This is a genomic window from Flavobacterium sp. N2038 (assembly GCF_025947185.1).
Lineage (GTDB): Bacteria > Bacteroidota > Bacteroidia > Flavobacteriales > Flavobacteriaceae > Flavobacterium.
Genome location: NZ_CP110001.1, coordinates 3,287,266 through 3,402,608 on the forward strand (window position 1 = coordinate 3,287,266; position 115,343 = coordinate 3,402,608).

General features: G+C 33.6%; 95 protein-coding genes and 1 pseudogene (2 of these 96 only partly in view). 68 read left to right on the plus strand and 28 right to left on the minus strand.

What is annotated here, in order from left to right; genetic code table 11:
* The 6 genes from OLM51_RS14550 to corA all read right to left on the minus strand — a co-directional run.
* Positions 1 to 180 carry the beginning of a SusC/RagA family TonB-linked outer membrane protein gene (locus OLM51_RS14550; RefSeq protein WP_264551323.1) on the minus strand. 2,850 nt of this gene lie to the left of the window's left edge, so 180 of the gene's 3,030 nt are visible here — the first part of the coding sequence; the start codon lies at positions 178 to 180; its stop codon lies off the left edge, out of view.
* Between the two features lie 244 nt (positions 181 to 424).
* On the minus strand, positions 425 to 3,169 hold the full coding sequence (locus OLM51_RS14555; RefSeq protein WP_264551324.1) for a LuxR C-terminal-related transcriptional regulator: 2,745 nt from the start codon (positions 3,167 to 3,169) through the stop codon (positions 425 to 427).
* A 104-nt stretch (positions 3,170 to 3,273) separates the two neighbouring features.
* Positions 3,274 to 3,696 (minus strand): DUF3995 domain-containing protein, encoded by a 423-nt coding sequence (locus OLM51_RS14560; protein WP_264551325.1) that lies wholly within the window; start codon positions 3,694 to 3,696, stop codon positions 3,274 to 3,276.
* A gap of 18 nt (positions 3,697 to 3,714) precedes the next feature.
* Entirely contained in the window at positions 3,715 to 4,899 is a 1,185-nt protein-coding gene (locus OLM51_RS14565) for an acetate/propionate family kinase (protein WP_264551326.1), read from the minus strand.
* Between the two features lie 167 nt (positions 4,900 to 5,066).
* Positions 5,067 to 7,160, minus strand: coding sequence for a phosphate acetyltransferase (pta, locus tag OLM51_RS14570; protein WP_264551327.1), 2,094 nt, complete (start codon positions 7,158 to 7,160; stop codon positions 5,067 to 5,069).
* 36 nt (positions 7,161 to 7,196) lie between these two features.
* Positions 7,197 to 8,267: a magnesium/cobalt transporter CorA gene (corA, locus tag OLM51_RS14575; protein ID WP_264551328.1), complete on the minus strand. Its 1,071-nt coding sequence runs from the start codon at positions 8,265 to 8,267 to the stop codon at positions 7,197 to 7,199.
* Positions 8,268 to 8,401: 134 nt separating this feature from the next.
* Here corA and OLM51_RS14580 point away from each other — a divergent pair, with 134 nt between their 5' ends.
* Positions 8,402 to 9,004, plus strand: a complete 603-nt coding sequence (locus OLM51_RS14580; protein WP_264551329.1) for a hypothetical protein — start codon at positions 8,402 to 8,404, stop codon at positions 9,002 to 9,004.
* Between the two features lie 427 nt (positions 9,005 to 9,431).
* Here the strand turns inward: OLM51_RS14580 and dnaK are convergent, their stop codons facing one another.
* Positions 9,432 to 11,315 carry a molecular chaperone DnaK gene (dnaK, locus tag OLM51_RS14585; RefSeq protein ID WP_264551330.1) on the minus strand — a complete coding sequence of 628 codons (1,884 nt, stop codon included), beginning with the start codon at positions 11,313 to 11,315 and terminating at the stop codon, positions 9,432 to 9,434.
* 279 nt (positions 11,316 to 11,594) lie between these two features.
* Here dnaK and OLM51_RS14590 point away from each other — a divergent pair, with 279 nt between their 5' ends.
* The 7 genes from OLM51_RS14590 (at position 11,595) to OLM51_RS14620 (ending at position 17,502) form a co-directional block, all read left to right on the plus strand.
* Entirely contained in the window at positions 11,595 to 12,920 is a 1,326-nt protein-coding gene (locus OLM51_RS14590) for a Na+/H+ antiporter (protein WP_264551331.1), read from the plus strand.
* Between the two features lie 52 nt (positions 12,921 to 12,972).
* Positions 12,973 to 13,434 carry an SRPBCC family protein gene (locus OLM51_RS14595; protein WP_264551332.1) on the plus strand — a complete coding sequence of 154 codons (462 nt, stop codon included), beginning with the start codon at positions 12,973 to 12,975 and terminating at the stop codon, positions 13,432 to 13,434.
* 110 nt (positions 13,435 to 13,544) lie between these two features.
* Positions 13,545 to 14,582 (plus strand): nuclease-related domain-containing protein, encoded by a 1,038-nt coding sequence (locus OLM51_RS14600; RefSeq protein ID WP_264551333.1) that lies wholly within the window; start codon positions 13,545 to 13,547, stop codon positions 14,580 to 14,582.
* A 90-nt stretch (positions 14,583 to 14,672) separates the two neighbouring features.
* The gene (locus tag OLM51_RS14605) at positions 14,673 to 15,458 is read left to right on the plus strand and encodes a TlpA family protein disulfide reductase (protein ID WP_264551334.1); all 786 of its coding nucleotides are present in this window, start codon (positions 14,673 to 14,675) and stop codon (positions 15,456 to 15,458) included.
* A gap of 93 nt (positions 15,459 to 15,551) precedes the next feature.
* Positions 15,552 to 16,025 (plus strand): DUF1203 domain-containing protein, encoded by a 474-nt coding sequence (locus OLM51_RS14610; protein ID WP_264551335.1) that lies wholly within the window; start codon positions 15,552 to 15,554, stop codon positions 16,023 to 16,025.
* 114 nt (positions 16,026 to 16,139) lie between these two features.
* Positions 16,140 to 16,577, plus strand: coding sequence for an acyl-CoA thioesterase (locus OLM51_RS14615; RefSeq protein ID WP_264551336.1), 438 nt, complete (start codon positions 16,140 to 16,142; stop codon positions 16,575 to 16,577).
* Between the two features lie 88 nt (positions 16,578 to 16,665).
* Entirely contained in the window at positions 16,666 to 17,502 is an 837-nt protein-coding gene (locus OLM51_RS14620) for a mechanosensitive ion channel family protein (protein WP_264551337.1), read from the plus strand.
* Position 17,503: 1 nt separating this feature from the next.
* Here OLM51_RS14620 and OLM51_RS14625 read toward each other — a convergent pair whose 3' ends face one another.
* Positions 17,504 to 18,196: a hypothetical protein gene (locus OLM51_RS14625; RefSeq protein ID WP_264551338.1), complete on the minus strand. Its 693-nt coding sequence runs from the start codon at positions 18,194 to 18,196 to the stop codon at positions 17,504 to 17,506.
* 465 nt (positions 18,197 to 18,661) lie between these two features.
* Here OLM51_RS14625 and OLM51_RS14630 point away from each other — a divergent pair, with 465 nt between their 5' ends.
* The 5 genes from OLM51_RS14630 to OLM51_RS14650 all read left to right on the plus strand — a co-directional run bounded on the left by OLM51_RS14630 (position 18,662) and on the right by OLM51_RS14650 (position 22,803).
* On the plus strand, positions 18,662 to 19,051 hold the full coding sequence (locus OLM51_RS14630) for a DUF1398 domain-containing protein (RefSeq protein WP_264551339.1): 390 nt from the start codon (positions 18,662 to 18,664) through the stop codon (positions 19,049 to 19,051).
* Positions 19,052 to 19,063: 12 nt separating this feature from the next.
* Positions 19,064 to 19,942, plus strand: coding sequence for a ThuA domain-containing protein (locus OLM51_RS14635; RefSeq protein ID WP_264551340.1), 879 nt, complete (start codon positions 19,064 to 19,066; stop codon positions 19,940 to 19,942).
* Positions 19,932 to 20,780: a sulfurtransferase gene (locus OLM51_RS14640; RefSeq protein WP_264551341.1), complete on the plus strand. Its 849-nt coding sequence runs from the start codon at positions 19,932 to 19,934 to the stop codon at positions 20,778 to 20,780. Before OLM51_RS14635 ends, OLM51_RS14640 begins: the two co-directional genes overlap by 11 nt.
* Positions 20,781 to 20,950: 170 nt before the next feature.
* Entirely contained in the window at positions 20,951 to 22,192 is a 1,242-nt protein-coding gene (locus OLM51_RS14645) for an ATP-binding cassette domain-containing protein (protein ID WP_264551342.1), read from the plus strand.
* Positions 22,192 to 22,803 carry a hypothetical protein gene (locus OLM51_RS14650; RefSeq protein ID WP_264551343.1) on the plus strand — a complete coding sequence of 204 codons (612 nt, stop codon included), beginning with the start codon at positions 22,192 to 22,194 and terminating at the stop codon, positions 22,801 to 22,803. The genes OLM51_RS14645 and OLM51_RS14650 overlap by 1 nt, the downstream gene beginning before the upstream one ends.
* A 139-nt stretch (positions 22,804 to 22,942) precedes the next feature.
* On the opposite strand, the gene OLM51_RS14655 is transcribed toward OLM51_RS14650, so the two are convergent.
* Both OLM51_RS14655 and OLM51_RS14660 read right to left on the minus strand, forming a co-directional pair.
* Positions 22,943 to 23,989 carry an RluA family pseudouridine synthase gene (locus tag OLM51_RS14655; RefSeq protein ID WP_264551344.1) on the minus strand — a complete coding sequence of 349 codons (1,047 nt, stop codon included), beginning with the start codon at positions 23,987 to 23,989 and terminating at the stop codon, positions 22,943 to 22,945.
* Entirely contained in the window at positions 23,979 to 24,599 is a 621-nt protein-coding gene (locus OLM51_RS14660) for a PASTA domain-containing protein (RefSeq protein WP_264551345.1), read from the minus strand. Before OLM51_RS14660 ends, OLM51_RS14655 begins: the two co-directional genes overlap by 11 nt.
* 422 nt (positions 24,600 to 25,021) lie before the next feature.
* Here OLM51_RS14660 and OLM51_RS14665 point away from each other — a divergent pair, with 422 nt between their 5' ends.
* The 4 genes from OLM51_RS14665 to OLM51_RS14680 all read left to right on the plus strand — a co-directional run bounded on the left by OLM51_RS14665 (position 25,022) and on the right by OLM51_RS14680 (position 28,160).
* On the plus strand, positions 25,022 to 25,993 hold the full coding sequence (locus OLM51_RS14665; RefSeq protein ID WP_264551346.1) for a D-alanine--D-alanine ligase: 972 nt from the start codon (positions 25,022 to 25,024) through the stop codon (positions 25,991 to 25,993).
* Between the two features lie 182 nt (positions 25,994 to 26,175).
* Positions 26,176 to 26,634 carry a pantetheine-phosphate adenylyltransferase gene (gene coaD, locus OLM51_RS14670; RefSeq protein ID WP_264551347.1) on the plus strand — a complete coding sequence of 153 codons (459 nt, stop codon included), beginning with the start codon at positions 26,176 to 26,178 and terminating at the stop codon, positions 26,632 to 26,634.
* Between the two features lie 5 nt (positions 26,635 to 26,639).
* Positions 26,640 to 27,509: an alpha/beta hydrolase gene (locus tag OLM51_RS14675; RefSeq protein ID WP_264551348.1), complete on the plus strand. Its 870-nt coding sequence runs from the start codon at positions 26,640 to 26,642 to the stop codon at positions 27,507 to 27,509.
* A gap of 72 nt (positions 27,510 to 27,581) precedes the next feature.
* Positions 27,582 to 28,160, plus strand: coding sequence for a PhnA domain-containing protein (locus OLM51_RS14680; protein ID WP_264551349.1), 579 nt, complete (start codon positions 27,582 to 27,584; stop codon positions 28,158 to 28,160).
* 277 nt (positions 28,161 to 28,437) lie between these two features.
* Here OLM51_RS14680 and OLM51_RS14685 read toward each other — a convergent pair whose 3' ends face one another.
* Together OLM51_RS14685 and OLM51_RS14690 are read right to left on the minus strand one after the other, a co-directional pair.
* Positions 28,438 to 28,884, minus strand: coding sequence for a hypothetical protein (locus tag OLM51_RS14685; protein WP_264551350.1), 447 nt, complete (start codon positions 28,882 to 28,884; stop codon positions 28,438 to 28,440).
* 177 nt (positions 28,885 to 29,061) lie between these two features.
* Entirely contained in the window at positions 29,062 to 30,423 is a 1,362-nt protein-coding gene (locus OLM51_RS14690) for a DEAD/DEAH box helicase (protein WP_264551351.1), read from the minus strand.
* Positions 30,424 to 30,695: 272 nt separating this feature from the next.
* On the opposite strand from OLM51_RS14690, the gene OLM51_RS14695 reads away from it, so the two are divergent.
* Complete coding sequence (locus OLM51_RS14695; RefSeq protein ID WP_264551352.1) at positions 30,696 to 32,423, plus strand: M14 family metallopeptidase; 1,728 nt, start codon at positions 30,696 to 30,698, stop codon at positions 32,421 to 32,423.
* A 70-nt stretch (positions 32,424 to 32,493) separates the two neighbouring features.
* On the plus strand, positions 32,494 to 34,698 hold the full coding sequence (locus tag OLM51_RS14700; protein WP_264551353.1) for a TPR end-of-group domain-containing protein: 2,205 nt from the start codon (positions 32,494 to 32,496) through the stop codon (positions 34,696 to 34,698).
* Between the two features lie 74 nt (positions 34,699 to 34,772).
* Here the strand turns inward: OLM51_RS14700 and OLM51_RS14705 are convergent, their stop codons facing one another.
* Positions 34,773 to 35,192 carry a helix-turn-helix domain-containing protein gene (locus OLM51_RS14705; RefSeq protein WP_264551354.1) on the minus strand — a complete coding sequence of 140 codons (420 nt, stop codon included), beginning with the start codon at positions 35,190 to 35,192 and terminating at the stop codon, positions 34,773 to 34,775.
* Positions 35,193 to 35,685: 493 nt separating this feature from the next.
* On the opposite strand from OLM51_RS14705, the gene OLM51_RS14710 reads away from it, so the two are divergent.
* The gene (locus OLM51_RS14710) at positions 35,686 to 36,426 is read left to right on the plus strand and encodes a DUF6882 domain-containing protein (protein ID WP_264551355.1); all 741 of its coding nucleotides are present in this window, start codon (positions 35,686 to 35,688) and stop codon (positions 36,424 to 36,426) included.
* A 251-nt stretch (positions 36,427 to 36,677) separates the two neighbouring features.
* Here OLM51_RS14710 and OLM51_RS14715 read toward each other — a convergent pair whose 3' ends face one another.
* Entirely contained in the window at positions 36,678 to 36,908 is a 231-nt protein-coding gene (locus tag OLM51_RS14715) for a DUF4287 domain-containing protein (RefSeq protein WP_264551356.1), read from the minus strand.
* A 266-nt stretch (positions 36,909 to 37,174) separates the two neighbouring features.
* Entirely contained in the window at positions 37,175 to 37,798 is a 624-nt protein-coding gene (locus tag OLM51_RS14720) for an NUDIX hydrolase (RefSeq protein WP_264551357.1), read from the minus strand.
* Between the two features lie 7 nt (positions 37,799 to 37,805).
* On the opposite strand from OLM51_RS14720, the gene pyrE reads away from it, so the two are divergent.
* Both pyrE and OLM51_RS14730 read left to right on the plus strand, forming a co-directional pair.
* Positions 37,806 to 38,450 carry an orotate phosphoribosyltransferase gene (pyrE, locus tag OLM51_RS14725; RefSeq protein ID WP_264551358.1) on the plus strand — a complete coding sequence of 215 codons (645 nt, stop codon included), beginning with the start codon at positions 37,806 to 37,808 and terminating at the stop codon, positions 38,448 to 38,450.
* Positions 38,451 to 38,614: 164 nt separating this feature from the next.
* Positions 38,615 to 39,007, plus strand: a complete 393-nt coding sequence (locus OLM51_RS14730; protein ID WP_264551359.1) for an SRPBCC family protein — start codon at positions 38,615 to 38,617, stop codon at positions 39,005 to 39,007.
* A 205-nt stretch (positions 39,008 to 39,212) separates the two neighbouring features.
* Here OLM51_RS14730 and OLM51_RS14735 read toward each other — a convergent pair whose 3' ends face one another.
* A complete protein-coding gene (locus OLM51_RS14735; RefSeq protein WP_264551360.1) occupies positions 39,213 to 39,527 on the minus strand; it encodes a GIY-YIG nuclease family protein in 315 nt (104 codons plus the stop codon).
* Positions 39,528 to 39,940: 413 nt separating this feature from the next.
* On the opposite strand from OLM51_RS14735, the gene OLM51_RS14740 reads away from it, so the two are divergent.
* Positions 39,941 to 40,591, plus strand: a complete 651-nt coding sequence (locus OLM51_RS14740) for a hypothetical protein (RefSeq protein ID WP_264551361.1) — start codon at positions 39,941 to 39,943, stop codon at positions 40,589 to 40,591.
* 88 nt (positions 40,592 to 40,679) lie between these two features.
* Here OLM51_RS14740 and OLM51_RS14745 read toward each other — a convergent pair whose 3' ends face one another.
* Positions 40,680 to 41,408, minus strand: a complete 729-nt coding sequence (locus OLM51_RS14745; RefSeq protein ID WP_264551362.1) for a biotin--[acetyl-CoA-carboxylase] ligase — start codon at positions 41,406 to 41,408, stop codon at positions 40,680 to 40,682.
* A gap of 93 nt (positions 41,409 to 41,501) precedes the next feature.
* Here OLM51_RS14745 and rsfS point away from each other — a divergent pair, with 93 nt between their 5' ends.
* The 8 genes from rsfS to OLM51_RS14785 all read left to right on the plus strand — a co-directional run bounded on the left by rsfS (position 41,502) and on the right by OLM51_RS14785 (position 48,260).
* On the plus strand, positions 41,502 to 41,873 hold the full coding sequence (gene rsfS / locus OLM51_RS14750) for a ribosome silencing factor (protein ID WP_007809313.1): 372 nt from the start codon (positions 41,502 to 41,504) through the stop codon (positions 41,871 to 41,873).
* 15 nt (positions 41,874 to 41,888) lie between these two features.
* Positions 41,889 to 43,814, plus strand: a complete 1,926-nt coding sequence (gene ftsH / locus OLM51_RS14755; RefSeq protein ID WP_264551363.1) for an ATP-dependent zinc metalloprotease FtsH — start codon at positions 41,889 to 41,891, stop codon at positions 43,812 to 43,814.
* A gap of 117 nt (positions 43,815 to 43,931) precedes the next feature.
* Entirely contained in the window at positions 43,932 to 44,537 is a 606-nt protein-coding gene (locus OLM51_RS14760) for a lactate utilization protein B/C (protein ID WP_213255760.1), read from the plus strand.
* A gap of 1 nt (position 44,538) precedes the next feature.
* Positions 44,539 to 45,429, plus strand: a complete 891-nt coding sequence (locus tag OLM51_RS14765; RefSeq protein WP_264551364.1) for a phosphatidate cytidylyltransferase — start codon at positions 44,539 to 44,541, stop codon at positions 45,427 to 45,429.
* Positions 45,419 to 46,072, plus strand: coding sequence for a phosphatidylserine decarboxylase family protein (locus tag OLM51_RS14770; RefSeq protein WP_264551365.1), 654 nt, complete (start codon positions 45,419 to 45,421; stop codon positions 46,070 to 46,072). The genes OLM51_RS14765 and OLM51_RS14770 overlap by 11 nt, the downstream gene beginning before the upstream one ends.
* Positions 46,073 to 46,342, plus strand: coding sequence for an acyl-CoA-binding protein (locus tag OLM51_RS14775; RefSeq protein ID WP_264551366.1), 270 nt, complete (start codon positions 46,073 to 46,075; stop codon positions 46,340 to 46,342). It begins immediately after the preceding gene.
* A 7-nt stretch (positions 46,343 to 46,349) separates the two neighbouring features.
* On the plus strand, positions 46,350 to 47,132 hold the full coding sequence (locus OLM51_RS14780) for a superoxide dismutase (RefSeq protein ID WP_264551367.1): 783 nt from the start codon (positions 46,350 to 46,352) through the stop codon (positions 47,130 to 47,132).
* Positions 47,133 to 47,201: 69 nt separating this feature from the next.
* Positions 47,202 to 48,260 carry a glycoside hydrolase family 130 protein gene (locus OLM51_RS14785; protein ID WP_264551368.1) on the plus strand — a complete coding sequence of 353 codons (1,059 nt, stop codon included), beginning with the start codon at positions 47,202 to 47,204 and terminating at the stop codon, positions 48,258 to 48,260.
* Positions 48,261 to 48,324: 64 nt separating this feature from the next.
* Here OLM51_RS14785 and OLM51_RS14790 read toward each other — a convergent pair whose 3' ends face one another.
* Complete coding sequence (locus OLM51_RS14790; RefSeq protein ID WP_264551369.1) at positions 48,325 to 50,196, minus strand: alpha-amylase family protein; 1,872 nt, start codon at positions 50,194 to 50,196, stop codon at positions 48,325 to 48,327.
* Positions 50,197 to 50,482: 286 nt separating this feature from the next.
* Between OLM51_RS14790 and OLM51_RS14795 the strand changes: the two genes are divergently transcribed.
* The 7 genes from OLM51_RS14795 (at position 50,483) to OLM51_RS14825 (ending at position 59,665) form a co-directional block, all read left to right on the plus strand.
* Complete coding sequence (locus OLM51_RS14795) at positions 50,483 to 52,153, plus strand: OstA-like protein (protein WP_264551370.1); 1,671 nt, start codon at positions 50,483 to 50,485, stop codon at positions 52,151 to 52,153.
* 170 nt (positions 52,154 to 52,323) lie between these two features.
* On the plus strand, positions 52,324 to 53,520 hold the full coding sequence (locus OLM51_RS14800) for an aspartate aminotransferase family protein (RefSeq protein ID WP_264551371.1): 1,197 nt from the start codon (positions 52,324 to 52,326) through the stop codon (positions 53,518 to 53,520).
* 271 nt (positions 53,521 to 53,791) lie between these two features.
* Complete coding sequence (locus OLM51_RS14805; RefSeq protein WP_264551372.1) at positions 53,792 to 55,186, plus strand: tetratricopeptide repeat protein; 1,395 nt, start codon at positions 53,792 to 53,794, stop codon at positions 55,184 to 55,186.
* Complete coding sequence (locus OLM51_RS14810) at positions 55,187 to 55,936, plus strand: shikimate dehydrogenase family protein (RefSeq protein ID WP_264551373.1); 750 nt, start codon at positions 55,187 to 55,189, stop codon at positions 55,934 to 55,936.
* A 59-nt stretch (positions 55,937 to 55,995) separates the two neighbouring features.
* Positions 55,996 to 56,748, plus strand: a complete 753-nt coding sequence (locus OLM51_RS14815; RefSeq protein WP_264551374.1) for a lipid A phosphoethanolamine transferase — start codon at positions 55,996 to 55,998, stop codon at positions 56,746 to 56,748.
* A 236-nt stretch (positions 56,749 to 56,984) separates the two neighbouring features.
* On the plus strand, positions 56,985 to 58,976 hold the full coding sequence (locus tag OLM51_RS14820) for a DUF349 domain-containing protein (RefSeq protein WP_264551375.1): 1,992 nt from the start codon (positions 56,985 to 56,987) through the stop codon (positions 58,974 to 58,976).
* Positions 58,977 to 59,245: 269 nt separating this feature from the next.
* The gene (locus tag OLM51_RS14825; RefSeq protein ID WP_264551376.1) at positions 59,246 to 59,665 is read left to right on the plus strand and encodes an OsmC family protein; all 420 of its coding nucleotides are present in this window, start codon (positions 59,246 to 59,248) and stop codon (positions 59,663 to 59,665) included.
* A 67-nt stretch (positions 59,666 to 59,732) separates the two neighbouring features.
* Here OLM51_RS14825 and OLM51_RS14830 read toward each other — a convergent pair whose 3' ends face one another.
* Positions 59,733 to 61,001, minus strand: coding sequence for a tetratricopeptide repeat protein (locus tag OLM51_RS14830; protein ID WP_264551377.1), 1,269 nt, complete (start codon positions 60,999 to 61,001; stop codon positions 59,733 to 59,735).
* A gap of 45 nt (positions 61,002 to 61,046) precedes the next feature.
* Positions 61,047 to 63,686, minus strand: a complete 2,640-nt coding sequence (gene gyrA / locus OLM51_RS14835; RefSeq protein ID WP_264551378.1) for a DNA gyrase subunit A — start codon at positions 63,684 to 63,686, stop codon at positions 61,047 to 61,049.
* Positions 63,687 to 63,943: 257 nt separating this feature from the next.
* Between gyrA and OLM51_RS14840 the strand changes: the two genes are divergently transcribed.
* The 3 genes from OLM51_RS14840 to OLM51_RS14850 all read left to right on the plus strand — a co-directional run bounded on the left by OLM51_RS14840 (position 63,944) and on the right by OLM51_RS14850 (position 68,628).
* Positions 63,944 to 66,490: an ATP-dependent Clp protease ATP-binding subunit gene (locus OLM51_RS14840; protein ID WP_264551379.1), complete on the plus strand. Its 2,547-nt coding sequence runs from the start codon at positions 63,944 to 63,946 to the stop codon at positions 66,488 to 66,490.
* Positions 66,491 to 66,630: 140 nt separating this feature from the next.
* The gene (rimK, locus tag OLM51_RS14845; protein ID WP_264551380.1) at positions 66,631 to 67,998 is read left to right on the plus strand and encodes a 30S ribosomal protein S6--L-glutamate ligase; all 1,368 of its coding nucleotides are present in this window, start codon (positions 66,631 to 66,633) and stop codon (positions 67,996 to 67,998) included.
* Positions 67,999 to 68,106: 108 nt separating this feature from the next.
* Positions 68,107 to 68,628: a DUF421 domain-containing protein gene (locus OLM51_RS14850; protein WP_264551381.1), complete on the plus strand. Its 522-nt coding sequence runs from the start codon at positions 68,107 to 68,109 to the stop codon at positions 68,626 to 68,628.
* On the opposite strand, the gene OLM51_RS14855 is transcribed toward OLM51_RS14850, so the two are convergent.
* The 4 genes from OLM51_RS14855 to hutH form a co-directional block, all read right to left on the minus strand.
* Positions 68,623 to 70,002, minus strand: coding sequence for an SMI1/KNR4 family protein (locus tag OLM51_RS14855; RefSeq protein WP_264551382.1), 1,380 nt, complete (start codon positions 70,000 to 70,002; stop codon positions 68,623 to 68,625). The two genes, OLM51_RS14850 and OLM51_RS14855, sit on opposite strands and share 6 nt — an antisense overlap.
* 152 nt (positions 70,003 to 70,154) lie before the next feature.
* Entirely contained in the window at positions 70,155 to 71,495 is a 1,341-nt protein-coding gene (locus OLM51_RS14860) for an inorganic phosphate transporter (protein ID WP_264551383.1), read from the minus strand.
* Positions 71,496 to 71,525: 30 nt separating this feature from the next.
* Complete coding sequence (locus OLM51_RS14865; protein WP_207296872.1) at positions 71,526 to 72,170, minus strand: DUF47 domain-containing protein; 645 nt, start codon at positions 72,168 to 72,170, stop codon at positions 71,526 to 71,528.
* A gap of 48 nt (positions 72,171 to 72,218) precedes the next feature.
* Positions 72,219 to 73,733, minus strand: coding sequence for a histidine ammonia-lyase (gene hutH / locus OLM51_RS14870; RefSeq protein WP_264551384.1), 1,515 nt, complete (start codon positions 73,731 to 73,733; stop codon positions 72,219 to 72,221).
* Positions 73,734 to 74,447: 714 nt separating this feature from the next.
* Here hutH and thrA point away from each other — a divergent pair.
* From thrA to OLM51_RS14920, 10 genes are all read left to right on the plus strand, one after another.
* Positions 74,448 to 76,895 (plus strand): bifunctional aspartate kinase/homoserine dehydrogenase I, encoded by a 2,448-nt coding sequence (thrA, locus tag OLM51_RS14875; RefSeq protein WP_264551385.1) that lies wholly within the window; start codon positions 74,448 to 74,450, stop codon positions 76,893 to 76,895.
* 128 nt (positions 76,896 to 77,023) lie between these two features.
* Complete coding sequence (locus OLM51_RS14880; protein WP_264551386.1) at positions 77,024 to 77,947, plus strand: homoserine kinase; 924 nt, start codon at positions 77,024 to 77,026, stop codon at positions 77,945 to 77,947.
* A gap of 149 nt (positions 77,948 to 78,096) precedes the next feature.
* Positions 78,097 to 79,386 (plus strand): threonine synthase, encoded by a 1,290-nt coding sequence (gene thrC, locus OLM51_RS14885; RefSeq protein WP_264551387.1) that lies wholly within the window; start codon positions 78,097 to 78,099, stop codon positions 79,384 to 79,386.
* A gap of 259 nt (positions 79,387 to 79,645) precedes the next feature.
* A complete protein-coding gene (locus tag OLM51_RS14890) occupies positions 79,646 to 79,888 on the plus strand; it encodes a hypothetical protein (protein ID WP_264551388.1) in 243 nt (80 codons plus the stop codon).
* A 28-nt stretch (positions 79,889 to 79,916) separates the two neighbouring features.
* The gene (locus tag OLM51_RS14895; protein WP_264551389.1) at positions 79,917 to 80,336 is read left to right on the plus strand and encodes a TIGR02391 family protein; all 420 of its coding nucleotides are present in this window, start codon (positions 79,917 to 79,919) and stop codon (positions 80,334 to 80,336) included.
* A 35-nt stretch (positions 80,337 to 80,371) separates the two neighbouring features.
* Positions 80,372 to 80,815 (plus strand): hypothetical protein, encoded by a 444-nt coding sequence (locus OLM51_RS14900; protein WP_264551390.1) that lies wholly within the window; start codon positions 80,372 to 80,374, stop codon positions 80,813 to 80,815.
* Positions 80,816 to 81,196: 381 nt separating this feature from the next.
* Positions 81,197 to 81,625 (plus strand): hypothetical protein, encoded by a 429-nt coding sequence (locus tag OLM51_RS14905; protein WP_264551391.1) that lies wholly within the window; start codon positions 81,197 to 81,199, stop codon positions 81,623 to 81,625.
* A 14-nt stretch (positions 81,626 to 81,639) separates the two neighbouring features.
* Complete coding sequence (locus tag OLM51_RS14910; protein ID WP_264551392.1) at positions 81,640 to 82,047, plus strand: hypothetical protein; 408 nt, start codon at positions 81,640 to 81,642, stop codon at positions 82,045 to 82,047.
* 169 nt (positions 82,048 to 82,216) lie between these two features.
* Positions 82,217 to 83,017: a hypothetical protein gene (locus OLM51_RS14915; protein WP_264551393.1), complete on the plus strand. Its 801-nt coding sequence runs from the start codon at positions 82,217 to 82,219 to the stop codon at positions 83,015 to 83,017.
* Between the two features lie 157 nt (positions 83,018 to 83,174).
* Positions 83,175 to 83,969, plus strand: coding sequence for a restriction endonuclease (locus OLM51_RS14920; RefSeq protein WP_264551394.1), 795 nt, complete (start codon positions 83,175 to 83,177; stop codon positions 83,967 to 83,969).
* Positions 83,970 to 84,128: 159 nt separating this feature from the next.
* Here the strand turns inward: OLM51_RS14920 and OLM51_RS14925 are convergent.
* Positions 84,129 to 84,525 (minus strand): annotated as a pseudogene (locus tag OLM51_RS14925) (helix-turn-helix domain-containing protein).
* Positions 84,526 to 84,661: 136 nt separating this feature from the next.
* On the opposite strand from OLM51_RS14925, the gene OLM51_RS14930 reads away from it, so the two are divergent.
* From OLM51_RS14930 to OLM51_RS14955, 6 genes are all read left to right on the plus strand, one after another.
* The gene (locus OLM51_RS14930; protein WP_264551395.1) at positions 84,662 to 85,039 is read left to right on the plus strand and encodes a hypothetical protein; all 378 of its coding nucleotides are present in this window, start codon (positions 84,662 to 84,664) and stop codon (positions 85,037 to 85,039) included.
* Entirely contained in the window at positions 85,015 to 85,185 is a 171-nt protein-coding gene (locus tag OLM51_RS14935; protein ID WP_264551396.1) for a hypothetical protein, read from the plus strand. Before OLM51_RS14930 ends, OLM51_RS14935 begins: the two co-directional genes overlap by 25 nt.
* Before the next feature lie 134 nt (positions 85,186 to 85,319).
* A complete protein-coding gene (locus OLM51_RS14940) occupies positions 85,320 to 85,823 on the plus strand; it encodes a hypothetical protein (protein WP_264551397.1) in 504 nt (167 codons plus the stop codon).
* Positions 85,824 to 85,939: 116 nt separating this feature from the next.
* Entirely contained in the window at positions 85,940 to 86,767 is an 828-nt protein-coding gene (locus OLM51_RS14945; RefSeq protein ID WP_264551398.1) for a hypothetical protein, read from the plus strand.
* A gap of 307 nt (positions 86,768 to 87,074) precedes the next feature.
* The gene (locus tag OLM51_RS14950) at positions 87,075 to 87,581 is read left to right on the plus strand and encodes a GNAT family N-acetyltransferase (protein ID WP_264551399.1); all 507 of its coding nucleotides are present in this window, start codon (positions 87,075 to 87,077) and stop codon (positions 87,579 to 87,581) included.
* A gap of 128 nt (positions 87,582 to 87,709) precedes the next feature.
* The gene (locus tag OLM51_RS14955; protein ID WP_264551400.1) at positions 87,710 to 88,258 is read left to right on the plus strand and encodes a HutD family protein; all 549 of its coding nucleotides are present in this window, start codon (positions 87,710 to 87,712) and stop codon (positions 88,256 to 88,258) included.
* A 258-nt stretch (positions 88,259 to 88,516) separates the two neighbouring features.
* Here the strand turns inward: OLM51_RS14955 and OLM51_RS14960 are convergent, their stop codons facing one another.
* The 3 genes from OLM51_RS14960 to OLM51_RS14970 all read right to left on the minus strand — a co-directional run bounded on the left by OLM51_RS14960 (position 88,517) and on the right by OLM51_RS14970 (position 90,719).
* Positions 88,517 to 88,900 (minus strand): DUF3037 domain-containing protein, encoded by a 384-nt coding sequence (locus OLM51_RS14960; protein ID WP_264551401.1) that lies wholly within the window; start codon positions 88,898 to 88,900, stop codon positions 88,517 to 88,519.
* Positions 88,890 to 89,669: a HipA family kinase gene (locus OLM51_RS14965; RefSeq protein WP_264551402.1), complete on the minus strand. Its 780-nt coding sequence runs from the start codon at positions 89,667 to 89,669 to the stop codon at positions 88,890 to 88,892. The genes OLM51_RS14960 and OLM51_RS14965 overlap by 11 nt, the downstream gene beginning before the upstream one ends.
* Before the next feature lie 204 nt (positions 89,670 to 89,873).
* On the minus strand, positions 89,874 to 90,719 hold the full coding sequence (locus OLM51_RS14970) for an NAD(P)H-hydrate dehydratase (RefSeq protein ID WP_264551403.1): 846 nt from the start codon (positions 90,717 to 90,719) through the stop codon (positions 89,874 to 89,876).
* A 364-nt stretch (positions 90,720 to 91,083) separates the two neighbouring features.
* Here OLM51_RS14970 and gcvT point away from each other — a divergent pair, with 364 nt between their 5' ends.
* The 11 genes from gcvT to OLM51_RS15025 all read left to right on the plus strand — a co-directional run.
* Positions 91,084 to 92,166 (plus strand): glycine cleavage system aminomethyltransferase GcvT, encoded by a 1,083-nt coding sequence (gene gcvT, locus OLM51_RS14975; protein ID WP_264551404.1) that lies wholly within the window; start codon positions 91,084 to 91,086, stop codon positions 92,164 to 92,166.
* A gap of 212 nt (positions 92,167 to 92,378) precedes the next feature.
* The gene (locus tag OLM51_RS14980) at positions 92,379 to 94,406 is read left to right on the plus strand and encodes a carboxy terminal-processing peptidase (RefSeq protein ID WP_264551405.1); all 2,028 of its coding nucleotides are present in this window, start codon (positions 92,379 to 92,381) and stop codon (positions 94,404 to 94,406) included.
* 223 nt (positions 94,407 to 94,629) lie between these two features.
* Positions 94,630 to 95,343, plus strand: coding sequence for a YebC/PmpR family DNA-binding transcriptional regulator (locus tag OLM51_RS14985; protein ID WP_007811539.1), 714 nt, complete (start codon positions 94,630 to 94,632; stop codon positions 95,341 to 95,343).
* A gap of 557 nt (positions 95,344 to 95,900) precedes the next feature.
* Positions 95,901 to 100,799, plus strand: coding sequence for a hypothetical protein (locus tag OLM51_RS14990; protein WP_264551406.1), 4,899 nt, complete (start codon positions 95,901 to 95,903; stop codon positions 100,797 to 100,799).
* 1 nt (position 100,800) lies between these two features.
* Positions 100,801 to 102,879, plus strand: a complete 2,079-nt coding sequence (locus tag OLM51_RS14995) for a fibronectin type III domain-containing protein (protein WP_264551407.1) — start codon at positions 100,801 to 100,803, stop codon at positions 102,877 to 102,879.
* A gap of 102 nt (positions 102,880 to 102,981) precedes the next feature.
* A complete protein-coding gene (locus tag OLM51_RS15000; RefSeq protein WP_264551408.1) occupies positions 102,982 to 104,328 on the plus strand; it encodes a hypothetical protein in 1,347 nt (448 codons plus the stop codon).
* A gap of 51 nt (positions 104,329 to 104,379) precedes the next feature.
* On the plus strand, positions 104,380 to 105,672 hold the full coding sequence (locus OLM51_RS15005; RefSeq protein ID WP_264551409.1) for a SprB repeat-containing protein: 1,293 nt from the start codon (positions 104,380 to 104,382) through the stop codon (positions 105,670 to 105,672).
* 72 nt (positions 105,673 to 105,744) lie between these two features.
* Positions 105,745 to 106,953, plus strand: a complete 1,209-nt coding sequence (locus OLM51_RS15010) for a hypothetical protein (RefSeq protein ID WP_264551410.1) — start codon at positions 105,745 to 105,747, stop codon at positions 106,951 to 106,953.
* A gap of 4 nt (positions 106,954 to 106,957) precedes the next feature.
* Positions 106,958 to 111,820 carry a T9SS type A sorting domain-containing protein gene (locus OLM51_RS15015; protein WP_264551411.1) on the plus strand — a complete coding sequence of 1,621 codons (4,863 nt, stop codon included), beginning with the start codon at positions 106,958 to 106,960 and terminating at the stop codon, positions 111,818 to 111,820.
* Positions 111,821 to 111,906: 86 nt separating this feature from the next.
* On the plus strand, positions 111,907 to 114,366 hold the full coding sequence (locus tag OLM51_RS15020; protein WP_264551412.1) for a hypothetical protein: 2,460 nt from the start codon (positions 111,907 to 111,909) through the stop codon (positions 114,364 to 114,366).
* Between the two features lie 52 nt (positions 114,367 to 114,418).
* A protein-coding gene (locus tag OLM51_RS15025) for a fibronectin type III domain-containing protein (protein ID WP_264551413.1) crosses the window boundary here: on the plus strand, positions 114,419 to 115,343 show its beginning. Its footprint extends 4,385 nt past the window's final position; the window shows 925 of its 5,310 coding nt (coding positions 1-925); the start codon lies at positions 114,419 to 114,421; its stop codon lies beyond the right edge, outside the window.

Genomic DNA, 115,343 nt, shown 5'->3' on the forward strand with positions numbered 1-115,343 from the left:
GGTAAAATTACCATCGAAGTCAGCATCAGCAGATGTTCTGGATTCCGAAGCACTAATTATAGCTCCCGGAACTCCCATTCCACTACTGTCTACTACTTTTCCTTTAATTGCCTGTGCCTGCCCCATCATAAATGCTGGCAGCAACAAGAGTGCTAAAAAGCTAAAAATAAAATTTTTCATACAGTATGTAATCGTTTAAGTTAGTAGAGCCAAATTAAACAATTACAACGTTGTAGTACATCAAATACCACTACTACATAACTACATCATTATGTTAATATAAATATGTAAAATATTGATAATCAATGTTATAATTATCTAAAATTTTACATTAACAAAACCTTATGATGTAGTAATGATGTATTGTAATTCTATAAAGAAAGAATTGAAAAAATATAAATTATTTAAAAAATAAAACCAAATCTTACAGACTTAATAAAAACTTTGACAGGTTTTCCTCCTGGTTAAGATTTAATTTCTTCCTCAAACGATATCTGTGTAGTTCTACACCTCTAAAAGAGATATTCATCATAGGTGCAATTTCTTTTGAAGAGAGATTCATTTTAAGATAAACACACAGTTTTATATCTTTTGGAGTCAGTTGTGGATATTTTTTAGAAAGTGTAATGATAAACTCATTATGAATTTGATTCAGATTGGTTTCAAAAATTTCCCATTCATGTTTATTCACTTCATTTATCTTAATTGCTTTTTTGATTTCGCTTTTAAGTTTATTGAAGTCTTTCTCAGAATCCAGAATATTTTGAATTTTGTCGATCATTTCGCTTTGCTTAGCAATAGATAAAGATTTTCCTGCTACTTCTGAAGCTTTGGTCTGCAACTCAAGTTCTAAAATATGTTTTTCGTATTCCTGAATGTTTAATTCATTTTCTGTTTTAAGCTCCATCTCCAGAATTTCACGCTGATGTTTTAATTCTTCTGCCTGTAGCTTTAATTTTTGCGTATAACGCAGTTTATTCCATTTATAGTAAAAGAACAAAACTGCTCCAATCACTAATAAATAAAGAAGAATCATCCAAAATGAGAAATACCAAGGTTGCGACACTTTAAAATCAAAACTGGAAACTTTATCGTAATTTACTCCATCATGTTTAAAAATCAGAATCGAATGCGAGCCGCTGCTTAAGTTATTCAAGACTATTGTCCCATTTGAGATCGGAACATAATTTTTACCCTTATTTATCTGATAGAATAAATTAGGCTTACTGGCTCCATAAATTCCGGATATAACATTAATTTTTAATTCAGTATTATGTTTAATCTTTCCATCGTTCGGCAAAAGAGTATTTTCGCTATAAGCTTCGACTTTTACACCTTTATTTTGTTTATTCTCATAGCCCAATTGAAGAGAAATGAATCCATCATCTAAATTCATTAAATAATGGTTGTTGCTTTTGAAAATTCTTAAGTTTTCATTGATGAGTTTCCCTTTATAATATTTCTCCTGAAGTATGTTCCATAAAAATTTATTTCCCTGCACATAAATATGGTATAAAATCCCGTTCTGAAGAACAATAAAATGGTCTTCATCTATGGCAATAACATCAGAAACATTTTTAAAATTAGTATTGAATAAAACATTCTCTTCTAATTTATTTGAAATAGAATTGAATGTGTACCACACATTATTAATTAGAAAGAGTAATTCTTTTCTAAACTCAAAAATCTTAACACCAAAGTCATTTTTTATTTTACTTTGTTGTGTAATATTTTCAACTTTTAAGGTTTTATAGTTGTCATCAAAAAGTACTCTGTATAATCCTCGATAATTATCTGCTGCCCAAATCTCATTTCTTTTATTTTGTGCAACATATTTAATTGGTTTAGAAAGACCATCAATTTTTTTCGTTTTTCTTAAATCTGAGACATCATCGTAAACCAGAATTCCACTGTAAGTAGATTGAAAATAGGTGTCATTTATAATACTCTTAGATAAATTCCATCCGCCGCTTACGTTATTGATTTTTGTTAAGGTGCTATTTTCATAACAAAAAGTTCCGTCATTATGACCAATCAGATATTTATCCCCAATTTTCGTAATATTCCACCCTTGCCCCTGCGTATTAGAAAGCATTTTAAAATTCCCGGAATCAAACTCAAAAATACCATGATTTGAGGCAATCAAATACCCTTTACTCGTAGTCGCAACAGAATAAACCGATCCTAAAATCCCCGAATTATCATAAAAAAATGAAATTGGCGAATTTACCTCAACATGAGCAATTCCGTTATCCAGACCAAGCCATAAATCCTCCTCTTTATCAAGGCCAATGCTTAAGACCGAATTATTCATCAAAACATTGTTCCTATCGATATTTTTAAATGTATTTTTACTTAAGTCATAAATAAAAACTCCTTTATTACCAGTTCCTATAACTAGTTTATCCTTTTTAATGAATTTAGCGACATTAATACCATTCGATTTTAAAGTCTCATTCAATGGATTATCCCATGATTTCAAACCTTCTTTTTCGACAATAAAAATTCCTTTTTTCTGTGTAAAAATATAAGTCTTGCCCTGGTATTTTTCGACTGCGTGAACAACAGTGTTCTTTAAAACATTCCATCCCTTCGGATTAGTAATTCTGGAACCGTTCATTTTAAACATTCCTTTGCTAACAGAAGCGACGTAAAGATTTTGATCGACTGTGAAGCAATAGGAGATTAAAAACGGAAATTTAATTTTTTGAATATGCTTTCCGTCATAAATAAAAATATCGTTAAAAGACTGAAAATATAAAGCTCCGTTAAATCTGAAAATTTTCCAGATTTCTTCATTGTCTTTTTCATCAAATAAACGGAGATTTTTAGTGATAGAAACATAGCGCATTTCTCCATTTTCTCTATGCCAATAACCAAACTCCTTATAAGAGCCCGAATAAATTCGATCACCTTCAATTAATATAGAGCGAATAATAGTTTTATTTGGCAGCGAATATTTTTCCCAAATCACACCATCATAACGTAACAGATAATGATTATTAGCAAAATACATCGCCTTATCTTTTCCCTGAGCAACGTTCCAGATTTGATTATCACCCTGATAATCTGATTTATTATAGTTTTCAACGAAAGGAAGTAATTCTTGTGCCTGAATTTGTGAAGCGATGAAAAAGAAGAAGAATAGTTTAAAAAGTTTCGATTTCAAAATATAAGGATTTATATATCAAAGATACTGACAAATATTTAATTATAAAGCCATAAAAAAGCTCCCTATTAGGGAGCTCTTTTATAAATTTCAATTCAAAACTTTTACTTATTTAGTTCTAGAACCAAAGTCAATATGCCAATCACTAAACATAATGGCGAATAATATTTTGTATCATTAACGGCAAACTGCGAATTTTTATGTTTTTTAAAGAAACCAACGTAATTAAATTCTCCAATGGCTCTTACAGTAAATATCGCAATTATGCTCCAAAACCCATATTTATCAAGCCATATTGGTAAACTTAATGGTATAAATTCAAATTTTATCAAATATAAAACTCCAAAAAACAACGTCCCAACAGCCACAACAAAGGTCGAAATTGTGTCAGGCACAAAAAGTGGTGTTTCATCTTTTTTTGTGGGAACAACCGCCTTACTCCCCCATTTTCCGCCAAAACCCCAATAAAAATGAATTCCTGAAATAATAGCAAAAATTAAAAATAGCAATAGCGCAATAATATTCATTTCGAACAATCTAAAAAATTAGTTATTTAGTAACTGATAAACCTGATTTGCAATTTCATATTCTTCGTCTGTTGGTACTACCAGAACTTTTGCCTTAGAATTTGGTTTACTTATTTCTCTAATTTCTTTTGAGCGAATTTGATTCTTTTCATTATCAATTTCAATTCCAAAATATTCCATGTCAGTACAAACCAATTTGCGCATATACGAAGAGTTTTCACCAATTCCAGCTGTAAAAATTATAGCATCCAATCCGTTTAATGAAGCTGTATACGCCCCAATTGTCTTTTTAATTCGGTAGGCATTCATTAATAAAGCCAGTTGGCATTCTCTATTTCCTTTTTCGGCTTCCCCTTCAATATCGCGTAAATCGCTGTAACCTGTTAAACCAAGCATTCCACTTTGTTTAAGTAATACTGCATTGACTTCGTCTGGCGTGTATCCCAGATTCTTAATCATATAAAATATAACCGACTGATCAATATCTCCTGCGCGGGTTCCCATTATTAAACCATTTGATGGTGAAAACCCCATTGTAGTATCTATACATTTTCCGTTTTTTACAGCCGCCATACTACAACCATTACCTAAATGAATGGTAATAATATTGGCGTTTTTCTCTAAAAAGTTAATTGCTTTTTCAGAAACGTATTTGTGGCTTGTACCATGAAAACCATAAACACGTACTTTGTTTTCTGTCAGAAGATAATTAGGAATTGCATATTTGTAAGCTACCTCAGGCATTGTCTGATGAAAAGCAGTATCGAAAACTGCAATTTGCTCTGCTGAGCCAAAAATCTCTTCTGCAACATTAATTCCCTCTAAATTTGCAGGATTATGTAAAGGCGCCAACTCAAAAAGCTGCTTGATTTTTGCTTTTACTTTTTCATCAATTTTTACTGTATCACTAAAATCACTTCCGCCATGCACTACACGATGGCCAACAGCTGCAATTTCTGATGTTGATTTAATTACTCCTTTCTCGGCATCTAAAAGCATATTGGCTACTTTTTGTAAACCTACTTTATGAGACGAAACCGGCAGTGTTTCTTCATACGAATTAGCCGAAGTTTTAAACGTGATATTTGAAGTTTCTAAGCCAATTCTGTCAATCATACCCGAACAAATCACTTCGTTCTCTGGCATAACCATTAATTGATATTTTATTGAGGAACTTCCTGAGTTTATAATTAATATTTTCATTTTTTTATTTTTAGCCGCTAAGGCACTAAGTCGCTAAGTATTTTTAAAGTTTCTTTCAATGTAACTGTAAACTGCATTTCTAAATTTTAGACACTGCTAAAACGGATTTTTTAAAGTATAAATCATAACGTAAAATTTATAATTTATAATTAACCATTAATAATTATCTAAAGTCCCTGAGCCTGAATTGCTGTAATTACAACTGTATTGATAATATCGTCTACTGTGCAGCCACGGCTTAAATCATTTACAGGCTTATTTAAGCCTTGCAACATTGGTCCTATTGCCAAAGCTCCGGTTTCTCGTTGTACTGCTTTATAGGTATTATTTCCAGTGTTTAAATCAGGGAAAATAAGCACACTTGCCTGCCCTGCAACTTCAGAATCCGGCATTTTGCTTTTTCCAACTTCACGGTCAACAGCAGCATCGTACTGAATTGGGCCTTCTATTTTTAAATCAGGACGTTTTTGTTTTACGATTTCGGTCGCAGTTCTTACTTTATCAACCTCATCACCTTTTCCTGATGCTCCGGATGAATAGGAAAGCATCGCTATTTTGGGTTCAATTCCAAAAGCAGCACTTGATTCTGCAGATGAAATTGCAATTTCTGCCAATTGCTCTGCTGTTGGGTTTGGATTAATGGCACAATCTCCAAAAACCGACACTCTATCTTCTAAACACATAAAGAACACAGAAGAAACCACAGAAGAGTTCGGTTTGGTTTTGATAAACTGAAGTGCAGGTAAAATAGTATGCTGGGTAGTATGCGCTGCTCCGGAAACCATTCCGTCTGCATGGCCTTTATACACCATCATTGTACCAAAATACGAAACATCTTCCATTAAATCTCTCGCCATAGTTATACTTACATTTTTAGCTTTTCTAAGCTCATAATACGTATTGGCGTAATCCTCGTAAAGAGGTGATTCTTTTGGATTTATAATATTTACTTTTGTAAAATCAAAAGTAAGTCCAAGTTCTGCAACTTTGCTTTCAATTTGCTTTTTATCGCCAATAATAGAAATATCTACTACATCCATATCTAGTAATCTCGATGCTGCCATAATAATTCGATCATCATTTCCTTCTGGTAATACGATATGTTTACGATGTTGTTTGGCTCTTTTCACCATATTGTACTGAAACATTTTTGGTGTCATTCCTTCTACCACAAAAGTGATTACTCTTTGTGACAAAGCCTCAATTTCTACATATTTCCCAAAAGTGTTTATTGAGGTTTCAATTTTATGGGTATTATTCGCGTAGATCTCAGATTTAATAGCACCAATTCTATTGGTAATGCTATAAGTTCCGCCATCGACAGCAATAATAGGAACAATAGCAGAAAGTCCTTCTATAAGCTTTAAAATACTCTCTTCAGGAACAATATTTCCTGTTAGTATAATTCCTGATATCGTTGGATAATTTGCCGATTCATTGGCTTGTAATGCCCCTAATATTATGTCCGAGCGATCTCCAGGAGTTATTACAAGCGCATTGTCATGTAAATGAACTAAATAATTGTGCAATTGCATCGCTCCAACGCTGTAATGTCCAATTTCATTGTTTAGATAATTCTCTCCAAACAATACTTTGGCACCAAGTTCATTCACAATCTCCTGCATGGTAGGATTGTTTAAACTTGAGATTAGCGGAATTGTGTTTACCAACACATTTGAAGGCAAACTTTTCTGTAAACTTTTGGTTACCAACTCAATATTTTCCGGCTGTACTTTATTTGCAAAAACAGATAAAACCTCTACTTCTTTTACTTTAAAAGAATCATATACTAAATACAAGCTATCAACAAGTTCTTCTAAAGTTTTACCAACTCCAGAACCAACAATTATGGTTGGAATTCCAAGATTTTTGGCAATTAAAACATTCAAATCCAGTTCGATTGAAGTTCCTTCTCCGGTAAAGCTTGTTCCTTCGACTAAAACAAAATCAAAATTTTCCTCGAGCTTCTTATATTTCTCAATAATCAGATCCAGAACTTCTCCTATTTTTCCTTTATTTTTTTTCTTGATTAATTTGCTTTTAGTGATTGCATAAGCATCCTCAAACTTAATATCAAGGTTAAAATAAGATAAAACAGTTTCGATATGATTGTCTTGTTCTCCATCGACAAAATCTTCAATTATAGGCCTGAAATATCCAACTTTAGCCGTTTTACCCGTCAAAATACTCATCAAGCCAAGTGTGATTATCGATTTACCACTATTATGATCACTGGTAGCTATATATATTGCTTTACTCATGATTTAGATTTTTAATATTTTATAAATTTTCAAACGCTAAAACCAGCGTCTTCTTTTGAAATATATTATTAAGGCTATCACCAATAAAAACATGGATCCCATAACGATAAAATAGCCATTTCTTTCTTTTAGTTCCGGCATATAATCAAAGTTCATCCCGTAAACTCCAACAATAAAAGTTAATGGAATAAATATGGCAGAAATGATGGTAAGCGTTTTCATAATCTCATTCATTTTTCGGCTTTGTTCCGAGAAATAAAAATTGGACGCACTTTCCAGCGAACTCATATCAGACTCTATTTGCTCCAAAAGTTCTAAACTTTTTTGATGTAATCTGATAAAGAAATTAAATGTATCATTTTGAATTAGCCCATTTGTTTCATCATCTTTAATCGTTTTTAAATAAAATAATGAATCTCTCAAAGGAACAATAGATCGCTTTAGAAAATTAAAGTTATCGCGATGATTTTCAATTTTTTCTAATATAATCGGATCAGCTCCTTTTTTGGTCAGATTGATTAATTCTTCAATGTTATTTTCTTCATCTTCGATCGTAATGTAAAAATTCTCCATTACAGCATCTAATAATAAATAAAGCAGATAATCTACTTTTTTTGTTCTTACAATTCCTGCATGCGTTCGCAGACGTTCACGTATATGAGTAAAGAAATCACTTCGTTTTTCCTGAAATGAAATTAAAATCCCCTCTTTTAAAATAAAACTAATCTGCTCTACTTTAAGATCATCTGAGGATTCTGACGGCAAAAGTGATTTTATATTAAAAAACAAAATACCTTGCTGCTCTTCCAGCTTAGTTCTCTTTGTTGTATTTAAAATATCTGCCAGTAAAAAATCGTCTAACTTAAAATGGTCGCCGATTGTTTTTATGAGATTAATATCGTTTAGCCCGTGAATATTGAGCCAGTTGTTTTTTGTATAGTTAAAACAAGAATTTAGAGCCAAAGCATTAAACTTTTCATATTCCGTTACATCTTCGTCATTATATACAAAAAGCTGCATTTCGGTTTTATTATCTTTATGAGATCCTGTATACTCTAAACTAGTATGTTGCAGTTTACGACCTTTCTTGTATTTTATCTTTCTCATTCATGAAAATTTACAATAGTAATATTACGAAAAAGAATCGAATTTAGAAATGACAATTGTCAGTTTATCAAAATGCTGCGCAATCAAAAAACATAGTATTTTTACTACTTTTTAATTAAACCGAAGATCCTTATATGCACAAAATTGAGAACCTGGAATCTGGAAAATATTATCATATCTATAATCGCGGAATTAACAGCGAAAATTTATTTAAAGAAAACAGAAATCATGAGTATTTTTTAATGCTTTATAACAAACATATTGATCCAATTGCGGAAACCTTAGCTTGGTGTTTATTAAAAAATCATTTCCATTTATTAGTAAGAATTAAAACTTTTGAAGAAATTTTAAAGAGTCAAAATGAATTTGAAATCAAAAAAATAATTCCTCCACATCAATCTTTTGGAAATTTATTTAATGCTTACACAAAAGCAATCAACAAAGGATACAATAGGCACGGTGCTTTATTTGAAAGGCCTTTTAAACGAAAGTTAATTGATAATGATGCCTATTTACGTTCTGTTATAAAGTATATTCATTTCAATCCTGTGAATCATGGATTTTGTGAGCATCCCATAGAATATCCCTGGAGTTCTTATCTTACTTGTATTTCCGATAAACCAACTAAATTAAAACGCGAAAAAGTAATCTCCTTATTTAAGAATATTGACAATTTAAAAACTTCGCATAACGAAAGAGAAAATTTCACTTCACTGGAAGAATTTCTCAACTTATAATACAAAAAACTATTCCAATTCGCTGCAGCAACCCCGACAGGTTTTTAAAACCTGTCGGGGTTTAACTTAAAGTAAAACATAACCAATTCTATTTCATAACTTATAAAAATCGAAAAGAAAAAATATCAATCTTATCCTCCATAACAAACCCGACAGGTTTTTAAAACCTGTCGGGTTTAACTTAAAGTAAAACATAACCAATTCTATTTCATAACTTATAAAATCAAAAAGAAAAAAATCAATCTTATCCTCCATAACAAACCCGACAGGTTTTTAAAACCTGTCGGGTTTAATTAATTGCAAAACAACTCCCATAAAAAAAACCGAGTCATTTCTGACTCGGTTTTTCATTATTTATGGTCTTCAAAAGATCCCGATAAAAATCGTGATAAGCGATTCACATTCCGATAAATCGGAAGTTCTCTGCTTATTTTACTTCTTCGAATTCAACGTCTTCAACATTGTCTCCAGATTGCTCTTGTTGTGGAGCAGCTTGTTGACCTTGGTCACCACCTTGAGCGTACATTGCTTCTGTAGCTGTTTTCCAAGCTGCATTTACATTGTCTAATCCTTTTTGGATTGCATCAAGATCTTGAGATTGGTGAGCCATTCTCAATTCAGTTAAAGCATATTCGATAGCTGTTTTGTGATCATCTGTAAGTTTATCTCCCAATTCTTTCAATTGACTTTCAGTTTGGAAAATAGTACTATCAGCTTCGTTCAATTTCTCAGCTCTTTCTTTAGCTATTTTGTCAGCATCAGCATTAGCTTCAGCATCTTTTTTCATTTTTTCGATTTCTTCAGCTGTTAATCCAGAAGAAGCTTCGATACGGATATCGTGAGATTTTCCAGTTCCTTTATCAGTTGCAGAAACTTTGATGATACCATTAGCATCGATATCGAAAGTAACTTCGATTTGAGGAACTCCTCTTGGTGCTGGTGGAATACCATCTAAGTGGAAACGACCGATAGTTTTGTTATCAGCAGCCATTGCTCTTTCTCCTTGTAATACGTGAATTTCAACAGATGGTTGAGAATCAGCAGCAGTAGAGAATACTTGAGATTTTTTAGTTGGAATAGTTGTGTTAGACTCGATTAATTTAGTCAATACACCACCCATAGTTTCGATACCTAAAGATAAAGGAGTAACGTCTAATAACAATACATCTTTTACATCTCCAGATAAAACTCCACCTTGAATAGCAGCTCCAATAGCAACAACCTCATCAGGGTTAACACCTTTAGAAGCTTTTTTACCGAAGAATTTTTCAACTTCGTCAGCGATTCTTGGCATACGAGTAGAACCTCCAACAAGGATTACTTCGTCGATATCAGATGTAGATAAACCTGCATCTTTTAATGCTTTAGCAACTGGCTCCATAGAACGTTTAACTAATGAATCAGTTAATTGCTCAAATTTAGCTCTAGATAATTTTTTAACTAAGTGTTTTGGTCCTGAAGCAGTAGCTGTTACGTATGGCAAGTTGATTTCAGTTTCTGAAGAAGAAGACAATTCAATTTTTGCTTTCTCTGCAGCTTCTTTCAAACGTTGCAATGACATTGGATCAAGACGTAAATCAATACCTTCTTCAGCTAAGAATTCATTTGCTAACCAGTCAATAATTTCGTGGTCAAAATCATCTCCACCTAAGTGAGTATCACCATTTGTAGATAATACTTCAAAAACTCCGTCTCCTAATTCAAGAACAGAAATATCAAAAGTACCTCCACCTAAATCGTAAACAGCAATTTTTTGATCAGTTCCTTTTTTATCTAATCCGTAAGCAAGTGCAGCAGCAGTTGGCTCGTTGATGATACGCATAACTTTAAGACCAGCAATTTCTCCAGCTTCTTTAGTAGCTTGACGTTGTGCATCGTTAAAGTAAGCAGGAACAGTAATAACCGCTTCAGTTACAGTTTGACCTAAATAGTCTTCAGCAGTTTTTTTCATTTTTTGAAGAGTCATTGCTGACAATTCCTGAGCAGTGTATAAACGACCGTCAATATCCACACGTGGAGTATTGTTGTCACCTTTTACAACACTGTAAGAAACTCTTTTTGCTTCGTTTGTAGTCTCAGCAAAAGTGTGTCCCATAAAACGTTTAATAGAAGCAATCGTTTTTGTAGGATTCGTTACTGCTTGTCTTTTTGCAGGATCACCTACTTTAATTTCGCCACCTTCAACAAAAGCGATGATAGATGGAGTTGTTCTTTTTCCTTCTGCGTTAGGAATAACAACTGCTTCGTTACCTTCCATTACAGAAACACAAGAGTTCGTCGTACCTAAGTCAATTCCGATTATTTTACCCATTTTTTATATATTTAATTTTTGATTTAATTTTATAACTCAGGTGGCATAAGTCAATCTTTGTGCCAATATAAAAAACCAAAGTAAATTGTCAGTTTTCATATTGGCACACTAACAATCATCTGACAACATGACATTTTTAAGAACTGACATGTATGGCATAGTAATATTTTAGCTGTCATTATCAGGTTATAATACACTCCTTTTCGGCTTTTTTCTTAAATCAAAAAATTATTGAAGATGTAAATTAACTAAATTAGCTATTCGTCTAAATTGCAAAAAATGGAAAACTACACCATCATCATTTTTATACTGGCAATTATTATTGGCCTTTCTGCCTTTGCAGACAAAGCCAAAATACCCTTTCCTATACTTTTGGTTATTGTTGGTGTAGCAATTGGCTTTATTCCGACCATGAATGAAATAGAAATCAATCCTGAGATTATTTTCCTGATATTCCTTCCTCCATTATTGTATGACGCCTCATTTAATATTTCTCCAATCGATTTTAAAACAAATATTCATACCATTGGAACATTATCCATCTCGTTAGTTTTTCTTACCGCAATGGGAATTGCCGTAGTAGCACGTTTTATAATTCCGGGAATGACCTGGCCATTATCGTTTGTGCTGGGCTCTATTCTTTCTGCTACAGATGCCGTCGCTGCCATAAGTATTACCAAAGGCTTAAAACTCTCACATAAAACAGTAACCATATTAGAAGGCGAAAGCCTTATTAATGATGCATCAGCATTAGTCGCTTACCGATTTGCTGTTGCAGCTGTAATGGGTTCTTCTTTCTATCTATGGAAAGCTACTCTTCAATTTGTATTACTACTCGGAGGAGGATTTTTTGTTGGTTTTGTCATGGCAAAAATTCTGGCTTTTATATTAAACCGTGTTCATAAAAACGTAAATGTAACCATCAGTTTTATGCTGTTAATGCCTTTTGTTACCTACATGATTGCCGAAAAACTTCATGTTTCGGGCGTTATCGCTGTTGTTTTTCTTGGTCTGGCAATTGCTCGTTTTAGTAATAAAATACTACCTGAACCTTTAAAAAACAGTTCAAAAGGCCTGTGGGATCTTATCATTTTTCTATTAAACGGATTGATTTTCATCTTAATCGGACTTAATTTTCGATATGTCTTAAAAGATATCCATAACGATATGATATTACCCTATATTGGTTACGCCTTTATTATCACATTTGTCGCATTACTAATAAGAATGGGAAGGATATTTCTTCAGAAAATAAACCTCCAAAAAGCATTTCAAAATAGTAAAGGCAAAAGAAAAGTCAGCGAAAATGCTTTACTGGATTTTGGCAACAGCATAATTTTAAGCTGGTCTGGCATGCGAGGTATTGTATCACTTGCTATTGCGCTGGGATTACCAAAAGTTCTAAAAGATGGCAGTCCCTTCCCTGAGCGAAATGCTATCATTTTTATTTCTGTTGCTGCCGTACTTATTACAATTATTGGTCAGGGACTTAGTTTGCCATGGTTGGTAAGAAAAATAAATTCACTAAAAAAAAAAAAAAGCATTTGGAGAAATAAAACATCAACAAACCCATCTCAAGATCATCTCATTAAATCATTAGTTTAAAAAAATAAACTTAACTTTATACTGCTGTATTTTAATTTAAAACTTTACAGAAATGACTTCAGATATTCTTTCTACAACTCCGGACTCAGAAATTGTTACCACACGAATTCTGAATTTTCCCCAAGAACTTGTTTTTAAAGCGTGGAGCGATCCTGAGCATTTAAAAAACTGGTGGGGACCAAAAGGCTTTACCAATACTTTTAATGAGTTTAACTTCTATGAAGGCGGAAAATGGAGCTTTATTATGCACGGCCCGGAAGCAGGAAATTATGCCAACGAATGCGAATTCATCAAAATAGACAAACCTAATCTTATCGCATGGAAACGTCATTCTAAACCATTATTTCAAATCTTGACTACGTTTGAAACTGTTGCTGAAAACCAGACAAAAGTAATTTTTAAAATGCTTTTTGAAACGGTTGAAGAATGCAATAAGCTCAAACCTTTTGTTGTCGATAAAAATGAAGAGAATTTTGACAAACTTGAAAATGAATTATCAAAAATGACATTGTAAACACATCGATTAAAGACATATATGATAACCAATCCAGAAAGAATATGTGTAGAGTTTATAATACCATCGGATGTCTTAACACTTTACAAATTGATTTGGTCAGATATAAAGTGGACCACTTTCATACTTTAAATGAACTGATTAATTTTCGGAAAAATTACCATACCAACGAACAGCAAATCATTGACGATCACACACTATTTGTAGAAGAAGAAAAAATAACGCTCGAAAAAGATATTGCTGAATTAAATACAGCAATTCCCCAAAAGAAAATCGATCTTACAGCAAAACTAAAACAGCAACTTGACGATTTTAATCAGGAAATTGAAAACCTCCCAGATCCAAATTTTAAAATTATTCCAACAATAAAGGATTATTGGTTTAACTTGTTGATTTGTACTAAATTTTGGTTTGCACAAATTAAATATCATTTCAAAATTATTCAATTTAATTATGAGGCAAAAAAAATACTTTCCCAGAAAAACAAACGCCTCGAATACATCTCTGCTAATTTTCAAAATGCTGTAAACGAAAGCAGCTATACATACTTACTGGCTTTTGAGAAGAAAAAAGAAATTATCGAAAGTCTAAACAATACGATTTACGGAGCAATTGGCGAGCAAAAAGTAGAAAATATGCTCAAAAAACTCTCAGACGATTACATACTGATAAATGATTTTTGCTGTACTTTTAAACCTCCAATTTACAACAAAAGCAACCACGACCATATTCATTCTATTCAAATTGACCATCTTCTTCTTTCTCCTGCTGGCATTTTCTTAATCGAGACAAAAAATTGGAGCGCCAACTCCATAAACAACTCAAATTTTCGATCTCCTGTTCAACAAATCCTTAGAACCAATTTTGCATTATACAACCTATTGGATAATGAGATTAACAAGATCAATAAGAATTTTGCACAACATTATTGGGGAAGAAAAAAAGTTCCGATCAAAAATATCGTTGTTTTTACTAATACAAAACCAATCGAGGAATTTCAATTTGTAAAAATTCTGACTTTAGACGAATTACTTCCTTATATAAAATACTTCAACGCAAGCTTTCTGGTTGAGGAAACAGAAATGATTGCTGATTTTCTGCTTAAATTTTCTGAACAGAAACAAATCCATTCTAAATTAAGCAATTAATAGCGATTAGCCATTTTGTATTGTCAGCAAATAATTAAAAATTCTCTTATAAAAGCACTATATTTATCAACAAACTATAAAATCAAACCTATGAAAAAAATTATTTGCCTTACACTACTCTTCACAATACAACTTTTTCATGCACAGAATAAAATAGCAAAAAAACCTGAAAACGTTATTATAATCAATAATGAAATTTCGTCGATGGAACAAGTTCAAAAATATGGTAATGAAGGCTATGTTAAATCAATGGCTAAAGGCGTTACTGAAGAAGAAAGAAACGAATTAGCTAAAAAATTTGGCGATAAAATTGGCGATAAAGAATTCATAATAGTCGTTGGAATTTATACTGAACAGGAAAAAATCGAAAATGACAAAAAAAATCAATCTGTTGTAACTGAACAAAAAGTTCCGGTTAAGAAAGAGCAATATATATTGAACGTAAATGACACAGCAAAAGACTTTACTTTAAAACTAATAGACGGAAAAGAAGTAAAACTTTCTGATTTAAAAGGCAAAGTTGTTTTGGTTAATTTTTGGGCAACCTGGTGCGGACCATGCTTACAGGAGTTTTATGATATCCCGTCAAAAATTCTGGAGCCCTTTAAAAATGATAATTTTGTACTTTTGGCAATCTCAATTGGAGAAACTGAAAATGTAGTGGCAAAAAAAGTAGCAAAATTAAATAATGATGGTCTTCATTTTAATTTCGGTATTGATCCAAACCAAAAAATATGGAATGACTATGCTACAAACTCAATTCCTAAAAACTTCCTGATCGATCAGAACGGAGTTATAAAATATACCGCAATGGGAAATGCCGAAGGCAATTTAGATAACATCGCAAACGAAATCAAAAAACTACTTTCAAAATAGATTATTCTATAACACGTTTATACTGATATCAAACATAGCAAGATTTGGATTTTTTAGTAATTCAGAAAAAATGACTTTTGCTTAAAAAAAATCATGAAAGCAAATTTTAAAATAAAGCCTCTAAATCATATGGAATTTTCAGGCTTTTTCGAATTAACCAATTTAGAATTGGAGAAAATTGGAGCAGTAAAAATGACCGTTGATAAATTTCCGGGTTTTCCTTGCAGAATAAGCCTGGAAGATGCTGAAATTGGCGAAGAAGTCATTCTATTACCGTACAAGCATCACAAAACAAACTCGCCTTATCAGTCAAGCGGGCCAATTTTTATACGTAAAAGAGCCTTTACACCCATATTTGAAACCAACCAAATTCCACTTATGCTTAATCATAGATTACTTTCGTTACGTGGTTATGACGAAAATGGCATGATGAAAGAAGCGTCTGTAATAGAAGGAATTACTCTCAAAGAAAGCATTAGTAAAATTTTTGAAAACGAAAAAATAAATTACATTCATATCCATAATGCAAGACCAGGCTGTTACAATTGCTTAGTTGAAAGAGCATAATTGAAAAAGTTTTTTTTCATTCAGTAAAAAAAAATATGCATGCATAATAATTTTATGACATTCGTTTATTTTTTATTCGTAATTTCGATTTCTCATTAAAATTACAATTACAAAATGGCTTCATTTATTAAAGAGATTTCTTTTCGCTGGTCAGATCTTGACCCAAATTTTCACGTTCGTCACAGTGCTTATTACGATTTTGGTGCACAGCACCGTATCGAAATTTTAGAAGAATTAGGACTGACTTTACGAGTGATGCAAACGCAGGGTTTTGGACCGGTTTTATTTAGAGAAGAATGTGTTTTTAGAAAAGAACTAAAACTTTCAGACAAAATATTTATTCATACCAAGACATCAAAAATGAAAGCCGATGCTTCGCGCTGGTCAATCATCCACGAGTTTAGAAGAGAAGATGATACACTTTGCGCAACAATTACCGTTGATGGTGCATGGATGGACACAAAATTGAGAAAACTGGCCAATCCAACGCCGGAAATTGCAATCGAAGCTTTGAGCATTTTTCCTAAAAGCGATGATTTTGTCGGGTTATAAAATCTAGCATATTTATCGTAACTTTATAAAATCCAAAAAGCAAAATTAAATCTTTGTTTTTTGGATTTTTTTATCAAAATCAAAACTTATGATTGATTACGAAAAAGACTTTAGAATAGCTATTATCATAGCCATTATTGCCATTACTACAATTCTTTTAGGAGCCATTACAGACAAAGTGCTTCGCTATTTTTTATACCGAAAACTAAACGATAAAGAATATGACGCAACCGGATTTAGGTTTTTAAAACATTTAATTATAACTGTAATTTACATTTTGGGGTTTGCTTTTGCTTTAATCCAGATTCCCGAATTTAAAATTATCGGACATTCCTTTTTAGCTGGTGCCGGAGTAATTTCTTTAGTAGCCGGTTTAGCTTCGCAACAAGCTTTAAGCAATATTGTAAGCGGTGTGTTTTTAGTTATTTTTAAACCGTTTAAAATCAATGACAAAATCACAATCAATAATTTTGTCGGTACTGTAGAAGACATTAATTTAAGACAAGTTGTTCTGAAGGATGCTGAAAACAACCGAATCATAATTCCAAATTCAGTTATTAGCAATCAAATTATTGTCAACACTAATATGCATGATACCAAATGTTGTAAAATAATCGAAATTAGAGTAGGTTATGAATCCAATATCGAAAAAGCGCTTGAAATCATGCAAGACGAAATTGCTAAACATCCCCTTTTTATAGATACCAGAACAGCCGAAACAAAAAAACAAAAAGCTCCGCTGGTTGTAGCAAGAGTTGTGGCTCTTGCGGATTCAAGTGTAAATTTGAAAGCGTGGGCCTGGGCAAAAAATTCTACAGAAGGTTTTGTTATGTATTGCGATTTACTGCAAAGCATTAAAAAACGTTTTGACGAGGCCGATATCGATATTCCGTATCCACAAAGAGTGGTGACCATTAAAAAATAAATTACTGAAACTTAAGTCCAAAGTTTACTTTATCAAAAGTCGTACTGCAGGAAAAAGCAAACCTGCCAACATTTAAAGTTCCAAAAATACCTCCAACACTGTGTCCGGAGTAAAATCCGCCGGCAGAAAACCGGTTTACCTGATATTTTAATGCAATATCATTAACTCTGCTGCTTAATTGCCCAAAAGCAATAACATTTGGAATAATTTCATAGCTTCCAAAAACTTTCGGCACCAGTTTTTTGTAATAATCAAAACTTTCATCCGTTTCATAATCAACACTTGTAGAATGCAGGTTTTCAAGATTCCCTCCAATATAGGTGTTTTCTGAAAAATGCCATGAAATACTGAATCCGGTGAAAGTTCCGTCATAACCACTTCGGGATTCCAAATATCCAATACCAATTGTGGCTCTGAATTTTCCGCATATTTTTCCAATATAACCTATATAAGTCCTGTCAATCTCTGATTTATCAATTCCGGCACCAAAAATAATATCGTCATCACACATCGCAAAAGCGTACTGAAAATAAGCCGAGTATTGATCCTGATTGGCCGCAACAACACTCCGCCCCTTGTCAAGATCGATATTGGCAGAAATTAAAGTTGAATTGATAACGGCGAAGTCAAATGTATTGATTTCCTGTGCAAATGTAGGGACTGCGAGCAGAAGTAAAAGTACTGTTTTTTTCATAATACCAATTTTAGCTTACAACATTCTAGTACTAATTTACAGACATTTTTCCTGTTAATAAAAGAAGTCCCCTGAAGTACCGCATTACTCGTTTAAATGCATTATTTTCATAATCGGCACCATTTAATCGATAAAATTTCAATAAAACATCGATAATTAGCAACAAAAGCTATTAAACAACCTGAAGCCCATTTTTTCTGATAACTTTAAGAATGAATCTTTGCATTTCAAAACCGTTAACGGTATTTTTATACTTCGTAATTTCAAAACGACAAGTTTTTATAAAATCATGAATTATATTTTTGAAAAAGCTGAAGCTGCGTTTTGCGAATTTGTCAAATTTTAGTCATAAAACTCAAAAAATCAACCTAATTACTATTTGAGAGAAATAGCTTATTAGCGTTGATTCGTGAAATTTTTGGCAACCATTTTTTTACTATTACTAATCTAAAAAACGAAAATAATATGTTTACAATCGAGCAAATAAAAGAAGCACACGCTAAAGTAAAAACCGGTGCCGATTTTCCAAATTATATACAAGACTTAATCATTTTGGGTGTAAAAGGTTATGACACTTTTGTAAGCGATGGACACGTCGAATATTATGGTGTAAATAACTACTCTGCAACATCAGATGAAAAATACAGTCCAATTAGTATTGCTCCAAACGTTAATAAAGAGCTTTTCATTGAGTTTTTAGTAAAACACCAACATGGTGAAACAGATTATCTTACATTTTGCAATCATGCTGGTCAATGTGGTATTGCAAAATGGAGAGTTGATATTATCGAAATGACCTGCACTTACTTTGATAGTGCCGAAAATGAAATACTTATCGAAAAAATTCCAAGCTAAGTATTATAATTCATGAAGCTTTTCGATCATCAAAATGATAAAACAATTAGAAAAGGTATTCTGGTGATACTTTTTCTAATTTCTTTTACCGCTATTTCTCAGCATAAAAAAGAAAAACCAAAATTTAAAGTCATCGCTTTTTATACTGCCCAAAATGATCCGGCACATATTAGTTTTGTTCACGAAGCCAATAAATGGTTTCCTCAAATAGCAGAGAAAAATCATTTTGAATATGACTCGACAAGTAATTGGGAGAATCTGAATGCAGCTTTTTTATCAAAGTATCAAATCGTTTTATTTCTGGATACAAGACCTGAAAAAACAGAACAACGTGCAGCATTTCAAAAATATATGGAAAATGGCGGTGGTTTTATCGGATTTCACTTTTCGGCTTTTGCATTAAACGATTCCTCTTATCCTCAAAACTGGAATTGGTACCACAATACCCTTTTAGGCTCGGGCGAATATGCTAGTAATACCTGGAAACCAACACCGGCAGTTTTAAGAGTAGAAAATCAGGACGCAATAACCATAAACATTCCTAAAACATTTGTATCGCAGCCAAACGAATGGTACAGATGGAACAATGATTTAAGAAAAAATCCGGATATAAAAATTTTATTAGCAATCGATGAAAGCAGCTTTCCATTAGGAACCGGACCAAAACCAAACGAAATATGGCATAACGGTTATTATCCTGTGGCATGGACCAATAAAAACTATAAAATGCTTTATGTAAACATGGGGCATAATGATATTGATTATGAACATGGTACCAAAAAAACCCTTTCGCATACTTTTGAAAACGAAATACAAAACAAACTAATTTTGAATGCCCTGCTTTTATTTGGAAACTCAAAAAAAATAAACACAACTCAAAATGTCAAATAAACTTTCTCCACTTATACATCCTGAAGAATTAGTCCAGTTACAAAATTCAGCCGACATCATTTTAATTGATGCCCGCACAGGAATAAATGCTCAGGAAAATTACCAAAATGAACATCTAAAAGGTGCACGTTTTGTTGATTTAAATCAAGATCTGGCAACAGTCGAAAAAGATCCTGCAAATGGCGGAAGACACCCTCTTCCTTCTCTGGAAAAATTCGCTACAGTACTTTCTAAAATTGGAATCTCGCCCACAAACCACGTCATAATATATGATGCCAAAAACGGATCAAACGCCGCTGCAAGATTTTGGTGGATGCTGAGAGCGATTGGACATGAAAAAGTTCAGGTTTTAAACGGAGGTTTACAGTCAGCTCTTCAATCTGGTTTCCCAACAAGTTCTGAAATCGAAATTTTTCAAAACACAACTTATCCCGTTCAGGAATGGAAATTGCCATTGGCAGCTATTGAAGAAGTTGAAAAAGCGCGAAAAAATGATCAAAATATTGTAATTGATGTTCGTGACAAAAACAGGTTTGACGGACTCATAGAACCTTTAGATTTAATTGCAGGTCACATTCCCGGAGCTGTTAATGTACCGTTAACAGAGAATCTAGATGAAAATGGATTCTTCAAATCTTCAGATGAATTAGCTCTAAAATACAAAGCAATAATAGGAAATAAAAAACCGGAAAATACAATTGTGCATTGTGGTTCGGGCGTAACAGCCTGTCATACTTTACTGGCTATGGATTATGCCGGAATTCCTATTCCAAAATTATATGTGGGTTCCTGGAGCGAATGGTCCAGAAATGACCGCGAAATGGCAGTAAAAAAATAGAATAAACAAAAAACATTTAACGCATAGATATATAGCTCTAAAAAACTCCTTATTTGTCACAGATTACAAGATTAAAAAGATTAATCATTCTAATCTGTGAATCCCGATAGCCATCGGGAGAGGCAAAAAAAAAACCATCAATCTAGGTTCACACAAATAATTATTTTAAAATGCAGCATTGGGATATACTTTTATCAAATCAGGTAAATAAAAAAGCTTTTATAGATACACTGCTTTCTGGCGAAGCCAAAGATGAATTAGCCGTTTTTAACAATCAAAAAGGCATTCTGTTTTCAGATATTGCCATTGAAAAATTTATCGAAAAAGAGTACCAATACGACAGTGTCGAAGCCGCTCCGGATTCACATCGTCAATTAAGAACATTTTCATCCGGAGAGCGCAAAAAAGAATTTCTAAAATACTGCATCAGCCAGAAACCCGATTTTATCATTTTTGATAATCCTTTTGACCACTTAGATCAACCTTCTCGTGTTACTCTTGCTGAATCTTTAAAAGAACTGACGAATGCTATTGGCATTATTCAAATAATTAACCGCATGGTTGATGTTTTAAATTTTGTTCCAAATAAAGCCGAAATCAAAGACAATACTTTTAAACTTTACCCGGTTTCAAAAACCGAAAATCATTTTAAAACCTTAAATACTGCTGCAATTCCCAAAGCTATTGATCCGCATTCCTTTCACGAAAGTGTATTAATTAAAATGGAAAACGTTTCTGTAAGCTATGACGAGCGCAAGATTGTAGACAAAATTTCGTGGACCATAAAGCAAGGTGAATTTTGGCAATTAATTGGCCCGAATGGTGCTGGAAAAAGTACTATTTTATCGCTTATAACGGGTGATAACCCAAAAGGGTTTGGTCAGGATTTATTTTTATTCGGAAGAAAAAAAGGCAGCGGAGAAAGCGTTTGGGATATTAAAAAACAAATCGGAATCTATGCCACTTCAATGACAGATTTGTTTCAGAAAGGACACACACTCGAGCAAATGATCTTATCCGGTTTCTTCGATTCTATCGGACTTTATACAGAACCAACCACACATCAACAGCAAATTGTATCGCAATGGCTCGAAGTTATAGAAATGACCGCTTTACGCAAAAAACGCTTTATAGATCTTTCTATTGGCCAGCAAAGAGTCGCACTTATTGTACGTGCCGTTTTAAAACATCCGCCATTATTAATTCTTGACGAACCAGTAGAAGGTTTGGACGATGAAAATGTAGATTTGGTAATTCAGCTTATCAATACCATAAAACAAGAAACAAACGTTTCTATATTATATGTATCACATCGTATTGAAGCCGGCCTCGCTCCTACTTCGGTTTTTGAACTTGTTCCAACACCAACAGGCTCAATCGGAAAAATAAAATATCACTCAGAATTAAATTAATGAAAACAAAATTTACTGCAATCTTACTGTTACAATTGTTGCTTATTTCCTGTTCCGGCACTATTTCGACATTAAAAAAAGAATATAGCTTTAATACCTCTTCTTCCTTAAAATCCAATTGGAATTTTAATCCAAAAGAATGGGCTTTAGAAAAAGACACCCTCACAGGAACCGGAGGTCCAATGCATTGGGGCGTTATAGAATCGAGAAAACAACTTCCTGAAAACTACGAAATCAACTTCAGAGTAAACATGACCAAAGAGTCCTTATTTGAAGTAATGCTTAACTTAGACAAGGAAAAATACATTAGAACATACTTGTATCAAATTAATCAAAACATTGTAATTGGTGACGGAGTCTATGATAAAAAGGACGATTCATATGGTAAACGAGGCGGAAAAAGTTTATTTACAAAACCAATGGAACTTCAAAACAACAAATGGTATTCAGTAAAAATTAGAGTGCAAAACAATCAATTATACTTTTCTGTAGATAACAAAATAACCTTAGAATGCTCTCTCGAGAAAAGCAATCTGAGCCAAAAAGGAAAACTAGGTTTTATCACCAACGGCGAAACCAAAATAACCGATCTAACAATTAAAACATTGTAAAAAATATTTAACCATTTAAGATATTAATCGTTAAAACAAAAAAGCTCCTGATGGAGCTTTTTTGTTTGTTATGCAGTAAAAATTATCTAATTCCCAAATTGACACATTATCTAATTATCTAATTGCCAAATTATCTAATTTAATTCTCATCCTCTTCAACATTATGCGACTTCACATAATTGCGCCACTTTTCGATACAATCCTGAAAATCCTGAGGCAATTCCGTATCAAAACGCATCATCTCTCCTGTATTTGGATGTACAAAACCAAGTGTTTTAGCATGCAACGCCTGACGTGGTAATGCTTTAAAACAATTATCTATAAACTGTTTGTATTTAGTAAAAGTCGTTCCTTTCAGAATCAAATGTCCGCCGTAACGTTCATCATTAAACAACGGGTGTCCAATGTGTTTCATATGCGCACGAATCTGGTGTGTTCTTCCCGTTTCCAGTTTACAGGAAATCAAAGTTACATAACCAAAACGCTCCAAAACTTTATAATGTGTAATAGCAGGTTTACCAATCTCAGGATCAGCAAAAACAGCCATTTGCATGCGGTCTTTTAAATGTCTTGCCAGGTTTCCTTCAATCGTTCCGCTATCTTCTGCAAAATTTCCCCATGCAAGCGCAATATATTCGCGTTCTGTAGTTTTAGCTTCAAATTGTTTAGCCAAATGCGTCATGGCCGCTTCTGTCTTTGCCACAACCAAAAGTCCGGATGTATCCTTATCAATTCTATGCACAAGCCCTGGACGCTCACTGCTATTCATTGGCAAATTATCAAAATGATGCGCCAAAGCATTCACCAAAGTCCCGGTATAATTTCCGTGACCCGGATGTACTACCATTCCCGGCTCTTTATTAATTAATAAAAAAGCGTCATCCTCGTAAACAATATTAATCGGAAGATCTTCCGGCAGAATATGGTTTTCAAACGGCGGATGTGATAACATAACCGTTATGACATCAAATGGTTTTACCTTATAATTTGATTTTACAGGAATATCATTTACAAATATATTCCCTTCAGTTGCAGCGTTCTGAATCTTGTTACGCGTTGCATTCTGAATCAAATTCATTAAGTATTTGTCAATACGTAAAAACGCCTGACCTTTAGGGACATCAAATCTGTAATGTTCGAATAATTCGTCTTCCAGATCTAAATTTTCTTCAATATTATTGTTCATCTTGTGGGGTTTCTGCAGGCACTGCCGTACTATCTGTTGCCTGACTATCATCTACATAACTCGCTTTTCCGTCACCTAAAACCAAATCGATTTTAGACGCTTTCAGCACTCGGTCTCCTACTTTTAAGTTTCTTCCTTTGTAACGCATTTCTAATACCATATCTTTTCCAAGATTCGGAATATAAGTAATCGTTCCCGCTTCAAGACCTAAAGCTTTCAAAGTAGGAACTGCCTCGCGATATGTTTTTTCAATTAAATCAGGAATTCTAACAGATGAAAAACCTGATGCATTAATTTTAATATATATTTTTCGTCCTACTTTTACTTTCGTTCCCGGCAACGGATCCTGCTCAACAACACTGTATTTCGGAAATTCACTTCGGTAATCAACACTATCCAAAAGTACATAATCTAAATCCAGCTCATCCAGTTTTTCCTCTACTTGCTCCTCTGTCAGTTTAGACAAATTCGGAACCGCAATTTCATGTCCGTGATCAGTTGTAAAAGTCAACCAATGCATAAACAAATAACCCAAAACCGCAATAATAGCAACCGCACTTAATACTTGTAAAAAAAACACCCGGCTAGTTAAATACTTACGTAAACTCATAAATTTATTTTTAGTTGACGCAAAGATAAAGCTATTTCGTTTCAAAAAAAATGATAATTTTGTTTAAAACAAGAAAGCCAATAATCAGGAGCTTTTTCCTGCTGTCTGCTGTATCTTTTATGTCCCGATAGCTATCGGGACCACCATAAAAGAATGCCGCTCCCATCAGGGTTAGGCCACTAGGTTTTAAAAGAAAATTTTGTCTTTATTTTTATTAAAGCAACCACAATATTGTCAGACTGAGCGAAGTCGAAGCCTCGCAAAGTGATTCAGCATACGGGACTTCGACTTCGCTCAGCCTGACAGCAAAACGAATAGAGCAACATTCGTGGAAATTAGTGCAATTAGTGGCGAAAACCGAAAACGATTAAACGAATTAACGATCAAACAAATTAACGATTAAACAAATAAACAAACAGTCAATGAAAAACATTGCCATCATCATGGGCGGATATTCAAGTGAATATAAAATTTCGCTTATTAGCGGAAACGTCGTTCATCAATATCTTGACAAAACAAAATACAATGGATTCCGTATTCATATCTTCAAAGAAAAATGGGTATATGTAGACGAAAACGATGCCGAATACACGATCGATAAAAATGATTTCTCGGTAACTGTAAACAACCAAAAAATAACTTTCGACTGTGTTTTCAACGCCATACACGGAACTCCGGGAGAAGATGGATTAATGCAGGCATATTTTGAATTATTAGGTATTCCGCAATCATCATGCGATTATTACCAATCGGCTTTAACTTTTAATAAGAGAGATTTATTATCGGTTTTAAAACCATACGGAATCAAAACTGCAATCTCTTATTACCTAAACAAAGGTGATGCTATCAATACCGAAGAAATTGTAAAAAAAGTTGGTTTACCATGCTTCGTAAAACCAAATAAAGCAGGATCAAGCTTCGGAATCTCAAAAGTAAAAACAGAAGCCGAACTTCCTATTGCTATTGAAGTTGCGTACAAGGAAGATAACGAAATCATCATCGAGAGTTTCCTTGACGGAACCGAAGTTTCTGTTGGTGTAATCAACTGGAAAGGCGAAATTAAAGTACTGCCAATTACAGAAATTGTATCTGATAATGATTTCTTTGATTACGAAGCAAAATACGAAGGAAAATCACAAGAAATTACTCCGGCGAGAATCTCAGACGAATTAACACAAAAAGTAAGCGAAGTAGCCAAACGTGCCTACGAAGTTTTAAAAATGAGAGGTTTCTCCAGAAGCGAATTCATTATTGTAGACAACGAGCCATACATGCTCGAAATGAATACTATTCCGGGTTTAACCACAGAAAGTTTGATTCCGCAACAAGCAAGAGCTGCAGGAATTTCTCTGGAAGAATTATTTACAAATGCAATTGAGCTTGCTTTGGCATAGTTACTAAGATACTAAGGTGCTAAGGTTCTGAGATCCTAGCACCTTAATTTTTAAACAGAATATTGCCAAACTGAACAATCACAATCCCGAAACTTCGGGATAAGTCCTCCAAAGAACCTTTCAGTCTTTGAACTTAAAAACTCAGAACCTTAGAATCTCAGAACCTTAGAACCTTAAAAAAAATGCGAAAAGCCATATTCCCCGGATCATTTGATCCTATTACATTAGGACACGAAGATATTATCAAAAGAGGAATTCCTTTGTTTGATGAAATCGTAATTGCCATTGGTGTTAATGCCGAAAAAAAATACATGTTTTCACTTGAAGAAAGAAAACGCTTTATCGAAGAAACTTTCAAAGACGAACCAAAAGTTACGGTTATTACCTATGAAGGATTAACAATAGATCTGGCAAAGAAATTAAACGCTAATTTTATCCTAAGAGGTTTACGTAATCCTGCCGATTTCGAATTCGAAAAAGCTATTGCGCATACCAACAGAAAACTTTCTAAAATAGAGACCGTTTTCTTACTTACAGCTGCAAGTACTTCATTTATTAGTTCGAGCATTGTGCGCGATGTATTGCGTCATGGCGGAGAATATGAAATGTTGGTTCCGGATGCCGTTAGGGTTCAGAAATAATAATGATGGACAATATAAATTTTCTTATTACAAAAATAGCCATTTTAATTATTCTCCTGACATCGTTAAATAAAGCGTTCGCACAAAAAAATGATGTTACCAGAAAGGAAATAAAAAATATTGAACACTATAATTTCAAAGAAATTGATTTTATTGATTCTGAAGATAACACCAAATTAAGCGGTGCTTTAATATTTCCAAAAACAGAATATTCAAAAATTGTTGTTATTGTTCCCGGTAGTGGAAAAGATACCAAAAATTCACATTATATTCTAGCTGAAGAATTATTAAAAAACGGAATTGGTGTTTATCGTTTTGATGACCGGGGTGTAGGTAAATCTGGTGGAGTCGTTAATTTTAGTGTAGATCAAATTGTTCAGGACTTATATTATGCTTTTACCAATATTCGTCAAATCGATACTTTATCTAAAAAGAGTATTGGAATTTTAGGACATAGTTTAGGAGGAATTGCTACAATTGAAAACTATCAAAAAGGACTTAATCCGGATTTTATGATTCTTATGGCTACTCCAATAGAAAAATATGGAAAATTTAATACTCCACAATTTCCGTCTAAAACTAATCCAAAAATAAAAATTAGTGCTCAGACTGTTTTAGAAAACGTAAACATTCCACTGCTTTTTATTGCCGGATCAAATGATAGTTTTTTCAATAGTGAAAAAACTGTCGGTCTTATAAATGAATTACACAACAAAAACATTAACGCAGAAATCATACCCGGATTGAATCACTTTTTAACAAAAGGCACCGATGACTGGAAAAAGAACAAAGACTACAGTATGCTGTATGAAATAAATGATACTGCACTTCACCAAATTGTCAATTGGATAAAAAATCTTAATCCTGGCTTTTAAAACAATAAATCGTAAATTTGCCAGCGAAGCAAATTATAAGTAATTTCGCATTTTTAAAACAAACAAGAAATAATGAGCATCGAGAGAGAATTAAACAAACGTAGCGGATCAAAATGTGAACTTTGTGGCGCAGAAGAAAACTTAAAAGTATATCAGGTATTGCCAACTCAAAAAGGCGGACTTGACGAAAGTATATTAGCTTGTAATACCTGTATTGACCAAATTGAAAACCCTGATAATGTCGATTTAAATCACTGGAGATGCCTAAACGACAGCATGTGGAATGAAAATGTTGCCGTACAGGTTGTAGCATGGAGAATGTTAAGCCGCATGCGCGCTGCCGGATGGCCTCAGGAATTACTGGATATGATGTATCTTGACGAAGACACTCTGGCATGGGCCAGCGCCACCGGCGAAGGTGAAGATGACGAAAACAAACTCGTTCACCGTGACAGCAACGGCGTAGTTTTACAACACGGAGATTCTGTAGTTTTGATTAAAGATCTTAAAGTAAAAGGATCAAGCATGGTAGCAAAACAAGGAACTGCCGTAAGAAACATTCGTTTAGACCACGAAAACGCTGAATATATCGAAGGAAAAGTAGACGGACAACAAATTGTGATTATTACGCAATATGTGAAGAAAATATAGTTTTCTTAAGATTCTGAGTTGCTGAGGTTCTGAGATGCTAAGATTTTTTAACCGCAAAGCACGCAAAGTTTTTTATTCACAAAGCTTTGCGAACTTTGCATTTTTTTTACAAAATACTTAGCTCCCGATTGCTATCGGGATTGCGTTAAAATCAGCACAACGCTAAGAAACTCGAAACATAAAAAAAGGCTATTCAAAATCTGAATAGCCTTTTTTATTATTTTAAAATTCTGGAAATAACTTGGAACAAATTAAACCTGAAACCTGAAACTAAAAATTATTTTTGAAATAATTTGTTGATTTGATCTTTTACAAATGGCTCAGAAACACTGCTTGTTGCAGAAGTAGCTTCTTTGCTTGAAACCATGAATTGTACTGTTGCTTTGTCCGGAACAACACTTCCTGTGTAATGCAACCAAATATAGTTATTAGGTAATTCTAATTTGATGTCATACAAAGGGCTTGCAGCGAAACCATTCATGATAATGCTGTAAAGACTTGCATAATCATTGTTAATATTCTTAAATGTAAATTTTCTTAAACTTGAAGAATCGTCATCGTTTTGGATACTTGTGTAGTACACAGTATATTCGTCTCCAATTTTTTGAATGTAATTGTTGTTTACTTTTCCTAATTTTTCAACAGGAACTGTTTCTAAAACTTTAATCTGAGCAAAAGAAACAAAACTAAAGAACAAAATGGCAATGGTAATAAACTTTTTCATAATGGATTTGGGGTTTACATTTTTACTGCCACAAAAAAACACAGAATTTATGAAAAAACACCTATCAAATCGTTATTTTTTTAACACAAAATTGTAAAACTAAATTCTGCTTTTACAAAAACCTGATAAACAAATAAATAGATCAAAAACTACCCAGCTATTCTAATTTTCCTCAAACTAGTACTTTTTATTTTTCTCCTCTTCTTTCTTAACCACATTACGGGCAACTTCGATTTTAAACTTTTTACCCTTCATTTTTTCATCCTTTATATGCTTGAGTAAATCTTTAACCTTGTTGAATTTTACAGCTGCAAACGAAACAAAATCTTTTACTTCAATCAATCCCAAATCGTCTTTTTCCAGTTTCCCTTTTTGAGAAAAGAAACCAACGATATCAAATTTATTCAGTTTTGTTTTCTTTCCGCCACTAATGTAAATTGTTTGAAATTGAGGTGGTTTTGGCAAAGACACATTTCCGTCAACATTCAGAACTGCCATTTCATAATCAATATACTCTAACTTTTTCTCACTTTCATGAACAATAATATATGCCGTTCCCGTTGCCTGCATACGCGCTGTACGTCCATTTCTATGGGTGAATTCGTCTTCTTTTAATGGTAAATGATAATGAATAACGTGTTTCATTTCGGGAATATCCAAACCTCTTGCGGCCAAATCTGTAGTAACCAGATAACTGATACTTCCGTTTCTAAACTGAATCAGGGCACGCTCACGCTCATCCTGATCCATTCCGCCGTGATAATACACCGAATAAATTCCTTTTTCGTTTAAAGTATCACTAATACGTTCTGCCGCATCACGATGGTTACAAAAAATAATAGCCGATTCTGATTTTAAAGAACAAATCAAATTAAACAGACTTTCTAGTTTATCTTTTGCAGGCGAAACCACCATTTTCATCGAAAGATTGGCCTTCTCCTCCTCTTCCGGAATAAAATCTAAAACGGTCGGATTTACAACGCGTGTATATTTTGGAATCTCAATATCTGAAGTAGCCGAAACCAAAACCCTTTTATTCACTTTTGGCAATCTGGCAATGATAAAAGACATTTGCTCGTGAAACCCAAGCTGAAGCGATTTATCAAACTCGTCTAAAATCAGTGTCTGGATTTTATCTGTTCTAAAAGTATCTCGGTCAATATGATCCGCAATTCTTCCTGGAGTTCCAATTAAAACTGCCGGAGGATTGCTTAAATTCTTGATTTCAGTATCAATAGAGTGTCCACCGTAACAAATATTTACTTTGTATTGCGTTCCCATTTTTTTCCAAACCTGTTCGATTTGCAATCCAAGTTCACGTGATGGAACCAAAATCAAACATTGAACCGATAAAATCTCAGGCTGCAATAATTCTAAAATTGGAAGCAAAAAAGCCAGTGTTTTTCCTGATCCTGTTGGAGAAAGTAGTAAAACATTGTTTTCGTTTAAAATAGCATCTTGTGCCATTTCCTGCATTTCGTTCAGGCTCTCAATTCCTAAATTCGAAAGTATATTGTTGGAATGGTGTTTTTTATTCATTTTGCAAAAGTAGGGAAAAAAAATTGTTTCAAGTTTTTGTTTGTTTCAGGTTTCAAATTGATATGCTTTGTGTTTTTTTTACCGCAAAGCACGCTAAGTTTTTTTTTCACGCAGATTTTACAGATTTAAGCAGATTTTATTTTAAAAAAATCTTTTTTGATCTGCCTAAATCTGCAAAATCTGCGTGAAACCAATAAACGCAAAGCATATCAACTTGAAACCTGAAACTTGAAGCAAAAAACTTATATTTGATTCCTATTAAAACCAAAACCATGAAACTTTTCACCCTTATCTTTTCCCTTTTCACCATCACTCTTTTTGCGCAGAACACTAAAAAATACGATACGTTTTTTGAGAAAGGAAACGGAAATCAATCTGCATCATATGCAGAAACTATTGCTTATTTTAAAATGCTCGCTGCCGACTTTCCAACTATTCAAATGAAAGAAATGGGACTGACAGATTCCGGTGAGCCTTTGCACATGGTGACTTTCAATCCCGATAAGGAATTTGATTTTGATAAAATCCAGAAAACCAAAGCGGTTCTTTTTGTTAATAACGGAATCCACGCCGGAGAACCGGACGGAATCGACGCAACCATGCAATTCTACAGAGATTTAGCTATTGGTAAACTAAAAGCACCCAAAAACACTGTTTTGGTTTGCATTCCGGTTTATAATATTGGCGGTGCTTTAAACCGAAATTCGACAACACGGGCCAATCAGGACGGGCCGGAAGTTTACGGTTTTAGAGGAAATGCCCGAAACTACGATTTGAATCGTGATTTAATGAAATCGGATACGAGAAATACCAAAAGCTTTGTCGAGATTTTTCAGAAAATAAATGCTGATGTTTTTATCGATAATCACGTAAGCAACGGATCTGATTATCAATACAAACTCACTTATATTATGACACAGCATAATAAACTGGGAACAGTTTTGGGCGATTTTATGAATAACGAAATGATGCCGGCTTTGGTAAAAGATTTACAGAAAAAGAAAATCGAAACCACGCCTTATGTCGATTCTTTTAAAGATACACCAGATAAAGGTTTCGGACAGTTTGTCGATAGTCCGCGATATACTACGGGTTATACTTCCCTATTTAATACGATTGGTTTTGTAGTCGAAACGCATATGCTGAAAAAATATGCCGAACGTGTAAAAATGACCTACGAATACATGAAATCGACGATGGATTTTACCGATGCCAATTATCAAAAGATAAAAGATTTAAGAGTAAAAAACCTAGAACAATACCAGCCAAAGAAATCCTATACTTTAAAATGGGAATTAGACAGTACAAAAGCGACTACATTTTCATTTTTAGGATATGAAGCGGGTTACAAAAAAAGCGAAGCCACAACAGGAAATCGTTTGTTTTACGACCGAAGCAAACCTTATAAAAAAGACGTTCCATACATCAAAGAATTTAAATCGGTTAAGGAAGTCGTGATTCCTACGGCTTATATTGTTCCGAGAGGATATTGGAATATTATTGATCTTTTGAAAAACAACAATATCTCGTTTACACCACTTAAAAACGATACGATTATAGAAGTTGAGAGTTATAGAATTGCCGATTTTAAAACTGTTCCGTCTGCTTACGAAGGACATTATCTGCATAGAAACACAACGGTAACTTCTAAAATCGTTAAAATAGCTTTCGCCAAAGGAGATTACCTGGTTCCAACCAACCAAAAAGGCGTAAAATATATTCTAGAAGCTTTTGAACCGGAAGGTGTTGATTCGTTTTTTAACTGGAATTTCTTCGATGCTATTTTACAACAAAAAGAACATTACTCAGAATATATTTTTGAAGATACCGCTGCCAATCTTTTAAAAGAAAACCCAACTCTAAAAGCAGAATTAGAAACCAAAAAACAAAACGACCGCGAATTTGCTAAAAACAGCGAAGCGCAATTGGATTGGATTTACAAACATTCTGTTTATTATGAAAAGGCTCATATGCAGTATCCTGTTTATCGTTTATTGTGACTTATATAGTTCATAAAATTTCTACACTTTACGATTTTCCGTAATTTTTTATTGTTTTAACATTTTATATTTGAAAACAATAATACAACTAAAAAATATAAAGCATAAATTAACCTTGAAAATGACAACAGCTACGATTGAAGAATTAGCATATCTAATGAGGCAAGCTAAAGAAGAAGGACTGCCTCAACCTATAGTATTTTTGGGTGCTGGGGCATCTAAATCTGGTGGAGTTCCATTAGCATCAGAAATAATCGAAGATATTTTAGAAAAATATAAAGACAGTCCAAAGATAAAAGCATTAGTTGATGAGCCCAAAAATTATGCTAGGCTAATGGAATGTTTAACGCCATTTGAAAGAAATAAACTTCTTAAAGGATATATAGATAATGCAAAAATTAATGTTACACATTTATATTTAGCTCAACTTTTAATCGAAGGATATATTGATTATGTTCTAACGGTAAATTTTGATAATCTCATGCTTCGAGCTTTAGCATTGTTCAATAATTTTCCGGCTACTTATGACATGGCAATTCTGAAAGATCTAACTACTACAAGTTTTAAAGAAAAATCAGTTGTCTACTTACATGGACAACATCATGGCCTTTGGTTATTAAATACAACAGAAGAAATGACTAAGGTCAATGAGGTGATTCCTCCAATACTTAATGGAATTAAGAATCAGAGACCTTGGATTTTTATCGGTTATAGTGGAGAAGATCCTATTTTTAAACATATAATAAAATTAGGCAGATTTGACAATGGATTGTATTGGATAACTTATAATGATTCTCCCCCCAGTAAATTAGTATGTGAAACATTACTTGAACAGCCAAATACAAATACGCATATAATAAAAGGTTTTGATTCAGATTCTTTTGTATTAAAACTCAATGCTGAATTAAGTTTATCTCAACCAACAATTATCGACAAACCTTTTTCATCACTAAACAAAACTTTACAAAACATTGTAGACATAGACGATAAAGAACATTTTAAAGGAGTGAAAGAGAGATTAGAAATAGCTAAAAACAATGTCGGAAATGCAATTACTCAATTTGAAAAAGGAAAAATAAAACTAGATAAAAAATTTCAAGACGAAATAAACATAAGTCTACTAAAGAAACAAATAATAGACATAATTATCAGCAACACCTTTAACGAAATAGAAATCGACACCTTAGAAGAGACTGCAAGAAAAATAAAAAAAGAAGAAATTAATAAATTACTAGCTACTTTATATCTTAATTGGGGAAATTCAATCAGTGAAGCTACTGTAAAAAAGAATCAAGATATACATAGAAAATCTATTGAAAAATACAAAAAAGCTTCTGTTCTTAATCCATTAGATTCTGGAATATTTAATAATTGGGGAATATCTATAAAAGAAATTGCTAAGGAAGAAAAAAATGAAAAATTATTTTATGAAAGTATAGAAAAATATAAAACCGCAATATCGTTAAATCCAAATTCTGTGGAAGCATATAACAATTGGGGGGGAGCGATGTGTGAACTTTACAATTTAAACAAAAATCCAAATTTAATAGAAGAAACAATAGAAAAATTTAAACGAGCCCATGAAATTAACCCTAAATTTGTTAATACATATATTAATTGGGGAAGTTTTTTAATAAATGTTTCTCAACAAAATTTTAATGAAGAACTTCTCAACGAAAGCATAATATTACAAAAAAAAGCAATCGAATTAGCACCTACAGATTCAGTGGCTTATTGTAACTTAGGATCTGCTCTTAAAATTTTAGGGGATATTAAAAAAGATAAAAGCTATTATATTAAAAGCATCGAAAAATATAAAGAAGCAATTGAACTTGAAAAACATGAAGCTTTATATTATAAAAATTTAAGTGTTTCATATAGAGCTTTAGCTCTATATGAAAAAGACGAAAAATTATTTAAAGAAGGAATAGATATTATAAAAATTGCAAATGAATTAGATCCAAACAACAGTGAAATATATTATGACTGGGGATCTATCGTTTTTGATTTATATAAATTAACAAAGAGTAAAGATTTATGCCACGAAGCTTTAAAATTACTTGAAAAAGGGATTGAATTAGGAGGTAAATCTTATAATTTATCATGCGTATATTCTTATGAAAACGATAAAATTAATGCTTTAAAATACTTAAAAATCAGTTTAGAAAGAGGCGAAATAACTATTGAATTTGTTAAAAATGATTCCGACTGGTCTAATTTTTTTAATGATACAGATTTTAACAATCTATTACAGGAATATTTGAACAAAAATTAACTTGAAATATTAAAAAGCCTAATAAAATCATCAAATTTTATTAGGCTTTTCTTTTATCGTAGAAAGAATAAAACTTATTTACCCTTCAATATTTTTTCTAAATACTCCACTTTATCTTTTTCGGCCTGAACCAAACGTTCGTAAAGCTTTTTATTTTCTTCGTAAGCTTCAACTAACTTATCTAGTGGATTAAAATTACAGGTATTATTGGTTCCGAAATTAGTGCCATGACTACCACTATTATCATAGAAATTATTAAAAAAATTAATTGCTGCTTCATCCGAAAAGTTTTTAAGCGCTTCTACACTTACGCCCAAAGCTTTTGCTACAGCAGTAAGTTTTTCCTCATCAACCTCTTCACTATTTTCTATAACTGAAATGGCCTGCTGGCTCATTCCTAAAGCCTGTGCCAAAGCTTCCTGCTTCATATCACGAAGTTCACGAATTCGGCTTATTTTTCGCCCTATATGGTTTGGTTTTGTTAGTGTGCTCATAAGTCAAAGATAATATTAAGGTTTACAACAATCAATAGGTAAAAAACATATTTTGTTATGTACCATACCATTTAAATGATTTGCTATCTAAACAAAAGTACGATTTTTGAGACATGAAATTAAATTAAGTTTCTAAGTTTTTAAGATTCTAAGGTGCTAAGTTTTCCTTTTTTATGTTTAATTCTTCTTTAACGCGAGCGCTCCGCTCGTAAACGTCATGAGCGAGAAGCCTGAGCAAGCAAAGACTCAAAGTACATTCCATTGCCCCTGGCTTCAGCCAGGGGGACAAAATAAAATTTGAAAAAGGCTTTAGCCAAACTTTCGCAGGTTTGGCTAAAGCCTTTTTCTTCTTTTAAATTTATCATCCTGCTAAAGCTGGACGCAATTTATTTTATCAACATTAAACCTCTATATTTAATTAATGTTTTTCTGACTTATTTTAAAAGTTATATATTTGAAAACATCATTTTATAACTCTAAAAGCCACAACAAAATGGGACTATTCAATAATCTTTTTAAAAAGAAAGAAGAAACAACAGCATCCACTATCAATCAACAAAACAATACTAAACACTTTACTTCTGAAAATGATTTTTTAGAAAAATTTGGAGCTTTGGCTTTAGAAAAACAAAGAAATCTTTATACTGTAACCGGCGGACTTTCCTGGAATGTTGATATGAATAAAGAAGAAATAACATTTGGAGACGATCTTACTTTTCCGATGCAGGTTTTGGGTTCGTTTTCACATTCTTCAGAAACATGGCTTTGGATTTGGGATAATAAAGCGGGAGGTTACGCTGAATCTGTGATGAAACAAGCGCTTTTATTAAAACAATACGGAGAAGAAAATAACATTGATATACTAAGCGTTGGACAGTTTGACGCTGTAGAAAATGATTTACATATAATAGGAATGATGGCTGTTGAAATGTTTAATGCAAGCGGCTATTATCTTGGCAATTATGGTCAGGGAACAATGGTTGTTACTCTTAAATCTGATATCGTAGATCAATCTGAAAGTGAGGAATTGTCCAGAATCTTAACTGTTTTTCCTGAACTGATTTCAACATTTGAAATTCGAAACCACAAAAATGCTTTTACCAATTATCTTTCTCAAAAAGGTTACGAGTGGACATCAAATGGAAATGAAGTTAAAGCAGTAAAGAACACAGCTATAATTAATGCTGTTTTTAATGAAAACAACCTTTTGACAAAATTAAATGGTAATTCTTAAGCTTTTGTGAGTACAAATTAGAATTTTGTATTGCAAAACTTGAAACTTGAAACTTGAAACTTGACCCGAGACTGAAAGTCGAACAGGCGAAGCAAACAAAAATTAACGCCAAAGTGCAGCTCTGCGTGAGGGATAGAAGCAATCCGCCGCAGCGGAGCGGATAGCCCGACAGCAAATAAAAAAAGACCCAATGAACACAAAGTTGATTGGGTCTTTTTTTATTTGGTGGCACGCCCTGATCTTTACAATCATTATTGACTATTCTCGTCTTTTAATCCTTTTAGGAGCGCGTAAATTGCCATTGAATGTCCCTGACCTAAGCCAAAATCTTCTTTTAGCCAGTTTACAATATCTCCTGCTTTTACTTCGGGTTTTAGTTTTCCGTCCAGAGAAAAGTTTTTTTGATCTGCCAAAGTTCTAAATTCGGCCGGACCATTGCCGGTTTTTTCTTTTATTGTCTTTAAATATCCTTGAAATGACATAAAACTATGTATTTAGTGGTTAATAACATAGTAACGAAAATACGAATTAACTTATAAAATACAATATTAAAATATTTAAATTTCAAATTCCAAATCTGAAATTCCAAATTCCAAATCTGAAAGCTGTTGAGGTAAATCTAAAATTCCAAATTCCAAATCTGAAATTCCAAATCTAAAATTCCAATTTTAAAAACTGTTGAGGTAAATTCCAAATTCCAACAACTTTGTCTGATTGCTATTGCTCAGACAAAAATTATAAATTCTAATTACTTTGTTTTTGGGCTTTTTAAAATTGGATTTTCTTCTGCCTCAAACAATAATTTTATATTCTCATAGGAGTTTTTAAGGGCTTCTTTGATTTGTTCCGGGTTTAGCCAGGCTACTTTTTCGATTCCTTCTTCGATTTGACCTTGCGGAGTTCCTTCAAAATCAGAATGCATTTCGAACCAATGCGTGATTTTAAGTTTGTATTTTCCGTTTCTTTTAAAGATATGATACGTTTTCTGCAGTTTATTGGTAATACGAAGCTGGTTTACACCGGTTTCTTCTTCTACTTCGCGCATGGCAGTGGCTTCAATGTCTTCGCCTTTCTCGATGCCGCCTTTTGGTAAATCCCATTTTCCGTTTCTAAAGATAAATAAGACCTCGCCTTTTTTATTGTACACAAAACCTCCGCCGGCTTTATTTACCGGAATTTTGGCTTTAAGGGTTTTCATTATCTCACTTTCGTCAGGATGATAAAGAATAGCTTTTTGAATTTTATTTTGAAAAATTTTAACTATAAGCTGTTCGATATCAATACTTTCTAACAAGAACAATTGAAAATCTGTTTCGCGTGAGATTTCATTTGTCAAAAAAAGTGGTTTGTCGTTCACAAAAACTTTATACATTTGTATTATGATTTTTAATAAAGATACTGCCGAAAAAACAGCCGAATTGCTTTTGCAAATAAATGCAATTAAATTGAATCCCGAAAATCCTTTTACATGGGCTTCTGGTTGGAAATCCCCTATTTACTGTGATAATAGGTTAATTCTTTCATTTCCGAGCATCAGAAATTATGTTCGCGACGAGTTTGCAAAGAATATCGAAAAACAATTTGGAAAACCTGATGTAATTGCCGGTGTCGCTACCGGAGCGATTGGTGTTGGTATTCTAGTTGCTGAAAGCCTTGGATTGCCATTTGTATATGTGCGTCCGGAGGCTAAAAAACACGGAAGACAAAACCAGGTAGAAGGTTTTTTACAAAAAGGACAAAATGTTGTTGTGGTTGAAGATTTAATTAGTACCGGAAACAGCAGTTTAATGGCTGTAGAAGCTTTACGCAACGAAGGTGCTAATATAAAAGGTATGGCAGCGATTTTTACCTACGGTTTTAATGTAGCCGAAGAAAACTTTAAAAATGCCAATATCGACTTATATACCTTAAGCAACTACGAAAACCTATTGGATTTAGCAGTTCAGAAACAATATATTACCGAAGAGCAACAATCTACTTTGCAAGAATGGAACGCAATTCCATCGACTTGGGGACAAGAATAAGATCTTAGATTTTAGATTTTAGATTTTAGTCCCGATAGCTATCGGGATAGATTTTAGATTTTCTAAAAGTCGCTGTGCTCCTTTTGGGATTTGGAATTTAAAAATTGGAATTTATTTTAAACCCTTTTGCAGTTAAAAGAAAACAATAAAAACAAAAAAACAATATGAACTTAGAAAGTCCAAAAGTTACTGTTCAGAAATCAGCTCAGGATTTGTTTACTGAATTGACTGATGTAAAGAATTTTGAAAAATTAATGCCGGATAATATCGCTAAATTTGAAGTGATTGGCGAAGACGCTTTTATTTTTGGATTGAAAGGTATGCCTGAAATCAAATTAAAAATGAAAGATAAAATAGCGCCAAACAAAATTGTTTTGGGTGCTGCAAGTGATAAACTTCCGTTTACTTTGGTTTCAAATATTGATAGTATTTCTGATTCAGAAAGTGCTGTTCAGTTAGTATTTGATGGTGAGTTTAATGCTATGATGGGAATGATGATCAAAGGCCCAATCACGAAGTTTATTGAAACTCTTGCAAATAATATGCACAAACTTTAATAATGACTCATTATTAATTGTGAACTATAAATGAAAAGCCTGATATTAATTATTGGGCTTTTTTTATAATCAGTTACAAATTCCTATTAGGCTCTTTTTTGTCATTTCGAGCGAAGGGAGAAATCACACACGTAACTCTACAAAGATTGGCAAAATAATCTAACTCCATTAGTTTAATATACTCCTAGAAATCATACTAAATTTGCTAAAAATGGGAATCAAGAAAATCAAAGTTCGAATTAAAATCCCTGATTAATTTGAGTTTCTTATCTCTTCTCCATTTCTTCAATTCTTTTTCTCTCGCAATTGCTTCTTGAATCCACGTAAATTTTTCATAATAAACTAAAAACTGAATATTATATTTGGCCGCAAATGTATTGATACATTGATCTATGTTTTCTTTATGTTTTGCAAGTCTTTGTTTTAAGTTACTCGTTACACCAATATAAAATGAACTGCGATGCTCATTTGTTATAATATAAACGTAATAACTATGAAAACCAATTTGTACATTTAGCATCTTTTTTTTGTACGAATATACATATTTTTAAAGCCATAGCACTACAAGTTTATAGAAAGCGTGCTAATCTTTGTCGAGCTTCTAGTGTGATTTCTCCCTTCGGTCGAAATGACAAAAATGCTAAAACTTGGTTTTATAATTAAACTTTACAACCAGATTATCTAACTTTTCTTGAAATGACAAACACCCCATAAAATACTTAACACTTCAAAAGAAAACCTTAGATTCTTAGAATCTCAGAACCTTAGAAACTTAAAAAAAACTTTGCCCTTCTGCCCCTCTGAACCTTTGCACCTCAGAAAAAAAAAAAAAAAAACTCAACTCATCCACAAAAAAATACAGTTCAGAAACAAAAATTATTCCTTGCTGAAATTTTGATCGAAGTTTGAATCATCAAACTAAAACATATCAAAATGGAACCAGCTATTAAGATTTTAATTTACATTCACGCGTTTTTTGGAGGAATAGGGCTAATTACAGGGATTGGAAGTATTGTCGTTAAAAAAGGCAGTAAACTGCATAAAAGAATAGGAAAACTATTCTCTGTAGGAATGCTGACCAGTTCGCTTATTTCACTGCCAATTTGCTGGATGCCCAATCATCAGAATGTATTTTTATTTCTAATTGGCTTATTTACCATCTATCTTGTGATCTCAGGAAACAGAGCATTGACTTTTAAGCATAAACCCAAAGCCGATTTACTAGATAAAATAATTTCAGGAAGTATGTTATTCTTTTCTGTAATAATGATCGTACTGGGACTTTACTGTCAGTTAAACAACATTACTAATGGAATATTATTTCTTTTCTTTGGCGGATTTGGATTTTATATGACTTTTAAAGATTTTATATTCTTTAAAAACTTTTCAGAAACCAACAGAAACTGGCTATCCAAACATATCGGCAAAATGATGGGTGCTTTAATAGCTTCAATTACAGCTTACATCGTTGCCGGATTAGGAATCGGAAGTTTAATTGCCTGGATAACACCATCAATTCTGGGAACATTCTACATCATTTACTGGAACAGAAAAATCACTCCAAAACCAGTATTAAAAGCTTAAGAAGTTGCGCACTGATTTTACGGATTAAACAGGTTCACACCGATTTATAATAAACAAAAACCTTAGAACCTTTGCACCTTTGCACCTCTCAATAAAGCATCTGAATCTCCTTAATATCAAATTCTGAAACAGAATCATCTTCAAGTAAAACCTGTAATTTTCCAACCGGAGAAACGCCCTGAATGATTCCCATAAAGTTTTTGCTATCTGGATTTTTAAACGGCATTGGCACACCTTTTCGGAACAGGAAATTGAAATAATCATCCCAAAAAACGGTCTTATTATTTTCCCAAATTTCGATTTTCTCTTTTATTTTTTTAACAATTAAAACCACAAGAGATTCCTTGTCGAATGAAGTTCCGGAAATAACTGCCAGCGAAGAAGCTTTTGGTAATTCGGTAAAATTGGTTTGATTGACATTCAGTCCAATCCCGACAACTGACACGATCCTGCCATCACTTTTGAGGGTATTTTCTATCAATATGCCACCAATCTTTTTATTGTATGACATAATGTCGTTTGGCCATTTTATACTTAAATCAGGAATATTTAATGTTTTTAAAACTTCGATTACTGATAATGAAACAATAAGACTCAGATTAAAAACCTGCTCATTACCAACTATAAAATCCTTTACCAAGGCACTCATAATTAAGTTTTTACCAACCTCAGTCTGCCATTTGGCTCCCATTTGCCCTTTTCCTTTTGTCTGATTTTCAGCTGTTACCACAGTAAAATTATCAAGTTCGTCTTTGCTTGACAATGCCTTTAGAAAGTCATTTGTAGAATCTATGGCATCGAGTTTGATTAGTTTCATTCAGGTAATTTAAATTAACTTAATTTAATATTTTGTTAAGGTTCAAAAATAATCACAAAATTTGGTAACTTTACAAATTCATAAAAATAATTCATGGCGAAAAAGACTATTAATAATGATGTTCTATTGGCGAACATAATCAAAGGGATTGAGGAAGTAAAAGGAAATGATATCGACATTCTTGACTTAAGAGAAATAGACACGGCAGTTTGTGACTATTTTGTCATTTGCAACGGAAGCTCTAACACCCAAGTTAACGCCATTGTAAACTCAATTCAAAAAACAGTATCTAAAGACTTAAAAGATAAGCCTTGGCACGTAGAAGGAACCGATAACGCAGAATGGGTTCTGATGGATTATGTGCATATCGTGGTACATGTTTTCCAGAAACACATTCGTGAATACTATAATATCGAGAGCCTTTGGGGTGATGCCAAAATAACTACAATCGAAAACAAATACTAAAGAAAATTTTTTCTAATGGCTAAAGATAATAATCCAAATCCGAGTAAATTTAAAATAAGTCCTTGGTTAATATATACCGCAATACTTTTAGTTTTTTTATTTATAAGTTTTGCAACCGGAGGATCTAACTTAAGCGAGCCTGCTCAATTGACTTCTTCTAAATTCAACACTTTATTAGAAAAAGGACAAATTGAAAAAGTTATCGTTTATAATAAAGCTGAAGCTGAAGTTTACCTGACACAAGCTGCTCTTAAAGATGCAGCAAATAAAAAAGTTGCAAAAGATATTTTTGAAAGACCAAACAAAGGTCCTCACTATACTTTAGAAATTGGTAATGACCAAATTTTTCAGACAAAACTGGAAAAAGCAGTTGGCGAAGGCAAACTGAAAGATTTTAACTTCCTTCAAAAAAACAACTGGAGCGATATTTTAATCAGCTTACTACCAATCATCATCATTATTGGTGTATGGATCTTCATTATGCGTAAAATGTCAGGCGGCGCTGGTGGCGGTGGCGGACAAATTTTTAACATTGGAAAATCTAAAGCTAAATTATTTGATGAGAAAACAGATATCAAAACAACTTTTAAAGATGTTGCAGGTTTAGAAGGCGCTAAAGAAGAAATACAAGAAATTGTAGAATTTCTTAAAAACCCTGAAAAATATACTAATCTTGGAGGTAAAATCCCAAAAGGAGCTTTACTTGTAGGACCTCCGGGAACTGGTAAAACGTTGCTTGCAAAAGCGGTAGCCGGCGAAGCTCAGGTTCCTTTCTTCTCTTTATCAGGTTCTGATTTCGTAGAAATGTTTGTAGGGGTTGGTGCATCTCGTGTACGTGACTTATTTAAACAGGCAAAAGAAAAATCTCCAGCTATTATCTTTATTGACGAGATCGATGCTGTTGGTAGAGCTCGTGGAAAAAGCAATATGTCTGGCGGAAACGACGAGAGAGAAAACACATTAAACCAATTACTAACAGAAATGGATGGTTTTGGTACAAACTCTAACGTAATTGTATTAGCAGCAACAAACAGAGCTGATGTTCTTGACAAAGCTTTAATGCGTGCCGGACGTTTTGACAGACAAATTTTTGTTGACTTACCAGACATTCGTGAGAGAGCAGAGATTTTTGCTGTTCACTTGGCTCCTATCAAAAAAGTCGAAGGTCTTGATCTTGACTTCTTAGCAAAACAAACTCCGGGATTCTCTGGTGCTGATATTGCCAACGTGTGTAACGAAGCTGCATTAATTGCTGCACGTAACAACAAACCAGCAGTAGACAAGCAAGATTTTCTTGATGCAGTTGACAGAATTATTGGTGGTCTTGAAAAGAAAAACAAAATCATTACTCCAGACGAAAAGAGAGCTATTGCAATTCACGAAGCTGGTCACGCAACTGTAAGCTGGATGCTAGAGCATGCTGCCCCACTTATTAAAGTAACAATTGTTCCTCGCGGACAAAGTTTAGGTGCTGCATGGTACTTACCAGAAGAAAGACAAATCGTAAGAACAGATCAAATGCTTGACGAAATGTGTGCAACCATGGGCGGAAGAGCTGCTGAAAAAGTAACTTTTGACAGAATTTCAACCGGAGCTTTAAGCGATTTAGAAAAAGTAACGCGTCAGGCTCGTGCAATGGTAACGATTTACGGTTTGAATGATAAAATCGGAAATGTTACTTATTATGATTCAAGCGGACAAAGCGAATACAACTTCTCTAAACCATATTCTGATGAAACTGCGAAAATTATTGACAAAGAAATTTCAGAATTAATTGAAGGTCAATACCAAAGAGCTATTGAAATTCTTGAAGAAAACAAAGACAAATTAAATCAGCTTGCTGATATATTAATTGAAAAAGAAGTAATCTTTAAAGATGACTTAGAGGCAATTTTCGGAAAACGTACTTTTGATAAAAATTTAGAAGAAGTCGTTTCGTAAAATTATACAGTAAATAAGTAATATTTTTTAAAATCTTAATTCAAAATAGCCTTTTGAATTAAGATTTTTTTATCTTTGAACGTTTTCAATTAACATGTAAAGTATTTCATATAAAAAATGAATTTTTTCAAAAAAATATTTGGATCCGGTGATTCCTCTTCTGAAGAAGAAGGTGAAAGTGAATACGGACGAAATCCAGTTCAAAATAGCCACTTATCATTAGATGAACAATTCATTTTCAATTTCAGGAAAAATGGAGGTAAATTTTTGTATTGCGAAAACAAACAGGAAGTTGCTGAACAATTTGAAAATATTCTGGAAGAAAATGACTGGTTTGAAAAAGAAGTCTTATGCTATGAGTCTGGTCTTTTTCATTTATTAGAAGAAAACAAATTAATTTATATTTCGCCAAGAAACCCAAGATTCTTATTGGCATCATGCGAGAACTTAATTGCCGATGAAGGCTCTATTTTGTTTTCATCAAAACAAATCAGACAGGACAAACCAAATGAGTTACCTGCAAATATTGTCATAATTGCAACTACAAGTCAAATTTTACCTATGAAAAGTGATGGCTTAAGTGCCATTAAACGCAAATACGAACGTGACTATCCAACTAACATTACCACAATAAAATATTTCGAAAAGGCCAAAGAAGAAGATTTCACGCAATACGGAAGTGTAGCCAAGAATCTGTATTTATTGCTTTTAGAAGACCTTTAAGATGAATGAAACACTGAAGAGAACCATTTCTGGTGCTGTTTATATCGCTTTACTCCTAACATCTATTCTGTTTTCTACCGAAAGCTTCATTATTCTTTTTGGAATTTTTCTAATTATAACAATTTATGAATATTCTAACTTAGTAAACCTGAATAAGATCTTTTCGATCCTATTTGGAACTTTGTTGTATTCTTCCATCGTTTTGATTAGTCATTATCAAAAACAAACGATACTGTTTTTAAGCGACTTATTTAAAACAAAATTTAATTCAGAAATCAATATTCAACAACTGGATGTTGTACTACTTGCTATTACTTTAGTAGTTTCAATTAAATGCATCCTTTTTCTGTTTTATGATTCTGTGCAAAAAGTTAGTATTTCATCAAAATACTTGTATTTATTAGGATACATCACATTACCTTTTGTTTTTATTGTAAAAATATCTTTCGGAACCAACGATTATAATCCAAAAATTATTCTTGGCTTATTTATCCTGATCTGGACAAATGATACATTTGCCTATCTGGTTGGAAAATCAATGGGAAAACACAAATTATTTGAGCGAGTTTCTCCTAAAAAAACCATAGAAGGATTTTTAGGCGGCGTTGTATTTGCTGCTTTTGCCGGTTTTTTAATTTCTAAACTTTACATTCAGCCTAAGCCTGATTTTAGCAGTAAATCTATTTTAATATGGACCATTATCGCTTTGATTGTGAGCGTTTTTGGAACGATTGGAGACTTAATCGAATCCAAATTTAAAAGAATTTCCGGTGTTAAAGACAGTGGTTCTATTATGCCAGGCCACGGAGGTATCCTAGATCGACTAGATAGTGTTATATTTGTAGCACCAATTATATTTTTATTTTATCAAATTTTATATTATGTTTCATAAAGAAGGAGGACCATCCATTTTACTAGGTACTATTTTTGCTGTTGCCGTATTGCTAATTGCCGACAAATTCATTGATATTGCCTGGCTAAGAATGCTTGTTCAGATTGCAGGCGTAGTAGTTTTGATTATTATTTTACAATTTTTTAGAAATCCTAAAAGAATTGCAATAAGAGATATTAACCACATCCTTGCTCCGGTTGACGGAAAAGTTGTGGTTATTGAAGAAGTTTATGAAGGTGAATATTTTAAAGATAAACGTTTACAGGTTTCTATCTTTATGTCACCAATTAATGTTCACGTTACTCGTTATGCGATGGACGGAATTATAAAATTCAGTAAATATCATCCTGGTAAGTTTTTAGTAGCATGGCACCCAAAAGCCAGCGAAGAAAACGAAAGAACTACAGTTGTTATTGAAAATGAAACTTTCGGACAAATATTATACAGACAAATTGCCGGTGCATTGGCACGTAGAATTGTAAACTATGCTCAGGAAGGTATGCAGGTTGTTCAGGGAACTGATGCCGGTTTTATTAAATTTGGTTCAAGAGTAGATTTATTTTTACCTTTAGGTACACCAATTAATGTAGAGTTAAACCAAAAAGCAATTGGCGGAAAAACTATTATTGCTACAAAAGCTTAAATGACCATAAAAGATTTAGATACCCGTTTTTCTGAAGCTGTCGAAACTGCATTAAAAATGACTCAGGCTTCTTTACCGCAAGATGTGCAGTTAAGACTTTATGCCTATTATAAACAAGCAACCTTTGGGACTGCAGTTTATAATCAATCGCAAAATTTTGATTTGAGAGATGCTTTCAAAACAAATGCGTGGATGCAGATTAGTCACATTTCGGTTGATGAAGCAAAAGAAGGTTATATCGAAATCATTAATTCACTAACATTAAAATAAATTACTTATGAAGAAAAACATTACTCGTTTTGGTATTTTAGCTTCATTCTTAGCGTTATTTTCTTGTAATGACGGTAATAAGCTAACAGAAGTTGTTGAGGTTCCTTTGCCAACAAAGGAAGAAAAAATAACCATAGGAACTCCTGATGATATAAAAGCAGATCCGGGCTCTTTTGGTATTACTAAACTTCCATTTGCTTATGACGGGCTTGCTCCGGACATTCGTTCGCTTACTTTAGAGACACATTATTCTAAACATTATGTTACTTACACTAATAACCTGAATAAAGAAATTGTTTCGACTGAGTTTGAAAATATGCCAATTGAGGATATTTTGAAAAAAATGCCTCTCACAAATATCAAACTTCGTCAAAATGCCGGAGGATATTACAACCATACATTGTATTTCAACCTTCTAACGCCTAAAGAGCAAACTCCAAAAGACACTCTTGCAGGATCGATCAATAAAGAATTTGGTTCGTTTAATAATCTTACCAATCAGTTTAAAGGTCAGGCAGAAAAACAATTTGGATCTGGCTGGGTATGGCTGGTTGTGGACCGTTACGGAAAATTGCAAATTACAACTACCGACAATCAGGATAATCCTTTAATGAAAAATGCCTTGATTCCGGGAACACCTATTATAGGAATCGATTTATGGGAACACGCTTATTACCTGGACTACCAAAACAGAAAAGGAAGTTATATTGACGCTTTTTACAAACATATAAATTGGGAAAAAGCAAACGAATATTACATAGAGGCTTTGAAGAAAGTCAAAAAAGTATAAAAATTATAAAAGCTGATACAAATTTGTATCAGCTTTTTTTTATACCTTAATACTTCTAAGACCTTAGATATGAAAGACATTGCAAATCGTTTTACAGAAAACCCACTGTTGTCACCAGCAGATATTCCTGCAAGCAGAGAGGGATTGGAAGTTACTTGTCTGCTAAATCCCGGAGTTTTTCAATTTGAAAACAAAATCTGGCTGGCTGTACGGGTTGCCGAAAGACCAAAGCAAACAGAAAATATAATTTCGTTTCCTGTTTTAACCGAATCAGGGACTATTCAAATCATTGAAATTCTGAAAGATGATCCTGAACTTATAGCTACAGATGCACGTGTAATAAACTACAAAAGAACCGATTATTTAACCACATTATCGCACATTAGATTACTATGCAGCGATGATGGCCGTAAGTTTTATGAGCCCGAGAACTACCCGCATTTGGTTGGCGAAGGAATACTGGAAACTTTCGGAATTGAAGATTGTCGCGTTTCTTTAATCGAAGGTCGCTATTACCTCACTTTTACTGCTGTTTCAGATAATGGCGTTGGTGTTGGTTTACGCACTACTACCAACTGGAAAACTTTTGAGAAACATGGAATGATTTTCCCTCCTCATAATAAAGATTGCGCCATTTTTGAAGAAAAGATAAATGGTCTATTTTATGCATTACACCGACCAAACAGTGTAGATATTGGGGGAAATTATATTTGGATAGCTTCATCACCGGATGGCATTCACTGGGGAAATCACCAATGTATCATTAAAACCAGAAAAGACCATTGGGACAGCAAGAGAGTCGGCGCCGGAGCAGCACCAATAAAAACAGCAAAAGGATGGCTCGAAATTTATCATGGAGCCAATGAATCTCATCAATATTGCTTAGGTGCTTTTTTAATGGATCTTGAAAATCCTTCAAAAGTAATTTCAAGAACCGAAAGTCCAATTATGATTCCTAAAACAAATTATGAATTAAGTGGTTTCTTTGGAAATGTAGTATTTACCAATGGTCATATTCTGGAACCAGATGGAGACACCGTTACTATTTATTATGGCGCATCTGACGAGTTTGTTTGTGGAGCTCAATTTTCTTTAGCAGCCATTATTTCTCTCCTCAAAGAAATTTAAAAGCAAAAAACTTGTTTAGGTTATTTCTAACACTAAACAAGCTTCTTTTGCAACTTCTATAATTTTACTTTAACTCTAAAATTAGAGATTCTGATGGCTCAATTGAAATTTTAGCTTTTCCTTCTCCATTTTGCACCTTCAAAGCAAACTTTTTAATCTGATACAACTGATCTGTCAATTGATATTCTCCTTCTTTTAAATTCCATTTCGAAATAATATCCGACGGAATCTTCAATTCAAACTCACTTGTTTTATCAGAAGAAAAATTAGCAATTACAACAAGCTTTTGATTCTCAGACCAACGCACATAAGAATAGAGCAAAGGATCGTAACCTGCATTATTCTCACGATTTACAGATTGAATTTCCTGAAAACTCCCCATTAAAGCTGAACTATTAATTGAAAAATTCAATAATCGTTTGTAAAACACACGAAGTTTTTTTTCGGAATCAGATAATTTTCCGCCATCAAATTTGCCTTCATTCATCCAGCGCTGATGATTTGGAACTCCGATATAATCAAAAATGGAAGTTCTGGATCGCTTTCCAAAACCTGCATCCTCGTTTCCGGCCTCTCCTACTTCCTGTCCAAAATAAATCATGGTTGGCGAAGTACTGATTGTTGTCGAAACCACCATTAAAGGCTTTCCGCGTTCCGGTGTTCCTGCAAATTCAGGACTTGCTAAACGTTGTTCATCATGATTGTCAAGAAAATGAAGCATGTGATGCTCAATATCTGCCATTCCTTTTTGAATATCTGATAATCCATCAGGAGAAGATTTTCCACGAATGACATCTTTCAACTTATCATACGTTTCTACTTTATCATACAAATAATCCATTTTTCCTAAACGAATGTAGTTTCGATATTCATTTGGATTGTAAACTTCAGCCAGTAAAAAAGCATTCGGATTTTTCATTTTTATAGCCGAATTCATATAACTCCAAAATTCATACGGAACCATTTCTGCCATATCATATCTAAAACCGTCAACGCCTTTTGCAGTCCAATACAACGCAATAGCTCTGAATTTTTTCCAGGAATCCGGAACCTCTTTGTCTTGCCAAAAAGTAAAATGTTCTTTATATGATTTCTGATCAAAACCGACAGGCAATTCCGGAAAATCTTTAGAACCATCAGGACGAATTCCGTAATTCACTTTTACCGTTTCATACCAGTCATTTTGATCCGGTTTTACTTTTCTCGAACCATTCCCGGTCCATTTTGCAGGATTTTCATCAAACTTTCCATCAATCAGATCATTTTTTTCTCCATTTAACGGAATATCTCCATCAGGAATCAGAAAATGCTCATTTGGAATATAATAAAAATTATTATTTCGATCGTATTCAACGTTTACATTATCATTGGCACCAAAATCCTTTACACCTTCCGGATTGCTTTTTCCCTCGTATTTTCGGGCGATATGGTTTGGAACAATATCAATAATAAGTTTTAAGTCGGCTTTATGCGTTCGCGCAATTAAATCTTCAAACTCTTGTAGTCTGTTTGCCGGATTTACTGCCAAATCGGGATTTACATTATAATAATCTTTTACAGCATATGGTGAACCCGCACGGCCTTTTACTACTTCAGGATCGTCATTTGAAATTCCGTAAGCAGTGTAATCATGAACCAAAGCATGATGAGGTACACCGGTATACCAAATATAAGTAACTCCTAAATCTTTAATTTCGTGCAGTGCCTTGTCTGTAAAATCATTAAACTTACCTACACCATTTTCTTCAATAGTTCCCCAGGGTTTATTGGTGGTGTTTTTATTCCCAAACAAACGTGTAAAAACCTGATAAACTACAATTTTCTTATCCGTATCATGCTCTTTTATTGGTGTACTCATTTTTAAATCTTGTGTTTTACATGCTGTAAACAGCAAGGTTACAGCCATTCCTGTAACAAAAAATCGTTTATTTATCATGCTCTTTTTTATAATCAGACCGGTTTTTGAAATGGTTGGTTTTATTTAAATCCTTATAACCATTTCCTAAATTTAATCTAATTTTTAAAACCCAGATTAAACGTGCTGCAATTTGTCTAAAAATCGTTTAAAAATTGTCCACTACAACGTGAGAGTTCGCAATTTTGTTGATAAAATTCAGGATTACAATATGCCCTAAACAGTCTTTGTTTTTGAATTATAAATTAATCCTAATATCAGCTACAGGTTGTAACCTTTTTCATAAATTTGACAAAAATTTAATCCGTTGAATAAATCAATCTTTTTCATATTTATTGGTCTGCTTTTCTTAAGCGTTCAATTTACTTTTGCACAGGCTCCCAAAAAAATCATTATCGAGAATGCCGATTTTTCTGATATCGATCAGGTAGCTGTGCCTGATGGTCTTTTATTAACCGGAAATGTAAAAGTAAATCACGATGGTGTTGTACTTACTTGTAATAAAGCGTATTTTTTTCAGAAAGAAAACTACTTAAAAGCATTTGGAAATGTACAATTAGTACAGGGAGATACTTTATTTTTGAACAGTAAATATGCTGAGTATAGCGGAAATCTAAAAAAAGCATTTGCAACAGGAAATGCGGTTATGACTTCGCCTGATGCAACTTTGCAGACGGATACCATTAACTTTGACCGAAATGTTCAGGAAGTTTTTTATAATACCAAAGGTACCATTGTAAACAAAGACAATACTTTGATTAGTAAATCTGGTAAATACTATGTGACTCAAAAGAAATTTCAGTTCTTAACAGAAGTTACGATCACAAATCCTAAATATGTAATTAAATCAAATCACCTGGATTATTACAGCAATTCAGGACACACCTATTTACTTGGACCTTCAACAATTACCAGTAAAGCAAATTACATCTATACTGAAAAAGGTTTTTATGATACCAAAAAAAATCTGGCGCACTTTTTAAGGAAATCTTATATAAAATATGACGACCGTCTCATAGAAGGTGACAGTTTGTTTTATAATCGAAATATCGAATTTGCATCGGCAACCCGAAATGTAAAAATAACCGATTCGATAAATAAAGGAATTGTAAAAGGCCATTATGCTGAAATTTACAAACTAAAAGATTCCATGTTTGTAACCAAAAGAGCGGTTGCCATCAATTTAGTTGAAAATGATTCGGTTTATATTCATGGTAAAAAATTAATGGTTACCGGAAAAGAAGGAGAAAGAATTTTGAGAGCTTACAATAATGTTCGTTTCTACAAAACCGATATGAGTGGAAAATGTGACTCTATTCATTCTAATTCTAAAACGGCTTTAACAAAACTGATTGGAAATCCTATTTTATGGAATGGAGACAACCAGATTACGGGTGATGTTATGCATTTAATTGGTGATAATAACACCAAAAAACTGGATTCCTTAAAAGTCCTCAATAATACCTTTCTCGTCTCGCGGGATACTCTCGGAACGGGTTTTAATCAGGTGAAAGGCCTCAATTTATTTGGGAAATTTAAAGAAGGAAAACTACATGATGTTGATGTTATCAAAAATACTGAAGTAGTTTACTATATGCGTAATGATCAAAAGGAGCTCATTGGTATTAATAAAAATGTGAGTAGTAAAATCAATTTGATTTTAGAAAACAATGCTGTAGAAACGATTACTTTTTTTAATAAAGTAGACGGAGATATATACCCTGAAGCTGATTTACCTGAAAATGCACGAAAATTAAGAGGTCTAGTCTGGCGCGGTGATGAACGAATCAAGTCTAAAGATGATATTTTTACTGCTGAAGATAACGAATTAAATGAGAAATTAATCAAAGAAGGAAAAGATCAGGAAGCTAAAAACAAAGATGTCCCTTTAAAAGTCAGGAAAGAGACTTTAAATTACGACAAAAAGAAACCAACGGCTAAACCTGTTATAAAGACAAGTACGAAAACCAAAAAATAGTATGCTGTTTTGGGTCGCAATTGTAAATTTACAAAACTTTGCAGACAACTGTATAAATCTTTGCATTTGTAGTACTCATAGAAAATCAGGCTTTAGTTATAAACTTAACTTAAGCCTAAAATTAGAACCTTATAATCTCAGTACCTTTGCTACTTTGAACCTTTAAAGAAATGAATCCAGATTTTATAAAATATCAGGCACAAACTTCTCCATATCCTTTAGGAATGGAAGTTTCACATGCCGTTGGCTCTTATATTTACGACACAAACGATAAAAAATATCTAGATTTTGTTGCCGGAGTTTCGGCTTGTACGCTTGGACATCAACATCCAAGAGTAAATCAGGCAATAAAAGATCAGTTGGATAAATATTCCCACGTAATGGTTTACGGTGAATATTCACAAAGTCCGGCAGTACAATACTGCAAATTAATGGCCTCACTTCTACCTGAATCTCTAAGTAAAACGTATTTAGTAAACTCAGGAACAGAAGCTATTGAAGGCTCTTTAAAATTAGCAAAAAGAGTTACTGGTCGCAGTCAGCTTATCTCGTGTCACAATGCTTATCATGGAAACACAATGGGATCCATGAGCGTTATGGGATTTGAAGAACGCAAACAGGCTTTCAGACCTTTACTTCCGGATGTTGATTTTATTACCTTCAACAACGAAGAGGATCTGCAAAAAATAACTACAAGAACAGCTGCTATATTATTAGAAACTATTCAGGGTGGTGCCGGATTTATTCAGCCGGAAAATAACTTTTTACAGAAAGTTCGCAAACGCTGTGATGAAGTTGGTGCTTTGATGATTGTTGACGAAATTCAGCCTGGTTTTGGAAGAACCGGAAAGCTTTTTGGTTTTCAAAACTATGATGTCGTTCCGGATATTGTGGTTATGGGAAAAGGTATGGGAGGTGGAATGCCGGTTGGAGCTTTTACAGCTTCGGCAGAAAAAATGGATCTTTTAACCGAAAATCCTAAACTTGGCCATATAACAACCTTTGGAGGTCATCCTGTCATTGCGTCAGCTTGTTTGGCTACTTTGCAAGAATTAACTGAGACAAACTTAATGACAGACGCTTTAGAGAAAGAAAAACTCTTTAGATCGCTTTTGGTACATCCTTTGATAAAAGAAGTTAGAGGAAAGGGATTAATGCTTGCTGCAATGACCGAAACTGCAGACATTACCAATCAGGTTATTTTGAACTGTCAGGATAAAGGTCTTATCTTATTTTGGTTACTATTTGAAGGGTGCGCCATTAGAATAACACCGCCATTAACCATTTCTGAAGAAGAAATCAAAGAAGGTTGTGCCATCATTTTGAATGTTATGGATGAAATAATGCAGGCAGAGGCAGCAAAATAAGGAATAAAAAGATTTTAAGTCCATAATTAAAGAGTAATTCACTTAAATCAAAAAACAAATCATAATATTCTTTAAGAAGTGAACATTAATGATTTAACTAGTAAATAATAATCCAATAATCTTTTATATATCAGAAGATTATGACTAAAAACAGAACGGAAATTCTGTCCATATTGTTAATTAAATTGTTCACAACAATTAGTTTTCCTTCCCCACATCAATAATATGGTTGCCTAATTTTATAACAGGCTAATTTCAAATAAAACAAAGTATGCAATTAAGCAACGAAGAAGAAGATTATAACCTATCCCTATCCAAATTTGAGTCTATGTTAAAAACTAACAAAGTGCTCTTTTTTGATTCTGAAGAATTTGAAGAAATTATTCTTCATTATTTAGATATAGGCAAGGCTAATTTAGCAAAAAAGGCCTTAAAACTTGCATTAGACCAACATCCAAAATCTACAGGCTTAAAATTAGTACAAGTAGAAATGCTGGTTTATGACGACAAACTTGAAATCGCTGAGAAGCTTTTGAATGAGTTGTATGCAATCGAACCTAACAACGAGGAAATTTACATCCAGAAAGCCAATATCTGTTCTAAAAGAGATCAACACGAAAAAGCGGTAGAATTGCTTAAAATCGCCCTGCAATATACAGACGATTATGCCGACGTGTACAACTTGATTGGAATGGAATATCTCTTTATGGATAACCTTGAGATGGCAAAAGACAATTTTATTAAATGTCTTGAAGAAGATTTAGAAGATCAGTCAGCTTTATACAATGTGGTTTATTGTTTTGAGTTTTTAGATCAAAACCAGGAAGCCATTACTTATCTTAACGACTATATCAACAAAAACCCATATAGCGAAATCGCCTGGCATCAGCTTGGGCGCCTGCATTATGGCGTAAAAGAATATGAAAATGCGATTCGCGCTTTTGACTATGCAACCCTGATCGACGATGAGTTTTTGGGTGCTTTTATGGAAAAAGCCAAATCTTATGAGCGTTTAAAAAAATACAATGAAGCTATTGAAAGTTACAATCGTACAATAGAATTGGACGACGCAACTTCTTATGCTTTATTGCGAATTGGAAAATGTTATGAAAAACTGGGAAATGCGGTAAAAGCGCTTCAGTATTATAACCAAACCGTTCATGAGGATCCGCTTTTAGACAAAGGATGGATTGCGATAACAGACTTTTATGTACGTCAGAAAAATTATCAAAAAGCATTATTCTTTGTTAATAAAGCATTGGCAATCGACAATCAAAATCGTTTGTACTGGAAGCGTTATGCAACCATCAATAAACAAATGAACTTTTTTGAAGAAGCTGAATTTGGCTATAGAAAAGCAGTAGAATTTGGAGATTACGCTTTAGATACCTGGTTATTTTGGGTTGATATTCTTCAGTTTCTAGGTGAATTTGAAAGTGCAATTCAGACTTTATTACAGGCAACTGAATATTTTCCGGAAGAAAACGAAATAGAATATCGTTTAGCCGGCTTGTATTTCATGATTCAGGACAATACAAAGGCAAAGTTTCATTTAAGCAATGCTTTGCGTTTAAACTTTGAAAATTACATCTTAATCGAAGATTTGTTTCCGGTAGTCTGGTCAAAAAAAATGGTGAAAAATTACATTGAAAAACACAGAAAATAAATGATAGGTATTCTAAAAAGACGATTTGGCTTATTGGGCCGTAATATTAGCTACTCATTTTCAAAAGGGTATTTTACAGAAAAATTTAGTGATGAGGTTTTTGCCGGCAACAGCTACGAAAATTTCGACATTTCTGAAATTGATCACCTTACCGGATTAATCAAAAACAATCCGGATTTAAAAGGGCTTAATGTTACGATTCCATACAAAGAGCAAGTCATTCCTTATTTAGATAAATTATCCAGAAAAGCACAACTTATTGGTGCTGTAAACACAATAAAGTTTACCAAAAGCGGTAAATTGAAAGGTTACAATACCGATTATTATGGCTTTAAAAAATCGTTAAAACCATTATTAGAGCCACATCATAAAAAAGCACTGATTTTAGGCACAGGAGGAGCATCAAAAGGTGTTGCTTTTGCACTTGATGAACTCGATATTCCTTATGTTTTTGTGTCGAGAGAATCAAGAGAAAATATCATTGACTACAATTTAATAAACGCTACAACTTTTGATAATTTCCAAATTATCATCAATTGTACCCCCGTTGGAACAAGTCCTAATATCGAAGCTTGTCCTGATCTCCCTTATGAGTTTTTTACTGAAAAACATATTGCTTACGATTTAATTTATAATCCGGCGGAAACTCAGTTTTTAAAAAATGCCAAAGAAAGAGGTGCTGTAATTAAAAACGGTTATGATATGCTAATTTTTCAGGCAGAAAAAGCATGGAAAATATGGAACAAATAAAAAAATAAAATGTGAAAGTATTTTTTTTTGTAAATTAGTCTACTCATTAGTAGATAGTTATGAAAAAACAATTACTTTACTTTAGCATTTTTTTTCTTATTACATCTCTTGCAGCAGCACAAGACGAAGATATTGACCGAAGCAATAGTCCGTTTGCTGAACCCCGATATCATTATTTTCTGCAGACTATTTTATTATACAACGAATATTTAGATACCAAAAATGGCTCGTTTAATACCACAAACTTGCGTATTCTACAGCCAATAGGCAACAAAGCCTGGAATTTGAGATTTGATTTGCCTTTAATCTCAACTAACTCAAATTCCCTCAATCAAACCGGACTTGGAGATATAGGTGCCGGGCTTAGTTTTATCCCTTATTTCAAGAAAAACAACGGAATTGGCCTCAGAACCCGTGTTATTTCAAACTCCGCAGTAGATCCAAGTTTTGGTACCGGAAAATGGGTCGTTATTCCAGCCGGTGTTTTTGCAAAATACTTTAATCGAAAGAAATTTTTATGGATTGCTACTGTCGAACATTCCCAAAGTTTTGCAGGATCAAGTAATCGAAGCGATGTGAGTGTAACATTGCTAGAAAACAACTTTTTATGGTTTTTCGGTAAAAACTGGATTGCTACCGATGTAGCCTTTAGATATAATTATGTTCTGGATGGTTTTCAGAATAATGCTTTTATGGAATTTGGTCGAAAAATTACCCCGACAAACTTAGTTTATGTACACCCCAGTGTAGCTTTTGGAGGTGAAAAATCATATAATTTCGGTATGGAAGTCGGACTTCTAATTTTATTCTAAATCGAGAGATTGTTGATTTCTTCTAAATTCATTTCTACTGTCATCGAAAAATCACAAAAGCATTATTTCTATCTTATCAATTAAAATGACAAAAATTAACATATCATACTGTAAAGTTGAGGTAAACAATAAGAATTTCATCGTAAAATAGCGTATAAACAAACGATTTATTTTGTATTTAGAAACACCTTTACTATCTTTCGCACTGTTAAAGTAAAAACCTTATACATTTAAAAATGTTAGAAGAAAAGAATGATAACCTGCAAGAAGCAGACGGAAAATTAGGAATCGAAATTACTGATTCTACTCAAGATGATGCAACTCAAACTGTGAGCTCTGATACTATTGACGAAAATGCCAATTTAGATTCAGACAGCAAAAGTGAAATCACAGTTGATGCAGAAGAGAATAGTCATCAAACTGCATTAGATGCCATTATAAATTCTAATGCCGAAGAAAGTGAAGATGAAACACTAAAAGAACGCCACGATATCCCAATGCAGGATTATCACACGTTTTCTATGGATTCACTTGTCGATGAACTAAAAAAACTGATTCAGACAGACAAAGTGATGTCTGTAAAAGATCATATAGAAGAAATTAAAAAGTCCTTTTTATTACAATACAACCATCTTATTGAAGAGAAAAAAGAAGAATTCAACGCTTCAAAAGAAGATCCAAATGAAGAATTCGAATATCACTCTCCTTTAAAATCTAAATTTGATGAATACTACAATGTTTTTAGAGAAAAAAGAAATGTTCATTTCAAACATTTACAAACCAATCTAAAAACAAATTTAGATACCAGACTTGCTATTGTTGAAGAATTAAAAGAACTTATAAATCCTCAGGAAAACATCAAAGACACTCTTAAACATTTTAATGATTTGAGAGAGAGATGGAAAAATGCAGGAGCAATTCCTAAAGACAAATACAATCACGTTTGGAATAATTATCATTTTCATGTCGAAAATTTCTACGATTATTTGCATTTAGACCGTGAGGCAAGAGATTTAGATTTTAAATACAATTTAGATCAAAAGCAAAAAATAATTGCGCGAGTTGAAGAATTACTAAATGAAACTGATATTAGTAAAGCTTTCCGCGAATTACAGGATTTACACCGAATCTGGAAAGAAGATATTGGTCCTGTTTCTAAAGAACACCGTGATGTTATCTGGAATAAATTTAGCGAACTGACTAAAAAAATTCATGATAAGAGAGAAGTTTTGTTTGAAAGCCAAAGAGCAAATGAGCAAAAAAATCTTGAAGTCAAAAAAGAAATCATAGGCAAAATTGAAGTTTTGGGAACAGAGAAAGTAAACTCACATTCTCAATGGCTAATCCAGATTCAGAAAGTTGAAGAACTTAGAAATGAGTTTTTTGCTGCCGGAAAAGTACCTTCAGAAGTCAACGAAGAAACCTGGGCCGCATTTAAAACTTCTGTCAGAAACTTTAATGCTTTTAAAAACTCGTTTTACAAAGACATTAAAAAAGATCAAAACGATAATTTAAACAAAAAAATGGCTTTGGTTGCAAAGGCCAAAGAACTTCAGGAAAGCACTGATTTTAGCTCTACAACTCCGGTTATGAAGCAAATTCAAGAAGAATGGAAACAAATTGGTCATGTTCCTAAAAAATATTCTGACAAAATCTGGAAAGAATTTAAGGATGCCTGCAACCATTATTTCGACAAATTAAAAGAGCATAAATCTGAGGAAAATATTGATGAAGTAGCTGCTTTTGATAACAAAAAAGCTTATCTGGATATTTTAAGAGCTTATCAGTTAACTGGTGATCATAAAACAGATCTGGATGCTATTAAAAAACATATCGAGAACTGGAAAGCATACGGAAAAGTGCCTTTTTCAAGACGTCATATTGAAGGTAAATTCAATAAAATTTTAGATGCTCTTTTTGAAAAACTGAGTTTAAGCAAAAAAGAAACTGAAATGATGCGTTTTGCTAACAGAATTGACTCTTTGTCCGACAGTAATGATACTCGTAAACTGGACAACGAAAAGATTTTCTTAATGCGAAAAATCGAAGAAGTACAAAACGAAATTTTCCAATTAGAAAATAATATTCAGTTTTTTACCAATACAAAAAATGCCAAAAAAGAAAATTCAATTGTTCTTGAGGTACGAAAAAATATCGCAATTCACAAAGAAAGTCTTGAAGTCTGGAAAGACAAACTAAAACAATTGAGAAACTTAAATCAGGAGTAAAATCTAAGTTTAAGCAAATTATAAAAAGGTGTAATGAAAACATATTCATTACACCTTTTTTTGTGCTCCAAAACTTTGATCAAGATGAACTAATACAGACTTACAACCTTTAGATTCGGTTCGTTCCAACAATTCCAACACAAAAACATAACAATCTAATTAAGCTCTGCAAATCAATTTTATAAAATATTGTCTATATTTGATAGATACTATAATTTTGATAATCAACCAAATAACAAATTCAATTATTAATTTTAATAACTACGAAAATGAAATTTACAAGAAAAGCGCACGCCAACTGGAAAGGAACCGGTATGGAAGGAAAAGGAACGATAACTACACAAAGTACAACACTGGATAATGCTCAGCTATCATTTAAAACACGATTTGCAGACGGCGTGGGAACAAATCCCGAAGAATTGGTCGCAGCAGCACATTCAGGCTGTTTTACGATGCAATTAAGCTTTTTACTAAACGAAGGAGGTTTCACTGCCGATGATTTAACCACAGAAGCTACAGTAACTTTTGAAGATGGCACTATAACTTTAATCCATTTAGATTTAAAAGGAAAGGTACCTTCTATTTCTGCAGAAGAATTTGCAGCTACAGCCGCTAAGGCCAAAGAGATTTGTCCAATTTCTAAATTATTAAACACCACTATCACTTTGTCTGCAGAATTGATTAGTTAAAAAACAAAAGACATAAAAAAAACCATCAGCCGTGGCTGATGGTTTTTTATTTACTCAAAAAGAGTTATTACATTTTAGCCTTCAAAGCTTTAGCTTCTGCAGTCATTTCAAGAGCGCTATAAACTCCTAATAAAGTTTTAGAAACATCTTCATTTTTAGGATCTAACTCATTAGCTTTTTTAAGGTAAGGAATTACACCTTTAAAAACACTTTCTCTTTGTGCTTTTAAAACATCATAACGTTTCATATCTTTTGCTGAAGTTCCAAGTTTGTTCATCTCATCAATGATTGGTTTTTCAGCTTCTAATTTTAATGCAGATAAGTTAAGATAAGCATTTGTATAGTTTGGATTGATCTCGATCGCTTTTAAGTAATATTTCTCAGCGTCTGCGTTATTCTTTGCACCAGCACTAATTACACCTAAATTAAATACTAAATCAGCATTGTTTGGATCTTTTTCTAAAGCTTCTCCAACTAATTTTTTGTACATGTCAAAATCTTTAGTCTCAAGATATAAGTTAGCTTCAGTTAAAATCAATGAAGTATCATCTGGATTTGCTTTTCTAGCGTCTGCGATTGCTTTTTTAGCATCTTCAGTACGTCCTTTTTGAACTAAAATTAACGCTAAGTTTTTGTAGATTTCACCTCTTTTAGAAGGAATAGCTTCAGTTTTAGGTTTTTCGTGTGTACCTAATTTTACAGCCATATCTCTTTCTTTTGCGTTTGCAAAACTATCATCGTTTCCAGAAGCTTTGTTTACTGCTGTATACATAGTCCCTTTTCCAGAATAGTTTAATTTTTTCAATTCCTCATACATTGGCAACGCAAGATCAAAATCCTGTGAGTTTACAGCTGTAGAAGCTGCATAGTATAAATTAATTGTATCTTTTTTATCTAACACATATGCATCGTATAATTTTTTTGCTCCTTCTACATGTTTGTTAGCTTGTGTATCAGCGATAGCTGAATTGATTAATTTGCCTTTAATATCAGTAATTGAAGCAGCAGCCTGAACTGAATACTTTTGTTTTCCTGATGTTTTTTCGATTTCAATTAATTTTTTGTAGCTGTCAGCAGCAAGAGATAAGTTTTTACTTTCTTCAACTTTTTTATCTGCTAATGCTAAATAACTATTTCCTTTTACGAAATAAAATTGAGCCTGCTCAACATCTTTAGCATTTGCTACCATGTTTTCTGCATCGTTCAAGATTGTGATTGCTCCCTGAGCATCTCCGCCTTTTAACGCTTTTTCAGCATTTTTAATCTGATCTTTCTGAGCAAAAGTAGCTAGTGAAATCAATAATGCTGATGCCAGTATTACATATTTACTTTTCATAATATTCAATTTGTTGTATTTAATTTTAATTTTTGTGGTTATTACTTATTCTTCTGATTCTTCTTCAGAATCATCTTCCTCTTCTACTTCTTCTTCGGTGTCATCATCGTCATCATCGTCAGCTGTACCATCATCTTCAAGAACTTCTAAATCCGGTTTAACTTTTTCAATTACAGTTCCAACTACATTACCATCCTCATCAACAATAACTTCCTCTTCCTCGTCTTTCATTACTTTGGTAACTGCAGCGATAGAATCTTTTCCTTTTAGATTAATTAATCGAACACCCTGAGTAGCACGTCCCATAACACGTAAATCCTCAATAGCCATTCTGATTGTTAATCCTGATTTATTGATAATCATTAAATCATCAGAATCTGTTACTGCGTTGATAGAGATTAATTTTCCGGTTTTTTCCGTGATATTAAGTGTTTTCACCCCTTTACCACCACGGTTTGTAATTCTGTAAACATCTTCACCATCGTCATCAACTAATTTGGTACGTTTACCATATCCATTTTCAGTTACAACTAAAATTTGCGAATCAGCAATATCATTTTTAGCCACAGTAACCATACCAATTACTTCATCTGTTTCATCTTTTAAAGAAATTCCACGAACTCCTGAAGCTGTTCTTCCCATCGGACGTGTTTTAGTTTCCTCAAAACGAACCAACTTACCAGATTTAACTGCTAAGATAATTTGGCTTTCACCATCAGTTAATTTTGCTTCAAGCAGCTCATCTCCTTCTTTAATCGTAATAGCAGCAACACCGTTTACACGAGGTTTAGAATATTTCTCTAAAGAAGTTTTCTTCACCTGTCCTTGCTTAGTTACCATTACAAGATTATGCGTATTGATATAATCTTTATCTTTTAAGTCTTGTGTACAAATGAAAGCTTTTACTTTATCATCACTTTCAATGTTTACAAGGTTCTGGATCGCTCTACCTTTTGCTGTTTTACTTCCTTCCGGAATTTCGTAAACACGCATCCAGAAACATTTTCCTTTTTGCGTAAAGAACATCATATATTGGTGGTTGGTTGCAACGAACATATGCTCAAGGAAATCCTGATCTCTTGTTCCTGCACTTTTTTGACCAACTCCTCCTCTATTCTGAGTTTTATATTCGGTAAGGTTTGTACGTTTGATATAACCTGCATGCGAAATTGTAATTACAACATTCTCATCTGCAATTAAATCTTCGATACTTACATCTCCGCCAGAATATTCAATTTGAGATCGACGATCATCACCATATTTATCACGTATCTCAGCTAATTCTTCTTTAATTAAATCAGTTCTTAAATTAACATCTGCTAATAAAGCTTTCAAATGCTCAATTAACTTCATCAATTCGTCAAATTCAGCTCTTAATTTGTCCTGCTCCAGTCCTGTTAATTGACGAAGACGCATTTCAACAATAGCACGAGCCTGAATGTCAGACAATTTAAATCTTTCGATTAATTTTTCTCTTGCCTCATCAGTGTTTTTAGAACCTCTAATCAACGCAATTACTTCATCAATATTATCAGAAGCAATAATTAAACCTTCTAAAATATGCGCTCTTTCTTCAGCTTTACGCAATTCAAATTGAGTTCTTCTAACTACTACATCATGACGGTGCTCAATAAAGTAATGAATCATATCTTTCAGATTCAACAATTGAGGACGTCCTTTTACAAGCGCAATATTATTTACACTAAAAGAAGATTGTAAAGAAGTATACTTATATAAAGTATTTAAAACTACGTTTGGCGTAGCATCACGTTTTAAGATATAAACGATACGCATACCGTTTCTATCAGACTCATCACGAATATTGGCAATACCCTCAATTTTTTTATCGTTAACTAAATCAGCCGTACGTTTGATCATTTCGGCTTTGTTAACCTGATATGGAATTTCGGTAACAATAATACATTCTCTTCCGTCAACTTCTTCAAAACCAACTTTAGCACGCATTACAATACGTCCTCTACCGGTTTTAAAAGCTTCACGAACACCTTCATAACCATATATTACACCACCAGTTGGAAAATCCGGTGCTTTAATATGAGTCATCAATTCATCAACTTCTATATCATTGTTATCTAAGTACGCTAAAGTACCATTGATAACTTCAGTTAAATTGTGTGGCGGCATATTGGTTGCCATACCAACTGCAATACCTGTTGCTCCGTTTACTAATAAAGTAGGAACTTTTGTAGGCATTACTTTTGGTTCATATAATGTATCGTCAAAGTTTAATTGAAAATCAACAGTCTCTTTTTCGATATCTGCCATAATTTCTTCAGAAATCTTACGCATTCTGGCCTCAGTATAACGCATTGCTGCTGGACTGTCACCATCAACAGACCCAAAGTTACCCTGACCATCAACTAATAAATATCGCATACTCCATTCCTGAGCCATACGTACCATTGCGTCATAAACAGAAGTATCTCCGTGCGGGTGGTACTTACCCAGAACCTCCCCTACGATTCTCGCAGATTTTTTGTGGGCAGATCTTGAAGTTACACCTAAATCATACATTCCATAAAGAACTCTTCGATGCACTGGTTTCAAGCCATCTCTAACATCCGGAAGCGCTCTTGATACAATTACTGACATCGAATAATCGATGTAAGCAGATTTCATTTCATCTTCTATGTTAATGGGAATTAACTTTTCTCCTTCAGACATAAGTTGTTATATTAAATAATTATATTAGTTTCAAAGCGTGCCAAGATACGTTTTTTTAAAATTTTTTCAGCTATTTCCTTACACTTATTTAAATGATTTATTAACAACTTTATTTTGCCTTTTAGTTAATAAATTAAGCGTTTTTTAACTCTTTTATTGTTATTTTTTTTGTCAATTAGCTGACAGTAGTTCGCGATGGGTACGGTTTTTGTTTTTCAAACTGTAATTCACTAAATTTACAATACCAATTATATATTATGGATGATAATTTTTCACCAAGAGTAAAAGATGTTATTACATACAGTAAAGAGGAAGCCCTTCGTTTAGGACACGACTTTATTGGTACTGAACATCTAATGCTGGGCATTTTAAGAGATGGTAACGGAAAAGCTATTCATATACTTAATAACCTGGCAGTCGATCTAGATCATTTACGCAGGAAAGTAGAAATACTGAGTCCAGCCAACCAGAGCGTTGAAGTAAATACCGAAAAGAAAAATCTTCATCTTACCCGACAGGCAGAAAGAGCCCTGAAGACCACTTTTCTTGAAGCAAAAGTATTTCAAAGTTCATCAATTAGCACGGCACACCTGCTTTTATGCATCTTACGAAACGAAAACGATCCAACAACCAAGCTATTGAATAAACTTAAAATAGATTATGACATAGCTAAAGAACAGTATTTAAATATGACTCCAAACGAAGAAGAATTCTTAGAAAACTTGCCAAGAAACGAATCGTACAATGACGATTCAGGACAAGATGACAGTCTTAAAGAAAGTAGTTTTAATAATCCAGCCAATAAGTCAAACAAAAAATCAAAAACTCCGGTATTAGATAATTTTGGGAGAGATTTAACAGAAATGGCCGAAGAAGGGAAACTGGATCCCGTTGTAGGACGCGAGAAAGAAATTGAACGTGTTTCACAAATTCTAAGCCGTAGAAAAAAGAACAACCCACTTCTTATTGGAGAACCGGGAGTTGGTAAATCTGCTATTGCAGAAGGTCTGGCTTTACGTATTATTCAAAAGAAAGTATCCCGTATTCTATTCAACAAACGTGTCGTAACACTTGATTTGGCCAGTTTAGTTGCCGGAACAAAATACAGAGGACAGTTTGAAGAAAGAATGAAAGCGGTAATGAATGAACTTGAAAAGAATGACGATATTATTCTTTTTATTGATGAAATTCATACTATCGTAGGTGCCGGTGGAGCAACAGGCTCTCTTGATGCTTCAAACATGTTTAAACCTGCTTTGGCAAGAGGCGAAATCCAATGTATTGGTGCTACTACTCTTGATGAGTACAGACAATATATTGAAAAAGATGGTGCTCTTGAAAGACGTTTCCAAAAAGTAATTGTTGAACCAACTTCTGTTGAAGAAACAATCGCGATTTTGAACAACGTAAAAGACAAATACGAAGATCACCACAATGTTACTTATACACAGGAAGCAATTGAAGCTTGTGTTAAATTAACAAACAGATATATGTCTGAGCGTTTCTTACCAGACAAAGCTATTGATGCTATGGATGAAGCCGGATCTCGCGTTCACATTACTAATATTGATGTTCCAAAACAAATTTTGGATTTAGAACGTCAGTTAGAAGAAGTTCGCGAAATGAAGAATATGGTAGTTAAAAAGCAAAAATATGAAGAGGCTGCCAAACTTCGCGATGACGAAAAACGTATCGAAAAAGATCTTGCTTTAGCTCAGGAACAATGGGAAGAAGACTCTAAAAACAACAGAATTGAAGTTACAGAAGATAATGTAGCCGATGTTGTTTCTATGATGACCGGAATCCCTGTTAACAGAATTGCACAAACAGAAAGCAATAAACTGGCTCAATTACCTGAATTAATTCAGAATAAAGTGATTGGTCAAAACGAAGCAGTTTTAAAAATCGCTCGTTCTATTCAACGTAACAGAGCCGGACTTAAAGATCCGAACAAACCAATTGGTTCATTTATTTTCTTAGGTCAGACTGGTGTTGGTAAAACGCAGTTAGCAAAAGTTTTAGCCAAAGAATTATTCGATTCTGAAGATGCGTTAATTCGTATTGACATGAGCGAATACATGGAGAAATTTGCCATCTCTCGTTTAGTTGGAGCGCCTCCGGGATATGTTGGTTATGAAGAAGGCGGACAATTGACAGAAAAAGTTCGTAGAAAACCATATTGTGTTGTCCTTTTAGATGAGATCGAAAAAGCGCATCCGGATGTGTTTAATATGATGCTTCAGGTGTTAGATGACGGATATTTAACAGATAGTTTAGGTCGCAAAATCGACTTTAAAAATACTATCATTATCATGACTTCTAATGTTGGTGCACGTCAGTTAAAAGACTTCGGACAAGGTGTTGGATTCGGAACTGCTGCGAAAGTAGCTCAGGCTGATGAAAACTCGAAAAGTATTATCGAAAACGCCTTGAAGAAAACCTTTGCTCCTGAATTCTTAAACAGAATTGATGATGTAATTGTATTTAACGCATTAGAGAAATCAGATATTGATTTGATTATCGAGATCGAATTGAAAAAACTATATTCTCGTATTGCTGAATTAGGATACAAATTAAGTCTTACTGATAAAGCTAAAGCTTTTATCGCTGAGAAAGGTTTTGACAGACAATTTGGAGCAAGACCACTAAAAAGAGCCATTCAGAAATACGTAGAAGATTTGTTAGCCGAAGAAATCATCACTTCAAAAATACATTCCGGTGACGAAATCATGATGGATTTAAAAGACGATTCTCAAGAACTTTCAGTAGAAATTCACAAAGCAGAAGAGCCAACAAATCAGTAAATTAATTTAAATTTATAACAGAAATAACATGTCCGTTACGTTTTCATAACATAACGGACATTTTTTTTTAAAGAAATCACTATCTTTAGTAAAAGCAAATAGCTATTTTTGAATTTAAATTCTATAATAAAAAACAATATATGCTTCAAAATAAAGTCATTTTAGGTAGCGAAGAATGGTGCGCATTTCCAGAACTAGGAATCCCGACAATCAAGGCTCGTGTCGATTCTGGTGCCAAAACTTCGGCAATGCACGCTTTAAACATAGCTCCTTTTATAAAAAATGATGCTAATTGGGTCAAATTTGACATTAATCCAATTCAGAATAATATCAAAACTATCATTCATTGCGAAGCTCCACTTGTTGATAAAAGAATTGTAAAAAGTTCGAGTGGATTTAGAGAGCACCGCTATGTAATTCAGACCAGCATTAAAATTGGCGATTCAAAATGGCCAATCGAGATGACATTGACCAATCGTGATTCAATGGGATTCAGAATGCTTTTAGGCCGTGAAGCCATGAGCGGACGTGTTTTGGTCGACCCTGAAGAAAAATACCTATTAGGTCAGCCAACTCCGGAATCACTTAAGGAATTATACAAAAACTCCGAAAAAGCCACTACAGGCTTAAGAATTGGCCTTTTAGCCAGTAATCCGGAATTATATAGCAACAAAAGAATCATGGAGGCCGGCGAAATGCGTGGTCACGAAATGCATTTCTTAAACATTAAGGAATGTTATATGAAGCTGGATGCCAAAACTCCTGAAATTCATTACAGAGGCGGAAAGATATTAAATCAGTTTGATGCCATAATTCCCAGAATCAGACCAAGTATCACATTTTATGGTTGTGCTTTAACGCGTCAGTTTGAAGCGTTGAAGGTTTTTGTTTTAAACTCTGCTACAGCCATCACACAATCTCGTGATAAATTATATTCTTTACAATTATTATTAAATAGCGGAATCGATATTCCAACAACCGGTTTTGCTAATTCTCCGCTGGATACAGACAATCTAATCAAAATGGTGGGCGGTTCGCCACTAATTGTAAAATTACTAGAAGGAACACAAGGAAAAGGCGTTGTTTTGGCCGAAACCAAAAAAGCAGCAGAAAGTGTTATCAACGCCTTCAAAAGTTTAAATGCCAATATATTAGTTCAGGAATTTATAAAAGAAGCCAACGGAAAAGACATTCGTTGTTTTGTAATTGACGGAAAAGTGGTTGCAGCAATTCAGCGTGAAGCTATGCCGGGCGAATTTAGAGCTAATATTCACCTTGGCGGAACAGCATCTGTAATCAAAGTTACCGCAGAAGAAAAAAAGATCGCCATAAAAGCCGCAAAAGCAATGGACCTGAAAGTTGCCGGAGTTGATATTATTCGCTCTTCTAAAGGACCTTTATTACTTGAGGTAAACTCTTCTCCAGGTCTTGAAGGAATCGAAGGTGCCACCAACAAAGATGTTGCCGGAGAAATGATTAAAGCGATCGAAAAGAATTTTAAACTCTAATTAAGTTCATTTAAACTTAATGCCACATAAATATTTTAGCAGCTTTGCCAGAGTTTAAAACTTTGGCAAAGCTTTTTTTATTTAACTTTAATAAACAAAAGTATAAAAATGATACAATTCCCTTATTTAGATATTATCATAAGAAGCGTTGCCGTTTATTTCTTCATGACAATTGCGCTTCGTGTTTTTGGTAAAAAAGAACTTTCGCAATTAAACACTGCCGATATCATTCTGATTTTATTAATCAGCAACTCTGTTCAAAATGCAATGGTCGGGCCAGACACAAGTCTTATTGGCGGATTAATTGCCGCATTAGTACTATTTGTAATAAATTTTGCCATCAAAAAACTAACCCGCAGATATAAAACTTTAAGCAATATATTACTTGATAAACCAGAAATCTTAATTCACAACGGGATATTAGACTTTAAAGCCCTGAGCAGACTAGACGTCTCACACGATGAATTAAAAGAAGCAGCACGCGAACACGGCATAGAACATTTAACAGACATCAAACTCGCTATGTTGGAGATTGACGGAACCATAAGCATCATTTCTGCAGATCAAAAACACCTTAAACAATCACACTACAAACGAAAACACAATCGTAAAAATCTACAGAACTTATAGTTTTCTTATTTTATTGTTATCGGGATTAATTCCTTTTATTGTTTTATTTGTTAACCCAAAAGGTTTAAGTCTATGATTTAGATTTGCTAAAATATAATCCTGTTCTTTCGGGAATTTCTCCGCAATCTTTTTATAATGTACCAAAAGTTTATCATCATTTACACCATCCAAAGCTTGTAATGCAGAGTGAATGACCCAATTATAATTATCATTTAGCCCCAGTATAAAAGTATCAATATATTCATTTTTATTCTCTAATTGTCCAAGCGAATAATAAACCTGTCTTCTTATTTCTTTATCTTCACTTAATGCAAACGGAACAATAACAGCTCCATAATCCAAGTCCATTTCTTTTAGCAAATAAGTACAAAATTGAAATGTTTCTTTATCGTTTATTCTTTCTGTATTTAGTTTTATAAATTCCAACCAATCAGAACTTCTATTTTTTGCATACCAAAACACAAATTGAAACACACACAAAACATCCTCTTTGACAAAATCAATCAAATAAGGATAAGCACGATCATAATCAAATTTTACAAGTATTTGAAGCAGCTTTTTCCTGATTTCATCTTTACCAGATTTGTATTTTTCTTCCAGAACATCTAAGATCTGTGAATCTATTTTTTGCTTTCTTAAAATTCCTGTTAAGCATTCTAATTTTGTTACTTTGTCTTCCGCAGCGTTAAACACATTCAAAATATGAATTACAGCTCCACCCAATGTATAATTGAATAAATTGGCATCAATATCCTCTGTTCCTTCTGTAATTTCATCCAGCCAGCGTTCGTACCAATCTAAAAAATTAGATTCGAAAGCAAAATAGGGTTTCTGTCTATCTACATCAACATTAACCACTTTTCCTTTAAATTCTCCATTTAAGATAAGTCCGTAGTAATACGTACAGCCTTCTGTTCCAAGAGGCAAAATCCCTGCGAAAATTTTTCCAAGTTCATCTTCAAACCCTTCATCAGAAACATCTTCATCAATTTTTTTATTAAGATCTTTCCAAAAATCATCACTCATTTCGGGATGAATTCTACAATCTTGTTTTAAAGAATTCTCCGGATTACTATAAACAAATTCATCAATATTTTTCCCAAAAGGAAATATTCCATAACCAGGACCGGCAGCAGATTCTCCATAAGACTTTCCGCCATTTCCAACATTTAACAGAAATGCCTTGTAACATTCCGGAAGAGAAATGCTGTATTCATTTTCAAAATTTAAAATTGCATCTACACTTATCGTTTCTCCTACAATGTATTCATGACTATCTGCAGCAAATACACTAAAATCACTGTCGATCTCTTTTGCTAAAAATAACTTTATTTTTATTCTTTCAATTTGGCTTAACGTTCTTTGATCGATCATAAATGGCTTTTAAATTAACATCAAATATATCACATTATAATTACTGAAAAAGATCTTTCAGAAAACAAAAAAGCCGATTTCAGTTTGAAATCGGCTTTAAAATATTTAGAAAAAATGCAATTTACATCTCACATTTTATAATAATCATTTTATTAAATAAACACGCTTAATAAGAAATAAACCAAACCTGCTAATAAAGCTGAAATTGGAATAGTCAAGATCCAAGCCCAGATTAAACTTACTGTAACTCCCCAGCGAACTGCAGATACACGTTTTGTTAATCCTACACCAATAATAGATCCTGTAATGGTATGCGTTGTACTTACCGGAATTTTTAAGTGTTCTGTAAAGTAAAGTGTTAATGCTCCTGCAGTCTCAGCTGCAACACCTTCAAACGAACTTACTTTAGTGATTTTAGATCCCATTGTTTTCACAATCTTCCATCCACCACTTAATGTTCCTGCTGCAATTGCAGAATAACATGCTAACGGAATCCAGCCTGGCATTACACCTTTAATTCCTAAATCATCATTTGGCAATACAACATCTAACCAGGAATCCATATGCACTCCAGGATTTGTATTGATATACACCGCTACAGCTGCAGCAATAATACCCATTACTTTTTGAGAATCGTTTCCTCCATGACCTAAACTGAAAGCCGCAGAAGACAGTAATTGCATCTTTTTTAGCGCTGCATCAGCCTGATGCAGATTCAAACTACTAAAGATCAAACAAAATGCACTTACTGTTAAGATGATAAAGGCTACTAAAAACCATTTAATATTGTGAGGATCAAAAGCTACACTCCAAAAATGAGAATCAAAACGCGGTTTTCCGTGTTCTAGAATTTCTTCATAAGTCACCATTTGGCTGTAAACAAACCAAACCGTTGCAAGCATTAGACCGACTGTAAATACTTTAGGCCAGATACTTTTGCGAGATGCATTTAATAACCAAATCGAAATCAAATACGACGCTAAAGCTCCTAATAACGGTGCTAAAACAATAAAAGCAATAATAATAAGAACTCCAGAAGGCATTCCTCCATCTTTTCCGGCTTTGTACCAACTTACAATTTGATACCAGTAATGTGTCGCTCCATCTTCACCAACATATCCTGAAAAACCATGAACTGCAATAGCATGCGCAACAGCTGCTCCGGCAAAACCTCCAATAAGTGTATGCGAAGAACTTGAAGGAATTCCTAACCACCAGGTTAATAAGTTCCAGCAAATTGCTGCAATAACTCCGGCAAGAATCACGACAAGGTTAATCTCCATAGTGTGCGCTGTTTTTGCAACAGTATCTGCAACACCAAATCCGAAAACCCAATAAGCAAGAAAGTTAAAGAATGCTGCCCAAAGAACGGCCTGAAAAGGCGTTAAAACCTTTGTAGCAACAACAGTCGCTATAGCATTTGCCGCATCATGAAAACCATTGATGTAATCAAAAATTAAAGCAAGTACTATAATTAATATAAGTAGCGTCATAAAATTATAACTTCAGAATGAAAGATTGAATTAAGAATGTTTTACAGAAATAGATTCCAGTATATTCGCAACACTCTTACATTTGTCTGTTGCTGATTCTAAAACAGATAACACTTCTTTATATTTAATAATATTTTTAGCGTCTGTTTCGTTTTCAAAAATTTCAAAAACTGCTTTGTTATATACATTATCAGACTTGTTTTCCAGTTTATTAATTCTGGCACAAGCATCTTTAATGATTTTAAAATTCTTTAAATTTCTTAACTCTTTTACAGCACTGTCAATATTTTGACAAGCTTCAAGGTTAATTTCTGTCATCTTTCTGATAGACTTAGTAATCTTGTCAACCTGATACAATCTCATACGGCTCGCTGCACCATGAAGGTAATCAGCAACGTTATCAATAGAAGTAATTAAGGTATGTATATCTTCTCTGTCAAATGGAGTGATAAAATTTCTGCTCAATTCAAGATTAGTCTGACGTGTAATGTCTTCTCCTTTTTGCTCTAATTCATCAATTTTTTGAAAAAGAATTTCTCTTTCTTTTAATGGAAGATTTACAGCTTCGTGTAAATTAGAAGCTAATTCAATTAAATTGCTTGAAGCCTCTTCAAAAAGTGGAAAGAATTTCTTGTCTTTCGGCACTAAAAATTGGAAAATACTGTTTATTGACATTTTTATATTTTTGATAGTGCAAAATTACTTCATTAATGTTCTATAATGTTAAGCCATTGTTAACAAATCGTTTTCAATTTGAAAACTATTCAGGAACGAAACGGTCTTCTCAATATCATAATGTAAGATTCTGTCTTCCTTAACCAAAGGCACAACTTCTCTGTAACTACTTAAGAACATTTCAATAAAATCACTTGATTTCAGAGGCTCTCTGTAAGCAATTGCCTGTGAAGCATTCATCAATTCAATTGCCAGAATACGCTCCAGATTATCCATAACACGCAACGCTTTTGTAGCGCCGTTTGCTCCCATACTTACGTGATCTTCCTGTCCGTTGCTAGAAACAATACTATCAATACTTGATGGGGTTGCCAATTGTTTGTTCTGACTTGCAATACTGGCAGCAGTATATTGAGGAATCATAAATCCTGAATTTAATCCCGGATTGTCTACCAAAAATGCCGGAAGATTACGCAAGCCTGAAATTAACTGATAGGTTCTTCTTTCAGAAATACTTCCTAATTCAGCCAAAGCAATTGCCATAAAATCTAAAGCTAACGCTAACGGCTGTCCGTGGAAATTTCCTCCTGAAATAATCTGATCTGATTCGATAAAAATATTTGGATTATCGGTAACGGAGTTAATTTCGGTTTTGAATACTTTTCTAACATAATCAATCGCGTCTTTTGATGCACCATGAACCTGAGGCATGCAACGGAAAGAATAAGGATCCTGAACGTGTTTTTTCTCTTGTTCTATAATTTGGCTTCCTTCTAAAAACTCGTTGATTCGCTGCGCAGTCACAATCTGTCCTTTATGAGGACGAATAAAATGAATTAATTCATTGAAAGGCTCAATTCTTCCATCAAAACCTTCTAAAGAAATTGTTCCAATTAAATCTGCTAAATAAGAATATTTATAAGCTTTTAATAAAATATGTGCTCCGTAAGCACTCATAAACTGTGTTCCGTTTAATAATGCCAAACCTTCTTTTGACTGCAAAACAATTGGTTCCCAGTTAAAGTGTTTTAAAACTTCACCAGCTGCCATCTTCTTTCCTTCAAAAAGCACTTCACCCTCGCCCAATAACGGCAAAGATAAATGCGCTAAAGGCGCCAAATCTCCGGAAGCTCCCAGTGAACCCTGAGTATAGATAACAGGAAGAATATCATTATTATAAAAATCGACCAAACGCTCTAACGTTACCAATTGTACACCAGAATGTCCGTAGCTTAAAGATTGTATTTTTAGCAACAGCATAAGTTTCACAATTTCGGCAGGAACTTCTTCACCAGTTCCGCAAGCATGCGATTTTACAAGATTCTCCTGAAGTTGTGATAAGTTTTCATTTGAAATCTTAACATTACAAAGTGAACCAAATCCTGTATTGATACCATAAATAGGTTCAGAATGTGATGCCATTTTTTTATCGAGATAATCACGACATTTCTGAACATTAACTTTCGCTTCTTCAGATAGTTCAAGGACTTTTTGATTAACGATAATTTCTTGTAAAGCTTCTAAACTTAAGGTTTCAGTACTTATATAATGGACTTCTTTCATATTATTTTTATTTTAAGCCATCAAAATTCAGCAAATCAATATTAAAAAGCAACATTTATTCACAATAATTAAATATTAAACAAAAGCTATTCTTCTCTTTTTTAAATTTCACAATACTAATAGTACAAAAAAGACGCTTTCAAAAATGCATTAAAAAGTAAGGATCAAAATCATAGCTTTAAAAATATAATCCTACTAAAATTGTAGACTGTAGCTGATTTTTAGTTCAATTTTTATTAAAAATCAGCTCTTTACTTCAAACAAAACCCTTAAAATCTCATCTGAAATATATCAAAACCTCAATTTAACATATTGAAATTTACCAAATACTCAATATTGATTTATTGGGATTTGAATTATTAAAATATTCGTAAAAAGGCCACAAGAATTTTTAATACTGCTTAAAATCTGTACTTTTGAAAAATCAAAATGAAAAGTAACAGCGCAAAATATCAATCTACAATGACAACTCAAACAGGAGTTGCAATTGCTGCTACCATTATTTCTACTACAACAACTACTACCCCTTAGGGGTATACATTTTACATATAATCCAGGTTATCTATACTTTTTTCTTGAAAGAAGAGAGCTAATGGATACATAAAAAACATTTACAAAGAAAAAAAGTCGCAGTTTTCAGTTTCAGTTCACAGTTGATAACCTTTGAACCTTTGTTACTCAAAATCTTTGCACCTTATTAAAAAATATCACAAAATGAAAGTATTAAAATTTGGCGGTACTTCGGTAGCCAATGCTCAAAATATAAAACTCGTTCTCGAAATTGTTAAACAAAAAGCTGAAAAAGATAAACTGGTTGTAGTTGTTTCAGCATTAAGCAAAGTAACCGATTTATTGCAGGCTGCAGCAGCAAAAGCAGCAGCAAACGATGAAAGCTTTAGAGATATTATTGCCGAAATCGAGAAAAAACACCTTGACACTTTAAAAGAGCTGATTCCTGTAAGCGAACAAAGCAGTTTGTTGAGTCATGTAAAAAGAATCATCAATCACTTAGAAACTTTATTAGACGGTTGTTTCCTTTTAGGTGAATTATCTCCAAGAACATCCGATACTATTTTAAGTTTTGGTGAATTACTTTCTTCATTTATTATTGCTAAAGCCTATCAGCAAATTAACAACGATGCCATTTATAAAGACAGTCGTGAATTAATCAAAACAAATGCTGATTTTGGAAAAGCGGTGGTAAACTTCGAAGTTTCAAATCAATTAATTAAAGATTATTTTGCTCAAAATGAAGCAAAAATCAATATTCTGCCGGGATTTATCGCTCAGACTTTAGACGGAATCACTTCGACTTTAGGCCGTGGCGGATCTGATTATACTGCGGCAATTATTGCCGGAGCAATCGATGCAGAACAACTGGAAATCTGGACTGATGTAAACGGAATGTTTACTGCAAACCCGAAAATTGTAAAACAGGCACAGCCAATTGCAAATATTTCGTATCAGGAAGCGATGGAATTGTCGCATTTTGGTGCCAAAGTATTATATCCGCCAACAATTCAGCCGGTTTTAAGAAAAAATATTCCCATTTTAATCAAAAATACTTTTGAACCGGAAGCCCAAGGAACTTTAATTTCAGACACTGTTGTATCAAAAGATACCGTTGTAAAAGGAATTAGCCATATCGATCATATTTCGCTTCTAACACTTGAAGGCCCGGGAATGATTGGAGTTGCAGGTTCATCAAGACGTTTGTTTGAAGTATTGTCTCAGGAAAAAATCAACGTAATTTTTATTACTCAGGCTTCATCTGAACATTCAATTTGTATCGGAATTTTAAATTCTGATGCTGATAATGCCGAAGCTGCGATTAACAGAGCTTTTGAAATCGAAATTTCGCAAAACAAAATCGACCCTTGTTATGTAGAAAAAGACCTTTGCATTATTGCTTTGGTGGGTGAAAACATGAAAAATCACCAGGGTTTAAGCGGAAGAATGTTCAGCACTCTGGGAAAAAACAACGTAAACATTCGTGCGATTGCTCAAGGTGCTTCTGAAAGAAACATTTCGACTGTAATTAACGAAAGAGACGTTAAAAAAGCGCTGAATACATTACACGAAAACTTCTTTGAAGAAAACACAAAACAGCTGAATCTTTTTGTAATGGGAGTTGGAAATGTGGGCGAAAAATTCATCGAACAAATTCACAACCAAAGAAAGTTTTTAAAAGATAATTTAAAGATAAATGTTCGCGTAATTGCGTTGTCAAACTCAAGAAAAATGCTTTTTGATGAAGACGGAATTTCATTAAAAGACTGGCAATCGACTCTGGACAAAGGCGAAGAAGCAATTCCAACTGAGTTTATCGCACGTGCCAGAGAACTGAATTTGCGTAACAGTATTTTCGTAGATATTACAGCAAACGCAAACGTTTCTGAAATGTATGAGAAATTCTTAAAAGAAAGTATTGCGGTTGTAACTTGTAACAAAATTGCATGTTCATCTGCTTACGACAACTATAAAAAACTAAAAAGTCTATCTCGCCAATACAACGCTCCGTTTTTGTTTGAAACGAATGTTGGTGCGGGATTACCAATTATTGATACAGTAAAAAATCTTATTGCATCTGGTGATAAAGTGCATAAAATTCAGGCGGTTTTATCGGGAAGTTTAAATTTCATTTTCAACAACTTTGATAAAGACAATTCTTTCCACGATGTGGTGAAAGAAGCCGGAGTTCAGGGATTTACAGAACCAGATCCAAAAATTGACTTAAGCGGAATCGACGTAGCTCGTAAAATCCTGATCCTAATTCGCGAAAGCGGTTACGAAATGGATATTGACGCGATTGCAAACGAATCGTTCCTGCCTGCCGAATGTTTAGCAACAACAAACAATGAAGACTTTTTTGCTTCGTTAATTAAACACGCTGCTCATTTTGAAGGCATTTATAAAGAAGCTTTAGCCAAAGATTCAAGATTGAAATACGTAGCGCAATTCGAAAACGGAAAAGCAAGCGTAGGTCTGCAATTCATCCCAAAAGATCATCCTTTTTATAATTTAGAAGGAAAAGACAATATCGTATTGTTCTACACAGATCGTTACGTAGACCAGCCTTTATTGATCAAAGGAGCCGGTGCCGGTGCAGCGGTAACAGCATCAGGAATTTTTGCTGACGTTATTCGTATTGGGAATGTTTAGCCGCTAAGGCACTAAGACGCTAAGTTTCTAAGTTTTTTTTTACTTAGTATCTTAGAATCTTAGCGCCTCAGAAACTATAAAAATAAAAACTTTGTGACTTTGTGCCTTCGTGGCAAAACCAACCAGAAATGAAAGAAATTAAACTATTTTGCCCAGCAACTATCGCCAACCTCTCCTGCGGATTTGACGTATTGGGGCTTTGCTTAGACAATGCGGGCGATGAAATGATTGTTCGAAAAGTCGATCAAAAAGGAGTTCGAATCACTAAAATTGTCGGTGCCGATTTGCCTCTTGAAACCGAAAAAAACGTTTCCGGAGTTGCGGCTTTGGCGATGTTGGAAACTTTATACGAATTAGACTTCGGATTCGAAATCGAAATTTATAAAAACATAAAAGCCGGAAGCGGTATTGGAAGCAGTGCTGCAAGTTCTGCCGGAGCGGTTTTCGGAATTAATGAATTATTAGGTAAACCTTATTCCCGTAAAGATTTGGTTCAGTTTGCTATGCAGGGCGAAAAATTAGCCAGCGGAAATGCACATGCTGACAATGTTGCTCCTGCCCTTTTAGGCGGCTTTACTTTGGTAAGAAGTTATTCGCCTCTTGACATTATCAGAATTGACAGTCCGGAAGAATTATTCGCAACGGTAGTTCATCCGCAAATTGAATTAAAGACATCCGACGCACGTTCGGTTTTAAAACAAAACGTTTCCCTAAAAAGTGCCATTATGCAATGGGGAAATGTGGGCGGATTAATCGCAGGTTTATATACCAAAGACTACGAATTAATTGGAAGATCGCTTCATGACGAAATCGTAGAGCCTTTAAGAAGTGTTTTAATTCCAGGTTTCGATCAAATCAAACAAACGGCTCTTGAAAACGGCGCTTTAGGTTCAGGAATTTCAGGTTCTGGTCCGTCGATTTTTGCTTTAAGCAGAGGAAAAGAAACCGCCGATCAAATCGCCAGAGCCATGAGCGACGTTTACGAAAAAATGAATTTACCGTATGAAATTCACGTTTCGAAGATAAACCCTGACGGTGTCCGCATCCTTTAGCACTTCGTGCGCTGTAAGCAATAGGCTTTAGGCAATAAGCTTAAAACCTTTGCGCATAATATAAAACCAAGAAAAAAATGAAAGCTAAAAGCTAAACGCATTCAGAAAAAGCCTAATGCCTAAAGCTTAAAGCTTAAAGCCATAAACAAATGAAATACTACAGTTTAAACCATAATGCCCCAAAAGTTTCTTTCAAAGAAGCTGTTATACAAGGATTAGCGAGTGATAAAGGATTATATTTCCCGGAAAACATTACCGCTTTAGATCCTTCCTTTTTTGATAAAATCGAAAGTTTAAGCCACGAAGAAATTGCTTTTGAAGCGATCAAACAATTCGTTGGCGACGAAATACCTGCAGAAAAACTAAAAGAAATCATTGCCGAAACTTTAGTTTTTGATTTCCCAGTTGTGAAAGTCGAAAACGGAATCTATTCGTTAGAATTATTTCACGGCCCTACAATGGCATTTAAAGACGTTGGAGCGCGTTTTATGTCACGTTGTTTGGGATATTTCAATAAAGATAAAAAAGACGCTAAAAATACCGTTTTAGTAGCGACTTCCGGAGATACAGGCGGAGCTGTTGCCAGCGGATTTTTAGGCGTAGACGGCGTTGATGTTGTCATTTTATATCCGTCAGGAAAAGTGAGCGATATTCAGGAAAAGCAATTGACTACTTTAGGACAAAACATTAAAGCACTTGAAGTTGACGGTGTTTTTGATGATTGCCAGGATATGGTCAAAAAAGCATTTTTAGATGAAACTTTAGCGCATAAAAACCTGACTTCTGCAAACTCTATTAATATTGCGCGCTGGTTACCGCAAATGTTTTATTTCTTCTTTGCTTACAAAGCGTTGAAGAGCCAAAACAAACCTTTAGTTTTTTCTTGTCCAAGCGGAAACTTCGGAAATATCTGTGCCGGAATTATGGCAAAGAAATTAGGTTTGCCAATTGAACATTTTGTAGCGTCTACCAACGTAAACGATACGGTGCCAAGATTCTTAGAAAACGGAAAATACGATCCAAAACCTTCTAAAGCAACAATCTCTAACGCAATGGACGTTGGAAACCCAAGCAACTTTATTAGAATTCAGGAATTGTACAACAACGACTTAAAAGCTTTCGAAAAAGACTTTTCTTCTTTTAGTTATACTGACGAAGAAACGCTTGAAGCTTTAAAGAAAATCTACAATACAGACGGTTATATTGCAGAACCGCACGGTGCTGTTGGTTATTTAGGTTTGAAAAAAGAATTGGAGAAACACCCCAATGCAATTGGTATTTTCTTAGAAACCGCTCACCCAATTAAATTCTTAGATGTGGTTGAGCCGGCACTAGGAATTACACTTCCTATTCCTGCTCAAATTGAAAGTGTTATTAATGAGGAGAAAGTAAGTACTAAGATTGGAACTTATGAGGAGTTAAAGGCTTTCTTGGGATAATCAATTTAATATATAATTATATACAAAACGACTAAGATCTATTTTAGTCGTTTTTTTTTTGAACTAATCATTTCAATACAACCTTCGCTTTCAATAGTTTGAATATAAAATTTTAAAAATTTGCAAGAAAAATACATATATTTGAAAAGCAAAAAACAAAATAAAACTTCGCTTACCTTCCTTAATTTAGATGTATATACTAAAGTTTTTTTTACATATAAACGAATTAGCAACAGCTATAACACATATACTAAAAGACATGAAAAATTACTACCTTGATAAAATTAATGTAATCATTGACGGAACTGAATCAGTAATTGAGATTGTTGCCGGTTCTGGATACGATTTAAACGTTGTGAAAAGAGTAGCAATCCGAAGAGTAAAAGAAAGATTTCCAAACTCAGAAAATTTTGCTACCATTCTAATTTCTCATGAAGAATATACTTATGAGGAATATAAAGCTGTAACTGGCTCAAATCCTGGATGGATAATTGAAAAGTAAAACATTACAAGACAAATCGTAAAAAAATATGGAGGAATTAGAAGATTTTTGGGTTTACTTACATCCTAAAGTTATAGAATTGGCAAAACCAAGATTTGATGCAGGATTTTTTGCCGATTCTATTCTTGTATGCTTAAGAGAGGCAAATGCGATTTTAAAAGCTCATGTCCTTGCAAAAAACAATCAAGAATTAGATGGGGCTCCATTAATGACAGCTGCTTTTTCTGTAAATAATCCAATAGTTCATTTAGCTGATATAAATACGGCTAATGGTAGAAATATCCAACTTGGCTATATGAAAATTTTCGAAGGCTCAATGATTGGAATAAGAAATCCTAAAGCTCATGAAAATTTGAATCCTGATAGAACCAAAACAATACATTTATTATATAATGCAAGTTTTTTATTTATAAAACTTGAAGAATCTGGAGTTAAAATAGCTGAATAGTTACAGCTACCAACAGCTGAAAAACAAATATAATTATGATTATAAAAACATTGAAAAAATCCCCTGAAAGTAATTTAAAATCTTACTATTTGGAATTCTATTTTTTGAATCCAAAAACAGAAAATCATTATAAATTACCACTAATTGTAAAAGTCGTAGACAAATTGGAAGCAATTTCTATTCAGGCAGCTATTTTAGGAGCACTATCCAAAGAAGGAATGGAAATTAAAAAAATGAGCCCAATGAAATTAATTTATTCGACAAGATTTGAAAAAACTGTACAAGAAATTTCTAATTCTCAACGAATAAATGGATTTGAAACAATTAGATTAAATTTTGAAGAAACAAAAGAAAATGATTCAAAGAATGTATTATTTCAACAACTTCGAGTTAATACAATTAAGAAACAAAAAACTCTAATTCAAAAAAATACCGAAGATATATTTACTTTAGAAATTAATAAATCAATTATTCAATAAGTACAACTGTTAACCATCGTTTGGTCCCGCTCGTTAACGCAAAGAAATTCAAAAATCAACTGGAATGGGCACGAGCGAGATGCTCGCGCTAGCAAGGGAGTTGAAGGATTTCTTAGATTAAAAAACATATACAAAGATGATTAAGCGAGTAAAAAAAAATACTCGCTTTTTTTATTGCATTACCATTAATTATTTTGAATTAATATATAAAAATATCAAGTACGGAAATCCGTAAAAATTGGCAATAAAAAATACATATATTTGAAAAGTAAGAAAACGAAATAAAGTTTCGCATATCTATCCCTATTCAGGTGTATAAACGAAAATTTGTTTCGCCTATAAACAAGTTGGTAGTAATTTTGCCGAATAACTAACAGAATTATGAAATTAAAATTACTTTTTGTATTGTTAATTCTTTTTGTAAGTTGCAAAAACAGTTCAAATTATGAAACAAATTCAGAAGATGAAAATTCTACAGAATATGTAAATGATGAAAATACAAATTATGAAGTTGCTGATGACGAAAGTGAGGATGAAAACTTATCAGAAACTAAAAATTATGATGATGGCTCATACAATGCGAGTGTAGATTATTACAATCCGAAAACTGGCTATTCCGCAACTTATGATTTGGATGTTGATGTTGAAAATGGAGAAGTTGTTAGAATTAATTTTCCTAAAGGCGGTTGGCTAGATGATGATGTTCATCCATCTGAAAGTCAAATAAATCCTGCTGAATTAAATGAAGAGGGAGAAGCCACAATGGAAGATGAAAATGGAAGAACTTTTGAAATAAAAATAGATCATTAAAAACCTTAAACAATATGAAGAAAGTATTATTCACGTTATTAATTTTAGTAATATCAGGTAAAACATTTTCTCAAACTGATGATGAATTTCAATATGTAACATCTTCTAAAAGTGGCAATGAAGTTTATATACATTTTGAAAAAGATAATTATGGGACAAAAGAATTTTGGTTGAAAATGACAGAACCTATTAAAACGACTAAAAGTAAGAGTGGAAAAATTATAAAAACTGGCGGTGGTTATACTCTTGAATATATTAAAATGAATTGTTCAGAAAAAGAATATGCATCATCTGATGCAGTAAAGTATGATAAAAATGGAAATCCAACACAACGTCCAGAATATTATGATACATACAACGAAAAAATTATTCCCAGTTCAGTTATGTCAGTTGTTTACAAATATATTTGTGAATCAGAATAAAAAACTACTGCCAACAGCTACTACAACGGATTTGGGCAATAGGCTTAATGGGAAGTTGGTTTTGTATTTGTTATGATTTGGCAAATCCGAAGAATGGGCTTAATTTAGTCCCAAACCCACTTTAGTAGCGGGACTTTCTGCAACATTTAATCAACAACATATAAATATAATGACATTATGTATCGCTTGGATTAGAAAGCTAAAAAATCACGACGAACTTGTTATCGCAACAGATAGCAGATTACGCTCATTCGGTTCATGGGATTGTGGACCTAAAATCGTAACTTTTAACAGAACAGATTGTGCTATTTGCTTTGAAGGTCATACTGAATTTGCTTATCCAATGATGTTGCAATTGCAGACAGCCGTAGCAAATTATCCAAAAGCAAATAATAGTTCACAAGATTTATATGATTTTAAAGGTTACATTTTAAAAATCCTAAATGGAATGCTGAAGTACAAGTCAGATTACGAAATTCCAGAAACATCATTTCTAATGGGTGGATATTCTTGGAAAAAAAGCAAATTTGCTCTTTGGCATATTCACTATGACAAACATTTTAAAGCTTTTACACATAGACCAATTTCTTTTTGGAAAGGAACAAAGGGAGAAATACAGGTTTCATTTTCTGGCGATTACACTTCAGATGCAAAACAACGCCTAGTTGCAATTCTTAAGAAAAAGAATAAACTCATGGAAGGAAGTTTAGACATGGAACCACTTGAAGTATTGAGAGATATGCTAAATGAAAGAGATGAACAGAAATATCCTTTAATCGGTGGTGCTCCTCAATTATTAAAGGTTTATAAACATATGAATAGAACTCCAATTGCTGTCAAATGGAAAATCGATCAAGAAGAAGTACTTTGTGTATTAGGAAGACCTCTTTTAGATTTTGAAAAAACAAGTTTTCCTTTAATAGATTTACAAACTATGAAAATAACCCGAACAGAACAATTAGGTAAATAAACGCTGCATAACAATTACTACAACGGATTTGGACAATCGACGTAATGAAAAGTTAGTTTTCTATTTGTAATGATTTTGCAAATCTGAAAATAGGTTTTAATTTAGTCCCAAACCCGCTTTAATAACTGGAGGTTAATGAAATTTTTAAGAAATACATATGAATGAATCGCCAGAATGGTATAAATTTCAAGAAGATATATGTAGTTATTTTCGAACTTTAGGTGTAAGTGCGGAAACAAATGTCACTGTTCAAGGAATAAGAACAAGCCACGATATAGATATTTTGATAAAGACTAAATTTTTAGGACAAGATGTCGTTTGGGTTATTGAAGCTAAAAAATGGAAAAGTAAAGTCAACAAATTGCAAGTTTTAGGTCTTAGAACAATTGTTGATGACATAGGAGCTGACAAAGGATTCATAATAAGCGATAAAGGTTTTCAATCTGGAGCTATAGAATCTACTTTGAAAACAAATGTGCAACTGATGACGTATACGGAGTTGAAAATCCTAACAAAAGAGCTGATCCAAAGCGAAATTATTCAAACATATAAGGATCGTTTAGTTTTACTAGAAAATAGATATTGGTCACATTCTAAAAAAATTAGACAAAAATATGGATTAAGAGGTGAAATATGGGATTATCCCGTTAATTTCTCTGGACATTCATTATTATTGACAGCTCATCTTGCAATAAACTCTGCGTTGAAAAATGAATATCCAATAGATTTACAGACACATTCACTCGAAAAGAAAGGCTTATTAATAGCTTTTAGTTTTCAAGAATTAACTAATTGGTTGAATCTAAATTTAAATTTTCTTGACGAGAAAATATTAATGGCGGAAATTGAAATGATTAAAAACGGTGACTTCGCCCCAGACCTTTTTGCACGTGAAGTAATAGAACTTCCTATAAGCTGGATAGGAAAACAAATTTCAACAAAAAAAAGTTAACCCCTGCTAGCGCGAGCATCCCGCTCGTGAACACAAAGAAATTCAAAAACCAATTGAAACGTGCACGAGCGGGACGTTCGCGCTAGCAATCGAACTATATAACAATAAAAAAGAGACCTCATCAAAGGTCTCTTCTCAATTTAATATATCTCAAAACGGTTATTTTCCATTTAATAATTTCTCCAAATACTCAACCTTATCTTTTTCAGCTTGCACCAAACGTTCGTAAAGTTCAACAACTTTATCTATAAGGATTAAAAGTACAATTGCAATTGTAATCACCTGAAGCAATTGCGCTATGATCTTGAAAAGTATTTCCAATAATATTAAAAACCGCTTCTTCCGAAAAGTTTTTAATTGCTTCCACAGAAACTCCAAGAGCTTTAGCTATCTCAATTAGTTTTTCTTCATCCACAGTTTCGCTGTTTTCAATAGCCGAAATAGTCTGCTGACTTGTCCCTAAAGCCTGTGCCAGTGCTTCCTGTTTCATATCTTTAAGCTCTCTGATACGGCTTATATTTCTGCCGATATGTTTTGGTTTTATTGCTGTACTCATAATTCAAAGATATTTAAAATTCTTAAACGAAAATAAACTTCGGTAAAAAACAAAGTTGTTTTTGTAAGATACGTTTTTCATAATTTCTATATTAGCTAGCTCGAGAGCAATTACCAATTATTAATCTTATCGTAAAATGGCTGTTTGGCAATATCTTTTAATCGTAGTTCCTGAAGATTCTATTGATAGTAATTACGAATGTATTTTTAAAAATAACAAAACAAAATTTCTACCAGAGACTGATTCTTTTTGGACAAATTTTGATGGTGACATTCCTTCAATTATTTCTGAAATAGATAAAATTATTCCAAAAGCTAATTGGGGCAATGAAACTTATTTAAACTGGAAAGGAAATGGAAATAATGATGAAGATAATGATGCTTGTATTTGTTTAAGTGATGATAAATCTAAAATTGAAAGTTTTCAATTTCGAATTGACTTAAGAAAAGCTTCCAATATTACTGACGTTTTGCAATCTATTTTAAATGTATGCAAAAAAATGAATTGGTTTTAATTGATTTAAAAGGAGAAATTTTCAAACCAAAATTAGAAGATATTTTTAAAAGTATTAAGGCTTCAAATGCAACAAGATTTCTAACAGATCCAATAAAATTTTTAGAAAACTTAAGCAAAAATAGTTCTGATGAAACATTCTCTTAGTGCCGATCGAGTACAATGCCTCCTGACTACGTACAACGTAGCGCATAAACAATTGTGCCTTAGGGAAATTAAAAATCATAATAATAGACTTAATTTAGCTACAAAACGTTCTACATTACTTTATAGAAACATCAATGAATTTTAAAAAACTAGAAAACTATATTGACGCTAAAAATTACAATCTTGACTTCGAGACAGATGGTATTGGCTGGACGTGGGGTGTAAGTTATGTGAGATTAACAGTCGGTCAAAAAAGTAAATTTGAAACTCTTGAGCACTTTCTCTTGAGCACAATAATGTCAAATAAAAACATCACATCAAGCATTAATGGAAAGTTAAATTGGATCGACAATACCGATCTAAAGGAATGGGCAAAAAATTTGAACGTTAGGCAAATTAAACCTGAAGAACTAAACCAATTTATAGTATCATCACTTCATGACATAAATGAAAATCTGAAATATTGGACAGCAGAAAACTGTATTGACATTTCTTTTCTTGATGCATCAAAAGAGTATGATAACTGTTTCCTAATTAATGAGACCATTTCACCAAGAAATCACATAAACACAACTGATGTTTACCTTACATCTGACAATGATCATTATTATTATTTTGAAGGACATTGGGAATCTTAAAAGAAAAACAATTACAATTGCTGTGCAAAGTCAGGATACTTTGTAAAGTATCATAAATAATCCTCGCGCTAGAAATTGAAAACTATTTGTAGAAAAGAAATCTAAAATCAATCCAAATGAAAAAAAATATTTTTTACGTTTTATTGCTATTTATAATAAGTTTTTCGGGTATTGCTCAACATTCTTTAAATAGAATTTGGATAACAGATAGTATTTTACCCATTCCTGAATCGGTATTATATGACAAAACAGATCAGATTTTATACACCTCTTTAATGGATGGTTCACCGGCTGAACGTGACGGAAAAGGAAGCATAGGAAAATTAACTGTCGATGGGAAAATTATTAATTTAAACTGGATATCAGGTTTAAATGCCCCAAAAGGAATGGCAAAATTCAAGAATAAGTTATTTGTAGCCGACCTTACAGAAATTGTAATTATAGATATAAAACAACAAAAAATACTAAAAAAAATAACCATTGATGGCGCCAAAATATTAAACGATGTAACTATTGATAAAAAAGGAGTCGTTTATGTGTCTGATCCAAAAGTAGGTAAGATTTTCAAACTAGAAAATGATGTTGCAACTGTTTATTTAGAAAATCTAAACAAGCCTAATGGTCTAAAATTTATCGATAATGATTTGTATTTTTTAGACAATGGATCATTATACAAAATGGATGATAAAAAGAATAAGCAACTTTTGGCAGAAGGCATGGATGAAAATACAGATGGAATTGAGCCAATAGCAGACAGTGCGTTTATTGTGAGTTGCTGGACTGGAGTTGTTTATTATGTACATAAAGATGGCTCAAAAGAAATCCTTTCGGATACCAGAAAAGAGGAATATTACTCGGCAGATATAGGACTCGACAAGGAGAAAAAAATAGTCTATGTCCCTTCTCTTTTCAAAAAAACCATAGCAGCATATTCACTTAGATAAAACAACAATAAAAATCTGTCTTTCCTTTTTAACTTATCTATTTTAGAAGCCCAATGAATAATTGAACATGTTTATGACTAATAAACTTTAGGATATTATAAAAAATCTAAATTTTCAATTGCCTCCAGCTTTAGCTGGAGGTTTACTTTTTGAACAAGATTCGGCTTTAGCCAAAAAACTCAAAAGATTAGGCTAAAGCCATTTTCTAATGTAATTTTGCTTCTCCAGCTAAAGCTGGGGGCAATCCAAATATTTTTTTCCAGTTAAAACTGGAAACCATTTATATTCATAATACAATCAGCTTAACATGATTACAAAAGCAACATTACAAGATATTCCAGCATTAACAACCCTAATCAACTCAGCATACAGAGGTGAATCTTCAAAAAAAGGCTGGACAACCGAAGCACATTTACTAGAAGGAAAAAGAACAGACGAACAGGAAATGACTGAAATCTTTCTTGATCCTAAAAATACGATTCTCAAATTTACCGAGAATGATACAATTATCGGTTCGGTTTTATTGGTCGAAAAAGGACATCAATTGTATCTAGGAATGCTAACCGTTTCGCCTGAATTGCAAAATAGCGGTATCGGGAAAAAGCTTTTGGCTGAAGCTGAAAATCATGCTAAAGCTCTTGGTTTGTCTGGTATTATTATGACGGTTATTTCGGTTCGCGAAGAACTTATTGCGTGGTACAAACGCCATGGTTATGTTGATACGGGCGAAAGAGAGGCTTTCCCTGAAAGTGGTATTCATGTTACGGTTTCAGAAGAGCCTTTGGAGTTTATCTATTTGGAGAAAAAGATTTAATTTTCTTTTTGCCACGAAGGCACAAAGACGCAAAGTTTTTTTAACCATATAAGTGATATAAGTTCATTTAAAATCAGGATTAAAAAAATGTATCTGGAAACTTGTAGTCATAATAAAACATCCAATAAATGAACATAATTCTTTTGCCTAAAAAAAGTAGCAAAGCTTCTATTTGGAGCGGCGGGTTGACCTATGAATATATAATACATCCGAAAACAGCTAATTATGCCGATAGGGATTTTGTATTCAGAATAAGCAGTGCTACAATAGAGCAAATACCTTCGGAGTTTACCAAATTTAAGGGCTATTACCGATATCTGGTTATGCTTGATAACAGCTTAGATATTGAGGTAAACAAAGAAAAAAAGCTATATAAGAAGCATGAAATCATGGAATTTAACTCAGATGATGAGGTGACTTCTTATACAAATGGTACTGATTTTAATTGGATGGTTTCTGAAAAAGTCTCTCATCATAAATTGAGCATCACAAATAGCAATCAGAATTGTAATGCTCAGGTAGTCATTTTATTTTCTTTAGATACAACAGTTATTACAATTAATGATAAGTCATATAATCTGGAACCTTATGATTTACTAGTTATTGAAAATGAAGAAAAGGAAAATGTAATGCTTCATTTTTCTACTGAATGCCTCTTTGGAATATTGGATTTTTAAAAGAATCTAAGTTGTTTTGCCACGAAGGCACAAAGACACGAAGTTTTTTAATCTAGCAATCCCGATAGCTATCGGGAGCAGAGTCGCAAAGCTTTTTTCTCTTTACCATATAAGTTATATAAGATAATTTAAGCTTTGTCTAAAATGAGCTTATATAACTTATATGGTTTAATTACTTTGCGACTTCGCGACTTTGCGAGATTCTTTTTTAAGCCAGACCTTAAATTATCTTATATAACTTATATGGTTCAAAAACAGTTACAACACGAGTTCCTCAAACAATCTCTGAATCGTTTTCTCCAAATCCTGACACAAACCAGGATGAGGTCTTGATGTTTGTATTGCCGAACTTCTAATCGCCGTTAGCCAACGAAAACGCTCGGGAATATCAAATTCGGCAATTGGGCCGCCGTCTTTGGTTCCGTTTACTATTCTTACTAGTGAAGTTAAATTACATTCCAATTGTTCAATGTCGAAATCGGCGGAAAGGGCTTCTATTTTTTCTTTATTTAAATGAAAAAGAACCTTTATAAATTTGGCTTTTTTGCAAAACAAGATAATCCCGATATTCAGGAATTCTTCGCGTTCTACCCTTGGTACAACACGAATCACAGCATATTCATATAAGTGATTATCTTGCATTTTGAGCCTGATTTACAAAAATTTCTGAATTCTCTAATCTTGTCTTTAAAAACTGAAGATATACATTTCGCAAGCCCTCAGGTGTTTCGTCTGCATCTTCCCATTGCAACCAGTCTAACGGAATTGTATTTACAATCTCTTCTAAAATTTCCGGTGTAAGAACTGCTTTAAACTCAGTATCAACTTCTTTTAAAAGTGACGCCTGAGGCAATAGAACGTGGTCCTTAATCAATGCAAACGGACTTTTGGCATGTTGCTCCCAATTGTTCCAGGAATGATGAAAATACAAACATGCACCGTGATCAATTAGCCACAATTCTTTATGCCAGATTAGCATATTGGTATTTTTGAAAGTTCGATCAACATTGGTAATATAAGCATCCAGCCAAACAATCTGCGAAGCTAATTTGGCATCGACAGTCGTTACAACAGGATCAAAAGTTATGGCTCCTGACAAGAAATGAAGTGCCAGATTTAACCCCTGACTTCCTTGTAGTAAATCCTGAATTTCTTCGTCGGCTTCGGTTCTTCCAAAGGCTTCGTCGAGATTGGCGTAAACTAATTCCGGAAGTTGTAGTTTTAAGGCTTTTGCAATTTGTCCGCCTACCAATTCGGCTATAAGTGCTTTTACGCCGTGTCCGGCACCTCTAAATTTTAATACGTATTTAAAATCGTCATCGGCTTCTGCCAAAGCGGGTAAAGAACCGCCTTCCCGAAGCGGCGTTATATAACGCATGACGTTTACCGTTCTTAAGTCGAAATTTTTCATATTACAAACTTAATGATTTTAACCGCAAAGAGCGCAAAGGTTTCACGCAAGGTTCGCAAAGTTTTAATCTCGTAATCCCGATAGCTATCGGGAGCAGAGTCGCAAAGTTTTTATATTCTTTGCGACTCTGCGCCTTTGCGGGCAAATTCTGCATTAAGATAAAATACTTGCGTCCTTTGCGTGAAACCTTTGCGACCTTTGCGGTTAAACTAAACTCAAGAATGCTTTTCCTAAATACTTAATAATTGTATTAGCAGTAAAAGATTCATGACCTGTTTTGGGCAAAGCTAAATCAGCTGTTAATCCGTGGAGGTAGACGCCAAGTTTTGAAGCATATTTGGGTTCGTAGCCCTGAGCGAGAAGACTTGTCAGGATTCCGGTTAGGACGTCGCCGCTTCCGGCAGTTGCCAATGCAGCATTTCCGGTTGTGTTTTCGTAAACCGAAGTTCTGTTTATAATAAATGTTGGCGCACCTTTCATGACCACAATAACTTTGTATTTTTCCGAAAAAGTGATTGTTTTCTGGAACTTCTCAGAATCTGAATTCCACTTACCAATCAGACGTTCTAATTCTTTTGGATGAGGTGTCAGAATGGTGTCTTCGGGAACTAATTCCAACCATGCCAAATTCTCTGAAATAATATTCAGCGCATCTGCATCGAGAACTAAAGGTGCTTTGTTTACTCTCAAAAATTCGAATAAAGCCTTTTGTGTACCAAGCTCCTGCCCTATTCCCGGGCCAAATCCGATTGCTTGCGGAATTAATGGAAGATGAACATTGGTTATAAAATTTGCGTTTTCATCTGTTGCAACCATCACTTCCGGAATACTGATTTGCAGGATTTGATAACCACATTTTGGTGTAAAAGTCGTTACGAGTCCGCAGCCTGATTTTAAACAGGATTTTGAAGCCAGAACTGCTGCTCCAATTTTACCGTAACTTCCGGCAATAATCACGGCATGACCTTGTGTCCCTTTGTGTGCTTTAGGATCTACTGGTTTATAAATTTTCAGAATTTCTTCTTTTGTGATTAAATATGGTGATTTCATCTAAACGCTTTAATTAGCCTTATTAATTTTAAACACATAGAATCATAGTATTTCTTGCCACATAAAGGCGTTTCACTTCTTTTAATAAACATAGCTGATGGTGAAAGTATGACTTTATAAAAGCGATTCGTAAATGTTTCTTATGCTTAAAGTTACATAAAAAACTGAAAGCACGAATATTCCATCTAAAACTTAACTTTTAGCCCTGATAACAGCGGCATCCTTTTGCTTTTTTCTTTAAAAAGCAAAAGATATAGCGGATAGCAGGAAATAGCTCCCAATCATTGCGAAATTTATAATTTAGACTACTAAAATTTGATATTTTTTAGATAGATTTGCAAAACAATTATATAAACACAACACAATGAAAAATACTGCGCTTACGCACATACATGAGAGTTTGGGAGCGAAAATGCTACCTTTTGCCGGTTACAATATGCCTATTACATACGAAGGCGTTAATGCTGAACACGAAACAGTTCGTAACGCTGTGGGCGTTTTTGACGTTTCGCATATGGGCGAATTTTTGTTAACCGGACCAAATGCTTTGGCTTTGATTCAAAAAGTAACTTCAAATGATGCTTCTACACTTACTATTGGAAGAGCGCAATATTCTTGTCTTCCAAACAATGAAGGAGGTATTGTTGATGATTTGATTATTTATAAAATGAAAGAAGAAGAGTATTTACTGGTTGTAAATGCTTCGAATATAGAAAAAGACTGGAACTGGATTTCGTCTCATAACGATTTAGGAGTAGAAATGAAGAACATTTCTGATGACTATTCTTTATTGGCAATTCAGGGGCCAAAAGCAGTTGAGGCTATGCAGTCGTTAACTTCTGTTGATTTATCGGCTATTACTTATTACCATTTTGAAGTAGCTGATTTTGCAGGTTTCAGCGATGTTATTATTTCTGCTACTGGTTATACCGGTTCTGGCGGATTTGAAATTTATTGTAAAAATGCCGATGCAGAAGCAATCTGGAATAAAGTTTTTGAAGCCGGAGCTGCTTTTGGAATTAAACCAATCGGACTTGCTGCGCGTGATACTTTACGTTTAGAAATGGGTTTCTGTTTGTACGGAAATGATATTAATGATACTACTTCTCCACTTGAAGCTGGTTTAGGATGGATTACTAAATTTACTAAAGATTTTACTAATTCTGATAATCTGAAAAAACAAAAAGAAGAAGGTGTTTCAAGAAAATTAATTGCTTTTGAAATGCAGGAACGCGCGGTGCCAAGACACGATTACGAAATTGTAGATGGTTCGGGTGCTGTAATCGGAATTGTAACTTCGGGGACAATGTCTCCTTCTATGAATAAAGGAATTGGATTAGGATATGTTACAGTTGCAAACAGCGCAATTGACAGCGATGTATTTATCCGAATCAGAAAAAATGATGTACCAGCCAAAGTGGTAAAATTACCATTCTATAAAAAATAGTCTTTGACTTAAATAACAAAAAGTGCATTGCAATGTAAAATTGTAATGCACTTTTTTTATGCTGAAATAAAATAGTGGCAAATTTAATAGCTGATTTCTCTATTTGATGTCATTCACAGATAAAATCTTTTCGTTGTCGATATTATGGTAAAATTGCTGTCATTTTTCAAAAAATTACCGTAATTTTAGTCTAAACGAAGAACTTTTTATTTATGAAAAAGATTTGCCTGTTTTTTCTATTGACTACGACTTCACTATTTTCTCAAAATAGCGCGGAAACTTGCGGAATATTAAATAAAATAAATGCGCTTATTCAGTCTGAACATATTCGGCCAAAACCCGTTGATGATAGTTTGTCTGTTTTTGTTTTTGACAATCTTATCAATGAGCTGGATCCTTCCAGAAATATATTCTTTAAAAGCGAGTATGACGAGCTATCCAACAAATATCGCCTTAATCTGGATGATCTGATTTTAAGCAATAATTGTGATTTTCTGGCTGATATTACTTCTAAATACAAAACAGGTCTTATGAGAACCAAAGAAGTTCTCGAGAAAATTCAGGCCGCACCAATGGATTATAATAAAAAAGATACTATTCGATTTTATAAAAAATCCTTTCCTTTTTATCTTAAAAAAGAGGATATTGAGAAAGTCTGGTCCAAAAAAATTCGTTATCAGATCTTAGATGAAATTGTCGATACAAGTGATAACTTAGATTCCATTAAAGCCAATTTGCCTTCAATTGAAGCTAAATCAAAAAAACTGATTTTATCTAATGAAATCTGCAGAATCAGTACGCTTTTGGAAACTAAAACTAATCAGGAAGAAAATCTTTATAATTACTTCTGTACCTACTTTGACCCGCATACGGCTTATTTTAGTGATGATTCAAAATCAAGTTTTGTGGCTTCATTATCAAAAGAGCACTTATCTTTGGGAATGACGGTTAATCTTAATGAAAAAAATGAAATCATTGTTGAAGAAGTTGATCCAAATGGCCCTGCGTATCAAACAGGACTTATAAAAAAAGGCGATCAGATTGTTTCTATTTCAAATCAAAAAGAAACATTAAAAGTTTCCTGTGCTTCTCTGGAATCTATTTCAACAATGATTCTATCTGAATCTAATAAAAGTATCACATTAACACTGAAAAGAAACTCAGGCAAAAATTTTGAAGTTTTTATCGAAAAACAAGTCATGAAAGACGAGGATAATTCGGTGTACAGTTTTATAATTGGTAAGGATAGTAAAATTGGTTATATCAAAATTCCGAGTTTCTATGCCGATTTAGATGGCAAAAGCCGAAAAGGCTGTGCTGATGATGTTGCCCGGGAGGTTATAAAACTAGAGCGTGATAACATAAAAGGATTGGTAATTGATTTAATAAACAATGGCGGTGGATCAATGGAAGAAGCCATAAAAATGGCCGGAATGTTTATTGATTATGGCCCTATTTCTATTGTGATAGACAACAAAAAGGAGAAATCGGTTATAAACGACCCTTACAGAGGCTTAATTTATAAAGGTCCAATTGTTATTTTGGTTAATAGCAACACTGCATCTGCAAGTGAGTTCTTCTCTTCGATTATGCAGGATTATAATCGCGCCCTTTTAATAGGAAGCAATACACTTGGCAAAGCGACTATGCAAACAATTCTTCCGCTTGATGAAAATAAAAACACTGATTTTTTAAAAATTACGATTAATAAATTTTACAGAGTTACCGGAAAAAGTCATCAATATGTAGGCGTTACTCCAGATGTTGTTCTGCCGGAATTTTATGAAGATGTATATCAAAAAGAGAGCGACTTCCCTACTGCTATAAAAAACGACAGCATTGCACCGCTAAAATACAGACCTTATCTAAAACGAAATCTTATAGACAAACTGTCTAAAGATTCGGCTACACGTCTTGCTGATAACTACTATTTTAACGACATCAAAAAGATAAATCAGAAAATTGATCAGATAGTTAATACGCCCAAAGCTGAGGTTCCGATGACTTTGGATGCCGTTTTTAAACAAAAAAAGATAGTCAATTCGCTTTGGAAAGAGATTAACTCTTTTAATGAAGATAATAATCCATTGGATGTTTACAATTCTACTGTTAATCAGTTTTTACTTGGGGTTTATCCCAATGAAAAAACAATTAATCAGTATCAAATTGACAGTTTAAAAACGAATCCTTATCTGAATGAAGCGGTAAATGTGATCAATGATTTTAACGCTATGAAATAAGTTCTTTGTTTCAGGTTTCAAGTTCCATGTTCCAAGTTTTACGTTTTAAGTTTCAAGTTTATTACCGAGTGAAATTGTGCTGTTATTTTTCAGACTAAATTTTACTCCAAGTAAGTAACATGAAATCTGAAACTCCAAAACATTCTACAAAAAAAAGAATACAATTGATTTTGGAGAAATAAGGAATAACTGTATTTTTGCATCACAAAACTAAAAATTAGAAATGGGAAGAGCGTTCGAATTTAGAAAAGGAAGAAAAATGAAACGTTGGTCTGCAATGGCCAAAACATTTACCAGAATTGGTAAAGACATCGTTATGGCTGTTAAAGAAGGTGGCCCTAACCCTGACGCCAATTCTAGATTAAGAGCTGTTATACAAAATGCAAAAGCGGCCAACATGCCTAAGGACAATGTGGAGCGCGCAATAAAAAATGCAAGTAATAAAGATACTGCCAACTATAAAGAAATTTTGTTTGAAGGATATGCGCCCCACGGAATTGCAATCCTGATTGAAACTGCTTCTGACAACAATAACAGAACTGTTGCAAACATTCGTAGTTATTTTAACAAATGCAACGGTACAATGGGAACTCAGGGTTCTGTTGAATTTATGTTTGATCATACTTGTAACTTTAGAATTGCAAAAGGAAATCTTGATCCGGAAGAATTAGAACTTGAACTAATTGATTTTGGTGCTGAAGAGGTTTTTGAAGATGAAGACGGAATCTTAATCTATGCTCCTTTTGGAAGTTTTGGTGCTTTACAAAAAGAACTAGAAAACAGAGGCCTTGAAATTTTATCTTCTGGTTTTGAGCGTATTCCTCAAATCACAAAAGAACTTACTGAAGCGCAAATCGCTGACGTTGAAAAACTAATCGAAAAAATTGAAGAAGATGATGACGTTATGAACGTTTATCACACTATGAAAGAAGAATAGTCTTTTTTTTAAGAATATATAAAAGCTCTGATTTTTTCAGGGCTTTTTTGTTTTAACTCTCTTTTAGTTTTTAAGTTCAAATAAAAAATTATATTTGCCGATATCAGGAATAAATTAATTTAAATCTTCATTTATGCAATCATCAAAATTCATGAAATTTGCTGTTATAGCTCTGGTAATTTTATTTATAGTTATCAGCGTAATAAGCTAGTAAAAGCCTTCTGAGTCAGAAGGCTTTTTTTTTCGTTAAAAATTTAAAGTCAGTTACCGTTACAAAAAACAGCTGTCTAATAAGCTTTTTTCAGCAGTTAAATCAGTTCCCTTTTCTCCTATTCGTACTAATAATTTAAACTTCAGAACTCTCTGAAGTTTTTTTTGCCATAATGTGGAATCCCGTAAAGAAATCAACTTCAAAATATTTAGATTTGGCAAAAATTTAACAAGTAAAGCTAATTATTTGTAATAAAATTATTACAATTAATATATAATTAACTAATAGCTAGTTATTTATTGAATACCCAAAATTTGCCCTAATATATAACCAAACCTACTAAAAATTGAAAAAAACTACTTTTAAGTTACCTTCTTTCATATTCAGTTTTGTTTTATTACTTGTAAGCTTTAATAGTAATGCTAATACTAGCATTGATACTACAAGTAGCCCGAAAAAAAATATTATAACTAAAAATATTTTAGATAATAAGGCCCCAATATTTCCAAGTACTACTACTACTTTTTATAATCAAAATCGAGAAAGCGAATTTACAGACGCTTACCTTACTAAACGCTTTACAGTTTCTGAAGAGACCAATGAAGATTTAAAGAAGGCAATGGCTACTTTTGCCGAAATTGATAAAAACGGAAATCTTACTGACTTTCTGGATCCCAAAAAGCTTTCAATGTTGCCTTTGGGTATAAAAAAGACCATTGGTGGAGTTCAGTATATGCTAGGATTAAGCGGTGCCAAGTTTACTCCAGAATATACTGAATTAACTGCTTTTGTGAGGATTATTCTGCCGCAGATTGATTCTAATGGAAAAGCCCGACAACTCTTTTTCGGTGCTAATAATATCAGACTTTCTCATAAAGGAGGTTTAATTGGTGATACCAATTTAGTTTTGCTTGGTGATGTTGCCGTTCCTATTCTAGGCAGCAAAGCGATATTGATCTTAAAAGGTGGAATGAATATGGCTACCGGAAAAGTTGATAACAAAACCTTTGTGACTATTGATTGTAACGGTTTTAAGCAACTTGGAATTTCGGCAGATGTAGAATTTTCAAGAAACATGATTGTTCCGGTAGACAATAATAATGTTGCCAGTAAAGATCTTAAAGCAAAAGTGACCTCAAGTTTTAAAACAACAGCGTCCAACTGGAATGATATATTAGTAGACTTGTCAATTCCAAAATTTCAAATAACTAATTTCCCTGCATTTTGTTTTCAGGTCAAAGATGCAAAAATGGATTTTAGTGATCTTAGAAATCCTGAAAAGACAGTTTGGCCTGCTAATTATCAAAAGAATTATTTGATTCCCGGAAATGAATCATTGTGGAGAGGTTTTTATGCTGCCACTGTCGAAATCACACTACCCGAAGAGTTTAAGATTAAAAAAGACCAAAAAAGAATCGTCTTCTCAGCAAAAGATTTGCTAATTGATGCAATGGGAGTTTCCGGAACTTTTTCTGCCACTAATATCTTTAGTCTAAGTCAGGGATCAGCCAATGGTTGGTCTTTTTCTGTAGACAGTATTATCCTGGGGTTTACCGCAAATAACTTAGTTTCCGGAGGCTTTGGAGGATCACTTGTTCTTCCTTTAACCAGTAATGCAGGGAATTGCAAAAAAGGTTCTGTCGTTGCGCTTGCTTATACTGCCATTATTAATCCTATCGATAATGAATACCTTTTAAAAGCAGAGGTTGCCAAAAACATTTGTTTTTCGGCATTTAAAGCGACTGCCACTATAGACAAAGGTTCCTACATCGAATTAAAAGTAAAAGAAGGCAAATTTTTGCCTAAGGCACTATTGAACGGTAAACTTACCTTAAGGACTGCTATAGCAGAAAAAAGTGAAGTTGACCAAAAAAATGATGAAGCTGCAGAAGAACAGGCTTTAAACAGAACTCCGAAAACCTATTTATTAACAGATGTTGATGGTTCACTTAAAAATGGGCAATTTTCAACTACAGAAGTTCTTAAAGCTGAGAAGCAAAAAGAAGCAGATGCTAAGAAAAAGGCTGAAGAAAAAGAGGCTGAAGAAAAAGCGGCGGCTGGTGAAGTTGATGAATCTAAAAAAATTGTTTTATTTGAAGGGATAACTTTCCAAAACCTGCAATTACAAACAGTCACTCCTGTCATTAAGACCGATTATTTTGGTTATAAAAACAATTATGATGAGGATCCTTCTTCTTCCAAAGTAGCAAATTTCCCCATTACTATACATGAAATTGCCTTAATCGCAGACGATAATTCGGCAACTTTAAGAGTTGATTTATCTGTTAATTTGATGAAAGATCAATTTAATGGAAGAACCAAATTTGATCTTGTTGGAAAATTCAATGAAGCAGATGGCATTCAAAAATGGAAATTTGATCATGTAAAATTTGAAAGAATTGATTTAGCCGCCGATATAGGCGGAGCTAAGTTTGCCGGAAGCATAATCATCATGGATAATGATCCTGTTTACGGTAAAGGATTTAAAGGAACTTTAAAGGCAGAATTTAAAGGAGGAATAAAAGTTGAAGCAAGTGCGATTTTTGGAAGAAAAGATTCTTTCAGATACTGGTATGTAGATGCCATGGCTGATGGTCTGAACATTCCGTTCGGTGCCTTTGTAATTAAAGGTTTTGGTGGTGGTGCATACTACAACATGAAAAAAGATGGGTTTAGCTCCAGTTTTACAGCATCAGGAGTTAAGTATATCCCAGACGAACCATCATCTTTAGGTATAAAAGCCATGATTCACTTTGCCAATGCCGCAAGACCGGATGCATTTTGGGGTGGTGCCGGTTTCGAAATTGCATTTAATGATAACGGAGGTATCAATAGAATCAGCATCTATGGAGAAGGCCATGTTATGAAGGAATTTGGATTTAAAAACATACCTATAAACTCGTTGAAAAAGAGCTTAGAGTTAGTTGTGACAAAAGAAAACTCTATGAGTAAAGATGTTTTGGATAAACTCAAAGAGAGTAACTTAACCGAAGCTTCCAAACAGGTTTATCCCGATGCTGTAGTAGGTCAGGCCGGGCTTAATGCCTATGCCGCCATTGAATATGACTTTACTTCAAAAACGCTTCATGGTACGTTTGATTTGTATGTAGATGTTGCAGGAGGTTTGATTAAAGGTCGTGCCTCTAAAGGCAGAGCAGGCTGGGCAGTTTTGCATTTTGCTCCAGACAAATGGTATATCCGTATGGGTACACCGACTGACAGATTAGGATTAAAAATGACTCTTGGTTCGATAGAAGTTGAAACCGGAGGCTACTTTATGATTGGAGACGATATTCCTGCAAGTCCGCCTCCACCAGATATTGTGGCCAAATTATTAGGTGTAGATGTTGCAACTCTTGATTACATGAGAGATGAAAACAGTGTTGCATCTGGTAAAGGTTTTGCTTTTGGATCAGATTTTAGTATCAAAACGGGAGATTTAAGCTTTTTAATGTTTTATGCCAATTTCCAAGCCGGATTTGGATTTGATATTATGGTAAAAGATTATGGAGAAGCACAGTGTAAAGGATCCGGACAAATTGGTATTAACGGTTGGTATGCTAACGGTCAGTCCTATGCGTATCTTCAGGGGGAACTTGGAATAAATATAAAACTATTCTTTATTAGAAAGAAAATATCAATTATAAAAGGAGGTGGTGCCGTTTTACTACAAGCAAAATTACCAAATCCTGCATGGATTCGGGGTTATATGGCGGGCTACTTTGATTTATTGGGTGGCGCTGTAAAAGGAAGCTTTAGATTTAAACTCGAATTTGGTAGTCAATGTGAATTTACAACTAATAATCCGCTGGAAGGTTTAAAATCAATTGCAGATATTACACCTGCAGAAGGTACAAAAGATGTAAATGTCTTTACTGTTCCGCAAGTAGGTTTTAATATGCCTGTAAATAAAAACTTTGTGATTGAAGGAGATAATGGGGTAAAGACATATCGCCTGAAACTGGAAGAATATACCATTAAAAAAGACGGAGTACCGGTTACAGGATCATTAACATGGAATCAAACTAATGATTTAGTGAGCTTTAACTCTTTTGAGATATTACCTCCAAATTCTGATTTAGTACTAAATGTTAAAGTGAGTTTTCAGGAAAACGTAAATGGAACATGGAACACTGTAATGGATCAGGGACAAATTGCAATGGAAAGCGAAACCAGAAAGTTTACAACTGGTACTGCCCCAAACAATATTCCTGTAACGAATATTGCTTATTGTTATCCTGTTTTTGATCAGAACTATGTGTATCCTAACGAAAGTAAGAAAGCTTATATTGTTTTAAAAATAGGACAGACTTATTTATTTGATTTAAAACCTGGTCAAACACAAAAAGCATTCTACAAAACCGGAAACAAAACAAGTGAAAGTGCCATAACTTATGATTCTTCGCAGAAAAAAGTGAGTACCGACTTCCCTGTTTTACAAAATGTAAAAAAGTATAATCTTACTTTAAAAACATTGGAACCAAAAGCTGATGCCAATAATAATTTATCACAAAGCTATACAAAACAAGAATCAGGAGAAGGTACCGATATTGATGTAAAAAGTAATACGCTTACTGAAACAATTGTTGGTGGTGAAGGTGTAGAACTTTTACAATATAATTTCAATACAAGTCAGTATAATACTTTCCAGGAAAAAATGGCTGCAAAAAGACCAAAACAAACATTGGTAGAAATTATATATGCAGATGTGCATGCATTACAATCTTATAATACATCAACAGAACCTTTTGATGAAATAGAATTAATTGGTAATGCAAAAAGTTTAAACATACCATTAATAAAAACTGAAGCTGTATTAGATGATAATTACTATAAAAATGAGATTTATCCATTAATATACAAAGGATATCCTTTAGAAGCTGATTTAAAATTTGACCGAAACACAGATATATTAGGAATACCTCCAGTAAGAGGAGTCGAAATTCTAACATGGTATCAGGATTATATTGTCAATAATCCGACAAGTTTTATGCTAAAAGAATATCTGCCTTATCGATATAATCTTCCTTTTTATTATAAAACTGACTTTGTTAATCTAAGATATAAGGTGGTAAACAAGTATTTAAATACAGTAAATCCAGCTATAGCTACAAAGTATAACTATATAATTAATGGAACATTTCCTTATATAAAAGAAGGTAATTACAATTTAAAATTGAATTATAGTCTTCCTGGAGGTCAACCCGGAACAAGTTCAATTTTTACTTTCAACAAAACAAATTAATATGAAATTTCAATTTTTAATTACCTTTTTTCTAGTAATCATTGGTAATTGTCAGGCCCAGGATAAAACTTCTGCAGAACCCGTTTCTACAGAAAAAAAAATAGAAATACACGTTATCTCAAGAGTTCAGAAAGACAGAATCTTATTGCGTTGGGCAGTAACTGATCCAATGGCCTGGAAAAAACTGAATAAGTATGGCTATACATTAGAAAGATATACGGTAACAAGAGATAATAAAACTTTGGATAATCCGGAGAAAACCATTCTTGCAAAAGTAATACAACCCGAACCACTTGAAGCCTGGGAAAAAATTATAGAAACTAATGATGATGCGGCTATTGTTGCTCAGGCACTTTATGGTGAAGATTTTACTGTAACGGGGGCAGATAATCTGCAATCAATTGTAAATATTTCTGAAGAGAACCAACAACGTTTTACGTTTGCCTTATACATGGCTGATAAAGACTACCAGGTCGCAAAAAAGGCAGGTTTAGCGTTTGAAGATTTGAGTCCGAAGCAAAACGAAAAATACATCTACAGAGTATCATCAAACGTTCCTGAAACAGAAATGAGTATTGCTTATGGTGGTGTATTTGTGGGATTAAAAGAATATGAGCCTTTGCCCAAACCTGTTGATTTAACTGCCAGTTTTACTGACAAAAAAACGATGCTAAGCTGGAATTTCAAAATGTTAGCTCATGCATATGGAAGTTATTATGTAGAACGTTCTAGTGATAAAGTAAATTTCAAGAGAATAACAGACAAACCCTATACAAGTCTAAGTCAGGGAAATCCAAATAACAGTCAAATTTTTTATATTGATTCTATTGCCAATAATACACAATATAGTTATCGAATTCAGGGAATTTCTTCATTTGGAGAATTAGGACCTTATTCTCAGGTTGTTTCCGGAAAAGGAAAATCTATTTTGCAGTTTGTACCTCATCTTACAGTTAAAGAATTTAAAGATGATACTACGGTAAATCTAATTTGGGAATTTCCTGAAGAAGGAAACAATGAAATTACCGGTTTTGAACTTCGACGTTCTGATCAGGATGACAACAAATATGCCGTTGTTGCCAAAAATATTGCTCCAAAATCCAGAAATATTGTTTTCAACAAATTATCTTCTACAAACTATTTTACCATAACCGCGGTTGGAAAAAATGGAAATAACAGAACCTCTTTTCCAATGCTTGTTCAACCTGTAGACTCAATTCCGCCTGTAAAACCTGTCGGTTTAAAAGGTACTATTGATAGTTTAGGCGTAGTCAAAATAACATGGGATCCTAATAAAGAAAAAGACCTAATGGGATACCGTATTTACAAGGCAAATAACCCTAATGAAGAATACAGTCAGATGACTATAAGCCCAAGCGAGCCTAATACATTTGACGATAAAGTAATTCTTAAAAGCTTAAACAGTAAAGTTTATTATAAAATTATTGCTGTAGACAATCATTACAATATGTCCCCATTTTCAGATCCGTTAATTCTGAAAAAACCTGATGTAATACCTCCTACCTCACCCGTTTTTGTTAAATATGATATTACAGATGGTTCTGTTTTTCTTGAATGGATAAATAGCCAAAGTGAAGATGCTGTAATTCATCAATTATACAGAAAAGAAAATGATCAAAAAGATTGGACATTAATTTTTGAAACCAAAAATAAAGAAGAAAACTATCAGGACAAAACGGCTACTGAAGGCAATACGTATCAATATGCCATTTTTGCGAAAGATGAAAGTAACTTAGTTTCAAATCCTTCGCCAATGGTTCATTTATTTGTTCCTAAATATGCTGTTATGCCTTCTGTAAAAGGCTTTTTTGCTCAGGTAAACAAAACAACAAATACGATTGATTTATCATGGGATTATGAAGATAAAAAGGCTGATACTTTTGAAATTTATAAAGGCTCAGATAAAGATGCCTTACAATTAATTCAAACTGTAACCGGAAGCACAAAACGATTATCAGATCCAACCATTACAATTAATACTAACTATAAATACGGAATTCGAGCTGTAAGTAAAGATGGGAGAATGTCTAAAATGGACTTGTTTTCAGTGAAATTTTAGCACTCCAAATTTATCAATGCCAATACATGATTAAAAAACACTTAACACTATAAGAATTCAATGAAATAACTGCGTTGCTAATTATTGAACACGAATAAACAAATGAAAAAAAGGTATCTATTATTTTTTATCCTGCTTACTATTAAATTTTATGGGCAAACCTATAATTTTAATATTACGTATGGTCTTTTGTGTAATACATGCTGGGAAGGTCCTACCGGACCTTCTTACAATTCTTATAGCGCAAGTAATTTTCGCTGGACTATAACAAACAATGCAACCCTCATTGCAAAAGATACTGATAATGGTTATGTAAACTATGGCAGGATTATAAAAAACTATCCCAATGTAAACATCGCAAATGGCAATACCATTAAGGTAGCTATTAATTCTACTGGAATGTTTCATACAGAAGATGGAACCGGATATACTTGTAACACCAATACAAATACCTCAAAAACAGTTGATAATCTAATTTTAGACGGATCTGTAGGGTTTTCAGATTCTCCTTGCGGACTGACTTCCCGTATTATTAATTTCACTCCAAACCTATCCATAAAAAATTTAGATACTGCAAATCCGACCACAATATGCGCCGGATTTCAACTGAGCTTAAGTGCTTTTTCAACTAATGATTCAGGAATTTTTCCAGCGGTAGCCTATCATTGGCAATATTCTCTTGATGATAGTACCTGGACAGATCTTCCAGCAAACATAATCAATAATACTCCAAATCCTGTTTTCTCGATTCAACAACTCTTAGGGGCAAATCATGATTCCTATTTCAATAAGAAAATTTATTTTAGAATAGGATATGCATATCGTCCTTTTTCAACCTCTTTGGCATTAACATATTTGCCCTGTGCACCTGTAGCAGTAAAAACAGATTATAAAGCTCCCCAATGTACTGGTGACAATATCCAAGGAATTGATGTCTATTTTGAGGAAAAATTAAGGCAAAACGAAACCCTTTCTCTTATCTATTTAAAAAATACTGATCCAAAAAAGACAACTCCGCTTTTTTCTAATAAAGTACCAATAACTACTTTGGTATATGATACTGCATCCGGGTTATACAAGTATTCATTTACCACCCTGGGAAAGTTAGAAGAAGGAAACAATTACAATGTTGAATATCAGGCAAGCATGAATTCGGTCCCTTCAGGAACATTAAAAGCTTTAGATACATTTACCTATAAAGATCCAATAAAAGTAGAATTTAATATTAGTAATCAAATTACACCAAGCTGTGTTGGGGGTAATGATGGAGCGATTGAGATTGAAGTTAAAGGTGGAACAAAAGACTATAAATTCTATGTCGATGGGACACTTACAACTGCCACTTATAATGCTGTCAATGACAGATATTATATAAATGGATTAACTGCCAAAACCTACGATATAAAAGTTACAGATAAGTTTGATTGTATTGATAAAACAACTAAATAATAACATGAAAGTACTTGCAATCACTACCTGCTCTGAAAAAAATAGATCCATATGAAAAACCTATTTTTATTATTATTTGTAACTCTTTCTGTAAAGGGAATTGCTCAGCAACCAACGTATTCAATAAAAGTAAGTTATAGTGGGCGTTTTTTTTGTCAATATAACAGCTTTTACTGGAATTTAAGCAGTGGTGCCAACTTAATTGGTCAAAATAGTGGTATCAATGATATACAGGAACAGATCTTCCCAAATGTACCAAATTACAGTTCATTTGATTTTTATTTAGATGCCAGTACTTCTGAAGAACCCTGTGCATCAGCTGCAGAATGTATAAGAAATGCCAGTGTTTCAGCTTCTGCTATAGATTTAATAAAATATTCTTCCTTAGTATCAGGCGGTTGCGATTTCTCGGTAGGTATTTCTGAGTTTACACCTAATGTTTCTATAAAAAATTTAGATACAGCAAATCCAACGACAATATGTGCCGGTTTTCAATTAAGCTTAGCTGCATTTCCATATGGTTTTCCTGATGAAGCTTACCATTGGCAATTTAGTTTAGACAATATTACCTGGAGTGATATGCCTGACAAAATAGGAGAAACTACAACTAATAATACCCCTACAACAAGTTTCTCTATACAACAGATTCTGGGAGCAGATCATAAGAATTACTTAAACAAGAACATTTATTTTAGATTAGGATATTACAACGGTAGGGCATTTACAACACCACTGGTTTTAACTTATTTACCATGTGCACCTGTGGCAGTAAAAACAGAATATAAAGCCCCTTCATGCAAGGGCGACAATATCCAAGGAATTGATGTCTATTTTGAGGAACAATTAAAGCAAAACGAAACCCTTTCTATTATCTATTTAAAAAATACTGATCCAACAAAGACAACTCCGCTTTTTGCTAATACAGCTCCGGTAACTTCTTTTGTATATGATGCTACATCTCTAAAGTATAAATATTCCTTTACAACCCTCGGAAAACTAGAAGAAGGTAATAATTACATTGTTGAATATCAGGCAAGCATGAATTCAGTTCCTTCAGGAACATTAAAAGCGGCAGATAATTTTACCTATACAGATCCAATAAAAGTAGCATTTCAAATAACAAATCAAACTCAGCCAAGCTGTGTCGGGGGTGATGATGGCACGATTGAGATTGAGGTTACTGGTGGAACAAAAGATTACAAATTCTATGTTGACGGAACACTCACAGCTGCCATGTATAATTCTACCAATAATAAATATTACATAAACGGATGTAAAGCCAAAACCTATAATATAAAAGTTACAGATAAGTTCGATTGTATTGATAAAACTGCAGACGATTAGTAACAAATTTTAAAACATTTATCAATGCACAAACAAATAGCAAACTCAATAAACAATACCAAAATATCCTGAATGCAAAACATTAATAAATACAGCGTCTTTAAAAGGTTACTATTAGTATTAGTCTTTTTATGTACGATCAATATCGCACAGGCACAAGCTCCAAAGTATATAATGTATTTTGATGGTCCAATTTATTATTCCGAATGTAACTGTCAGTACACCGATTTTCATGTTGATTATAATGGAGCACGTCTACTTTCTATTGGCGAGCAAAAAGTTGACACAGGAACTTTCTTAATCTATGATAAGCGACCAACATATTATTACTTAACGCTATATAGACCTGATTCATATTCCTGTAGTGGCCCATGTCGTGATGAACTTGATTATGGTATTGCCGGAAACATAACGACCAACTGTGTATCACAAAATCCTGGAATGTACATGATAACCAATCAGGTATTAGTAGATCCTGGCATAGACAATAATTTTTGCGATAAAATAGCATTAAAAGCTACTGGCTGTACAGGCCCACAACGTTTCTTTTGGGAATACAAAATAGATGGTGGCGATTTTGAAAAAACAAATATAAGCACTGCATTTGATGAAACATTTCAATTTGTTAAAACAGATTATTTACCATCAACCTACACTGGAAATATCGATTTTCGTGCTCTTATCGATTCCGATCCTACAGTTACAGGAGAAAATGTTTATTCAAATATCGTTTATTATAATGTGATTCCATGCTCTCCTGACGTGGTTGGCAAACCAGCCACAAGCAAAACATCATGTATTTATACGCAAGATGGAACTGTTACCATAGAATTTAGTCGAAAATTAGTAACTAACGAAACTTTCTCGTTTAACTTTAGAACACTTGATAATGCAACTCTTCCTACTCCGAGTTATACAATAGATGCTTCACAAAAAATATACACTTTTACAGGGGTACCTCAAGGAAGTTATTACGTAATATATCAAACCTTTATAAATGGGCAGTACTCAAGCACAAATAAACTCCCAAACCCTTCCTTTACAATATCTCCTCCAGATCCGTTATTTTTTGAAGTAATTGATACCCAGCCTCTTTGTCGTGATACTAACGGAATGATCACTATAAAGGCTAAAGGTGGAGCTTCACCCTATTATTACCAAATAAATTCAGGTCCGGAAATTAAATTTACATTACCCGCAGAAGTCCCTAAACCTCCCGGAAATTATTCTATATATGTCAGAGATTCAAAAACTTGCATTGACACAACCGCAAATGACTAAAAATATGAAAAAAATTATATATTTATTAGCGTTAATTACTAGTTCAATTGTCTATTCTCAAAGCGGAATTAAAACAGTAAAAATTGATAATCCACCTGCTATTAATAAAATTACGGGTACTACTGTTAATTCTTCTGGCTTTAACCTGTCAAATGGCAGCATTACACTTGATCCGATATCTGGAGGTATAACTGCCGGTGTGGGGCCATATACTTATACCTGGAAAAAAGGTACTAATACTTATCCGGGAACATCCAGTACCCTTTCTAATCTTGGGCCTGGAACTTATACAGTAACTGTTACGGAAAATGGTGCTTGTATTAAAACTGAGGATTTTCCAGTAACTGAACCAGGTGATCTTATCCCTAAATATACAGGTGCAACATTTATTCCATGTAATGGAGGAACTACCTCTTTAACAGCTGATGCTGATGGTGGTTTTCTTGGTAAAGATGGGGCTTATACTTTCTTATGGGAAATAACATATCTTGATAATAAAACAGAAACTAAAAACGGTCCAACTGTTACGGGTAAAGCAGGTACATACATACTTACAGTATTTGATAATGCCAGCCCTCAAAACAAAAAAAGCAAAACCATTCCTGTTACACAAAATCCTGCATTAGGTATTAAGGATTTAGTTGTAAATAATGTAACCTGCAAAACTAAAAACGACGGAGCAATCGCATTTAAGATAATAGGCGGAAGTGGTGCTTATGACATATCATGGACTAATAGTGCCGTTACTATTCCATCAAGAACTGGTTTGCCTCCGGGAAAATATAGATATACAATTACGGATCAAAATTATCCTACCTGTAGCTTAACTGCAGATATTGACATTAAAGAACCTACAGCTCCACTATCTGTGACAGCAACGGTAACACAACCAAGTCTTGCCAATAATGATGGAGAAATTAAACTTAATCCTGTTGGGGGAATTATCAGCGGTGAAAGCGCTACTTATTCATACAAATGGACCAAAGATGGTGATCCTTCTTTTCCTTCTGATGATGTAGCTGAAAAAGTAGGTCTGTCAAATGGTACCTACCACATTATTGTTACATCATCGTCAGGATGTCCTTATCAGGTAGATGTAAAATTAGAAGCTTTAAATATAAAACTGATACAACAGGATAATGTAAAATGTTACGGAGCTGCAACTGGTTCTCTAACAGTGCAGGGAGCCGGAGGAACAATCGTAAGTGATTATGGCTATCAATGGTATAAAAATGGGGTAAAAATTGCTGGAGCAACTACTAAGACCATTACCGGATTAACCGGGAAAATTGGGGAAATTTACACAGTCGAGGTGTCAGACGCCAAAATTACAATAAGTGACTCATATACAATAACAGAACCTTTGGCCCCACTTACAGCAACAACTACTGTTGCTCAGAAAAAAGATGTTTCTTGTAATGGCGGAAGTGATGGTACAATTGCAATTAGCGTTTTGGGAGGTACTCCGGGATATACCTACTTGTGGAGTAATAATAGCACTAATAAAGATCAAAATAATTTAAAAGCAGGATTCTATTCGGTAACTGTAACTGATTTAAACGGATGTTCAACTTCAATTCCAAACATTGAGATTAAACAACCTGCTCCAATAGTTATTCCTAACGCAACTATAACTAAAGTTAATATTTACGGACAAAGTACCGGAGCCATTACATTGCCATTAATAACTGGTGGTAATGGCGGATATACCTATAAATGGACTTATGATTTGGATGCTGCATTTAAAAAAACTACAAAAGATATTTCCGGACTTAAAGCCGGTTTCTACACTCTTGAAGTTCGGGATGCGAAGGAAAACGTAGCTGACAATGCTGGTTGTATCGCCACCAGAATTTTTGAAGTTGAGGAGAATCCAGATTTAATCGTTGCATTACAAGAAACCAAAAATATTCAATGTTTTGGAGATGCAAATGGATTAATTAAGGCTAATGTAATTGGAGGAGTTCCTGATTATACTTATGAATGGTACAAAAACAATGTAAAAATGACTGGAGAAACCCAATCATTTATAGAAAATATTGGATTTGGCTTATATCATGTAATTGTAAAAGACGCAGTTGGTTCTTCAAAAACAACTATTGCTTACAATTTAAAACAACCAGGCAAATTAATAGTTTCTTTAGCTAATAAAACCAATGTTTTATGTTACGGAAATGCAACTGGTGTCATTAATATTAACATTACAGGTGGTACAACAACTAACAAACCATATTCGATTCAATGGAAAAAAGATGGTGTAGATTATTCTACAGCCGAAGATTTAGTTTCTTTAGGATTTGGTAAATATAATCTGGTAATTACCGATGATAATTTATGTCAGACCTCTTTTAGCACTGATATAGAAATTACTCAACCTGCTGCTCCATTAAAAATAACAACTTTAGATGTAAAAAATTTAAGTGGTTTTGAAACTAAAAATGGAAGTATCAAAGTTGAAATTTCAGGAGGAACTACACCGTACAATTATTCCTGGATCAATCAAACTACAAATACAGCAGTGTCGGGAACTACGATGATTGATAAATTAGAAATTGGCACTTACAAACTAACTATTACTGATCCAAATGGCTGCGCAATAGATGCATCATATACCTTAATTCAACCTGATAAATTACTAATTACTTCGATTACAGAAATCGAATCAATAAAATGTAATGGGTACAAAGAAGCTGTTTTACAAGCCAAAATAACTGGAGGAGCTCCTATAGGAGTTGCTGATACTGATAAAAATTACATCTATAAATGGTATAATAAAACAAATCCTTCTGTAGTAGTATCTACAACCAATCCTTCTGAAACCCTGATTGCAGGTACCTACTATTTAGTAGTTGATGATGGATTTGGAAATAGTTATGCTTCAAATGAAGTGGTGATAAATGAACCTACACCAATTAAAATAAATTTTACACAAACAAATGTTTCATGTAAAAATCAATATGATGGAGCAATTCATATTACTACATCTGGTGGTACGGGTGCGCATACTGTAACATGGAGTAAAACTTCTGATGCTGATCCTAATTCTATAAGCAATCTTTATGCTGGCAATTATTCAGTTACAGTAAGAGATGCAAATAATTGTAGTACAACTCAAAATTTTGTTATTACAGAGCCGCAAATATTAGCAATTAGTAAAGTTGTTAAAACACCTCCATCTGCAGTTGGTGTAGATGATGCCAGTATTGCAGTTACAGTTCAGGGTGGTACTGCTAATTATAATTTTCAATGGTATGATCAAAATATGAATTTAATTTATACCGATAGTAATAAAGCCTCAAATACCAGTATCTATAACATTTATGCGGGTCAATATTTTATTAGTGTTACTGATGCTAATGGCTGTTCTATTATTGCCCGAGATTTAGACAAAGTTGATCCCCTATTTATTGATGTTGTACAAATAAACACGGTACAATGTCAAGGCGCTGCAACGGCAAGTATTAAAGCCCTGACCTCTGGAGGACTTCCGGATTATCGATATAAATGGTATGAAATAAATAATCCTGCTGTTGTTGTTGGACAAGCTGAAACCTTAACAAATGTAAAAGCCGGAACTTATTATGTTATTGCAACAGATTCTTTTGACAAATCTATACAGAGTCAGAATATTACAATTACAGAACCTACTCTATTAACCAATTCTCTTTCTGCCGATTATGTTCGCTGTGGTGATGGAAAGGACTGGACCATTGTTTCAAATGCCTCTCAGGGAACAGCTCCGTACACTTATTTATGGAATACTGGTGCAAAAACACCTAATCTTACAGATACTGTTTCCGGTACTTATACCTTAACTGTTACTGACAAAAATGGCTGTACTGTTGTCAATACAATTAATTTGGTAACACCGGAGCACTTAGATGCATCCGAAAAAATAAAAATACCAACCTGCTATGAAGGTTCAGATGCTACAATCGTAGTAACACCTATCGCCGGAACTGCACCATATAAATACTTATGGAACACAGGTGAAAAAACAAATACATTAAGCAATGCTGCAGCTGGCGAATATACAGTTGAAATAACAGATGCCAGAGGATGTATTATTTCCAGAACTTACTCGATAGTAAATCCGCCAAAAGATGTCATTTATTTAGGTGAAGATGTAACCTTATGTTTTGATCAGACTTTAACCATCAATGCAACTATCGATGATGATAAAGCAACATACTCCTGGACATCAGATCAAGGATTCAAAAGTACTCAGGCAATGATTACAGTTTCTCAACCTGCCAATTATACTGTTTTGGTTACCAATAAATTGGGCTGTACAGCGACAGATACCATTAAAATCTCAAGTCAGCAAACCGCCATAAGTGCCGAGTTTGCAATTTCAAGTCAGGTATTTAGAAATGAAAAAATTATAATTGTTGATATTAGTAACCCTGCCGCAGATAAAATCGAATGGGTTCTACCAGCAAACGCAACAGTAATTTCTAAAAACAGTGATTTTGCCGAAATCAGTTTTAGCGAAGCCGGAGAATATGACATTACATTAAACACCACAAAAGGAGATTGTACAGCATATCAAACTAAACAAATTTTGGTTACCGAAGGCGAATTTGAAGAAAACAATCCTAATGAAACAGCTAAGAGTTTCGATTTGAAAATTTATCCAAATCCGTCAAACGGAATTTTTACAGTAGATGTTACGCTTGATAAAATTATGCCGGCAAATGTAAAAGTCTATAATCTAAACAATAATCTGCTTATAGATTCCAAAACCGATAGCGGCAAGAGTAATTATCAGTTTAACTTTAGTTTAACCGGCCTTCCATCAGGAGTCTATTTTGTACTATTTGAGTCACAACAAGGAAGTAAACTGCGAAAAATCATTATTCAATAACATTTCATTTATCAAGTAAGTAAAATATCAATTTCAAAAAATATTGAAAATCACATATACAAGCTGATTTTCATGTAAGGCAAATAATGATTTTAAATAAACTAAGATTAAATATAATATTGCTCTTCTTCTGTGCTTTTGGTTTCTCACAAAACTTTAATATTCAGGAAGTCGGGAAAGCAAAATTGATAAATGTATCCGGAGGAGCATCAGCCAACAGCGTGTTCTACTCCGGAAATGCAGCAAGAGATCCGTTTAGTTATTTTCTAAACGGAAACATCAATTTCAATGTCGCCGGATTATACAATATTCCATTTTCATTTTCCTATACCAATCAAAAGTTCGGATATGGCAAACCTGTTTTAATGAATCGTTTAAGCATACATCCGTCTTATAAATGGATCACGGCCCATATTGGTGATGTCAGCATGACTTTCTCACCGTATACTTTGGCCGGACATCAATTTACAGGATTTGGTGTCGATCTTACGCCACAGGGAAAATTTAAAGTAAGTGCTATGTACGGAAGGCTTTTAAAAAGCAACGAATATAATAGTGCATATCCGGACATTCTTCCTGTTTACAAAAGATTTGGCTACGGATTTAAAACAAATTATGCCTTAGAAAAAGTCAATTTTGGTTTGATTTTCTTTAAAGCAAAAGATGAGATAAATTCAATATCCAATCCTGTACCTTTTGAATTGGGCATTTCTCCAAAAGAAAATGCAACTATAAGTCTTGAAACTACTTTTAAACTTTTTCAGAAGTTACAGGTTCACACCGAATTTGCAAACAGCAGTATTACCGAAGATACCCGCACTACCGATGGTACAAAAGCCAAAGGTATTGCAGCATTATTTTTAAGCCCGAATAATACAACAGCGAGTTACAATGCGTTTAAAGGAGACCTGGCTTATCCTGCCGGAACAGGAACCTTAGGTTTAGGCTACGAACGTATTGATCCAAATTACAGAACATTAGGAGGCTATTATTTTAATAATGATTTAGAAAACATTACCGTAAACGCTACACAGACTATATTTAAAAACAAAGTTTCATTATCAGCAAATTTCGGTCTCCAGAAAGATAATCTGGATAAACAAAAAGAAAGCCAGATGAAACGACTGGTATCTGCCATAAATGTTGATTACAGAGCCAATGAAAAATTAAATTTTAATGCAAATTACTCGAACTTTCAATCCTATACCAACAGTCGTAACCAGTTTGATTACATCAATCAGGTTTCTAATTATGATTATCTCGATACCTTAAACTTCAGACAAGTCAATCAGAATGCATCGCTTGCTATAAATTATTTACTCAAGAATGAAAAGACCATTAAAAAATCTATTAATGCTAACTTTTCTATGCAGGATGCCGTAAACCAGCAACAAGGACATACAATAGAAGGCGGTGCCACAACCTATTATAACTCCGGGATATCTTACAGTATGGGCTATCCGGCAAAAGATTTAAATTTAATTGCGTCCTTAAACAATACATACGGAAAAACAGATTCCGGCAAAAGTCTTATTATAGGTCCTACTATTGGTGCAACAAAACTATTTTTTGATAAAAAATTCACCACGTCGGCTTCAACCAGTTACAATACTAGCTATATAGACGGAGACAAACAAAACGATATTCTGAATTTCAGAGTAAACGGATCGTATATCTATCTTCAAAAACACAATTTCAGTGCCGGAATTATTTCATTGTTCAGCAATTCTAAAACGCAAAAAAACAATGATTTAACGGCAACCATTACCTACGCCTACTCATTCGATAAAATAAAACTACGTCCAAAAAGAGAACCAAAAACCGAAGAAGCAACAGGAGAGGTAAAACTGGAACCTGTACTTAAAATAAACTTTAATGGAAAAACTTTTGAAGGCACTCGAGATGAAATAACCAATCAGTTAAGAGAAATGCAGCTTGCTCTACAGCCTTTACCAGCCGAAGAAAACAGCAAACTGGAAAACCTTTTAACCAACGCGACTGTTGCTACAGACGAAAAAGATTTCAAAGAAAAAACTTTGGATTACCTTGAAGCATATGCTCTTGAAGCAGAAACATTAAAAAAATACAATGACTATTTTATCGAGTCGGCACAAAAACTCGAAAACGATATGAAACGTAAAGATGAAAGTCTTGAAAATGATTATTCGATAGCTATTGGAAGAGTAAACAGTCATGCTTTACATGGCGTTAGTGAGGCAGATGCTGTGAATAAAACCACTTACAAATCGTATCAAAAATTAGTTGAAAGAGCCGAAAACAGTCGTAAAAAACTAGTCAATCACAGATGGATGTTTAAAGAAATCCAAAAACTGGCAAAAACTTCTGCTGCTGAAATTCAGCAAAATCAATATGCTGCAGATTTCAATAAAGAAGAAATTGAAGAAGCTTTTAAACTGATAAAATCTAAAAAGACAGCAGCTGAAATTACAGAAGCAATCGAAGTAAAAATGATTCCGTTCTATCATGATCTTGCCGTAAAAAAAGCAGAAAATGATGAGATCGAGCTAAAGCATATTCAGAACTAAAGACATAAATAAGATACCGGAGAAAATAATGGATAAATCTCAACTACCCCAAATGATAAAAAAAATACATTTATACCTGCTATTACTATGTTCCTTTTTAGGTTCTGGTGCGTATGCCCAAACTTATCCTGTTCGAATCACGACGCAGCTTATACAGCCCTCACCTATTTATTTGAGTAGCTATGCTGATGCGACAACGATAAACAGTCCGATTAAAATACAATTGGTACTGAACGATTTGACTATATCGAATCGTCAGGTACGATTGAAGATTTATTTTCAGGGTAACGGAATTGCCTTTAACACAAATGATTTTGTTGTAGGTGCAAAACCACTTTATCTTGAGGGAGGATTTCCGCTTCAATTAACAAATGTTGATTTGGCACCTTATTTTGAATATCAAAATTTATTGGGAATAAATCCTAATCAATACGCCCAGCCATTACCCGAAGGGATTTACAATATTTATGTTGAGGTTTATGATTTTGCGACCAACAAAAAATTGTCCAGCAAAACAGGTACTACAACCATTATTTTCCAGAATGAACCTCCTTTTTTAAACCTGCCTTTGAACAATGCTTCAATCATGCAGCAAAACATTCAGAACATTGTTTTTGGCTGGACACCAAGAAGTATAAACGTCAGCAATGTTGAGTATGAGTTTTCATTGGTTGAAATTTGGGATAAATACACTCCGGTTCAAAATGCCTTTGCCTATTCTCCCCCTTTATATACTACCACTACCAGAACAACGTCATTACAATATGGCATAAACGAACCTCAGCTAATTCCCGGCAGAAGATATGCCTGGCGTGTAAAAGCGAAAGCATTGCTTGGAGCCGAAGAAATTGGCGTATTTAAAAACAACGGTTACAGCGAAATTTTTTCATTTGATTATGAGGTATATTGTACAGCGCCATTAGGAATTAAAACTGATGGTATTAGCGAAAATCAGGCAAAAGTAAGCTGGAGCGGAA

Bases quoted from the DNA above. Each gene is read 5' to 3' on its own strand.
- OLM51_RS14800 (WP_264551371.1), top strand. From the start codon at position 52,324: ATGAATCCAGATTTTATAAAATATCAGGCACAAACTTCTCCATATCCT.
- pta (WP_264551327.1), bottom strand. From the start codon at position 7,160: ATGAGTAAAGCAATATATATAGCTACCAGTGATCATAATAGTGGTAAA.
- OLM51_RS14815 (WP_264551374.1), top strand. From the start codon at position 55,996: ATGAAAAAACAATTACTTTACTTTAGCATTTTTTTTCTTATTACATCT.
- OLM51_RS14905 (WP_264551391.1), top strand. From the start codon at position 81,197: ATGAAATTAAAATTACTTTTTGTATTGTTAATTCTTTTTGTAAGTTGC.
- OLM51_RS14740 (WP_264551361.1), top strand. From the start codon at position 39,941: ATGGAACCAGCTATTAAGATTTTAATTTACATTCACGCGTTTTTTGGA.
- OLM51_RS14810 (WP_264551373.1), top strand. From the start codon at position 55,187: ATGATAGGTATTCTAAAAAGACGATTTGGCTTATTGGGCCGTAATATT.
- OLM51_RS14715 (WP_264551356.1), bottom strand. From the start codon at position 36,908: ATGTCATTTCAAGGATATTTAAAGACAATAAAAGAAAAAACCGGCAAT.
- OLM51_RS14610 (WP_264551335.1), top strand. From the start codon at position 15,552: ATGAAAGCAAATTTTAAAATAAAGCCTCTAAATCATATGGAATTTTCA.
- gcvT (WP_264551404.1), top strand. From the start codon at position 91,084: ATGAAAAATACTGCGCTTACGCACATACATGAGAGTTTGGGAGCGAAA.
- OLM51_RS14850 (WP_264551381.1), top strand. From the start codon at position 68,107: ATGATACAATTCCCTTATTTAGATATTATCATAAGAAGCGTTGCCGTT.
- ftsH (WP_264551363.1), top strand. From the start codon at position 41,889: ATGGCTAAAGATAATAATCCAAATCCGAGTAAATTTAAAATAAGTCCT.
- OLM51_RS14630 (WP_264551339.1), top strand. From the start codon at position 18,662: ATGTTTACAATCGAGCAAATAAAAGAAGCACACGCTAAAGTAAAAACC.
- coaD (WP_264551347.1), top strand. From the start codon at position 26,176: ATGCGAAAAGCCATATTCCCCGGATCATTTGATCCTATTACATTAGGA.
- OLM51_RS14945 (WP_264551398.1), top strand. From the start codon at position 85,940: ATGAAAAAAAATATTTTTTACGTTTTATTGCTATTTATAATAAGTTTT.
- OLM51_RS14705 (WP_264551354.1), bottom strand. From the start codon at position 35,192: ATGAGCACACTAACAAAACCAAACCATATAGGGCGAAAAATAAGCCGA.
- OLM51_RS14830 (WP_264551377.1), bottom strand. From the start codon at position 61,001: ATGAAAAGTAAATATGTAATACTGGCATCAGCATTATTGATTTCACTA.
- OLM51_RS14620 (WP_264551337.1), top strand. From the start codon at position 16,666: ATGATTGATTACGAAAAAGACTTTAGAATAGCTATTATCATAGCCATT.
- OLM51_RS14595 (WP_264551332.1), top strand. From the start codon at position 12,973: ATGACTTCAGATATTCTTTCTACAACTCCGGACTCAGAAATTGTTACC.
- OLM51_RS14675 (WP_264551348.1), top strand. From the start codon at position 26,640: ATGGACAATATAAATTTTCTTATTACAAAAATAGCCATTTTAATTATT.
- OLM51_RS15005 (WP_264551409.1), top strand. From the start codon at position 104,380: ATGAAAAACCTATTTTTATTATTATTTGTAACTCTTTCTGTAAAGGGA.
- OLM51_RS14915 (WP_264551393.1), top strand. From the start codon at position 82,217: ATGACATTATGTATCGCTTGGATTAGAAAGCTAAAAAATCACGACGAA.
- OLM51_RS14655 (WP_264551344.1), bottom strand. From the start codon at position 23,989: ATGAACAATAATATTGAAGAAAATTTAGATCTGGAAGACGAATTATTC.
- OLM51_RS14775 (WP_264551366.1), top strand. From the start codon at position 46,073: ATGACCATAAAAGATTTAGATACCCGTTTTTCTGAAGCTGTCGAAACT.
- OLM51_RS14890 (WP_264551388.1), top strand. From the start codon at position 79,646: ATGAAAAATTACTACCTTGATAAAATTAATGTAATCATTGACGGAACT.
- OLM51_RS14680 (WP_264551349.1), top strand. From the start codon at position 27,582: ATGAGCATCGAGAGAGAATTAAACAAACGTAGCGGATCAAAATGTGAA.
- OLM51_RS14745 (WP_264551362.1), bottom strand. From the start codon at position 41,408: ATGAAACTAATCAAACTCGATGCCATAGATTCTACAAATGACTTTCTA.
- OLM51_RS14785 (WP_264551368.1), top strand. From the start codon at position 47,202: ATGAAAGACATTGCAAATCGTTTTACAGAAAACCCACTGTTGTCACCA.
- OLM51_RS14645 (WP_264551342.1), top strand. From the start codon at position 20,951: ATGCAGCATTGGGATATACTTTTATCAAATCAGGTAAATAAAAAAGCT.
- OLM51_RS14770 (WP_264551365.1), top strand. From the start codon at position 45,419: ATGTTTCATAAAGAAGGAGGACCATCCATTTTACTAGGTACTATTTTT.
- OLM51_RS14635 (WP_264551340.1), top strand. From the start codon at position 19,064: ATGAAGCTTTTCGATCATCAAAATGATAAAACAATTAGAAAAGGTATT.
- OLM51_RS14650 (WP_264551343.1), top strand. From the start codon at position 22,192: ATGAAAACAAAATTTACTGCAATCTTACTGTTACAATTGTTGCTTATT.
- OLM51_RS14695 (WP_264551352.1), top strand. From the start codon at position 30,696: ATGAAACTTTTCACCCTTATCTTTTCCCTTTTCACCATCACTCTTTTT.
- OLM51_RS14930 (WP_264551395.1), top strand. From the start codon at position 84,662: ATGGCTGTTTGGCAATATCTTTTAATCGTAGTTCCTGAAGATTCTATT.
- OLM51_RS14860 (WP_264551383.1), bottom strand. From the start codon at position 71,495: ATGACGCTACTTATATTAATTATAGTACTTGCTTTAATTTTTGATTAC.
- OLM51_RS14560 (WP_264551325.1), bottom strand. From the start codon at position 3,696: ATGAATATTATTGCGCTATTGCTATTTTTAATTTTTGCTATTATTTCA.
- OLM51_RS14735 (WP_264551360.1), bottom strand. From the start codon at position 39,527: ATGCTAAATGTACAAATTGGTTTTCATAGTTATTACGTTTATATTATA.
- thrA (WP_264551385.1), top strand. From the start codon at position 74,448: ATGAAAGTATTAAAATTTGGCGGTACTTCGGTAGCCAATGCTCAAAAT.
- OLM51_RS14865 (WP_207296872.1), bottom strand. From the start codon at position 72,170: ATGTCAATAAACAGTATTTTCCAATTTTTAGTGCCGAAAGACAAGAAA.
- OLM51_RS14940 (WP_264551397.1), top strand. From the start codon at position 85,320: ATGAATTTTAAAAAACTAGAAAACTATATTGACGCTAAAAATTACAAT.
- corA (WP_264551328.1), bottom strand. From the start codon at position 8,267: ATGAGAAAGATAAAATACAAGAAAGGTCGTAAACTGCAACATACTAGT.
- OLM51_RS14980 (WP_264551405.1), top strand. From the start codon at position 92,379: ATGAAAAAGATTTGCCTGTTTTTTCTATTGACTACGACTTCACTATTT.
- OLM51_RS14565 (WP_264551326.1), bottom strand. From the start codon at position 4,899: ATGAAAATATTAATTATAAACTCAGGAAGTTCCTCAATAAAATATCAA.
- OLM51_RS15015 (WP_264551411.1), top strand. From the start codon at position 106,958: ATGAAAAAAATTATATATTTATTAGCGTTAATTACTAGTTCAATTGTC.
- OLM51_RS14995 (WP_264551407.1), top strand. From the start codon at position 100,801: ATGAAATTTCAATTTTTAATTACCTTTTTTCTAGTAATCATTGGTAAT.
- thrC (WP_264551387.1), top strand. From the start codon at position 78,097: ATGAAATACTACAGTTTAAACCATAATGCCCCAAAAGTTTCTTTCAAA.
- OLM51_RS14605 (WP_264551334.1), top strand. From the start codon at position 14,673: ATGAAAAAAATTATTTGCCTTACACTACTCTTCACAATACAACTTTTT.
- OLM51_RS14590 (WP_264551331.1), top strand. From the start codon at position 11,595: ATGGAAAACTACACCATCATCATTTTTATACTGGCAATTATTATTGGC.
- OLM51_RS15000 (WP_264551408.1), top strand. From the start codon at position 102,982: ATGAAAAAAAGGTATCTATTATTTTTTATCCTGCTTACTATTAAATTT.
- rsfS (WP_007809313.1), top strand. From the start codon at position 41,502: ATGGCGAAAAAGACTATTAATAATGATGTTCTATTGGCGAACATAATC.
- OLM51_RS14910 (WP_264551392.1), top strand. From the start codon at position 81,640: ATGAAGAAAGTATTATTCACGTTATTAATTTTAGTAATATCAGGTAAA.
- OLM51_RS14760 (WP_213255760.1), top strand. From the start codon at position 43,932: ATGAATTTTTTCAAAAAAATATTTGGATCCGGTGATTCCTCTTCTGAA.
- dnaK (WP_264551330.1), bottom strand. From the start codon at position 11,315: ATGGGTAAAATAATCGGAATTGACTTAGGTACGACGAACTCTTGTGTT.
- OLM51_RS14690 (WP_264551351.1), bottom strand. From the start codon at position 30,423: ATGAATAAAAAACACCATTCCAACAATATACTTTCGAATTTAGGAATT.
- OLM51_RS14895 (WP_264551389.1), top strand. From the start codon at position 79,917: ATGGAGGAATTAGAAGATTTTTGGGTTTACTTACATCCTAAAGTTATA.
- OLM51_RS14960 (WP_264551401.1), bottom strand. From the start codon at position 88,900: ATGCAAGATAATCACTTATATGAATATGCTGTGATTCGTGTTGTACCA.
- pyrE (WP_264551358.1), top strand. From the start codon at position 37,806: ATGATTTTTAATAAAGATACTGCCGAAAAAACAGCCGAATTGCTTTTG.
- OLM51_RS14825 (WP_264551376.1), top strand. From the start codon at position 59,246: ATGAAATTTACAAGAAAAGCGCACGCCAACTGGAAAGGAACCGGTATG.
- OLM51_RS14950 (WP_264551399.1), top strand. From the start codon at position 87,075: ATGATTACAAAAGCAACATTACAAGATATTCCAGCATTAACAACCCTA.
- OLM51_RS14765 (WP_264551364.1), top strand. From the start codon at position 44,539: ATGAATGAAACACTGAAGAGAACCATTTCTGGTGCTGTTTATATCGCT.
- OLM51_RS14970 (WP_264551403.1), bottom strand. From the start codon at position 90,719: ATGAAATCACCATATTTAATCACAAAAGAAGAAATTCTGAAAATTTAT.
- OLM51_RS14985 (WP_007811539.1), top strand. From the start codon at position 94,630: ATGGGAAGAGCGTTCGAATTTAGAAAAGGAAGAAAAATGAAACGTTGG.
- OLM51_RS14640 (WP_264551341.1), top strand. From the start codon at position 19,932: ATGTCAAATAAACTTTCTCCACTTATACATCCTGAAGAATTAGTCCAG.
- OLM51_RS14955 (WP_264551400.1), top strand. From the start codon at position 87,710: ATGAACATAATTCTTTTGCCTAAAAAAAGTAGCAAAGCTTCTATTTGG.
- OLM51_RS14935 (WP_264551396.1), top strand. From the start codon at position 85,015: ATGCAAAAAAATGAATTGGTTTTAATTGATTTAAAAGGAGAAATTTTC.
- OLM51_RS14965 (WP_264551402.1), bottom strand. From the start codon at position 89,669: ATGAAAAATTTCGACTTAAGAACGGTAAACGTCATGCGTTATATAACG.
- OLM51_RS15010 (WP_264551410.1), top strand. From the start codon at position 105,745: ATGCAAAACATTAATAAATACAGCGTCTTTAAAAGGTTACTATTAGTA.
- OLM51_RS14790 (WP_264551369.1), bottom strand. From the start codon at position 50,196: ATGATAAATAAACGATTTTTTGTTACAGGAATGGCTGTAACCTTGCTG.
- OLM51_RS14580 (WP_264551329.1), top strand. From the start codon at position 8,402: ATGCACAAAATTGAGAACCTGGAATCTGGAAAATATTATCATATCTAT.
- OLM51_RS14780 (WP_264551367.1), top strand. From the start codon at position 46,350: ATGAAGAAAAACATTACTCGTTTTGGTATTTTAGCTTCATTCTTAGCG.
- OLM51_RS14880 (WP_264551386.1), top strand. From the start codon at position 77,024: ATGAAAGAAATTAAACTATTTTGCCCAGCAACTATCGCCAACCTCTCC.
- OLM51_RS14855 (WP_264551382.1), bottom strand. From the start codon at position 70,002: ATGATCGATCAAAGAACGTTAAGCCAAATTGAAAGAATAAAAATAAAG.
- OLM51_RS14900 (WP_264551390.1), top strand. From the start codon at position 80,372: ATGATTATAAAAACATTGAAAAAATCCCCTGAAAGTAATTTAAAATCT.
- hutH (WP_264551384.1), bottom strand. From the start codon at position 73,733: ATGAAAGAAGTCCATTATATAAGTACTGAAACCTTAAGTTTAGAAGCT.
- OLM51_RS14840 (WP_264551379.1), top strand. From the start codon at position 63,944: ATGGATGATAATTTTTCACCAAGAGTAAAAGATGTTATTACATACAGT.
- OLM51_RS14820 (WP_264551375.1), top strand. From the start codon at position 56,985: ATGTTAGAAGAAAAGAATGATAACCTGCAAGAAGCAGACGGAAAATTA.
- OLM51_RS14710 (WP_264551355.1), top strand. From the start codon at position 35,686: ATGGGACTATTCAATAATCTTTTTAAAAAGAAAGAAGAAACAACAGCA.
- OLM51_RS15020 (WP_264551412.1), top strand. From the start codon at position 111,907: ATGATTTTAAATAAACTAAGATTAAATATAATATTGCTCTTCTTCTGT.
- OLM51_RS14685 (WP_264551350.1), bottom strand. From the start codon at position 28,884: ATGAAAAAGTTTATTACCATTGCCATTTTGTTCTTTAGTTTTGTTTCT.
- OLM51_RS14730 (WP_264551359.1), top strand. From the start codon at position 38,615: ATGAACTTAGAAAGTCCAAAAGTTACTGTTCAGAAATCAGCTCAGGAT.
- OLM51_RS14920 (WP_264551394.1), top strand. From the start codon at position 83,175: ATGAATGAATCGCCAGAATGGTATAAATTTCAAGAAGATATATGTAGT.
- OLM51_RS14720 (WP_264551357.1), bottom strand. From the start codon at position 37,798: ATGTATAAAGTTTTTGTGAACGACAAACCACTTTTTTTGACAAATGAA.
- rimK (WP_264551380.1), top strand. From the start codon at position 66,631: ATGCTTCAAAATAAAGTCATTTTAGGTAGCGAAGAATGGTGCGCATTT.
- gyrA (WP_264551378.1), bottom strand. From the start codon at position 63,686: ATGTCTGAAGGAGAAAAGTTAATTCCCATTAACATAGAAGATGAAATG.
- OLM51_RS14660 (WP_264551345.1), bottom strand. From the start codon at position 24,599: ATGAGTTTACGTAAGTATTTAACTAGCCGGGTGTTTTTTTTACAAGTA.
- OLM51_RS14805 (WP_264551372.1), top strand. From the start codon at position 53,792: ATGCAATTAAGCAACGAAGAAGAAGATTATAACCTATCCCTATCCAAA.
- OLM51_RS14615 (WP_264551336.1), top strand. From the start codon at position 16,140: ATGGCTTCATTTATTAAAGAGATTTCTTTTCGCTGGTCAGATCTTGAC.
- OLM51_RS14625 (WP_264551338.1), bottom strand. From the start codon at position 18,196: ATGAAAAAAACAGTACTTTTACTTCTGCTCGCAGTCCCTACATTTGCA.
- OLM51_RS14665 (WP_264551346.1), top strand. From the start codon at position 25,022: ATGAAAAACATTGCCATCATCATGGGCGGATATTCAAGTGAATATAAA.